Here is a 99,918-nt window from a genome sequence, read left to right on the forward strand (position 1 = left end):
AGCCAGCAGTTCAAGGGCGACAAGGAGCGCATCGAACGCCGTCTGGCCAGGGAGCGTTTCGTCATGCCGGCAGGGTGCACCTTCTATGACCTTTTCGATCAGCGCAACGCCACCAATGTGGGCGAGGTCATCAACACCACCTTTGAGAAGATCGAAGATGCGAACCGTGCCAAGTTGCAGGGCGTCTTCCGCAATATCGACTACAATTCCGAGGCGAATCTCGGCAAGACCAAGGACCGTAACCGCCGTCTGAAAAAGTTCCTGGAGGACCTCAACGATCCTCGCCTGGACCTGCGGCCGTCGCGGGTGGGCAATCTGGATGTCATCGGCAATGCCTATGAATATCTCATCGCCAACTTCGCCGCTGGTGCGGGCAAGAAGGCCGGGGAATTCTACACGCCGCCGGAGGTCTCGGAGCTGATCGCGGAACTGGTCGATCCCCAGCCCGGCGAACGAATCTGCGATCCCGCCTGCGGTTCCGGCTCGTTGCTCATCAAGTGCGGCAACAGGGTCCGCCGGACGTCCGAGGATTTTTCCCTGTACGGGCAGGAGATCAACGGCGAGACCTGGGCGCTCGCCAAGATGAACATGTTTCTGCATGGCATGGACCGGGCCAGGGTGGAATGGGGCGACACCCTGCGTGAACCCAAGCTGATCGAGGACGACACCACCATGAAGTTCGAGGTAGTGGTGGCGAATCCGCCTTTCTCCCTCGACAAGTGGGGCTACAAGACAGCCCAGAGCGACCCCCATAACCGTTTCCACCGCGGCCTGCCGCCGAAGTCCAAGGCGGATTACGCCTTCATCTCACACATGATCGAGACCACCACCCTGGAGTCCGGGCGGGTAGGCGTGGTCGTGCCGCACGGCGTACTTTTCCGGGGCGGCGCGGAAGGCAAGATCCGGCAGCAACTCATCGAGGAAAACCTTCTGGACGCGGTCATCGGCCTGCCCGCGAACCTGTTCTTCGGCACGGGCATCCCGGCGGCCATCCTGGTGTTCAAGCGCAACCGGCCCGACAAGGATGTCCTGTTCATCGACGCAAGCCGGGAATACGCCGACGCCAAGAACCAGAACAAGCTGCGCCCCGAAGATGTCCGAAAGATCGTGGACACGTACAAGGCCCGCGAATTCGTGGACAAGTACGCCTATGCCGCCGGGTTCGATGAACTCAAGGAGAACGATTTCAACTTGAACATCCCCCGCTATGTGGACACCTTCGAGGAAGAGGAAGAAGTGGACATCGCCAAGGTGCAGGGCGAAATCGAGGAACTGGAAAAGGAATTGGCCGAAGTCCGCAAGGAAATGGCCGGATACCTGGAAGAGCTGGGGGTGCTGTAATGACCAGGGAGCGAGGCGTCGAGAAGGCGCACCATCTGACCTTTGAACAATTGAAGCTTCAGGACGAGAACGGCGATGATTTCTGGCTTGCCCGCCAGTTGTCGAAGGTGCTTGGCTACGGGGAATACCGCAACTTTCTTCCCGTCATAGAAAAAGCCAAGACGAGCTGTGAAAGCAGCGGCCAGCGGGTGTCCGATCATTTCGTGGAGGTCCACGAGATGATCACCCTGGGCAAGGGGGGGCAGAGGGCCATGGAGTCGTATGCCCTCAGCCGTTACGCCTGCTACCTGATTGTGCAGAACGCCGATCCTTCGAAGCCGGTCATCGCCAACGGGCAGACCTATTTTGCCATCCAGACCCGTCGGCAGGAACTGGCTGATGACGAGTCGTTCCAGCAGCTCAAGGAAGAAGAGAAGCGGCTGTTTTTGCGTGAGGAGATGAAGGAGCACAACAAGCAGTTGGTGAAAGCCGCTCATCAGGCCGGGGTCGAATCCAATCTTGATTTCGCCATCTTCCAGAACCACGGGTACAAGGGGTTATATGGTGGCCTCGACGCCAAGGGCATCCATCGGCACAAGGGGCTGAAAAAGAGTCAGAACATCCTCGACAACATGGGCAGCACGGAACTCGCCGCCAACCTGTTCCGTGCCACGCAGACCGAGGAGAAGCTACGGCGCGAGAACATCCGGGGCAAACAAGCGGCCAACCAGACCCATTTCGAAGTCGGCAAAAAGGTCCGCCAGACGATCAAGGAATTGGGCGGAACCATGCCCGAGGAACTGCCCGTGCCGGATGAGGATTTGGCAAAGGTCGCCCGACGGGTAAAGGCTGCGGAAAAGAAGGCGCTTGAAACCAAGGGAAAAGAGGAGGAATGACATGCAGCATCACTCGGTGTCTTCAAGAGCGATCAGGTCCATCGGTTATGATGAGGTCTCCATGACAATGGAAGTAGTCTTTCGATCTGGATCAACTCGGTACCGTTTTTGTGGTGTGCCGAAATCCGTTTTTACCGCCTTTTTAAATGCCGGTTCAAAAGGATCATATTTCCATAGGCATATTAAAGATCATTACCACTGTTAGACTGATCGTAGTGAGTAAATGGTAAATATTTCAATATCAGCATGGGTATAGCGATGGTTTTTAAGTCCACCCCTTGGCCATTAAAGATGGTCTCTTCGCAGGGACAAGTGCAAGCAGGTCGTCAACGCTCTCCTCATTTTGTTGAGGGTAAGATGAGGTGTTATCTTAGAGTTGCCAATGTATTCGATGGGTTCATCGACACCTCGGATATAAAACAAATGCCCTTTTCAGATAAAGAATATGAAATCTATAAGTTAGCCCAGGGGGACATACTCCTTAATGAAGGGCAAAGCCTTGAGCTTGTTGGCCGCCCAGCAATATATGCAGGAAAACCTGCAAGCTGCTGTTTTCAAAACACTTTAGTACGTTTTCGACCAGGGCCAGAATGTGATCCTAAATATGCTTTGCAGCTTTTTCAGCTTTGCCTTCAGATTGGTGTTTTTGCATCCATAGCAAGTCAGACGACTTCGATAGCACATCTAGGAGTTAAACGTTTTTCCCGGTTAAAGCTTCCTTTCCCACCGAAAAAAGAGCAACAGGCCATTGCCACAATTTTGTCCACCTGGGACCGTGCCATCGAGAAGGCCGAGGCCATAATCGAGGCCAAGGAGCGGCGGAAAGCGGGACTCATGCAGCGGCTCCTGACGGGCAAGGTGCGGTTCGGGGAATTTGTGAAGTCCCAGGCACGGCAGAAGACTAAGTCTTACGACCTCCCAGAGGACTGGGGGTATCCGACCATCGGGGATATCGCTGTGGCGGTATCGCAGAAGAACGGAACGAAAACCTCGCTCCCGGTGCTTTCCTGCACCAAACATTCTGGCCTCGTCGATTCCCTGGCCTACTTTGGAAAGCAGGTCTTCAGCAAGGACCTGTCCACCTACAAGGTTGTTCCGAGAGGGGCCTTCGCCTACGCGACGAACCATATTGAAGAGGGGTCCATCGGATATCAAGACCTTCATGACAAAGCCCTGATCAGCCCCATGTACACGGTCTTCAAAACATCGGGTGTCGTTCACGACGGTTTTCTTTTCAAGTTGCTGAAGACCGAATGGTACCGCCACATATTCCAGACCCGGACAAGCGCATCGGTGGATAGGCGAGGGAGTCTTCGTTGGAAGGAATTTGCCAAAATCCACATCCCGCTGCCAAGCATGGAAGAACAGGGAAAGATCGCCGAAGTCCTCGACAAAGCCGAACAGGAAATCGAGGAGCACCGCAACCAACTCACCGCCCTCAAGGAACAGAAGAAGGGTCTCATGCAGCAGTTGTTAACCGGGAAAGTGCGGGTGAAGGTGTCATTATTATGATTTCTGACAACAGGAAGGAGGAATAAATGCTTTCGTTCCAAGAAGCACTTCAACGGGCTGAAAACAAAAAACATCTACTGCTTGGCAACGGATTTAGCATCGCGCTCAAGCCGGATATTTTTCGATACGACACGTTGTTTGAACAAGCCGATTTTTCCGGGAACGAACATTTGCGGGGAATCTTTTCAGCGCTCGGCACAACGGATTTTGAAGAGGTGGTGAAAACCTTGGAGTCGGGGGCGAAGGTTTTGCCCCATTATTTGGGACCAACACCTGGCGTCGATGCGCAAATGCAACAGGACGCTCTCCGAATCAAAGAGATTCTGGTCACGACCATCGCCAACAAGCACCCCGAACGCCCTGGGGATATCTCGTTTGCGGAATATGAAGCCTGCAAGCTTTTTCTGGGCAACTTCCTCGGCTCCGGCGGCAAACTCTACTCGTTGAATTATGACATCCTGCTGTATTGGGTTTTGATGAACAGCGACCTGCCAAACAACGACGGGTTCAAAAACGATCCCGATGACCCCGACGCTGTTTACGTGGTCTGGGACAGGGGGGATTCACGGGGTCAAAACGTGTATTTCCTGCACGGCGGTCTTCATCTTTTTGATGCTGGTCACCAAATCCAGAAAAACACCTGGGTCCGTTCAACTGTCCCCCTGATAGACCAGGCCCAAGAGGCGGTCGCTGCAAACAAGTTTCCGCTTTTTGTGGCGGAAGGCACTTCCCAGCAGAAAATGAAGAAAATCCAGCATAGCGCCTATCTTCATAAGGGGTTGCGAAGCCTTGCCGAAATTTCAGGGTCGATCTTCACCTATGGTGTTTCTTTTTCAGAGAATGACGAACACATCCTCCGGACCATTGAGATGGGCAAGGTGAAATCCATATTCGTCGGATTGTATGGGGATGAAAACAGCGAATCCAACCAGCGTATCCGTTCTCGGGTGGACCAGATGGTTTTGCTTCGGAGAGATAGCCCAAGACGAAACGACTTGGCCGTTTTCTACTTCGATTGTGCAAGCGCCGCTGTATGGGGGTAATCCAGAGTGAAAGCGAAAGAGACCGTCGAGTTTTTGAAAAAGAGTTTACCGGCAGTATTCATCATTCATTACTCTTGCCAGAATCTGAATGACGCAAATGAAGGGTACTCGCCGCGGGTGACATCTATCGCTGTGCTGCACATCGATAGCGATACGATGCATAGTTTTTCCATTCACCTCATCGCGGAAATCGAAGGCATTGCGAGAGACAATATCTCTGACCATTACGACGCGCTCGAAGCCAAGATGCTTGGCAAATTTTTTGCCTTTGTTGGTGCTCACCAAGATGCCTACTGGCTTCATTGGAATATGACCAATATCAATTATGGATTTGAAGCAATCGAGCATCGATACCGAGTCCTCACGAAGGAAGAGCCTCCCCATATTGAAGATTCCAGGCGATACAACCTGTCGGCATTGATACAGGCCATCTACGGGAACAAGTGTGTGGATGATCCCAAAATGTTAAAGCTCATGGAACTTAATGGTGGGAAAAAGCGTGATTTCCTTACGGGTCAAGAGGAAGTGCAGGCTTTTGTAAATAAGGAATATGTCAAACTTCATAAGTCTACGATGACGAAGGCATATTGGTTTAAGAGCATGTTCTTTCGATTGGCCAAGGGGAGGGTAAATACCCAGAGATCCAACTGGCGAGTGAAAATCAATCGCGCGACCGAACATTGGTTTGCAAAATTACTTGGATTTGTTGCCGTCATAGTTACGATTGTCCAAATTTTAATCCTCGCATTCCGAGCGGTTGGGACGGGGGGCTAGCAATGTTCGATTTCAAGGAATACGCCGCCTCCCAAGCCCCTGCCCTGATCCTGTTGGAGCAGATCGGCTACGAGTACGTTCCGCCCAACAAGGCCCTGGCCATGCGTGGGGGGCGCAAGTCCATGCCGGTCCTGCTGGACGTGTTGGAGGCCCGGTTGCGGGAGATGAATTCCATCTCCTTCAAGGGGCAGGAGCATGAGTTCTCGGATGCCAATATCGCGCGGGCCGTGCGGGAAATCGCTCAGGTGCCGTTCGACAGCCTGATCGCCACCAGCGAACAGGTCTATGACCTGCTCACCCTCGGCATCAGCCTGGAGCAGACCATCGATGGGTCCGTGAAAAGTCATTCCCTGAAATACATCGATTGGGAACACCCGGAAAACAACGTCTACCACGTTTGCGACGAATTCGAGTTCGAGCGGCGCCACTCCGATGCCGTCCGCCGGCCGGACATCGTGCTTTTCGCCAACGGCATTCCCGTAGCCATCATCGAGTGCAAGCGGCCCGACCAGCGCGGGGCCATCAAGGAAGGCATCAGCCAGCACCTGCGCAACCAGCGGGTCACGGAAATCCCGGAGTTGTACATCTACAGCCAGATATTGCTTTCAATCAGCCAGAATCGGGCCATGTACGCCACCACGGACACGGATGCGAAGTTCTGGTCGATCTGGAAGGAAGAGGACGCTGACGGCCAAAATGAAGCCCTGAGCGCCATCGTCAACACGCCCTTGGTCGAAGCGCAACGGTCCCGGCTCATGGCCGAGGCCACGGACGAACAGCGGGAAGCCCTGACACGTATCCTCACTTCCGGGCATCGCACCCCCACGCCGCAGGACAAGACCCTGCATTCCCTCCTGCGCCCGGAGCGGCTTCTGGAACTCATATACGGTTTCATCATCTACGACAGCCGCATCAAGAAAATCGCCCGCTACCAGCAATATTTCGCGGTCAAGGCCACGGTGGATCGGGTCACCGACGTCAAAGGCGACAGCCGCCGGAGGGGCGGGGTCATCTGGCATACCACGGGATCGGGCAAGTCGCTGACCATGGTCATGCTTGCCAAGGCCCTTGCACTCGATCCCCGCATCAAGAATCCCAAGGTGGTCATCGTCACCGACCGCATCGACCTGGACAACCAGATTTCCAAGACCTTCAAGGCGTGCGGCAAAGACGTGGTCCAGGCCCGGACCGGGGAACACCTGCTCAAGCTCATTGCCGGGGAACGTGCCTCCATCGTTACCACCATCATCGACAAATTCGAGACCGTGGCCAACAAGCGCACCAAGGACGAGGACCGGAACATCTTCGTGCTGGTGGACGAAAGCCATCGCAGCCAATACGGCCAAAGCCATGCCAAGATGCGCGTGGTCTTCCCCAACGCCTGCTATATCGGCTTCACGGGCACGCCGCTCCTGAAGAAGGAGAAGAGCACGGCCGACCAGTTCGGCGGTTTCATCCACAAATACACCATGAACCAGGCTGTCCAGGACCGGGCCGTGGCCCCGCTCAGGTACGAAGGACGCATGAGCGAACTGCACGGGGACGATGCCGAGTTGGACAAGTGGTTCGATCGTATCACCGAGGGGCTGACTCCAGAGCAGAAACGCGACCTTAAAAAGAAGTTCAAGCAGGCCGAGCAGCTCTTTTCCGCCGAGTCGCGTATCGCCGAAGTCGCCTATGACATCGCCCAACATTTCAAGCAGTTTTGCAAGGGGACCGGCAAGAAGGCCCAGTTCGCCGTTGCCAGCCGTTCGGCGGCTTTGGCTTACCTGCGGTGTTTCGAGGAACAGGACGAAGTCTCCGTGGCCGTGGTCATGTCTTCCCCTGACAGCCGAGAGGGGAACACCTCCACCGATGAATCCAAGATGCCCGAGGTGCAGGTGTTCTGGAACGACATGATGCGCCGGTACGGCAACGAGAAGCAGTATCTCGAAAGCATCATCAACGCATTCAACCACAATGACGATCCCGAAATCCTGATCGTCATCGACAAGCTTCTAACCGGGTTCGACGCGCCCCGGAACAGCGTCCTTTACCTGGACAAGAACCTCAAGGAGCACAACATCCTTCAGGCCATCGCCCGGGTGAACCGTTTGTGGGACGGCAAGGATTACGGCCTGGTGGTGGATTACCGGGGCATCTTCGGAGCCTTGAATGAAGCCATCGACACCTATGCCGCCCTGGAAAAGGAAGGGTTCGACCGGGCCGACATCGAGAACACCATTCTCGACGTCAGCGGCGAGATCGAACAGCTCAAGGCCAGGCATGCCAATGTCTGGGAGATTTTCAAGGAAGTCGGGAACAAGGCGGACATCGAGGCCATGCAACTGGCCCTGGAACCGGAAGACATCCGGGAGCGATTTTACGACGCCCTGCGCCTTTTTGCCAACACCCTGCAACTGGCGCTGAGCAGCGCGCGGTTTCTCGACAATACGCCCGAAAAGACGATCCGCCGGTACAAGGCCGATTTGAAGGATTTCCTGAACCTTCGCAACGCCGTCAAGCATCGGTTCGGCGAGGCCGTGGATTACTCGGCCTACGAGCAGCAGCTCAAGAACATGGTCAGCAAACACATCGGAGCGGATGCCGTGCAGGAGGTGGTCGCCCCGGTGGATATCTTTGCCGTGGACGCCTTCGAGCAACAGCTGGAGCTGATCCAGGGGGATGCCGCCAAGGCCGATCACATCGCGGCCAGGGTGAAGAAAACGATCACCGTTCGGATGGACGAGGACCCGGTCCTCTTCAAACGCCTGTCGGAAATCATCAACGAAACCATCAGCAGCCATCGTGCGCACCGGCTTTCCGATGCCGAATATCTCGGCAAGATGCGGGGACTGCTGGATGACTTGCAACAGGGGGAACGTGGCAACCTGCCGCCGTCCCTCAAGGGCAAGGACGAAGCCGCCGTTTACTTCGGAATCCTGGGGGAAATGCTGGAAGGGCAGATCGCTGAAGCTTCCTTGCCCCAGATGGCGATATCCATAGACGACGCCGTAACATCCAGGAAAATCAGGGATTGGAGCGACAATATTGATATTGTCAACGAAATGAAGAACGATATTGAAGACGTTTTGTATGACGCTTCGGAATCATTCGGTGTAACATTCCCCGGCGAAGTGATAGATGCTGTCATCGACAAATTGATTCTTGTTGCCAAGAGACGTGACCTTGCCTGATTTGCCCGCCCGCGGTTCCGTGCATTACGGGACCACCAGAATCGATTACTCCATCCGGCCAGCGACCAGGAAGACCTTGGCCATCCATGTCTTCCCTGATGGTTCCGTCGTCACGGATGCGCCTCGGACGGCGACCGAAGATGAGATAGCGGCCAAGGTGAAAAGCCGGGGAGCATGGGTCCTTAAGCAGCAGAGGATCTTCGCGGCCTATCCCCCGGCCATCCCGGCCAGGCGATATGTCTCCGGCGAGGAAGTCAGGTATCTGGGACGGCAATATCGGTTGAAGCTGCTGGTTGGTCTCGAACGTTCAGCCAAGCTCAAGGGAGCGCATCTGGAAGTGACCCTCCTGGCCCAGGATGGCGCAGATGTGGCCAAGAAACTGGTGGATGCCTGGCTTCGTGATCGGGCGGATGCGATTTTCCATTCCCTGATGGGATCGTGTGTGGAAAGGGCCTCTGGGGTTGGCATGAAAACCGTTCCAGAGTGGCGAATGCTTCGGATGCTGAAGCGTTGGGGAAGCTGTACCAATAGCGGTACGATCATCCTGAACCCCGAGCTCGTCGCAGCGCCGAAGGATTGCATCGAGTACGTGATTTCCCACGAACTTTGCCATTTGCGTGTCAGGAACCACTCGGCAGCGTTTTATAGGCTGTTGTCCCGAGTCGTCCCAAAATGGGAACACCTTAGGATGAAGTTGAATCGGGCAGTTGAGCTTCGTCTCGAATATTGATGCAGAATATTCGGATCGCTATTTAACATATCGAATAGGTGCCCAGTTGTTGTAGAAAAGATCGCACTACCTAATGGTCTAATCCCTAGGAGTTGTCTCCAGGGACGTACATTTTTATTTGATTGTTTTCGAATACAAATTTTCCATCCGGTTCACGAACGCCGGCTGGTAGCTGCGCCACTTCTGATTGCAGTTCTCTCGCAGCTCTGTGAACATCTTTGAATTTGGGTTCCACCATGTTTTCGAGGAATTGAATTGTTTTATGCTTAATTTCCCCCTTGAGGCCGGACACGTCCCGTTTCAATTTTTTGATGTCCTGAAGGTGAGCTTCTGAGAGGTTACAAAGAGAAACAACTTCATCCGTCAGCAACTCTCTTGTCCGGTCGAACGCATCAAAAGCAGCCACTATAGAGACAGCGCCATCCTTTTTATCAATATCAACCCCTTCTATTTTCATGGGATTATTCCCACCATTTGCGATCAAGTTGGCATTGTAGTTCACCACACTCATAAGTTTTTTCAATGCATATCGCATAGCATTCCCATCGTTAACGAGCCCATTAATATTGCGCATATTTTGGTAATGGGTGGAAAGGCTTGAAGCATGAATTTTAACATTACGCATTGACGAATCGATGATTTCAGCAGACAACCTCATCCGGTTTATTTCGCTTTGAACAGCTAACAACTGGTAAGATTCACGAATACTTTTTGCGTTCTTTTCAATTCTTTCGTCATGCTCAGATAGTCTGGATTCCATGTCGACAGAGGGAAGGTTGACAAAATCAGGGGCACACGCATCGCTATTTGGGTCCCCACTGCAGTCGTCCATGACCCTTTTTAATCGGTCGTATACGATTACAGTTCTCTCATCAGAGATTATTTCGTAGACTTTTTTTACGACTTTCTTGACTGCTGATCCGATCGTTTTGATCCCATCCCAGAGATCGGAGAACATTCCCATAGGTCCCTCACAAAAATGCAATAGATTGGCTTTCCGACGATTGGCGATAGCGAGTGTCGCTCAAATCTGAGGCACGTGAAACATAAATTAGTACCAGTTAGTCGTAATAATAGATCCAAGTCAATGGCTGTGCCCGGTCATGAAGAAATGGTCCAAGAATATTTACTTTTCCCCTAGAATCCTGTCCCATGCTGCAATGTGGTTTCGGAATCCGTACTCGACCATCTCGAATTTCCTGCCCATTTTTTTGGCTGCAACCCCAAGCGTTCCGGTGCCAGCGAAGGGATCAAGAATGGTGTCGCCTTCTTTGCTCAATGCGGCAACCAGATCTTCGACCACTTTCAGTGGTTTTTGTGTGGGATGAAGGGCTTTTTCGCCTTTTTTCTCTGACCACTCTTCGTCGGGGTCAGGCATCAGCCGTTCTTTCCCCGATGTTTTCCCAGTGACCATATGATTTTTGTAGTATTTTTGATCATCGAAAAATGAGTCTTCCGAGCACGCATGCAACCCAAGTTCGAAGCTCTCCTGAAACATACCCTTGTTGAACCCGACAGAGTCGGGCTTGCACCAGGCAAACTTGCGCAGTTTAGGGAAGTAGCGCGAAAGCTCCCGATACCAATCGCCGAATTGAAAATCCGAGCAAAATACAAAGACATTGCCGCCAGGTTTCAGAACACGATGGAATTGATAAGCCAGAACGTCGATCCGCAGCTTTTTGCAATCCCAATCCTTGCCGGCAATTCCGATCTCGTAAGGTGGGTCTGTGATTATGGCCTCGTACCTGTGAGCAGGGCAATTCCCCAAAAATAGAAATGCGTCATTGTTGTGAATGTCGCCATCTTTAGACGACGAGGTTGCCCCAAGATGGTCTTGTTTCCGTAAATCAATCACGAGTCACCTGCCACCGGTTCCCCATATGTTGGCTTTTGGTTCTTCAAGATAAATTCCCGCATTCGATCAAGCGATTTTGAGCTCAGTCCCGGATTGAGAATTTTGCGGCGTTTGGCTCGTAGTTTCGCGTCGTTCGTCGAGTGGCACTGATCGGCTGCATGGGCCATTTCCGGGTCATTTTCCAGTATGCTCATGAGCGCCCGATAAGTGTCGTTGTGCATGGCGACGAGAACAATTCGAACGAACTCCGGCACAGGAAGATCATAGGCTAGGGAGAAGTCCAGTACCCGATCCAGCGGAATCGAAGCGTTCCCCTTTTCAATCTGGGATATAAACGAGCTGGTGCACCCCAACTTCTGGGCGACCCATCTGAGGGGCTTGCCCTGAGCCTCCCGCACAATCTTCAGATAAAGCCCGACTTCTTCCTTCAGCAATTGTTCCGGGGTCTTCACAGGGGTGAGGTCAACGACATCATCTTCAGCCATGGTTAATCAACCACCTTGTTAACAGGATTAAGCAACTAGTTACTTAGCAAGGTTAATAAATAAGTTGATAATCAGTAGCAAGGGTTTTGTTACTTCTTGGGGTGGATGCGTGAGCAGGGACATGAGAATATCCCTTGAGCCGGAGTCGAACCCGCCATCCCTCTCACCGTCGCCTGCGGTAATCACGGCGCAAGTAAAGTCGTCGGGGCAAGGCCGGACCGCGAAGCGTCCGCCCGCAGGGCTTGCCTTGCCCCGGCGGCTGCTTGCGTCACGCTCGCGGCAAAATGGGTGGGAGGGGCAGAAACCCTGCCGCCGGAGCTTGCGCGAAGGTTTTGCGGCGTCATAGGGTGGGGTATATCCACCGGATAATTCCGTAACCCAAAGGAGGTGAAACGCACTTACCGCGCGTCATAAGTTCACGACGTTAGTCTGAACTGATGACGCATGAAGAAGCCTTGAGCTTCAACGATCCACGCGCCGTTTTCCAAACAAACGGCCATTTCAGAATCCAAACACGCAGGCTGTAACGCAGCACCCGCCGATGGTGGAATGGCAAGTATCTACGCTTGTCATTGCCGCACTTCCCCTACGGCTGCCATCCAATCCGCAAGACGTACGCGCTTGCGGGGCAGCACCCCTTATTGACTGGGTCTTCCGGAATCTTCTTCCAATGGGAAACGGGCATTCATTCTTCCCTTAGCTGGTGATGCGTGGCGGGTTTACCGCCACAGGCAGGTCTTTCCCGGCTGACGGGAAAAGTCCGATCTGCTTGGTCCCGGGGCACTGCCCCGAACCTTTAACGGAAGGAGAATTCCAATGGGAAAATCCGACAGCCTCAAGTTTGCGGCGAACCGGGCAACTTTGTCCGGGCCAAAATCGAAACAACACCGAATCCGCCAGACGGCCCGCCATTTCGTCGATGTTTTGCGCCAGGCGAACATGGGGGTCGAGAAGTGGACCAAGGTGACAAACAGGCACTTCCAGAGCGTGGCGGACACCATGCGTGCGGACGGCGTGGGCGACGGCAGGATTGCCGAAGTCTTCACCGCTGCCCGCCACGTCTGCCGAGCCTACGAGAACGACAATATCAGCAATAGCAACGCGACCTTCGGGGTGCGGCGCGGCTCCATCGCCAATCAGGCGTCCCGCGCGGTCATCCCGGATATGGTGAAAGAATCCCTGGCCAGCATGCGGAACGACGCGTCGTTCCGGCATGCCGGCCGGGCGGCGGCTCAGATCGAGCTGATGTATGAGCTCGGGCTGCGTCGGGAAGAATCAGCCAAGCTGGACCTGCCCAACGATTGGGACCGGGAAAACCATAGCCTTCTCGTTCAGTACGGGACAAAGGGCGGCAGGCCTCGGACCCTGCATGGTCTGTCCCGGCAACAGGAAGCGGCTCTTGAACGAGCCGAGGAATACGTGTCCCCCTCCAACAGGAAGGGTCTCCACAACCTCATGCCCGAGGGCATGGGCGACAACTGGCTGCACCGGCTGGACTATGCGGCCAGGAAACACGGCCTTGCCGGTAAGAATGCCGGAGGAACCTTGCACGGTCTTCGGCACGAAAGGTTTCATCAAATGTATGTGAATCACGCGGGCTTTGAGCCGCCCAACCAGCACGAGAGCGTGCAGGTGTTCCAGGAGGCAGCCCAGGCAACGGTCGGGGACGAATGGCCCCGGCTTGACAACGAAGCGCGAGACGCCATCGAGGAAGCGGCAGGGCATTCCCCCGGTCGCCGTGACATATCGAACGCCTATCTGGGCAGTTCCTATTAGATGCGGCCCCGCCATTTCTTGGCGGGGTCGTTTTTTTATTCTTTTCCCCCTCCAGCCGTTTGACTTTGCACATGCCGGGAGTGTTGAACTGGTGTGTTGAGCGTCAGGATGTCCGGCTCGACGAAACCGGTTGAAGGTCGTGAACGTGGATAGTGTGTTAACGGTTAAACAAGTTGCCCAGCTTTTGGGAATTTCCGAAAGCCTTGTCAGGCGTCGCGATATGAAGGTTCGTTTGAAGGCCTTCATTGTCGGAACGCGTGGAATCCGCTTCCTTCGGGAAAACGTGGAGGCTTACCGGGCACGGAACACCGTTGGGGAATCGGACCAGCCAGACGATATCCCCATGCCTAAAAAACGGCAGCGGAAGAATTTGACCGACAAACACAAGCTATGGCAGCGTGAATCCCGGTAAGCGGCCTTCCCTATTAAGGAGAAAGGACAATGCCTTACAAGGAAAAAAGACGGTGGCGTGGGTCCGTGCGCTTTACGCCATCCGACGGTTCGCCTCAGATCAGGCGCACCCAGCTCTTTGACAAGATGAAAGACGCGGAAAAATGGGAAAACAAGACCCGAGAAGCCTTGGAGCTCGCGGATGCGGAAAAACGAAAGGACATGCATCGCGTGGGCCTGGAAGTCCTGGTCGGGGATTGGGCGAATGCCTACATGGATTACGCCACGGCCACTTGGTCGAAGGGAAGCTGCTCGGATAAGCGCCTTGCGTTTCGGCGTTTGTTCGAAATGACGGTGCGTCCCAATCAGTTGGTTCATGAGATCACCCCGGTGATGGCCCTGAACCACCTGAGTCGGCTCAAGCAGCAGACCACGGGAAACACGGCCAATCGGGACCGGAAAAACCTTGCCGCCGCCTGGAAGTGGGGTGCGCGGTATTTGGGAATGGACAAGACGAATCCGTTCCGATCCGTGGACAAGTTCCCCGAGCAGCGCCACCCGAGGTGGGTTCCGCCCCTTGAGGACTTCCGCAAGGTCGTGGATGTGGCAACGCCCTTGCAACGGCAACTGCTTCTGCTGGCGTTCCACACGGCTGCCCGCCGGGGCGAATTGTGGAAGCTCAAGTGGTCGGAAGTCAATCTGGCCACGGGCATGATCGGTTTCTGGACCAACAAGCGCAGAAGCGGGAATGCCGAGTTCGATGAGTTGCCCATCTCGGGCATGCTCAGGGCGCACCTTGCCGAATGGAAGTTGATATCCAGGGATGAGGAACTGGTGTTCGGAAGCCGGTTCGAAGGCCTTCTGGACATCAATAACCGCTGGCTGCGGCGGCTGTGCGCCGATGTTGGCGTGAGGAACTTCGGTTATCACGGAATCCGCCACCTGTCCGCCAGCATCGCCATCCATAACGGGGCGACTATCGTGGAAGTGCAGCAGTTGCTGCGTCACAAGTCCATTGCGACGACCCAGCGGTACATCCACAAGGTCAAGAAAAGCACCGGCGCGGTGGATGCCCTGGACGCGGCCTGGCGTGATGACGGGGACAGGGAACCGCCCGCCCTGAAGTTGGTCCGGTGATGCTGACGTGGCACTCGAGCCACGCGGACGAGCCACGCAAACAAGAAACGGGTTACGGCATTCACCGTAACCCGTTGATTTGTCTTGGCGTCCCCAAGGGGGTTTGAACCCCTGTTGCCGGCGTGAGAGGCCGGAGTCCTAGGCCACTAGACGATGGGGACGCATTTTGGTGGGTCGTACTGGGCTCGAACCAGTGACTCTCTGCTTAAAAGGCAGATACTCTACCAACTGAGTTAACGACCCATGACCCTTCAGGGAAGGTATGAGTATCTATTTGGCTTTCTGGTGTCAAGCATATTCTGTAACTTCGGAGGAATATGGATTTCTCTTTGCAACCGCTCGGAATGTCTGTAGATAAAAAGTTTTTCTTGCAAAAATATTCTGTCGTGCTATGATCCCGCTCCCCATTAGAAATGGGAATCAAGCCACCAAGGAGCACACATATGACACGAAAAGACCGTACCGAGGGAATCTATTCCCGCCGCGAGGTGCTCGACGAGTCCGAGCGCAGGCAATACTGCCAGTTGCAGTTGAAGGAGTTGCTCTCCTATGCCTACCGTTACTCCGAGGACGTCAAGAAGCGGTTCGACCGCGCTCAGTTCAACGTGGACAAGTTCCGCACTCTGAACGACCTCAAGCATATCCCCATCATTAAGAAGAAGGAACTCATCTTTCTCCAGTCCATGGGGCCCCGTCTCGGCGGGTTGCTGACCAAGGATCTGGGCGAGCTTCAGCGCGTCTTCCTCTCCCCCGGCCCGATCTTCGATCCCGAGGACCGCTCCGAGGACTATTGGGGGTGGACCGAAGGCTTCTATGCCGCGGGCTTCCGCTCCGGCGACCTGGCCCAGATCACCTTCAACTACCACCTGGCTCCGGCCGGGCTGATGTTTGAAGAGCCCCTGCGCAACCTGTCCTGCGCCGTGGTGCCCGCCGGGCCCGGCAACACCAACTCCCAGATCGAAATCATGCAGAAGCTGCGTGTCACCGGCTACGTGGGCACTCCCAGCTATCTCATGCACCTGGCCCAGAAGGCCGAGGAAGCGGGCCTGTCTCTGCGCAAGGACCTGTTCCTCGAAGTGGCCTTCGTCACCGGCGAAAAGTTCTCCGAGAAGATGCGCTCCACCCTGGAGAAGAAATTCGACTGCATCATGCGCCAGGGCTACGGCACTGCGGACGTGGGCTGCATCGGCTACGAATGTTTCCACAAGTCCGGCCTGCACCTGTCCAACCGCGCCTATGTGGAAATCTGCCATCCCGACACCGGCATCCCGCTCAAGGACGGCGAGGTCGGCGAGATTGTGGTTACCGCCTTCAACCGGACCTATCCGCTCATCCGGCTGGCCACGGGCGATCTCGGCTATCTGGACCGCGCCCCGTGCGCCTGCGGCCGTACTTCCCCGCGCCTGGGCGGCATCGTCGGCCGCGTGGATACCACCGCGCGCATCAAGGGCATGTTCGTCTACCCGCATCAGGTGGAGCAGGTCATGGCCCGGTTCGAAGAGGTCAAGCGCTGGCAGATCGAAGTCACCAACCCCGGCGGCATCGACGAGATGATCCTGTCCATCGAGGCGGGCCAGTTCAACCAGGAGGACGAACTCCTCCACCTCTTCCGCGAGAAGATCAAGCTGCGCCCCATCCTCAAGGTTCTCGCCCCCGGCACCCTGCCCCCGCAGATCCGGCCCATCGAGGACAAGCGCACCTGGGATTAACCATCCATCAAAGCTCATAAAAAAACCGCCCGACGAATCCGTCGGGCGGTTTTTTTGATGCCTCTGCCCCCCCCCCCAGAACGTTTTGTCGCCGCTTTCGCGGGGGCGGAGCACGGTATGTCGTGCCGCTCCGCACACAGGTTTCCCGACCCGTTGATGTGCTTTTGCGGAGAAGCACGCTCTGTCGTGTCCAGCCCCGCGAAGCGGTGCCAAGAAGTTTAGGAAAAGGAGGGGATGGGGGTCCGGGGGAAGGGGAGGAAACAACCCTTTCCAAAGGGTTTTTCCTCCCCTTCCCCCGGCCGCCGGAGGCTGCTCCCCCTACGCGGGTTGGCGGAGCATCTCCTCGGGAAGGCCGAAGACCTTGGGGGTGAAACGGACGTACCATGCGGCGGACTGGACCTGGACGATATAGGCCATGGCGATGACCAGGGCGGCGTCCGAGCCCTGCGTGCCGAAGGCGTTGATGGCGATGGCGAGCGCGATGGACAGATTGCGCATGACCGAGCCGTAGACCAGGGCGATGGCGTCGCCGCGCGGCAACATGGATTTGCCGATGACCGTGGAGAGCAGGAAGTTGAAGCCGTAGAGCAGGATGAGCGGCACGAGGATGTCCAAAAGCACGCCGGGCGCGGCCGCGATGGTTCTGGCCTTGAGGGCCAGGGCCACGAACACGATGCCGAGCACGCCCACGGTGGACAACCCCGGGAATTTCGGGCCGATATCGCGTTGGAACGTCTGTTGGCCGTAGCGTTTCACCAGGAATCTTTGGGTCAGGTAGCCCAGGGCCATGGGCAGGAAGACGATGAACAGGATTTGCCGGAACACGGCGGCCAACTGCATCTGGATGGCCGTGCCCATGAGGAGCTTCACATAGAGCGGGGTGGCCAGGGATCCGACAATGAGCCCGATGACCGTCATCTTGACCGCGGCGGACATGTTTCCCTTGGCGAATCCGGTCCAGGAGATGGTCATGCCGCTGGTCGGCACCAGTCCGGCCAGGAGCAGGCCCAGGGCCATGTACGGATTGTCCCGGAAAAAGAGGAGGCCTACGGCGAAAGTCAGGAAGGGGATCAGCCCGAAGTTGATGAGCTGGGTCAGGATTTGCGCCTTGCCGTCGCCCCCCTCAAAGACCTTGCGGACCTTGAGCGTGACCATCATGGGGTAGACCATGAGGAAGGTGAACGGGATGATCGCGGTCTTGAGCCAGCCGGTATCCGCCCACAGCCCGTAGGCGAAGCCGACGACCATCATGGCGGGGATGGCGTAGATCAGGTTTTTGGTCAGTTTCTGCAATATGCCGAACATGGATACTCCTTGCGCGTTGATTATTCCTGGCCCGACCCGGCCATCTCGGTCTCGCGACATTCGGGGTCGGAACAGCAGGGAGCCTCGCCGTCCCGGTAGACGACCACCCCATTGCGCACGGGTTCGACGATGAACCGTCTGGAACATTCTTCGCAATTGACGTAGAAAGAAGCGTAACCGTCGAATTCACCCGCCTCCCGGCCGGCATTGCAATACGGACAACGGATGGTTGCACTCATGGGGGACCTCCTTGTTTTTGCTTGTTCTTACCCCCAAAATAGGCACCTGTCGGACCCTGCGCATTGATCTCGATCAACCCTCAGCCTTTTTCCCCGGGAATTGTCATGCAGCCCATCGACCTCAGAAACGAAATCAGCGCCTTGCCCATCTTCGCTCGGCTCGAAGACGCCCAGCTCGACCGCCTGGCCTCCCATGCCGAGGTCCTGCGTTTTCCCAAACGCTCCCTTTTCTTCAGCGAGGACAACGCCGCCCGGGGGCTGCACGTGCTCTTGTCCGGGCAGGTAAAACTCTTCCGCCTGGCCGAGGACGGCAAGGAGCAGACCATTTTCGTGTTCGGCCCTGGTGAGCCGTTCTGCCTGTGCTCCACCTTTTCCGACGGCAAACTGCCCGCCAATCTCGGCGCGCTTGAGGACAGCCGCGTCCTGTTCATCCGTCCCGCGGAGTACGAACGCCTCGTGCGCGAAGACCCGTCCATCCTCCTGACCATGATGCGGGTCATGTCGCGGCGGCTCAAGGACGCCATGGACATGATCGACTCCCTGTCCCTCAAACAGGTCCCTTCGCGGCTTATGGCCTACTTCGAAAGTCGCCACCAGGGCGGCCGCGTGACCCTGGACCTCTCCCAGCGCGAACTCGCCAAGATCATCGGCATCACCCCGGAAGCGCTTTCCCGCACCCTGCGCAAAATGACCGACAGCAACGACATCATCATGGACGGCAACGATATCATCCTTCCTCATCTGGAGGCCTAGGACGACCTCCCCGAGGGGGGGGGAGCCGAAGCACAACCCCGATTCCAGCCTGGGAGCCTTTTGCGATTGAAAAAGGTTCCCAGGACTCCCCAAAACGTTTTGGGCGTCTTTGGCAGGGGCGAGCGGAGAGGGTTGCGCGGATTGTCCGGGCGGAGAGCATGGGGGTGACGCGGCAGGGCGACGCCTTGCCCGCGGAGACGCCCGTCCGGCGAAGGCTCTCTTTTGGGAGAGAGCGCCGGAGGCGTCATTCCTTTGGGAGGGGGAACCGGGTTATCCCAATCTTCTGGCGAATTCCGAGACGATGATGGCCCCGGCCTGGGCGACGTTGAGGGAGTCGAATTCCCGCTGGAAGGGGATGTGGAGGCTGTGGTGGGCGAATTTGGCGACGCCGGGCCGGATGCCTTTTTCCTCGTTGCCGAGGATGAGCACGGCGGGTGTGTGAAGGGTGGCGGTATAGACGTTTTCGGAGTCGGAAGTCATGCGGGCGCAATAGAGGGTATAGTCGTAGTTGACGCAGTCCTTCATGGCGTTGGCGAGATTGCCGACCTTGGCCACGGGCAGTTTGTTCAGGGCTCCCGCCGAGGAGCGTACGGCCCCGGCCCCGATGTAGGCGCCATGGTGTTGGCAGACGATGAGGCCCGCGCCGCCCAGGGCGTGGACGGTACGGGCGAGCACGCCGACGTTGCCGGTATCCTGGACCTGGTCCAGGGCGACGATCAGCGGCAGGGGGGCCTGCGGGGCCTGTTCCAGGAGCTGTTCGAGGGGCGTATAGTCGAGGGCGGCGCAGCGGGCGGCCACACCCTGGTGGTTGCCCCGGAACATGTAGTCCAATTCCTTTGCCGAGACCGATTTGTAGGGCACCTGGGCGGTCCGGCAGATTTCGAGGATTTCCTCCATGGCCTGGTCGCGCCGGCCCTTGCGGAAGGCGACGAAATCCACCTTCTGCGGGGAATCCAGCAGCAGCTCTTTGACCGGTTTGTTGCCAACTACGTAGATTTTAGAGTCTTTTTTTGTCCGGTCATGGTCTTGCATTCTCGAATCCTTATGATAAACACGGAAAAATGTTGCACATGGTTGCGTTCGACAAAGGGGTCTAGTAGGCGTTTATCGCTCCTATTGCAATCCATGGCAAGGTGGGCTAGCTGGAAGCCTTGCGCAACCGGCACTCATGATTTTTTCTAGACTTTTCAAAGCCGGGCTTATCTGATAATGGTGTGCCGAAGTCGGAGGATCGCTTGAGAGTTAACAACTATACATATTTACTTGCGGTGAGCCTGCTCATCGCAAGTCTGGCCGCAGGGTGTGCGCCCAAGACGCCCCAGGACGCGGCCCCACCCGTGGCGGAGACCACCGAGAACCTCGTGCCGGATGATGCCGAGGCGCTCGAACCCGAGATCGAAGCCGCGCCCGAGGTGGCTCCCGGTGAGGACCTGACTCAGACCGAGCAGGCCGTGCTTAACCAGCGTTTCGGCCTGTTGTTCGACCTGGAGCCCCACGAGAACGAGGAAGTCGAACTTTTCTTCACCTACTACAACCACAAGGCGCGCAAGACCATGGAACGCTGGTTGCAGCGTTCCCAGCCGTATCTGCCCTACGTGCGCCGGGTCTTCACCCAGTATGGGCTGCCCCAGGACCTGGTCCTGCTCCCGTTCGTGGAATCCGGCTACAACGTCCGGGCCTATTCCTGGGCTGGCGCGGGCGGCATGTGGCAGTTCATGCGCGGCACGGGCAAGCTGTACGGGCTCAAATCCGACTGGTGGATCGACGAGCGTCGCGATCCCTACAAAGCCACGGACGCCGCCGCCCGGCACCTGCGGGACCTGTATGACAAGTTCGGCGACTGGTATCTGGCCCTGGCCGCGTACAACGCGGGCGAGGGCAAGATCTCCCGCGCCCTGAAACAGGCCAACTGCGACGACTTCTTCGAACTGACAGAAAAGAACCGCAAGCTCTCCCGGCGCACCCGGCTGAAACAGGAAACGCGCCACTACGTGCCGAAGTTTATCGCCATTTCCAAGATCTTCCAGAACCTCGATACCCTGGGCTTTGAGCCCGTGTCCTGGGATATGGAATACGACCTCACCAAGGTCGAGGTGCCCGGCGGCACCGATCTGCTCGCCCTGGCCCGGGCGGGCGGCATGACCTGGTCGGAGTTCCACGACCTGAACCCCGCCTTTCGCCGTCAGGTCAGCCCTCCGCACATGGAGGCCGTGGCCTACCTGCCCGTGGACAAGGCCGACAAGATGCTCGCGTACCTGGCCGAGCCCGGTTCCCGGCCGTATGCGGGCTACACCCGCTATCGCGTGCGTTCCGGTGATTCCTGGTGGGTCATCTCCCGGCGCTACGGCGTGCCCATCAACGTGCTCAAGAGCGTGAACAACACCCGTTCCAACGCCTTGCACCCCGGCCAGTACGTCATGGTCCCCGGCCGCGGGTCGAGCAAGACCGCCGTGGCCGCCGCGGCGTCCGATTCGTCCTCGTCCACGGCCCAGACCCGCGCCATCGCCGCCAAACGCGGCAACTACGTGGTCCGTTCCGGCGACACCCTGTGGACCATCGCCCAGACCTTCAACACCACGGTGTCCACCCTCAAGAAGTCCAACGGGCTGCGTTCCAGCCGCCTCAAGGTCGGCCAGAAGCTCTACATCCCCAACAGCACGGACGCGGCCACCAAGCAGGCCGTCAAGGACGCGGGCAAAGTCAAGACCCAGCTCGTTCACTACAAGGTCCGGCGCGGCGACAACCTCTATTCCATCTCCCGCAAGTTCGGCGTCAAGGTTTCCGACCTCTGTCATTGGAACGCCATCAGCACCAAGACCACCATCTACGCGGGCCAGCAGCTCAAGGTCTACGTCCAGTAGCCGCGATATGCGCATTCAAAAAGTCCCGTCCGGCGCAATGTGCCGGACGGGACTTTTTTTGCGCCCTCCATCTCGCTTTTTCGCATATCCCGCGTTGCTTCGCGGAGAAGGGCGAACGGCGTAAAAGCCTCCCGGCCCGGTGACGGGTCGAACGCCTTTTGCTCGATGGGGGGCGGCGCACGGCCGCGCGCGGGTCGCTAGATGATTTCGGCGCCGCTCAAGACCGCGACGAACCGTTTGAAGACGCCCATATCGACGTTTTCGCGCATCTCGTTGCGGATGAGGGAAAGGGCCTCGTAGGGCTCCATGGCCTCGGCGTAGGGGCGGTCGGTGGTCAGGGCGTCGTAGATGTCGGACAGGGAAATGATCCGCACGGGAACGGGCACGTTGTCGCCCATGATGCCCGCCGGGTAACCGGAACCGTCGAGGGTCTCGTGGTGGAACAGGATGCAGTTGATCGTATTCTGGGTCATGGGCAGGTGCGCGCACATGGACACGCCATGCACCGGATGTTCCTTGACGATTTCGCGCTCGGAGGTGGTCAGCGGGCCGCGTTTGTTCAGGATGCGCTTGGGAATCTTGGCCTTGCCCACGTCGTGCAGCAGCGCCCCCAGGCCGTATTCGAAGACCTCGGTCTCGGTCATCTCGTAGGTGTGGAACAGGGCCACGGAATAGACGAACACCTGCATGCAATGGGTGTACGTCTTGTAATCGTGCGAGATGAACGGCGCCACGGCGGACAGGGAATTGTCCTTGGCCAGGAATTTGATCGAGTTGCGCACGATTTCGGTGATGCGGTCGAAATGTCGCGCCCGCAGGGCGCTCGGCAACTTGCGGTCGAACACGTCCTGCATGACCATGGTCGAGGCCTCGAAGAATATCCGCGAACGGGCATCGATGGGCAGCGTCTCGTCCAGCAGGATTCGACCCAGGTTGCACTCGATGTATTTTTCATATTCCGCCCGCTCCGCGCCCTGGACGTATACTTCCTCGATCCCGTTTTGGTGCAGGGCCTGGCGGTGGCGGTTGGTGAATTTCTGGCCGGAAGCGGTGTAAAGGACAAAGTCCCCGCCTTGCCAGAGATAGACGGAAAAATTCCCCAAGGCTTCCGGAAACAGCATCACCGGAGAAACGGGAAAGTAGGATACCGGCCGAGCGGCGCGGGAGTTTGTATCCATTTCCCGGTTTCATATAATATTCACTGGATGATTGCTAGCGAAAATCGGGAAAACGTCTAGAGCATAAAGACTTGTCGATTCCGCGCGCAATGCCCGTGCCGCATCGCTTGCCAGCCGCTATTCCGAAGCCGTACGGTCCAACGGGTTTCTTGTACAAATAAGCGGAACGTGCTACTGTCGGCCATATCTTTATCCAGGAGCCCCCCCCGCATGAAAAGACTCGTGACCCTCTGCCTGCTGCTTCTCTCCGCCTCCGCCGCCTGGGCCGGGACCCCCCTTCGCTTCGCGACGAATGAGGACCTTGCGCCCTACTCCATGGTCATTGACGGGGTGCCCACCGGCATCGACGTGGATGTTTTCACCGAGGCCGCCCGTCGGGCCGGATTGGATATCGAAATCAAGGCCTATCCCTTGAAAACCGTCCTCGCCATGGTCCGGGACGGCCGGTGCAGCGGGGCCATCACCCTGTTCCGCAACGCCGAACGCGACGGCTACGCCTTGTTCCTGGACTCCGCCCCGGTTCATTACAGCGATTACGTGCTCTTCACCAAGGTCGGCGACCGCTTTCCCTTCAATGGATACGACGATCTGAAGGGCAAGGTCATCGGCCTGACCGTCGGCCTGGATCTCGGCCCGGAGTTCGCGGCCGCCCGCGCCAAGGGCGACATGCTCGTCAAGGAGTACCCCGACCAGCGCGCCATCCTCGCCGGGCTGCTCGGCGGTGAAATCGACGCCTTCGCCGGGAACATCGACGTCACCTACTACCGCCTCAAGGACATGGGCCTGACCAGTTCCGTGGTCTACCTCCCCCACAAGCTTTTGACCGACAAGCCTTCCTACGCCGTGCTCTCCCGGGCCGCCAACCTCCCTGACGGGGACGGCATCGCCCAGGCCCTGGAAACGGCCCTCGACCAGATGAATCGGGACGGCACCTACAACACCATCGCCCGCCGCTACCTGCTGCGCTTCTAGCGCCTCAGGCAAGCGAGACGCCGCTTCCGGCCCGGCCACGGGCGAACGCTCCGTCCGTCGAGGGCTCCGGCCCGGCGGCGTTAGCTCTCTTGCGGCACCGGCAGTGAGAAGGTGAAGGTGCTGCCCTGTCCGATTCGGCTTTCGGCCCAGATGCGCCCGCCGTGGTCCTCGACGATGTGCTTGCAGATCGTCAGGCCGAGTCCCGTGCCTGTCGGGCGGTTGGAGAGGTGTTCGCCGACCTGGGTGAATTCTTCGAAGATGGATTCGAGCAGCTCGGGGCGAATGCCCATGCCGGTATCGGTCACGCTGATGCGCACGGCGTCGTTCTCAAGGCGGGCGGCGCAGGTGACGGTCCCCCGGGTGGTGAATTTCACGGCGTTGGAGAAGAGGTTGACCATGACCTGCATGAGCCGGTCGGTGTCGCCGTTGACCTCGGGCAGGTCGGGCTCGATGTCGAGGCGAAGGGAAAGGTCGGTGTCGTCGAACAGGGCGGAGGTGACTTCCACGGTCCGGCGGATGAAGGTTTCTGGCTGGACGGGGGCCATGACGTATTCAACGCGGTTGGCCTCCATCTTGGCCAGGTCGAGGACGTCGTTGATGAGCAGGGTCAGCCGCCGCCCTTCGCCCGCGATGATTTCGAGGTTCTTGCGGACGACCTCCATTTCCTTTTTCACGTGTGGGTCGGCGGTCTGCGCCACGGCCGGGAATATGGTGCTGACGAGCTTTTTGCTGGTGATCTTGGCGAAGCCGAGCACGGCGGTCAGGGGCGTGCGCAGCTCATGGGACACGGTGGACAGGAATTCGGATTTGGCTCGATTGGCGCGGTCGAGTTCGCGGGTCCGCTCGCGGACGCGGAGCTCGAGTTGGTCGTGGCTTCGTTTAAGGGCGCGTTCGGTGCGTTTGCGATCGCTGATGTCGCGGGCCACGATGATGGCCTGGCGACGGTCCTGGAAGGAGACCAGGCTGAGGGTCAGGTCCACGGGGATCGAGGAGTTATCCGGGCAGGTGGGGCGGAAGAATTCCGTTTCCATGCGGACGGTCTTGGTCTCGTTGTGGAAGAGATTGTCCGCATGGCGGCGGATGTGCGGCGGCAGGATGTCCTTGAAGAGCAGGCCCCGAAGGTGGCCCGTATCGCAGCCGAGAAAGGAATCGGCGGCGCCGGAGATGTCCAGGATCAGGCCGGTGTCGGCGTCCACCACGAAGATGGCGTCGTTGACCCGGTCGAGCAGGGCGCGGAAATGTTCGAGCTCGTCGAGACGGCTCTTGAGTTCCGGGTAATAGCTCTTGCTGATGGACCGCTTGCCCAACCCGATGAGCTTTTCGCGCTCGTCCGCCTGTTCCGGGGCGGGGTCAGCAGCTTTGCCTGAATATTTCGATGAGGTCATCGGCTGTGGGGTGTTTGGGGTTGGTCAGCATGCAGGGGTCCGCCAGAGCCTTCCGGGCCAGCAGGGGCATGTCCTCCGGGGTCATGCCCAGTTCGCACAGGGTATGGGTCACGCCCACGTCCCGCTTCAGGTCGCGGATGATGTCCAGGGTGCATTTCCTGGCTTCTTCGTGCGGGGTCCCCGGGGGGATGTCGGCGCCGAGGATTACGCCCATCCGCCGGTATTTTTCAGGCTCCGCGTCGAAATTGTAGTCGATGACGTGGTCCAGGAGGATGGCGTTGCACAGGCCATGGGGCAGGTCCAAAAGGCCGCCCAGGCTGTGGGCCATGGCGTGGACCGCGCCGAGTATGGCGTTGGAGAAGGCCAGTCCCGCGTAGGTGGAGGCGAGCATCATCCCGGTGCGCGCCTCCATGTCGTCGGGACGGCTCACGGCGTGGCGGAGGTGTTTGCGGATGAGCCGCATGGCCTCCAGGGCATTCAGGTCGGTGACGGCCGAGGCGGCGTTGGAGACGAAGGCCTCGGCCGCGTGGGTCAGGGCATCCAGGCCGGTGTGGGCGGTGAGCTCGGCGTCCATGGTCAGGGTCAGGCGGGGGTCGATGAGGGCCACGTCCGGGACCATGGTCTTGGAGACGATGGCTATTTTGACGCTCCGGTTGGTGTCGTTGATGATGCAGAACTGGGAGATGTCCGCGGCGGTCCCCGCAGTGGTGGGGATGCAGATGAGCGGCGGTCCCGGGCGTTCCACGTTATCCACGCCCTCGAATTCAAGCACGTGCCGGTCGTTGGTGCAGACGATGCCGATGGCCTTGGCGCAATCCATGGGCGACCCGCCACCCACGGCCACCAGGGAGTCGCATCCTTCGCGGCGGTAGACCTCGGCCCCGGCCATGACCTCGTCGTGGCGGGGGTTGGGCGTCACGTCCGCGAACACGGCACAGGCCACCCCCTCGCGGGTCAGGGAATCCACGACCGCTCCGGTGCAGCCCATCGATTCGAGGTCCGGCCCGGTGACCACCAAAGCCTTTTTAATGGATAGGTTGGCGGCATACTGCCCGGCCAGCAGAGACGCGCCCGCGCCGAAGACGAATTCCGGGGCCACGAATTTGCGTAATTGTCCATATTCCGTGCCGGACATGGTCTTCCTCCTTTCCGAAAGAGCGGACGTCCGGGCCGCGATGAATGGATCTTCCCATCATCTAGGACAAGGATATGGGGTGGGAATTCATTCGTCCATGATTTTCATGAGATTGCGCACTTCCTCCTGGAAGCGCGCGAAGGCCGTGTCCGCATCGTTCTCCGCCCGGCAGGCCGAGACCAGGGTGGCGGCGGCCAGGGACGCCGCATTGGCGCCGACGGCCGTGCACACGGATTGGGCCGTGGCCGCCAGTTCTCCGGCCTTGCCCGGGTCGCCCGAGCCCAGCGCCTGTTCCAGTTCCTCGCACAGCAGGGCGAGTTCGGATCTGGCGGTGACCAGAAAGTCGGCGAAGATGGCCTCGTCCACGCCGAGGTGCTCCATGGCGGCGTCCGGAGTCCAGGGGGCCAGGGCGTCCAGGGGTTCGGTTTCGGGCCGGGCGGTGGCCGCGTCCGGCGGCGGAGGCGCAGGCAGGGCCCCGATGAGCCGGTTGATGATCACGGCCAACTCGTGGAAGTCCACGGGTTTGGCCACATAGTCGTCCATGCCCGCGTCCAGGCTCTTGTCCCGGAATTCCTTCAGCGCGTGAGCCGTGACCCCGATGATGGGGATGTTTGGGTCCGGGATGGGACCTCCGGGCACGGCCGAGCGGATGGCCTTGGTGGTGGAGATGCCGTCGAGCACCGGCATTTCGATGTCCATGAGGATGAGATCGAAGGGCTCGCGCTTGAGCAGGTCCAGAACTTCGAGGCCGGTCTTGGCCACGGCGTAGGTATAGCCCATGTCTTCGAGCTTGAGGGTGGTGACCATGACGTTGACGTCGTTGTCTTCGGCCACCAGCACGCGCACGGGCCGGACGGGGGCCTCTGGCCGCCGGTTGTCGCTCTCGACGGGCAAGGGGCAGGAGAAGCCGGGTTCGAACCAGACGGTGAAGGAGAAGACGCTGCCCTTGCCCACGGTGGATTCGACTGAAATGGCGCCGCCCATGAGGGATATGAGCTGCCGGCAGATGGCCAGCCCCAGGCCGGTTCCGCCGAAGGCGCGGGTGGTCTGGGAAAAGCTCTGGAAGATAGAGTCCATGAACTCGTGCGGGATGCCGATGCCCGTATCCTCCACGGCAAAGGCCACGCCCAGGGTTCGCACCTCGTCCGGGGCCGGACCTTCGGCGGGCCGGACGCGGATGGCGATGGTCCCCCGGTGGGTGAACTTGATCGCGTTGCCCGCCAGGTTGACGAGCACCTGGCGGAGGGACAGGGGGTCGCCCTTGACGCAATGGGGCACGGTCTCGCCGATTTCGAGGACCATGTCGAGCCCCTTCTGGCGAGCCTGGATCTCCAGCCCTTTGATGGTCGTGCGTATGTGAAACGGCAGATCGAAGTCCACGTTGTCGAGTTCGAGCTTTTGCGCCTCGATTTTGGACAGGTCGAGGATGTCGTTGATGATGGACAGGAGGTGCTGGGCCGAGTCCTTGACGGTCTTGAGGTAGTCGCGCTGGTTGTCGGTCAGGTCGGTTTGCAGGGTGATTTCGGTCATGCCCACGATGGCGTTCATGGGTGTGCGGATCTCATGGCTCATGGCGGCCAGGAATTCGGATTTGGCTCGGTTGGCGGCTTCGGCGTCCTCGCGGGTGCGCAGCAGATCCTCCTGGGCCTTGCGGTTCTCGGTGACGTCGTCCCAAGCCCAGATGACGCCCTTGGACAGGTCCTTGGCGTCCACGGTCTTGGCGTACATGCGGCACCAGATCGTGGAGCCGTTCCTGCTTCGGAAGGCCTGCTCCGTGTTGAATTCGCCGCGTTCGGCCAGGGCGGTCTTGGCCGCCAGGGCGAACTCGTCCTCGGTCTGGTAGTGGCCGAGCAGCAGGTCCAGGGAATTGGCCAGGATTTCCTCCGGGGTATAGCCGAAGATTTCCGCGCCCTGTCGGTTGATGGTCACAATGCGGTGGCCCACGGACATGGCGATGCCCATGAGGGAATTTTCCAGGATGGCCTCGAATTTGACCAGGTTCTGGCGGATGGCGTTTTCCGATTCCTTGCGCGCCGAGATGTCGCGGACGTTGGCCAGGATGACCTCTTCGCCCCGGTAGGTGATCCGGGTCAGGTGGATTTCCACGTCGAACTCCCGGCTCTCCCCGTAGCGGCGTACGCGCCATTCCAGGTTGTAGGGTTTGCCGCGCAGGACCTCGCGCATGATCCCGGCCATGGTGTGCAGGGGGTTGTCCGGGCTGGACAGGTCCCGGGCCAGGGAGACTTCCGAGAGGGGCACATCCTCCAGGCCGAACATCTCGATGGTGCGTTGGTTGATCTCCAGGATGCGGCCGTGCCCGTCGTGGATGAGGATGGCGTCATAGGCGAAGTCGAAGATGGTTCGCAGGATTTCCTCGGACTCGCGCAATTCGCTGGTCCGCTCCTTGACGCGTTCCTCCAGCGTGCGGTGGGCGTTGCGCAGTTCCTTTTCAGCCCGCCGTCTGCGAACGATGTTCAGGATCAGGGCCAGGATGATCAGGAATTGCAGGGCGCCGAGTCCGCCCACGCCCAGGAACATGGCCGAATGCTCGCGGTAGAAGGAGTCGGGCCGGTTGATGACGGTGCTGCCCGCCGGGAGCCGGGCCGGGTCGATGTCGAACCGTTTGATCTGGGCGTAATCGAACTTGGGGGCGTAGACGCTGCCCTGGACGACCGGGATCTCGTGCGGGGCACCTCCAGCCAACACGTGCAGGGCTATTTGCGCCATGGCCCGGCCTTGGTCCTGGCCGTTGGAGAGCATGCCGCCGACGATGCCGTGGCCCAGGTCCGTGTCGAGGATGCCGTAGACGGGCACCGCGGCGCGTGCCGAGACCGCTTTGGCCACCTCGTTCTTGTCGTAGAACCGGCCCGTATTGTCCCGGTTGAAGACGCTGAGCAGGATCACGGCGTCGGGCGGGAGTTTGGCCGCGCGGTCCAGAATGTCGGCCAGCCCGGTGTTCTTGCAGAATTCCACGTTGACGGCCGGAGTCAGGCCGAGGAGCTGCTCGCGGATGGAGGCGCCCACGGCCCGCCCCGTACAGGTGTAGTCGTTGACCACGAATACGGTCCTGGTCCCCGGGTTGAGCCTGAGGGCGCAATCTATGGTTTGCCGGGCGTCCAGGACCTCGGCCACGCCCGTGAACAGGGGAAAATGTTCGAGTTGGCCGGGCCGGAAGAAGTTCACGCCGCCAAAGACTACCGGGACGCCCGGAAAGAGTTCGTCGTGGTGCCGGCGCAGGAATTCGTAGGCGGCGTTGTCCGTGCCCAGGATCAGGTCGAGGTGCACGGTCTTATACTTGTGGGCGTAGATATTCTTGAGCTGCCGCTCGTAGTGTTCGTTGAACTCCACCCGCTTGGTGTCCATGTATTCCACATGCAGGGTCATGTCTGTTTCGCGGGGCCGGAGCACGGCCAGCAGGCCCTGGGAAACCTCGTCGGTCCAGCCGAAGCCCTGATGGTAGGAATTGAGCAGGAGAATCTGTTTTCGTTCCGCGGCCCGGCCCGTGGCGGGCGCAAGCAGGATCGCCAGCGCCAGAAGGGCGAGCAGGAGGGGGCTTGAGCCCCGAAGGGAACGTACCGTTTGTTTCATGACGACCCTTGCGGCAAGAGGAACAGCTCGTTGTGTAGCAGATGCGCGGGGATTAATAAAGACGCCCCGCCCGTTGGTCCCGGCGTGGCGTGCAGCCGCACCGGCCGGGCAGGGTCTCCAGCAGCCGGACTCCTTCCGGGGTGTCGATGCGCGCGGTCATGCGCGGCGGTTCCATGGGCGGCAGGGGGTGCACCTCGACCATGTCCACCGGGCCCACCGCGTCCAGGACGGAGCCGAGCCATTCAGGATACGGGTGGTGGATATCCAGGCCGAGCAGGCGGCACCCGAGGTCGGGCATGGCCAAAGCCGGATGGGGCCCGGCCTGCCATTGGATGGCGTAGGGCAGCATGCCCGAGGCCAACAACCGCCCGTCCGAGGGCAGGGCGAATCGCCAATTGAGCTCTCCTCGACTGATCGGCGTGGCCTGGCCGAAGGACACCGGGGCCGCGCCCAGAAAGGCGTCGAGGTCGTCGGTGTTGACCACCCAGGCCAGGAAGGCGGGCGAACGGTCCAGCCGCTCGCGCACGAAGGGATCGTCCAGGCCGAACCAGCGAGGCTTGGCCGGGATCGGTCCGTCCGGGTTGATGGCGATGACCTCCAGGAACATTTCCTCGCCGATGCGCATGACATGGTTGCGCGTGCCCATGGTCTCATGCACCCCGCCGCGCGGCACGCGCACGCCGAGCGTCTTTTCGGCCCAGGCCACGCCGCGTTCCATGTCCGTGGCCGCGATGACGATGTGATCCAGTCTGGTGTGCATTTCTGTCCCCTCCTTGCGTCCGGGCCGGGCCGCCGATCCGGGCGGCGCAATGGTGATTGTTGTGTAGTGTCGGGAAAATAGCGCTTTCGCGCACGAACCACAACTCGTTGTGCCGGAAGGTGCGCCTTCAACTATTTTCGCTTTCCCTTCCCGTTTTTGACTCAAGTCATACTTTCGCTCCGCGTTTCGGGCTACACCCGTAACCAGTCAAGGCATTTCAACGAAAACCAAGGAGCGACACCATGTTTTGTTATCAATGCGAACAAGCCGCCAAGGGCGGTTGCACCAAGATCGGCGTGTGCGGCAAGACCGATTCCACCGCCACCCTCCAGGACCTTCTCCTTTACCTGGCCAAAGGCCTCGCCCAGGTGGCCTGCGCGGCCCGCGAGCAGGGCATTGAGGATGCGAAGGTCAACCGTTTCACCGTCAAGGCGGTCTTTTCCACCCTGACCAACGTAAATTTCGACGACGCCCGGTTCGTTGCCCTGATCGACGAGTGCGTCTCCCTGCGCGACGGGCTCAAGGCCCGGCTGTCCGGCGTGGCTTTCGATGGTCCGGCCGCGCTGGTCCCCGCCCGGGACACCGCCGGCCTGGTGGCCCAGGGCCGGGAGGTCGGCATCAAGAACGACCCCGAGCCCGATCCGGACATCAAGTCCCTGAAGGACACCCTGACCTACGGCCTCAAAGGCGTGGCCGCCTATGCCGACCACGCGGCCATCCTCGGCCATGAGGATGACGGGCTCTATGCCGGGATTCAGTCCCTGCTGGCCGCCACCCTGGCCACGGGCCTGACCCTGGAGCAGGCCGTGGAGGCCGGGCTCGAATGCGGGCGCATCAATATCCGGGCCATGGAGCTCCTGGACGAGGCCAATACCACCACCTACGGCCATCCCGTGCCCACCGAGGTCAAGCTCGGCCCGAGCGCGGGCAAGGCGATCCTGGTCTCGGGCCACGACCTCAAGGACCTTGAGACCCTGCTCAAGCAGACCGAAGGCAAGGGCATCAACATCTACACCCACGGCGAAATGCTCCCCTGTCACGGCTATCCCGAACTGCACAAGTACCCGCACCTGGCCGGGCACTACGGCACCGCCTGGCAGAACCAGAAGAAGGAGTTCGCCGAGTTCCCGGGGGCCATCCTGATGACCACCAACTGCATCCAGGACCCCAAACACTATATCGGGAACATCTTCACCACCGGCCTTGTGGGCTGGCCCGGCGCGGTCCATGTGGGCAATGACGATTTCACCCCGGTCATCGAGCGGGCGCTTGCCCTGCCTGGATTTACCGAGGATATCGATAAGGGATCGGTCATGACCGGATTCGCTCGCAACGCCGTCCTGTCCGTGGCCGACAAGATCATCGACGCGGTCAAGTCCGGCGACATCCGCCACTTCTTCCTGGTGGGCGGCTGTGACGGCGCCAAGCCCGGCCGCAACTACTACACCGAGTTCGTGGAGCGCGCCCCGGCCGACACGGTCATCCTGACGCTCGCCTGCGGCAAGTTCCGCTTCTTCGACAAGCAGCTCGGCGACATCGGCGGCATTCCGCGCCTGCTCGACGTGGGGCAGTGCAACGACGCCTATTCCGCGGTCCAGATCGCCCTGGCCCTGGCCAAGGCCTTCGACTGCGGGGTCAACGACCTGCCTCTGTCCCTGGTCCTTTCCTGGTACGAGCAGAAGGCCGTGGCCATCCTCCTTTCCCTGCTGGCCCTGGGCATCAAGAACATCAAGCTCGGCCCTTCCCTGCCGTCCTTCATTACCCCCAACGTCCTCAATTACCTGGTGGACAACTACAACATCGCCCCCATCTCCACTCCCGAGGCCGATCTGGCCGAAATCCTGGGCTGATGATCGGGCCCGCCGGCATACGTCGGCGGGCCTTTTTTCACATCCGGCCATCCCATCGTTTCCTGATTACCGGGATTTCGATGGCACTTGCGGCGGGAGCCCTCGCCCCGGCTGGCGTCCGCCCGCCGGGTGTGCTAGCCTGGATCGGCCGCATCCGCTTTCGGGGTGGGGCGCAACGCCAACAAAACAGGAGAGCGCAATGAAGAATATACGCTATACGGATGTGGACCCCGTGGAGATGAAAGTGGCCGGACCGGGTGTGACGGGGCGGGTGGTCATCGGCAAGGCCGACGACGATGTGAATTTCTGCATGCGGGTCATTGAATTGGAGCCCGGCGCGCAGATTCCTCCACACTCCCACCCGTGGGAGCATCAACAGTTTTATCATGCGGGCACCGGCTATGCGGTCGTAAACGGCGAGAAGGCCGACCTCGGCCCCGGCAGCGTCGTCTACGTGGCCCCGGACGAGGAGCATCACGTGGTCAATACCGGCGACATCCCCATGGTCCTCATCTGTCTCATCCCCAAAGGCATCCCCGAGATCTAGGCCGCGCGAGCGGAGGCGGGGAAGGGGACGGCGTCGGCCCGGGCCGAGCCTTCCCGTTCCCGCCCGGATCCCGCCGCTGCCGTGCGATAAGGGATAATAGAACAATTGATTTTTTGAGGGGAATGGGAGATATCTCAAAAAGTATCAACGAAGACGGGGCGACATGAGCATGGATTACCTTGACGGCCGCGACGATGCGGTTCTGACGATTCTCAAGATTACGGACGAGGTCAACCAACTCAAGGACGTGGACACCATCCTTGACAAGATCCTCTATGAGTCCAGGCGGTTTTCCGGCGCGGACGCCGGGTCCATCTTCCTGGTGGAGGACGGGCGGCTGATCTTCGGCTATGTCCAGAACGACACGCTGTTCAAGACCGAGGCCGCCAACTCCGCCCTGTATCAGAATTTCGGCATCCCCATCAGCGAAGAGTCCATCGTCGGCTACGTGGCCAAGACCCGGCAGAATCTGGTCATCGACGACGCCTACGAACTCGACCCGACCCTTCCGTTTTCCTTCAATAAATCCTTTGACGAAAAGTCCGGTTTCCGGACCACCAGCATGCTGACCATTCCGCTCATCGCCCAGGAGAGCCGTCTGGTCGGGGTTCTGCAACTGATCAACGCCAAGAACGAGTCCGGCGCGGTGGTGCCTTTTTCCGACGAGGCCAAAACCTACATTCCGCTTTTCTGCAACAATGCCTCCGTGGCCATCGAGCGCGGCATCATGAACCGTGAACTCATCCTGCGCATGATGCAGATGGCCGAGTTGCGTGACCCCGCGGAAACCGGGGCCCACGTCCAGCGGGTGGGCGCGTACTGCGCCGAAATCTACGGCACCTGGGCCGCCCGCCGGGGCCATTCGGGCAAGGAGATAAAGGGCATCCGGGACAACCTGCGCCTGGCCGCCATGCTCCACGACGTGGGCAAGGTCGGCATCTCGGACGCCATCCTCAAGAAGCCCGCCAAGCTGACCAACGAGGAATACGACATCATGAAATGGCATACGGTCTACGGGGCTCGGCTCTTCAGGAACCAGACCTCGGAGCTGGACCGCATGTCCATGGAGATCGCTCTGTGCCACCATGAGAAGTGGGCGGCGCCGGGCTACCCCTCCATCCCCCTGGACCAGGTCTGGGCCAAGGCCCCGGATCTCGGCGGCGCGCCCTTGAACGGCGAAGCCATCCCCCTGACCGCGCGCATCTGCGCGGTAGCCGACGTGTATGACGCCCTGGCGTCGCCCCGGTCGTACAAGGATCCCTTCCCGGATGAGAAGTGCCTGGGAATCCTGGAAAAGGACGCGGGCACGCATTTCGATCCGGAGATTGTGGAAATCTTTTTCGAGATTTTCGACGTCATCAAGGCAATCCGCGTCAAGTGGGCGGAGACCCCGAGGACATGAGCGCATGGCACCGTCTGAGATGAAGCTGTATGACTATGTGGACCCGGTGGACGCCGAGTGCGTGCGCCGGGAGGTCGAGGACCTCATGCGGGCGTTTTTCCCCGGCTATGACGGCGCGATCTTCCGAAACGCCTTCGCCGATGTGGAGCGTCTTTTCGCGGGTGGGTATCCCGGTTACCGGGCGAGCAACACCAAGTACCACAACTTCGAGCACACCTGTTCCGTGGTCCTGGCCGCCGTCCGGCTGGTTTACGGGGCCATGGTCCGGGGCGAGACCTTTGCCGAAGGCGACTGTCTCAAGGGGTTGCTGGCCGCGCTCTTCCACGATGTGGGCCTGATCCAGGACGAGGACGACGTCCAGGGCACCGGAGCGAAGCATACCGTGGGCCACGAGGAGCGGTCCATCCAGTTCATGCGCTGCTACCTGGCCGACGCCCTGTCCGAGCAGGACGTCGAGGACATCGCCGATTGCATCCGCTGCACCATCCTGGCCATGTCTCCGGGCAAGATAGCCTTCCGCACGGACGCCATGCGCCAGATGGGGTATTTCACGGGCACGGCCGATCTGCTGGCCCAGATCGCGGACCGTTACTACCTGGAAAAGCTCCTCCTGCTCTTCGAGGAATTCAAGGAGGCCAAGCTGCCCGGCTACGGCAACGCCTTTGATCTTGTGCTCAAAACCCGGTCCTTTTACAAGGACGTGGCCCGCAAGCGGCTGGACCGCGAGTTCCAGGGCGCGGACCGTTACATGCTCGCCTATTCGCGATCGTGGCTGAGCGTGGACAAGGATCTCTACCGCGAGGCCATAGAGCGCAATCTTGCCTACTTGGACAAAATACTGGCCGAATGCAACGGCGATCTGGATGAATTCGTTGCCAAACTCCGCCGAAACTACGTCAACGAGCCTCTCTGCTGAACGGTTCACACCCGGCATCCCGCCAGGCCTGAAGGGAGACGACAACGCATGCACGGCAACACAGAAGCCTTCGAATCCATGTTTATCGCGCGCCAACCTGTTTTCGCGCCGGATGAGTCCGTGTGGGGCTACGAGCTGCTTTTTCGTTCCGGTCTCGACAACGTGGCCATCATCGGCGACGAGTCCCAGGCCACGGCTTCGGTCATCGCCGACGGCTTGACCCTGGCCACCGACGGCTTGGATTCCAAGGCCCGGATCCTCATCAATTTTCCGGAAGAATTGCTTGTATCCGACGCGGGTTTCGCCCTGCCCAAGGACCGTTGCGTGATCGAGATCCTGGAAAACGTCCGGCCGGACAAACAGAATCTGGACGCGGTCCGGCGGCTCAAGGGTGCGGGATACGTCCTGGCCGTGGACGATTTCTTCGGCCAGGAGGAACTGCGGCCCTTTGTGGAATTGGCCGACATCATCAAGGTGGACATCCTGGCTTTGGGCACCGACCGGGCGCATATCGAGAGCACCCTTGCCGGACTGCCCCGGGACGTGAGCGTACTGGCCGAGAAGGTTGAGGACAACGAGACCTTCAACACCCTGCGGGACATGGGATTTTCCCTGTTTCAAGGGTTTTTCTTCAGCCGCCCCGAAATCATCCCCGGGCGCAAGCTGACCGCTGCCGAGACCACTCGGCTCCAGGTCCTCGGCGAACTGGCCAAGCCGGATTTCGAGCCCGCCCGACTGGCCGACATCATCCAGTCCGATCCGAGCCTGACCTACCGCCTCTTCCGCTATATCAACTCCGCCGGGTTCGGCCTGACCAAGAAGATCACCTCGGTCAAGCGGGCCATCGATATGCTGGGCATGGTCCGAGTCAAGCAGTGGCTGCGCAGCGTGATCCTCGCCGACCTCAACCCGTCGCCCAAGGCTGGAGAACTGGCCTACCTAGCCGTGCATCGGGCCAAATTCCTGGAATCCGTCTGCTCCTTCTCCAACCGGCAGACCTGCAAGGCCGACAGCCTGTTCATGACCGGCCTTTTCTCCCTGCTGGACGCCATGCTCGGCATGAGCATGAACGACATTCTCAAATCCCTGCCCCTGGAAGAGGATGTGGTCGAGGCCCTCAACGGGTCCGGCGACTTCTACGACCTCCTGCGGCTGGCCGCCACCTACGAGCGCGGCCAATGGGGTGAGACCGCGCAGCGGCTCAAGCGGCTCTCTCTGGATTCCTTTCAGGCCGAACTGCTCTACATCCAGTCCCGAAGCTGGGCCCAGAAAACGCTCGGCTACTCCAAGGCCAAATAATCCGCCGAATCCATCCCGGATCCCTCGTCCGCGATTGATTTAGACATTTTCATGAAAATGTGTAGACTCCGGGGCGCAACGGGGGCGCACCTCCCGGGGAGTGTAAAAAATGAAGAATCAGGCAGAGTTGCCCATAGGCGTGTTCGATTCGGGAGTGGGTGGGCTGACCGTGCTCAAGGCCTTGCGTGAGCGCATGCCGTGCGAGGACATCATCTACCTCGGCGATACCGCCCGGCTGCCCTACGGCACCAAATCGGCCCAGACCATCGTCCGCTACGGCGTGCAGTGCGGCGCGGAATTGATCAAGCGCGGTATCAAGCTGCTCGTGGTGGCCTGCAACACCGCCTCGGCCGTGGCCCTGGACGCCCTGCGCGAGGCCAATCCCGGCGTGCCCGTCATCGGCGTGGTCGAACCCGGCGCGCAGGCCGCCTGCCGGGCCTCCGACAACCAGGCAATAGCCGTCATCGCCACGGAATCCACCATTGCGGGCGGAGCCTACCAGCGGGCCATCCACGCCATCCGGCCCCAGGCGCGCATCCTCGGCCATCCCTGTCCGCTGTTCGTGGCCCTGGCCGAAGAGGGCTGGACGGACGGGCAGATACCCGAAGCCGTGGCCGCCCGCTATCTCGACCCGCTGTTCAGACCCGCGTCCGGCACCGGACATCCGGTTATTCCCGACACCCTCGTCCTCGGCTGCACGCATTTTCCCCTGCTCGCCCCGGCCATCCGCAACGTCGTTCCCTCGCACACCACCATTGTCGATTCCGCCGCCACCACCGCCGAAACCGTGTACCGGGAACTGGACCGGCTCAATCTCGACCGGCCCGGGAGCGATTGCGGTTCCACCGCCTACCTCACCACCGACGACGTTCCCCGCTTTGCCCGCACCGGTTCCCGGTTCCTCGGCACCCCCATTGCCGAAACGGACGTGGAGTTGGTCGATCTGTAGGATTCGGACGCGGAGAAAGGCCTTAAGGGAAAGCGTTCGTCGGGCAGGACGTTGTCTCGCGCCCGCTCAACGCCGAGGGCCTTGAGACGTTCGCGTTCGTTGCGCCCGGATGCATGTCGCGGCGGAAGGTTCGGCCGAAGTGCTCTCCTGCCGTGCCGGTGGGGGATTTCGCTTTTGGAAGGGGGGAAGAATAACAACCGTTTCCGTCTCGAAGCGCCACAAAAACGCTTCGGGGAGGTGCCCACTCTCGTCTGCGGAAGCCGGACCATTGTCTCCCGAAGGGGCGCGTACGCACCGCTTCCCCATGAAATCCACCTGTGCCGGCGCAACGTCATTTGCCCGGTTCCCGCACGTCCCCCCCCCGGCACATCCCGCATGTCCGTGCCGAAAGCGGAGGCGTCTCAATCTTTTTGGAGGGGTCGAGGCGGGACCTCGGTTTCCGGCCTAGAAAAAGGCGCTCATGACGATGTCGATCTGCTCGGCGTATTGGCTGACGGCCTGGTGCAGGGTGGCTTCCGGATCCAGTCCGAGGAGTTCCCAGGCTTGTTCGTCGAGGCCGGGCATGACGTACATGCCGCCCTGGGCGACTTCCACGGCATTGGTCAGGTTGTCGGCCACGTGGATGATCGCCGGTTCGAGAGGGTTGGGGTATTCCATGGGATTGTGGTGGTAGTTGATCATCACGGCCAGACTTTCGGGAAATTTCCAGGCCGCGAGCAGGGGCTCGCTGATGTCCGTGTGGCAAAAGTCCATGATGGTCTGTTCGGCTTCGACCAGGGGCAAGCTGTTCTCGCGAGCGAAGAGCATGGCCTCGGTGGAGGCGTAGGGCAGTTTCTTGAACAGGATGAGTCGTCCCACATCATGCAGCAGGCCGCCGATGAAGAACCGTTCCGGTGACAGGCCGTTTTGGGTTCCGGCGAGCATGCGGGCGAAGATGCCGCAGGTGATGGAGTGCCGCCAGAAGGATTGCATGTCCACGAGTTCGGGCGGGATGTCCTTGAAATAGTTGATGGCCGAGATGCCGAGCGCCAGAGTGGACAGCTCCTTGCCGCCCACCAGGGCCACGGCCCGGGTGATGGAGTCGATGGTCTGGGGAAAACCGTAGAGAGGCGAGTTGACCAGCTTCAGGAGTTTGGCGGACAGGCTGAAATCGGTGCTGACCACCTTGGCGATGCGGTCGGCCGAGGCGGCATCGTCTTCGAGCACTTCCTTGATGCGGAAGAAGATGTCCGGAAAGCTGGCCAGTTCGGTCTCGTGTTCCACGATGGTTTCCGGCGTGCCCATGCCTTTGGTGAAGATGTCGCCCAGGTGTTCGACGTTGGCGGCCCGGCGCGTGTCCCGGTCCGGCAGCCGCCAGCCGCTCGCCACGGCGCGGGCGGTCAGTTCCAGGGCGATGTGGAACATTTCGATGACGGCCGGGTGGTCAGGATTCACGTAGAGGAAGAATTCGCGGACATAGTCCTCGATGGACAACAAATCGTCCTCGGTCAGATCGGACAGGTCCGGGGTCACTTCGGCCTCGGCCACGCCCATGCCGCGGAGCAGTTCGAGCTGCCGGTCGGACAGTTCGGTGCCGCTCTTGAAGAGCAGCCTGCCGTCCCTGGCGACCAGGTCGGAAGCCAGAATCATGCCCGCCTTGAGTTCGTCCATGCGCTTTGTGCCCATAGCCTACTCCTCCTTCTTGTATGCGATGGCGCCCGCGTTGTGGACCGGCCTGAACGACTGGGAAACCTTGTGCAGGGATTCGGAATGTCCCACCAGCAGGTAGCCGCCGGGCAACAGATTGTCGTAGAAGGCCTGCACGACCTTGCGTTTCATGGCGTCGTCGAAATAGATGATCACGTTGCGGCAAAAGATGATGTGGGACCGGGGGACGCGTTTCACGGCCAGGGCGTCGTTCAGGTTCATAGGCAGAAAGTTGACCAGCTTGCGGATGCGCGGGTCGAGTTCCCAGCCGCCTTCCACTTCCTTGAAGTATCGTTTGCGGATCGTGTCCGGCGTGGTTTTGAAGGCGTATTCGGTGTAGATGCCCGTCCTGGCCTTGCTGATCATCTCCTCGGACAGGTCCACGGCGGTGATGGAGATCTTCCAGCGGGCTATTTCCGCCTTGAGGGTTTCCAGCAGCAGGAAGACCAGGGTGTAGGGCTCTTCGCCGGACGAGCACCCGGCGGACCAGATGTTCAGTTCGAGCCTGCCCGTCTTGCGTTGGCGGTCGAGCACCTCTTTGAGCAGGTTGTCGCGGAAGGATTCAAGCTGCTTGGTGTCCCGGCAGAAGCTGGTCTCGTTGGTGGTGACCAACTCGAAAAGTTGTTTGAGCTCCTGGCCCCGGTCCACCCGGAGGAATTTGATGTAGTCGGTAAAGCTGGTCAGGCCGAGTTGGCCGAGCCGTCGGGAAAAGCGGCTTTCAAAGAGATACTTGCGCTTCTCGTCGATATAGATGCCGCTCTTGTCGTAGACGAAGTCGCGCAGTTGGAGAAATTCCTCCTCCGTGATCTTGACGCTCTTCCGCAAGGTGTTGGATTTGCTAAACAACAAGCTCATTCATCGTAGTCCTGTTCGAGAAAATCGGGCGATGCGCCACCATGGCTATTACTGTACATGACTGGGCCAAGACTAGTATTAATTGCCCAAAATAACGGGCTGAGACTATCCGGCGGCGTAGGTCCGGACCGGTTCCCGGCCGCACAGGGCACGCGCCGCGCCTTCGGCCAGGGCGGCCATCTCCACCTCGCCGGGGACCACTTCCACCGGGCCAAGGAATCCCACTTGGCGGGTGATTTCCTCCACCAGGGGCTGGCTCCGGGAAAGCCCGCCGGTCAGGGCCACACCTGCCAAGTCCAGCCGCCCCCTCTCATCGGTCAGGGCCGGGGCCATGGAGACGATGTACCGGGCGATGCCGTAGGCCATGGCCTGGAAGACGAGCTCGGCGTGTTCGTCGCCCTGGGCCATGCGGGCCAGGGCCACGCGCGGGTCGTTGGTGCCCAGATGGGCGACCAAGCCGCCCCGGCTCAGGATGGTCGCGCGCAGCTCGGCGTGGTCGTGCCGCCCGCTGTGGACCATGTCCAGGACCGGCACCAGGGGCAATCCTCCGGTGCGTTCCGGGGTGAACGGCCCTTCGCCGTCCAGGGCGTTGATGACGTCCACCACCTTCCCCCGGCGATGCGCGCCGATGGATACACCGCCGCCCATGTGGCAGACGATGAAATTGGATTGCTCGTACGTCACGCCCAATCGCTCGGCCACGATGCGGGCCACCCCGCGTTGGTTCAGGGCATGGAAGATGGATCGCCGTTCAAGTCCGGGCAGGCCCGTCAGTCGGGCCTTGTCCATCATTTCGTCGGTGACCACCGGGTCCACCACGTAGGCGGGCACGCCCCAATGCCTGGCCAGGGCCAGGGCCAGCATGCCGCCCAGGTTGCAGGCGTGTTCGCCATACCTGGCGCTCCGCAGGTCGTCAACCATTCCATCGGACACTTCGTAAACGCCGCCTTCCAGAGGGCGAAGCAGGCCGCCCCGGGCGACCACCGCCGTGATGCGTTTCGGGTTCGAGCCGGTCTTGCCCAGGAATTCGGCGACCATGCGCATGCGGAATTCGAATTGGTCGGCCACCCGGGCGAATCCGACCATGTCCTCGCGCGGGTGTTGGAGTTCTTCGGCGGCCAGGGTGTCGCCGCCGCGGTACAGGGCTACCTTGGTGGATGTGGAGCCGGGGTTGATGACCAGGATGCTCATGACCGGATCCTCCCGGACAGGACTGAAGCCAGGGCGATGGAGTGGAACTTGGACGCGTCCGAGTCGCCCCGGGACGGGACCACCACCGGGACCCGGCTGCCCACGACCACGGCGGCCATGACGCAGCCGCACAGGGTGGACAGGGACTTGTAGAGCACGTTGCCCGCCTCGATGTTTGGCGTCACCAGGATGTCCGCGTTGCCCGCTACCGGGCTGTCGAATCGTTTGGTGGCGGCCGCTTTGCGGGATACGGCCAGGTCCAGGGAAAGCGGCCCGAGAATCTCGGCGTCCCCGAACTGTCCCTGTCGGGCCATTTTGGTCAGGATGTCGCCGTCCAGGGTGGCGGGCATGGCCGGATAGTTGATCTTTTCCGTGGCCGCAAGAATAGCCGCCTTGGGGACCTTTATGCCGAGCATGCGGGCCACTTCCAGGGCATTCTTGAGAATCTCCACCTTGCGTTGCAGGGACGGCGCGATGTTCACGCCCGGGTCGGTCAGGAGCATCAGCCGTCCATCCACCGGGGACTCGAAGGCGGCCACATGGCTGAGGATGCGTCCGCCGTGGGGCACGCCGGTCTCCTTGTTGAGCACCGCCTTGAGCAGGGTGGCCGTGGGTACCAGCCCCTTCATGATCAGTTGGGCCTCGCCCTCGCGGAAGAGCCGGACCGTCTCGAACACGGCCTCCGCGTCGTCGGCGACATGCACCTGCCGGAAGGGCGAGATGTCCAACCCCCGCTCGTCCGCGATGCGCTGCGTCTCTTCCATGTTGCCGACCAGAATGGGCTCGGCCACGCCGCGCTCATAGGCCTCGATGCCCGCCCGGAGCACGAAGCCCTCGGCGGACCGGGCGATAGCCACCCGGGGCATGGTCCCGGAGCGGCCCAGGTCCAAGGCGGCCCGCACCAACTCGTCCAGGCTGGTAATTGGAGAAAAATCTGACACCTATTCATCCCCGCGCTTGAGCGCGATCATCCCGGAGCGACACATGGACTTGATCCCGTAGGGCACGAGCATCTTGATCAGCCCGTCCACGCGTTCCTGGTCGCCGGAGAGTTCCACTGTGATGGTCTCCCGTCCCATGCCCACCACGTTGGCCCGGAAGACCTCGAAGACCTGCATCAACTGGCCGGTCTGCGCGGGGTCCATGGCCACCTTGATCATGACCAGTTCGCGGTCCACGAAATCCTTGCGCGACAGATCGTCCAACTGGATGACCACGTCCAGGGAGCCCAGGTAGCGGCCCACCTTGTCGATGGCCTCGTCGTCGCCGTCCACGCACAGCACGATGCGGGACACCTGCGGGTTCTCGGTCTCCCCGGCGGCCAGGGAAAGGATGTTGGCGTCATATTTGCCGCACTCCCGGGCCATCATGGCCAGGACGCCGGGTTCGTTGCGGCACAGGGCGGACAATGTGCGTTTCAAGGGAAATCTCCTTGCTGGTTGTCGTGCGTGAATTCCACGCTCGAACACAATACGCGATACTCGGGCCATTGCAACTCGCGGGACGCCGCCTCCGCCTTTCGCCGCTTTCGGCTGGCGACAACCTGCAAGGCCGTGTATAGTGCTCCCATCGTGATCCATTTTATCCGCGAAAAACGTTGGTTTTTCCTCACCTTGGCCATCCAGGCCGCCATGCTGCTCCTGCCTGCCCCCGAGGGTGTCACGCCCGACGGCTGGCGCGTGCTGGTCATGACCGTGGGCGCGACCATCCTGTTCATCACCGAGCCCATCCCCCTGCCCGCCGTGGCCCTGCTCATCGTCCTGGGCCAGGTCTTTCTCCTGGGGTTGGACTCCTCCCTGGTGGCCCGCTCCCTGATGAAGGACTCGGTCCTGTTCATCATGGGTTCGCTCATGCTCGCCGTGGCCCTGGTCAAGCAGAAGCTCGACAAGCGGCTGGCCCTGCTCATCGTCAGGATCACGGGCTCCGGGACCTACGCCATCGCTTTCGGCCTCTCCGTCTTTTCCGGCCTGCTCGCTTCGTTCATCGGCGAACACACCGTGGCCGCCATGATGCTGCCCGTGGCCCTGTCCCTGATCCAACTGGCCACCGACGATCAGAACCAGCAGCGCGCCCTGGGCGTGCTCTTCCTTTTCTCCATTTCCTACGCCTGCGCCATGGCGGGAATCGGCACCCCGTCCGGCGGCGCGCGCAATGCTATTATGATCGATTATTTACGGGATTTCTTCTACGCCGCCGACGATCCGGAAACTTATCGATATTCCGTCTCCTACCTGCACTGGATGATCTACGCCTACCCCATCTTCCTCATCCAGTTGCCGCTGATGCATCTCATTCTGCGCAAGACCTTCAAGACCGATTTGGGCGACCTCGGCCCGGCCGTGGAAAAGCTCAAGGAGCAGGTGGGCACCGAAGGGGCGCTGACCGGCCGCCACTACGTGGCCATCCTGCTCTTCCTCCTGACCCTGGTGGGTTGGGTCGGTTTTTCCTCCCAATACGGCATGGGCACCATCGCCATCCTCGGCGCGGTCCTCTTTCTGGTCACGGGCCTGGTCCGCTGGCAGGACCTCAACTCGGGCGTCAACTGGGGCGTGGTCCTGCTCTATGCCGCCGCCATTTCGCTCGGCGTGCAGATGCGCGATACCGGCGCGGCCGCCTGGGTCGCGTCCATGTTCATGGACGCCCTCGCTCCGGTCGGCCTCAACTCCGGCCTGGGCCTGCTGGCCGCGGTCATGTTCCTGACCACCTTCATCACCAACACCATGTCCAACGGCGCGGCCGTGGCCGTGCTCGGTCCCATCGTCCTGACCATCGCCCTGGCCACCGAGACCAACCCCCTGGCCGTGGGCATGGTCACCGCCGTTTCCAGCGCGTTCGCCTACTTCACCGTCATCGGTACCCCGGCCTCGACCATCGTATATTCCTCGGGCTACCTGCGCTCCTCGGATTTCATGAAAGTGGGCTGGCGTATGGCCCTCATGTCCTTTATCGTGCTCCTCACGGCATCCAAACTGTACTGGCCCCTGATCGGCCTCTAGGAGTTGCCCATGAACAAGGACGACAAGCTGCGAATCCTCATCTGCATCGGCGGCGGCCCCGAAGCTTACGCAGGATTGCGCTACGCCGTCCGGCTATCCAAGACTTCCTGCGCCGACATCGCCCTGCTCTATGTCCGCCCCCTGGACAGCGGGATGAACTCCGGCGGCATGGAGGTGCGCGTGGCCCGCGAGAACGTCCTGGACTGGGGCCTGGAACTGCCCGGGCTGCGCCAGCTCAAGGCCGCCCGCGACATCCTCGTGGAACTGGGCGAAATCGACCCCGGGCATAACCGTGAATGGAAATATCGCGAACTCACGGGCGACCCGGCGGGCGAATACGTCCGCGACTATGAAAACCCCTGCGGCGGCGTCATTTCCCTCCGTTTGCGCACCGCCTCGGACGTAACCTCCGCCGTGTCCGACGAGGCCAAGCGGTTCCACGCCGACGTGGTCATCGTCGGGGCTTCGCCCGAACCCTTGACCGGCCTCAGGAAATTTCTCTCCCGAAAGCCGCTCGCCTTCAAGATCGCCGCCCATGCCCATTGTTCGGTCATCGTCGCCCGGAACCTCGAACCCGGCCGCAACCACTTGGTTTGCGTCCAGGATACCGACCAGTCCCGGGCCATGCTCCCTATAGTCAGCCGCTATTTTCAGTCCTGCCGGTATCCCTTGTCCATTCTGTCCGTGGCCCCCACCAAAGAAGACCTCGCTTCGGCGCAGAAAGCCGCCCAGGAGGCCGCCCATATCCTCACCGAACTCGGCACGGCGCCCGCCGAAATTCTCGTCGAGGTCGGCGATCCCGTGGAAACCATCATCACCATCGGCTACGATTTCTCCCTCATCCTCGCCTCCGAATCGCTCAAGCCTTGGTTCGCCAAAGGATTCAGCGTCTCCCATGAAGTTGTCGAAAAGGCCCGCAATTCGGTCATGATCGTGAAATGAGGGGGGAGCCGCGCACGCCCGGCCGCCGGTCTTGCGCGGTGGGGCGGGGCAAGGTAGTCTGCTCGGCAAACCTGAAGCCAAGGAGTCGAGATGGCCACTTTCCCACCCGTCACCCTGCTGGTTCGCAATATCGGCAAGTCCGCCCAGTTCTACAAGAAGGCTTTGGGGTTCGATCTCGCCTGGAACGGGCTGTTGGTCGGCCCTTACGGGCAGTCCCTGCGCCTGGCGGAGGGACGGGACGCCACGGCCGGGGGATGCGTCATCGTCACCCTGGAGGTGCCGGACGTGGCCCGGGCGGTGGAGGGCATCCTGGACAACGGCGGCGGCCGGGCCGAGAAATTGATGGGCGACGAGCCGTTGTATCTCGGGCCGGACGGGGAAATGCTCGCCCTGGCCGGGCGCGGGCTGCCGGGCGCGGAGCGGATCCGGTTGGTGGTCTATGATTTCGACGGGGTCATGACGGACAACCGGGTATTGACCGATCAGGACGGCCGCGAGGCCGTCAGCGCCAACCGCAGCGACGGCCTGGGGGTGGGGCTGATCCGGCGGCTGGGCATCAAGCAGGTCATTCTGTCCACCGAGGCCAACCCGGTGGTCAAGGCCCGGGCGGACAAGATCGGCCTGGACGCGCTCCACGGCATTCGCGACAAGGGGTCCGCCTTGCTCCATCTGGCCGAAAAACATCAGATTTCCGTGGGCGACATGCTCTATGTGGGCAACGACGTCAACGACGCCGACGCCATGGGGCTGGCCGGGTTCAAGGCCGCGCCCGCCGACGCCCATCCGTCCATCCTGGCCCTGGCCGATTACGTGACCGAGGCCAAGGGCGGCCGGGGCGTGGTCCGCGAACTGGCCGACGTGCTGGCCGCAGCGCGCGCATAACTACTTCCGGGGATGGGTCCTGCGCCACCGGGAGGGCGTCATGTCGAGGCCGCCCTTGCGCCAGAAGCCCCGTTGTTCCCGGCGGGCCTCGTCTTCGGCCTGTCGAAAGCGAGCGAAGTAGCGGGTGTTGGGCCTGACCCGAAAGGGAATGGCCAATCCGGCACGGACGAGTTCTTCGTTGAGCATCAGGCCACCGGCATGGACATAGGCCAGGGTGCGCCCGTAGTGGTCGCGGCGTTCCGTGTCGAACTCCAGCTGCAAAGGCTTGTCCCGGCAGAAATTCCGGGTGAAGTCCCGGGCCTTGCGGCTGTATTCCTGCCTGTATTCCGGAGCGTCCACGCCGATGAGCCGGAGTTCCAGGGTGCGCCCCTGGTACTCCACGCGCAGGGAATCGCCGTCGAGAACCCGGATGAGTCGGGCCGTGCCGTCTCCGGCCGGAGCTGTCCGAAACGCGAGCAGGCAACCGAAAAGGCAAGCGAGGGCGGCGAGATGGACCCAAAGGGGGTTGTGGCGGCGCATGCCTTGAGTATAGACTGTTTCGCCACGTCCTTCCAGTAGACCACAACCCCGGAGGCCCCTTATGGAATTGACTTTTCTCGTGGACAATAATGCGCTGGTGGGCAGCCCCTGTCTGGCCGAGGCCGGGTTGTCCATGTTCATCGAGGCGGACGGGCGACGGGTGTTGTTCGACACCGGCTATTCGGACGCGTTTTTGGTCAATGCCCGGCGTAAGGGCGTGGATCTGCTGCGTCTGGACTGGATCGCCTTGTCCCACGGCCATTTCGACCATACCTGGGGCCTGGGCATGCTCTTGCGGCAGTATTGCGAGTCGGGCGTTCGGGACATTCCCCGGCCGGGCCTGCTGGCCCACCCCAAGGCCTTGGTGACCAAGCGGTACCGGGGCATCCCGGAATTCGGGCCCCTGCTGTCACGGGAGAAGCTGGAGAGTTATTTCGACCTGACGCTTTCGGACCAGCCGGTCCGCCTGTCGGATTCGCTGGTGGGCCTGGGCGAGATTGAACGGGTCATGGACTTCGAGCAATCGGCGACTCTGGGCGAGCGGCTGGAGGACGGCGCATTCGTGCCGGACGATATCCCGGACGACACGGCCCTGGCCTATGTTTCGGACACGGGGCTGGTAGTCATCGCGGGCTGCGCCCATTCAGGCATCTGCAACACCGTGGAGCAGGCCAGGCGGGTGACGGGCGTGGACCGGGTGCGCGCCGTGCTCGGCGGGTTTCACCTGCAAAACGCCGGACCCGAACGGCTCGGCCCCACGGCCGACTATCTGGCGGCCCTGAACCTGGAAGGGCTGTGGTGCTGCCACTGCACGGACCTGGCGGCCAAGATCGCCCTGGCCGCCAAATGCCCGGTCAAGGAAGTGGGCTCGGGCCTGACCCTGGCGTTCTAGCAAGGGAGGGCCGCCCGAAAACGTCTCCCTGCCGCATTAACGCTTGTCCTTCATGTCCTGCTGGTATTCGCGGTTGCGGGCGTGTTCGTCCTTTTGCATCTCCGCCGCGTCCCTGGACGAGGAGGAAGGGCGGTTTTCATGGCCCGCCCCCCGGTTGATGGAGATGCCCTGTCCGCTCGCCCATTTGAAAAGGGCCTCCCGAAGGAGGCCCGTGGGAAGGCGGGGGACAAGCCCCCTACATCCGACTTTGGCGATGTCCGTTAGGCGGTGATCACGGTGACCGTGCCGCCCGTGTCGGCGGCGACCATCAGGTCGATGGCCGCGGCCCGGTTCACGCCGGTGCAGGCGATGACGATGTCTCCGGTCTCGAGATTGTAGTCTTCCGCCGCCTGGTCGAAGTATCCGGCCTCGGCCACGGTGGCCGCGTCGTCCTCGGAGCGGTAGATGAACAGTTGCTGGCCGGGCACTCCGCCCATGAGCCGCATGTCTTCGCTGATGTATGCCATGGTTGGTTTCTCCTTTTGCGGTTGGTTGATGTCCGTTGCGGTCCTAGTCGATGGCCGCGTCGTCGTCGCACTGGATTTCGACCACGCCGTCCGGGTCGATGAGGCAGGCTCCGGCCGAGAGCATGTGGTCCACCAGGTGGGCGGCCTTTTCCGGCACCCAGTCCACGAAGGCCTGGACTTTCTGGCCTTCGGCCAGGCCCGCCGCGTTGCGGTGGTAGACGTAGCACTTGCGCATGCCCGCCTCGTCGAGCGGCAGGCCGGTGTGGAACATCCAGGTGATGCCCAACCAGGTGCGGGACTCGGTGCCCTTGAGCCAGGCATATTGCTCGCCCGCGTAGTCGCTGGACTTGAACTCCTGGATGTTCAGCAGCTCGTTCCACTGGTGCGGACCGACCACGGCGAAGCGGTGGCCGTCGTCGGGCACGTCGTTGGCGTTGAGCGTACCGAAGGCCTGGAGGATCTTGTCCTTGGTCAGGCCGGTGGCGGCTTCGGCGACCACGTTGGCGGCCCCTTCGAGCTTGGTGATGATCAACTCGTCGATCTTGCGGCCCAGCGCCCAGGCGCCCGCGTTGGCGGCCACCTGCTTCTCGTCGCTCTTGTCCTTGAGCTCGTCGAGCTTGTCGATGTACTCGGCGGCGTACCAGTCGGACAGGGTGCAGGACACGTTGGAGTGGTTGAGGTTCATGAGCGGCACATTGCCGTGGCGGGTCTTTTTCCCGGCCGCGCCCTTGCCGACCTTCTGGAAGACGCACTTGGAGCCCTCCACCTCGGTCTGGAGGCGCACGGTCTGGCGCATCTTGGAGCCCTGGGCCTGGTATGCCTGGTGCACCATTTCGACATATTGGGTGACAAAGGCGTTGCTGACAGTCGTGGACATTGATTTCTCCTTGTCCGTTGCGGTTGATACAGGCCGGGTGTCCGGGCTGCGTCCGCCTGTCGGGTGTCCGGGACGGACTCGCGAACCGTTCGCGGGCCGTTCCGGGCCGGGTGAGGGACCTCCGGGCCGGGTGGCAAAGCCTAGCACGGGTTTTTTACAACCCACTGTTTTGTCGAAGAATGTCAGGGAAAAAGAATCGAGAGGTATAAAAAAGCAACTTGACAGGGTGGCCAATCCAGGCAGATTCGGGCGTGATGCAACCGATCGAAGATTCTCAGAAGGCGGCCCTGGCCGGACGGCTGGACCGCCCCTTGTCCGTGGGCGGCAGGACCGTGGCCAACCGATTGTGGCTCGCGCCCCTGGCCGGGCTGGGGCATGTGGCCTATCGCGAGGTGCTCGCCGAATACGGCGGGTGCGGGCTGATGTTTACCGAGATGTGCGGGGCCAAGAGCGTGCCCACCGAGAACCGGTACGTCTCCCCGGTCTTCCGCTGGCGCGACGAGGAGTTGTCCCGCCTGGTCTGCCAGGTGGCGGGGTCCACCCCGGAGCAGATGATCCCGGCCGCCCGGCGCGTGCAGGACTGCGGTTTCTTCGGCTTCGACATCAATATGGGTTGTTCGGTCTCCGGTATCGTCAAGAAGAACGCGGGCGCGGCCCTGCTCAAGGATCCGGACGCCGCCTTGCGCGTGGTCGAGGGGGTGCGCAAAGCCATCTCCATCCCTCTGTTCGTCAAGTTCCGCACCGGTTGGACCCCGGACGTCGAGCCCGCCGCGCGGCTCGCCCGCCGGTTCGAGGACGCGGGCGTGGACTGCCTTGTTTTTCATCCGCGCATGGCCCCGGACAAGCGGACCCGGCCGCCGGTCCGCGAGCACATCAAGGCCATCGTGGACGCCGTGTCCATCCCGGTCCTGGGCAACGGCGACGTGGTTGCACCCGGGGACTGCCTGGACATGCTCGAAACCACGGGCTGCGCCGGGGTTTCAGTCGGCCGCATGGCCATCGCCCGCCCCTGGCTCTTCGCCGAGTGGACTACGGGCCACACCCCGCCCGCCACCTGTTTCCGCGATTACGCCATGCGCCTGGCCGACGCCCTGGACCAACATTTCGACCCGGTGCGGGCGCTGAAACGCTACCGGCTGTTCACCATCTATTTCGCGGCCAACTTTACCTTCGGCCACGCGCTGCAATCCTGGTTCCTCAAGGCGAAGACCATGGATGAAATACGTTCAGTCATACGAGAACACGTTCATCCCGACCTTCAATTGGTAAGGCGCCCCAATTTCAGCCTCTACAACATCTGACGGAGGAAAGCCATGCAGGCCATCGACCTCAGCCATACCATCCGCACCGGGATGCCCGTCTATCCCGGCGACGCATCGCCCAACGTGCGGCGGACGCATTTCATCAAGAAGCACGGGTTCGCCCAGACCTCCCTGGACCTGCCCACCCATGCCGGAACCCACGTGGACGCGGCCGCGCATCTGTTCCTCGAAGCCCCCACCCTGGATTGGCTCGGCCCGGACAACTTCACCGGCTGGGGCGCGGTCCTGGACCTGACCGCCCTGTCCGGTCCGGTCATCGATCAGCCGGTCCTCGCGCCCCTAGGCGATATGGACGGCCTGGATTTCGTCCTGCTGCGCACGGGCTGGGACCGGCACTGGAACACCGACCGCTATTACCGGGATTTCCCCGCCCTGACCGAGACCGGGGCCAGGTTTCTGGCCGGACTCGGCCTCAAGGGCGTCGGCCTCGACACCCCCTCGCCCGACCCCGTGGATTCCCATGAGCTGCCCGCTCACCGCATCCTTTTCGATCACGGCCTGGTCATCGTCGAAAACCTCACTCGCCTGGGAGATCTGCCGTCCGAGAGCTTCCTCTTCTGCTGCCTGCCCTTGAAGATAGCCGACGGCGAAGCGTCACCCTGCCGCGCCGTGGGCATCGCCCTGTAGCGCGAATCCGCCGCGCAGCCGCGAAACCGTTCAGGGCCGAAGCGTAATCTCGATGCGCTTCGGCCCTGAATGGTTTTGGCGTTTCCGCCGGTCTCGCTTCGCAGAGGACGGCTAGGGGCATCCGCTCAGGATGTCGCGCACGATCCGCAACCCTTTCTCCAATTGATCCGGCGACTCCGTGCCGGTCAGCGATACGCGGGCGGCGTTGGGGGCGGGGCTCTGGCCGACGGTGAACTTCTCGGCCCCGAAGACGTTGACTCCGCGTTTGGCGGCGGCCTGTTCCAGGGCTTGGCCGGTCCAGGGGGCGGGCAGTTCGAGCCAGAGGAAGAAGCCGGATCGTTTGCCCCGGAAGCGCAGGCCGTCGAGCGCGTCGCAGGCGAGCATGTAGCGTCGGGCGGCCTCGGCCCGTTTGGCGGCCACCACGCGGTCGGCGGTGCCGTCCTGGATCCACATGGCGCAGAGCTCCACATTGAGGGGCGGGGCCATCCAGATGGTGTTGAGCACGGCCTGGGCCAGGGGCTTGAGCAGGTGCTGGGGAGCGACGACAAAGGCCACCCGCAGACCGGCGGCCAGGGATTTGGACATGCCCGCGATGTAGACGCCGCGATGCGGCACGCGGTTGCCCACCGGGGCGATGCGGCCGGGGTCGGTCAGGTCGTAGGCGTCGTCCTCGACGACGATGAGATCGTGCCGGTCGGCCAGGCGGGCGATCTCGTTGCGCCGCGCGTCGGGCAAGGTGACGGTTGTGGGATTGTGCACGCCGGGCATGAGGTAAAGGGCCCTGATCTCGTCGCGGCGGCAGGCGGCGTCGAGGGCGGCCGGGTCCATGCCGCGCTCGTCCATGGCCACGGGCACCAGCCGCAGGCCGAGCATGGCGGCCAGGGTCTTCAGGCCGGGGTAGGTCAGGGCGTCCACGGCCACCCGGTCGCCGGGGCGCAACAAGCCGCCGAGAACGCAGGTCAGGGCGTGCTGGGACCCGGCGCAGACGATGATGTCCTCGGCCCGAGCCGGGACGTTGAACCGTTCGGCCCAGAGCGCGCCCGCCTTGCGGTGCTCGGCCATGCCGCGCGGGTCGGAGTAGCGCAGCAGGGCGGCCGGGTCCTTGCGCCGGGCGATGCGCCGGAATGCGTCGGTGATTTCCGGGTCCAGGCGGTCGAGAGGGTTGATGAGCCCGAGTTCGAGCATGCCGGGTGCGCACGGCTCGAAGGAGACCATGGAGGAATTGGTCGCCGCGTCCGAGGTGACGAAGGTCCCGCGTCCCACCGTGGCCGAGACCAGGCCGCGCTTTTCCGCCTCGCGGTAGCCGCGCGTGACCGTGGACACGTTCAGGCCCAGCGCGTCGGCCAGGTCGCGGTGGGTGGGCAGCCGCTCGCCGGGAGCGAGCCCCCCGGACGCGATGTCCCGTTCGATGGCGTCCGCCAACGCCGCATACAGGGGGCCTTCGCCTCGAACCAGCGCGGGTGCGTATATTGTCATGCAGACAATATATTCATTGACTACACACAAAGTCAACCGTAGGCCTCTAGGGACGAAAAATCGCAGCAGGATCGCCCGAAAGCGGGACGGTCCGGGGAGTTACCGCCATGAACATGGAAACTTACGCCGCCTTCGTCCTCTTCGTCATTGTCATGACCGGCACGCCCGGCGCGGGCAACCTGACCATGATGGGCATCGGCCAGACCACGGGCTTCAGGTCCGCCATCCCCTTTTTGATCGGGACCACCGTGGGCGCGGTCAGCCTGGACTCCACGGTGGCGCTCGGCCTGGGCAAGCTCATTCAGACGTCGCCCGGCCTTTCGACGATAATGAAGGTTTGCGGAACGTGTTACATTCTGTATCTCGGCTGGAAGCTGTTGAGCATGCGGCTGGGCAATCATGCGGTGGCCCGCCGGTTCTCCTTCTGGGAGGGCGTTGTCCTGCACCCGCTCAATCCCAAGAGCTGGGCCATGGCCCTGGTCGGGTTCGGCATGCTGGCCGATCCGGCCGTGCCGCTTCTCAGGCAGGTGGCCGTTTTTGTCCTGACCTTCATGGTCTTCCAGGTGTCCTTCCACTCGATCTGGGGGCTGGCCGGGGCCGCCATCCTGCGTACCTTCAAGTCCCCGGCCATACTTACCGGGGTCAACTGTGCGCTCGTGGCGGTCATGGTCGGGGCGACCGTGTACGCCCTGTTCGTCTAGCCCTTGGGGCGGATCATCTGTTCCGGCACCACCACGCGGTCGAAATCCTCGGCCGAGACCAGTTTGAGCTCCAGGGCCGCCTCACGCAGGCTTTGCCCGGTCTTGTGGGCGTGCAGGGCGATCTTGGCCGCCTTGTCATAGCCGATGACCGGGGTCAGGGCCGTGACCAGCATGAGCGAATGGGCCACATGCGCCGCGATGCGGTCCCGGTCCGGCTCCAGCCCCTTGAGCAGGTGCTCGGTGAAGCTGCGCATGCCGTCGCCCAGCAGGCGTACCGAGTGGAGCACGTTGCGGACGATCAACGGCTTGTAGGCGTTCATTTCCAGGGCGCCGCCCGTGCCGCCCAGGGTCACGGCCAGATCGTTGGCAATGACCTGGAGGCTGATCATGGTCAGCGCCTCGCACTGAGTCGGGTTGACCTTGCCCGGCATGATCGACGACCCCGGTTCGTTGGCCGGGATGACCAATTCGCCCAACCCGGCGCGTGGCCCGCAGGCCAGCAGCCGGATGTCCGAACCGATCTTGTTCAGGGAGTTGGCCAGGGTCTTGAGGGCCGCCGACAGGTGCACCAGCGCGTCGTGGCTGCCCTGGGCCGCGAACCGGTTGCGCGCCGGGACGAACGGCAATCCGGTCAGTTCCGCGATTCGCTCCACGGCCGCTTCGGCGAATCCGGGCCAACTGTTCACCCCGGTGCCCACCGCCGTGCCGCCCAGAGGCAGTTCGAACACGGATTCCAGGGCCTCCCGGATGCGCCGTCCGTCGTCCTCCACCAGCGCGGCATACCCGGAGAATTCCTGGCCCAGGGTTAGGGGCGTGGCGTCCTGCATGTGCGTGCGCCCGATCTTGACGATCTCCGCCCAGGCCTCGGCCTTGGCCGAAAGCGTTCCGAAAAACTCCGCCAATGCGGGCATAAGGCGTTCAATAACTTCTGTTGCAACAGCCATATACATGACTGACGGAAAGTTATCGTTAGTTGACTGGCTTAAGTTGACGTGGTCGTTGGGGTGAACCGGCGTTTTGGAGCCGAGAGGTTCGCCCGCCAACTGCGAGCAACGGTTGGCGATGACTTCGTTGACATTCATGTTGAACTGTGTGCCGCTGCCCGAGATCCACACCGGCAACGGGAACATGTCCGCGTGCCCGCCCGCCAGAATTTCGTCGCACGCCGTCACGATCAGATTCCGCCGGTCCGCATCCAGCTTCTTGGCCGTACCGTTGGCCAGGGCGCACCCCTTCTTCAGGTAGGCATACGCCCGGATCATCTCCCGGGGCATCAACTCCCCGTCGATGGTGAACAGTTCCAGCGCCCGTTGCGTCTGCGCTCCCCACAACGCCTTTCCCGGCACCTGGACTTCACCCAGGCTGTCCGTCTCGGTTCGAAACATGCGACCTCCACGATCTGGTTTTCACCCACCGTAGCGCATTCGGGACGGCCGCTCAACAGGGAGGATGAGATTTTCCGGGCGGGTGCGTCTTTGACGGCTGGGACGCCGCCCCAGACCCCGCCGGAGGATCTTTTGGAAAAGGTTCTCCGGAGGCCGCCTTCCTGCCCCGCGTTACCCGGACCACGCAAAGACGGCCTGCCCGGCAATCGCCGGGCAGGCCGTCCGTGTTTACAGGCCGGTCGCGTGTCATCGCCGCAAATTGGCGGCGATGGAGACCAGATCCAGGCGGACGGACTCGGGCAGGGCGCGGTAGGGCTGCATGACCGTGCCGGGATAGCCGTCGGTGATGATCTGGAGGGACCGTTCGGGTTCGAGGGAGAACCGTCCCAGGTCCGGGGGCGCGGGCTGGAGGGTCAGGCCGAATTCCGAGGGTCGTCCGGTGAGCCCGTGGCAGGTGGCGCAGGTGTTTTTCCAGATGTCGCGAGCCGGTTCGCCGACTTCGCGCCGGGGCACGGTGGTCGGCCCGAACAGGCTGAAGCTCTTGTCCATCCGGTCGAGCAGCGAGTCGATCTTGTCTTTGTCGAAAACCGTGAAGTAGGGCATGCCCGAGCCGGGCACGCCGGTCAGGATCATGGAGCGGACGTAGTCCCGGTCCGCGCGGACCGCGGCCAGGTCCTCGGGACGGATGAGCAACCGTTTGGCGGCCGGTCCGTCGCCCAGGCCGCCCACGCCGTGGCAGGGCTGGCAGCTTTTTTCATAGATGGTCGTGCCGTTGTCGTAGACCGTGGCGAGCTTGAGGCGGAAGGTCTTCAGCGCGGATTCGCGGAAGCGGTCCAGGTCGGCGGACTCTCGGGTCAGTTCCGCGCGGGCCTCCTTGTGCAGGGTCATGAGGGTGGCGTCTTGGAGGGATTGGCGGGCGGCGAGCATGGACACGAAGACCAGCGGCAGGAGGACGAGCAGGGCGCGTCCGGTCCGGGCGGGGGCCGGGGTTTGGGCCGTGGCGGGGCGCAGGGTCCAGGCCATGGCCATGGCCGCTATGGTGCCGAGGGTCACGGAAGTCAGCACGGGCCAGTTGAATACGTCGGCCACGGTGAAGAGCAGGGGGGCTCCCACCGCCACCTGGAAGAGGATGCCGCCGAACAGCCATGCGTGTAGCCGGGCGCGTTTGTCCGGGGCCTGCCCGGCGGTGAAGAACAGGTGGAAGGCCGCGCCGAAGACCACGGCCGCGCCGAGCACGTGCAGGTAGCGCAGGATCCAGTGCGGCAGGTAGACGGAAGTCGGCGACAGGGCCTTGGCCGCGAAGGCGGTCCACTCGCCGGGGCGCTCCATCAGGGACAGGGCTCCGGTGAAGATGGCCGGGACCGTGAGCAGCGCGCCCAGTCCGATGGCGCCGCTGAGAAACGGCAGCCAGGGGCGGGAAAGCATTTTGTGCTCGAACAGCTCGATGGCCAGGAAGGCGAGGATGAGCAGGGGGATGACCGCGAGCCAGGTGAAGGCGTACAGGCCGGTGGCCGTGAAGAAGCCCAGTGAATAGATCACCTGGATGATCAGCAGGGGGCCCACGCCGAGGACCACGGCCAGGCTCTTGAGGCCCAGGTGGGATTTGACCATCCTCTGGTTCCAGCCCATGTCGGTTCGGTCGGCGGCGCAGCAGTCGCGCAGGAAGAAGACGAAGCCGAGCATGGCCGTGCCGAGCATGAGCAGGACGAAGAGCAGGTGCAGGCCGAAGGTGACGAAGAGCAGGATGCGCAGCCAGATCTCGGGGAGCGGCAGCGCGAGGAACAGGTCTTTCCAGGGTTCCATCACTTGACCTCCCCTTGCAGTTGCGGCCTGGGCAGGGTGTCCTTGTTGGCCATGGAATAGAGGTAGGTGGACATGGTCAGGCGTTCCTCCTCGGACCCGTTGAACGGGGTCATGAACGGCACCATGCTTTCGGTGATGGCGGTCATGGCGTTGACGCTTTCGAGCGTTCGGCCGCGCAGCCGCACGGTGATGTCGTTGATGCCGCCGATGGTGTGGCAGACCCCGCAGTTGGCGTCGAAAAGCGCGCGTCCCGCACGGGCCGCCGGGGCCTTGTCCGTGGTTTCGTTGACCCAGTCCAGGGTGGCCAGCAGCGGGCGGTCTTCGGCCTTGGAAGCCTCGTGGCGGACCATGCGTGATTGGTTGGCGTACATGTAGCCGGGCAGGAGGTAAGGCCCGCGCACGAACTCGCGCACCCGCTCGAACTCGGCCACCAGGCCCACGGACAGGATCAGGGCGGGCAGGAACAGGATCATGGCGGCCCCGCGGCGCTTGAGCAGCCCGGCCACGGCGGCCAGGGCCAGGCAGGCCACGGCCGCTCCGTTGAGCACGGGCAACAGATTCGGCGTCTGGGACCAGACGGAGGTGGCCACCGAGAACTTCCAGTGGGTCAGGTAGGTCCCGGGGATGCGGGAGAAGTAGATCCAGGCGAACAGGGCCGTGCCGGCCATGGCCGCAAGCATGACCAGACCGGTGGCGCGGAAGACCCGTCCGCGTTCATCGGCCGAGCCCCGGAACCGCCAACCGGTCCAGCCGAGGATGAGCAGCGCGCCCAAGGCGATGCCGGCGAAAATGCGCAGCATGAACTGGGGCACGAAGGTCGGGTTGAAGTAGGCCTGGGTAAACGTGCCGCCCTGGGGCCAGCCGTCCGGGGTGAGCATGAAGCCGAGGATGCCGGAGATGAGTACGGCGGAGCTCAGGGCTACGGCCACGTAGCCCCAGCCCACGGCCATGAGCAGACGCGGGCGGCGCTCGGCGAGGCGGTCCCAGAGGAAATAATAGATGAGCAGGAAGACCACCTCGGTGGTGAAGGCCCACCACTCGATGAACCAGGGCCAGAAGAAGAGGTGGATGAGCGAGCCGATGCCCTCGGGCGCGAGAATGCCGGTGATGAACCAGATGCCCACACCGGTCACCGCGCCCACCGAAGTGGTGATGACCACCACGGGCTTGAGCAGGGCGCGCGCGGTCTCTCCCCAGAATCGCCCATGGCCCGTGGCCGCCAGGTTTTGGAAGAGGACAATGAGGATGGTCATGCCGATGGCCACGCCGTGGCTGATGAGCACGTGGAGAACGGCGTTCAGGGCGATGGTCATGCCGTCGCCGAGAACGGGAACGTGAATCAGGGGGAAGGTCATTTCTTGGCCTCCCCGGGCAGCGGGATGACCCGCTCGATCTTGTTCGGATGGGTGGCCTTGAACTTGGGCCGGGGTTGTCCATGCGCGTAGGCGGCCACGTCCAGGGCCTCCTCCTGGGTCAAGCTCGGGCTGGACTTGGGCATGAAGCGCCAGGCGAAGACCGAGAAGGTCCGGATGCGATTCATGCCCGCGCCGTCGTTATAGGCGCCGTCGCCCCACAGGGGCGGGGCGATGGGCGTGCCGTGCCCGTCGTCGCCGTGGCAGCGCGCACAGACGTCCTTGTAGACGGTCGCGCCCGCTTCGGCGTCGGGCTTGTGGTCGTTTTCCAGATGGTGGGCCAGGGCCGCCCACGGCGGGGTTGAGTAGATGGGGATGCCCTTGGATATCCATTGGTAATAGACCAGCAGGGACTGCATGATCTGGCTGTCGGCGGCCGGGGCCTTGCCGTCCATGCTGCGTTCGAAACAGCCTTGGGTGCGCAGGGCCAGGTCGGCGGTGTATTCACGGCGGCCTCGGTAGAGCGGGTATTTGGCCCCCACCCCCACCAGCGAGATGGTGTCCTTGCTCCGTCCGCCGTCAAAATGGCAGTTGGTGCAGGCCATGTCGTTGCCCACGTACCCGGGCGCGTATTTCTTGGTCTCGGTCATGATCTTGTAGCCGAGCATGACCATGGGCCTGATCTGTTCCGGGGCGTCTTCGGGCGCAGGGGGGTTGAAAACCGGCTCAAGGGGCGCGGGGACCGTTCCCGTGGTCGGACCCGTAGCGGTCGGACCGGCTGTCCTGGGCATGGGCGCGGACCATTGGAAGAAAAAGACCAGCCATGCGCCGAAAATCAACAACAAGACAACCAGGGTCAGAGAGAAAAACAGTTTTGCTTGGTTCATGGGATCTCCATTTGAACAGGCTGGATCGACAAAATCGGCGGCGTCCGCCCCGGACCGAGGCCGGGACCGCCGGAGGACAGTCTATGCGATGTTTGGGTAGTTGTTCAACCGTCCGTGGCGAAAGTCACCCAAAAGTGCTCCTTCCCGGGCGCTCCGTCAACGCCCATCCGAATGGATGGGGTATCTCATCCGGAACCATCATTTTCTGGACATTTTCGAGACAGTTGGTCTACGGATTGCCTAGGATCAGGCGCAGCCATTAGTCAATGGGAGCCGGGAGCATGTCGCAAGCATCGTTCGAAAACATTTGCATTTTCCATATCCTGGACGGTCTTCGGGACGGATTGTCTCATTTTTCGCCCCCGAGCCGGGTGGCGGTCATCTACGCCGTGAACCGTGGCGATCCGCTGCGCATCTGCGATCCGCAGGGGCTGCTTGAGGGACATGAGCCGAAGTTGCAGGACTATTTTCTCTACTCCAGCCGTTGGCGGGGCCGTGACGAATTCCTCGAGGGCGTGCGCGTGCTCAGCCAGGAGGAGATCGGCCTGGACCTGGCCGGGCTGATCACCCTGGGGGCGCGCTCCAACGCCGTGAGCTACCAGATGTGGTTCACCGAGGAGCACCCGAACCTGTGCTCGCCGGGCCCCACCAGAAACTGGCTGGAATACGCGGCCGAGCTGCTTTCCCAGCATTTCTCCATCGGCAACGTCATGGGCCTGGATACGGCCGGGTTCATGCTTCAGCATTGCGCCATTCACGCCATCCGCGACTTTATCGTGGATGAACGCTCCCGCCTGGGGTGGCTGGATACCAAGATCCGGGTCTATCCCTTCCTGGACGCCCTGCTCGGTGTGTCGGCCACCAAGGAGGAGGGGGCCGCGCCCCGGGGCCGCATCGTGGTGGTGGAGCCCAACCAGTTGGATCAGGTCCGGTTCATCTGCCGTTTCCCCGAGCACGAGCAGCCCAAGACCGCGAATTTCAAGCACGTGCGCAAGCTGTTGCAGGCGGTGGAGGACTCGGGACGGGTCCTGGTCTCGAACGGCACCTCGGTGCTGGGCATCGCCATCGGGCCCATGCCCGGCGCATATCTTGCGGCCCAGTTCTCCGGCTCCTACGGGTTCCTGTGGATCCGCAACCAACTGGTGTGCAGCTTTTCCGACGGACGGTTCCAGTCCTCCAATCTACGGGCCAACCTGGTCCAATTGGAGGAACAGTTCCTGGAGACGGACATGACCATGGAGAAACAGAACGCCCTGTTCAAGATCGTCACCACCATGGTCAACCGGGTACGCGACCGCAAGCACGGCTGCACCTTGGTGGTGGACATGGGCCGCGAGCCCCTGACCATGTCCGGCCAGCACCTGGAGGAACCCCTGGACCTGACCCGGAGCAGCCACCTCAAACTGGCCTGTTCCCTGTCCAGGCTCGACGGGGCCGTGCACATCGGCCGGGACCTTAGGCTGCACGGCTTCGCTTGCCTCATGGACGGACGCAGCGTGCCGGGCGAGAACCGGGCGCGGGGTGCGCGTTTCAATTCCGCCTTGCGTTTCACCGCCGATCACGAGCAACTGGTGGTCGTGGTCGTGTCCTCGGACCGCCCCGTGTCCATCATCAAGGACGGGGTGGAACTGACCGCGCTGTGCCATTTCCAGAATATCTGCGGCCTACATCGGCCTCCTTTGCTGGCCGAGTGGGTCATGAGCTAAGGGCGGGGCCGGTTTTCGATCATGCGCGCCGACTGGATGTCCGATCCTCTGTTCTGGGTCCTGGCCCTGCCCGCCCTAGCCGCGTCCGGCCTGCTCGTCCAGATGGTCCTGTCCCTGTTTCGCTGCTGCGCCTCTTTCAAGCTCCGGGGCCGGTCCGTGCAGCTCAAGTGGTGGATGATCCCGGCCACTTCGGCTCTGTGCGTCCTGCTTTGGTCTCTGGCCGCCCTGTACGCCGCCTTGGTGGCCTGACTCTCCGCCCGCCGGGAATCATTACGATTGTCGATGTCACAACAACGACATCCGAATTTTACGTTCCCGTTACGTCTCTGTAACAAATCGGGTCGCCAAAATTGTGTTCGAAGGTACGCTCCCCCCTTCCGATAAAGGTATCCGAACGGCCCGGCGGCGCCGTTGCAAGGGGGGACAATGCGACTCAGCGTAAAGATGATTTTGTTTTGCCTGCTGGTGGGGATCGTGCCCCTGGCGGGCATGGCGGGCTACAGCCTGCACAACGCCTCGGTCAGCATGAAGGAGCAGTCCTTCAGCAAGCTGGTCTCCCTTCAGGAGGCCAAATCCCATGAACTGGACGGGCTGACCGAACTGTGGAACCGGGACATCACCATGTATTCCGAGGCCAAGTACGTGTACAGCGCCCTGGTCCGGCTTCGGGACATCATTTTCTATGCGGCCGAACCCGGTCAGCCCATGGACTTGGCCAACGAGGACTACGCGCACGCCCTGAAGCGGGTCGTGCCGGAATTCACCCCGTGGCTCAAGGTCTGCGGCTATGCCGACGCCCTGATCCTGGACGACACCGGGCGCATCGTCTTTGCGGCGGCCGAAGGCAAGGAACTGGGCCGGGACATCGCCAAAGGGGACCTGGCCGACAGCCAGCTTTTGCCTGCCTGGAAGCGGGCCCTCAAGGGCGAAACCGTGTTCGTGGACTTCGCCCCCTACAGGCCGTTGGACGGGCGGCCGTGCGCCTTTATCGCCGCCCCCATCCGGCGTTACGGGCAGGGCATCGAGGGCGTGGCCATGCTGCGCATTCCCATCGAATCCGTGAACAAGGTCATGCGCACCCGGGCAGGCATGGGCGAGACCGGCGAGGCATATCTGGTGGGTACGGACGGGCGCATGCGCTCGGATATGTATTCCGATTCCGCGGGCCACAGCGTGATCGCCTCCTTTGCCGACACGCAGTCGGGCGGCATGCGTTCCGAGCCCGCCCTGCGTGCCCTGGGTGGCGGGATCGGACGTATGGACAGCGTGGATTTCCGGGGCCGCGAGGTCCTGGCGGCTTATTCCCCGGTCAAGGTGGGCGACACCGTCTGGGGCCTGGTGGCCAAGATCGACGCCGCCGAGGCCCTGGATCCGGTGCGCAAGCTGGAGAACGCGGCCCTGGTCGTGACCGGCGGCTCCGTGGCGGGCATTGTCCTGGTCACCCTGTTCTTTTTGCGCCTGGTCCTGCTCAAGCCGCTCAAGGCGCTGCGCGTCTATGCGGGCCGGGTGGCCGAAGGCGACCTGGAGACCCGGCCGCGCGGACGGTTCAAGGGCGAGCTCGGCGAGGTCACCGAGGCCATCGAACGGATGGTCCACAACCTGGGCGAGAAAATGGGCGAAGCCGAAGGGGCCTCGCGCCTGGCCCAGACCCGCGCCGCCGAAGCCGAGGCCGCCGCGGTCCGGGCCGAGAGCGAGCGCCGGGCGCGCACGGACGCGGCCCGCGCCCAGCGCGAGGGCATGCTTCAGGCGGCGGGCATGCTGGAGACCGTGGTCTCGGGCATGCGCGAGGCCTCGGCCACGGTGAACCAGGAGTCCGGCAGGATCATGGAGGGGGCCAACAGCCTGAGCGCCCGGGTGGAGACCACGGCGGCCTCCATGGAGGAGTTGGCCGGGTCCATCCGCGAGGTGGCCGGGAACGCCGAAACCGCGTCCCGGGATGCGGGCAACGCCCGGCAACGGGCCCAGGAAGGGTCCGAAGTGGTCCGGCGCACCGTGGAGTCCATCGGCGACGTCCACGCCATCACCGAAAGGCTCAAGGAACAGGTGGCCAACCTGGGAACCAAGGCGGATTCCATCGGCAAGGTCATGAACGTCATTTCCGACATCGCGGACCAGACCAATCTTCTGGCGTTGAACGCGGCCATCGAGGCGGCCCGCGCGGGCGAGGCCGGGCGCGGGTTCGCGGTGGTGGCCGACGAGGTGCGCAAGCTCGCCGAGAAGACCATGGCCGCCACCCGCGAGGTGGGCGGGTCCATCGCGGCCATCCAGGGGGACGTGCGCGAGAACATCAAGGGCATGGACCTGGCCGCGGACAAGGTGAACGTGGCCAACCGGCTGGCCGGGGAATCGGGCCGGGCCCTGAGTGAAATCATGGGATTTTTCGAGACCGTCACCGGCCAGGTGTCGGCCATTGCCGCAGCGAGCACCCAGCAGTCCAACGCGGGCGAGGAGATCAACCGGGCCGTGAGCGAAGTGGACGCGGTTTCCACCCAAACCGCCGAGGCGGTGGCCCAGACCGGTGGGGCCATCGGCGAGCTGACCGGCCAGATCGAGACCCTGTCAAAGCTCTACGGGCTGTTCATGCTGCTCGGCGAGGGCGTGGTCCAGAAGCAGGTGGAGTCCCTGGCCAAGGCCCCGGACCTGGCCGTGCCCGAAAAGCGGCTCGCCCTTCTCCAGCGGGTGGTCCGGGACAACCCGAGCCTGGAAACGGCTTGGCTCATCGATTCCCGGGGCGTGCTGGTCACGGAATTCGCCACGGCCCACGGTTCCCCGGGCAACGGTTCGGGCGGACCGGGCACCAATTGGGCGGACCGCGACTGGTTCCGCGAGCCCATGCGCACGGGCGAGAGTTTTATCTCGAACATCTATTATTCAAAGACGATAGACGACTATTGCCTGACCGTGGCCACGCCCGTGAAGGACGGCGGGGGCCACATCCTTTCGGTTCTGGCCGTGGACGTCCGCCATGTGGGCTAGCCTGCGGCGTTCGGGGTGTCTTCAGGACTTGGAGCGGCGGCGCAGGAGCACGAGCAGGACGATCAGCCCGGCCAGCCCCACGGCCCAGGCCAGGCCGGTGACCGGCAGGACCGGACGTTCCTGTACCGTGCCCGCGGGCGGATTAACCACCTCGGCCGAGTCCGGGGCATGCAGCCCGAAGCGGGCCAGGGCCGTGCCGTCGAAACGCAGCGCCGGCCGACTGGGCGGGGGCAGCATCTCGCGCACGTTCTCGCCGCCGAGGATCTTGCGGACGACGCGGGCCGCGTCCGCGCCCACGTCCTTGGCCGAAATCATCCATCCGCCCACGGCCCCGGTTCCGAAGACCGCGTCGTCCAGGAGATAGACGGGCGCGTCCGCCCGTTCCCGGATGAGCGCGGCCATCTCCTCGTTAGAGATCGGGGAACCGTCCCGGTCCTCGGCAAAGCCCAGGAACAGGACCGTGCCCGTGGAGGGGACGCTGGCCAGGGTGTCGCCCAGGCCCTTCAGGTCGAGCCCCCGGTCGTCTCCCGGTTCGAAGCCGGGGAATAGGATTTGCGCGCGGTTGAGGTAGGGGCGCATGGCCTCGTTGACCAGCTCCATGCGGCGGGCCGCCTCGGGCGTGCGGTCGGCGACGGCCACGAGCAGGCGGGTGGCGGGACGCATGGCGAAGATGAGGTCCACGCTCCGGCGCACGGCGCAGTCCGTGGCGATGCCCGTATAGTTGCCGCATTCGGACAGCTCTTCGGGATCGGGCCGGGCCATGGCACAATAGATCACCGGGGCTTCGGGAAAAAGCCCCGCATACTTGCGGACGAAGGCGAAGGCCAGGGGCCCTTCGGCCACCACGGCTTTAGGCGCGTCTCCGGCCAGGTCCTCGGACAATCGGTCGTAGACCGCGTCGTAGGCGTCCTCGTCCGTGCCGTCGGCCGTGAGAAACGCCTGGCGCACGGAAGCCGTGCCGCCGAGCCCCTCGATCAGTCCCGAAGCCAGCCGTTGGTTCCAAGGGGTGGGCCCGACCCCGGAATGGAGCAGAAGCACCTCGTCCGCACGGGCCGGCCCGCAGAGGGTCAGCAGCCAGGTCAAGGCCAGAAAGACCATCAACCGATAATGTATAACCATTTTTTAAAATAGGGTATTTTTATATCGTCAGTTACCGAAAGTCGTCGATACGGCGCTTCGATCCCGTCTAGTTTGGTGCGGAACAGACCCGGTTTCGGCCCGAGTTCTTGGCCTGGTACAGGGCGGCATCGGCGGCGCCGATCAGTTCCCCGACGGACCAGCCGACCTTCATGCGGGCGACGCCCACGGATACGGTGAAGTTGATGGGCGTGTCCCCGAGTTTGCCGTTGGTCCGCACGCGGAAGTCGTAGCGCTCCACGTCTGCCCGCAGGGCCTCGGCAGTGGCGGAAGCGCGGCCGAGGTCCATGTCCCGCAGGACCACGACCAGCTCCTCCCCGCCATAGCGGGCCGCGAAGCCGCTGTGCCGGATGGCGTGGGTGTTGACGATGCGGGCCAGGGCGCGGAGCACGTCGTCCCCCGCCTGATGCCCGTAGGTGTCGTTGACCTTCTTGAAGTGGTCCACGTCGATCATCATCAGGGTCAAGGGCGTGCCGGTGCGGGCGAATTCCTCCACCGTTTCTCTGAGATGGGCCTCCAGAGATCGGCGGTTGTGCAGGTCGGTCAGCAGGGGATCGAACTCGGCGGTCACGCGGAAGTGCTCGGCCTTGGCGTTGAGCGCGCGCGTTTCCTCGCGGAATTCCTCGATGATCTCTTTAAACATGCCGCGCACCCTGGACAGAATGTGGGACTTCTGAGCGCCTTCCCGGATGACCTCCACGGTCTCCTCCTGGAAGGTGTTCAACCGAATATCCTGGCGCGTGCTGGCCCCGTGCATGGACGAGATCATCTCGTTCATTTCGTTGATGAGCAGCCCGGCGGTGCGCTTTTCCACGGCCAGGGCTTCCTCCATTTCCAGGGCCCCGATGGTCTGCATCAGGTATCCGTCGAGCAGGGCTATGACCGTTTCCAGCCGCTTTTCGGAGAAATCGTTCTCCATGAGCTGCTCGCAGATCTCGAACTGAATCTCGGATTTTTTGTCGTCGGAATAGATGCTCAACCGGGAGAGCAGGTTGCGCACGAACAGGATGACGGCCATCCAGTCCGCCTCGTGGGGGTTGTCGCTCTGATGAAAATTTTTGAAAAATCGGTCGATTTCGCTCGGGCTTTTGGACATCGTCGGAATTCCCCGGAGTGAAGGACTTGAAAAAAACCGGTCATGCAGCGGGCCGGACAAAAATGTCGCCTTTTCGGCTTGATAGCATCCGTTGTCGTTCCGGTACAAGCGGAAAGGAGGCGAAGGGACATAAAAAAGTGCGCCTTGCCGGGTTACCCGGCGGGCATCAGGGACGGCATTTCAAAATTTTACTGTATGACGTCCTGGTGCGTTTGTGTTTGGCGCACGGTGCTCTTTCTGTGAGCGGGGCGACTCCTTTCGCCATATGTATTGTCGAAGCAATCGGTGTCTATTTCCTCCCATCCTCCGTCTGAGTGTCTCGTTTTCCTCTGTCGAGGACCTCTGCCATTGATTCAAATATACGCTCCCCGGGAAAACGGCGCAAGGGTTCGCGTTGTGCAAACAGCCTTCTTGGCCGCAACCGTTGGTCAGGCCTGGAAATAAAAATGCATTTTTACGAGAAAGCCGGGGGAGTCACCGGACAGGGACAGGCAAAAAAGACAAGATCCAATTATGCCAATATATTGTGCCCGCCGACGAAAGGCAAGCACAAAGGCGAATATCCCCCCGAGAGGGATATTCACATCCCGGCTGTGGTTCGGAAAACGGCGGTTAGCCGTCCGCAAAGGGGTCGCTGATCAGCTCCAGGACCCGGGCGCGGTCCAACTGGTGTACCCCCGCGCCTTCGGCAGCCAGTGCGTGGCCTATCTCGCCCAGGCTCTGATCGGCCTCGGCCGCCTCCCGGCGGCCCAGGTTCCGGGACACGGCGGTTATGGCGTCGTCCAGGCTTTCACCGGCCCGGGCCTTGAGTTGCTCGATGCGTTCGCGGGAGGCCCCGGCAAGGGGGGTCTGGGATGCGATGGATTGGATAGCGGGCATTTTCGTCTCCTTCGTGTTGGCTGCCGGGACGGAAGCAAAACCTGTGCCTGATGAAAATATTCATGTGATGCAGTATGTTGTCGAGAATAGTGTGATTTCGGGGCGGCATGTTTTTCCGCCCGCCGGGGGGGGGCGGGGACGAGAGGGGGGCGGCCGGGCTGCCGTTTACCGGGACCGGTCCGGGAGCCCGCGCAGATACCGGCTCAATCCCTCGGCATAGCCCGAGGAGGCCAGGAAGCCGCAATTGTGATCCCCGGACAAGGCCCAGAAAAGCTTGGGCCCGCCATACCCTTCGAACAGACTCCGGCCCATGGCGTAGGGGACCAGGTCATCCTCCGGGCTGTGCAGGAACAGGGCGGGGATTCGAACCCCGGCCAGGGCGCGCTTATTGTCGTAGTGGTGGCGCACCAGCCAGTGGACCGGCAGCCAGGGATATCGGGCCGCCCCCATGTCCGCCACCGAGGTGAAGGTGGATTCCAGGATCAGCCCGCCGGGCTTTGTGTCCGCATCGGTCAAATCCGCCGCCAGCCGGGCGGCCACGCCCCCGCCCAGACTGCGCCCGAACAGGATTACATCTTCGGGCGCAAAGCCCTTCTCCCGCACCAGCCAGTCCCAGGCGGCCCGGGCGTCGCTGCGCGTGGCCTTTTCCGATGGCCTGCCTTCGCTCGATCCGTAGCCCGAATAGTCGAAGGCCAGCACCGAAAGGCCGAGTTCGTGAAATATTCCATACGTCGCCATCAGATGTGAAACGTTGCCCCCGTTGCCGTGGCACAAGAGCAGGACGCGGTCCGCGCCCGGGCGCGGCAGCCACCACCCGTGGATGCGCGTGCCCAGCCCGTTCGTCAGCCATACATCCTCGTACCGGAGGCCGGCCTGATCCGGCCGCGCGGCCCATTCTTTGCGCGGGCAATAGACCAGCCCGCGCTGATTACAGAACACCCAGGCGGCGAGGCCCGCGTAGACCGCCATCGCGGCCGCGACTATGTCCCAAATTGTCCACATGCCCGGACCATAACATTGAGAAGCACGTTTGTGCACCCTTTCCATTTCCCGCACCTTGTTCTATTTTGCCGCCATGGACATCGCAGGCATCATTTTGGCCGGGGGCCTCGGCACCCGCATGGGCCATGTCAAAAAAGCGTTTTTGACCATCAGCGGCCGGACCATCCTCGATCGGCTGTTGGCGGTGTATCGCCCCTTGTTCTCCGAAATCCTCATCGCCGCGCGCGACAAGGACGACTACGGAGCGTATGACCTGCCCGTGGCCGAAGACCGATTCCCGGCCCGCTCGTCCATGACCGGCATCCATGCGGGATTGACCGCCATGCGGGCTTCCCATGGGTTCATGGCCGCCTGCGACGGCCCGTTCCTCCAGTCCGGCCTGGTCCGGGCGCTCCTTGCCCAGGCCGCGCCTGAAGACGATGTGGTCATTCCCAGCAAGGATGACGGTTACCTCGAACCCCTTTGCGCCATCTATTCCAAGCGCTGCATCCCGCACATCGAAGCCCAGCTCGACCAGGAAAACTACCGCATCGTCTCCTTTTTCGAGCGCGTCCGGGTCAAGCCTGTTCCGGTCTCCCTGCTCCAGGCGGGCGATCCCCACCATATCTCCTTCTTTAACGTCAATTCCCCGGACGATTTGCGCCAGGCCGAGCGCCTGGCCGCCGAACTCGGGGTGTAGGCGTCTCCGCCCGGGGCATCCCGGATTTCCAATCGGACAAGAACGCCCCTGAATAGGGCGCGTCTCGTTTTGCGTGGCGGGGGGTGTCGTCAGGCCGTTTCGGCCCGTCCCGCGTGGACGGGCGGTGTGGCGGAAGGCGCGAAATGGCGGACGGCTGCTGCCGGGTCGCGGTCCAGGGAATCGAGAAGTCCGGCGAGAAACCGGGCGTTGGGCGGGGTGGGCGAGGGCGCGGACAGGCGCAGGACGGTGAGGGCGGCGAAGACGGCGAGCGGCAGGAGCGCGACCGTGATGGCGGCACACATGGCGGACCTCCAGGTTTGCCACAGGAGATCAGACCGCCGTTACGGAAGTATGGTGATAGGATGACCCTTGGGTGACGAAACGGGGCCTAGTTCGAGGACTCGATGATCAGGTTGGGCAATTCATCGGTGTCGTCGGGTTTGATGGGGAACCGCTCGGTGAGCATCTCGCCGCAGCGGCGCACGCCCGCGCACAGGGCTTCGCCGGGCCTGCCCGCGCGGATGCCGTCGGTGACGAGAGTGACGACCTCTTCCCAGGCCAAGGGGTTGACCAGGTCGTTGATGCCCTTGTCGGCCAGAATCTGGACCGAACGCTCATAGACCGAGACGTAGAGGATGATGCCGGTCTTGTCGCGGGTGTTGTGCAGGCCGTGGGCGTGGAAGGCGGTGAAGGCCGCCTCGGCCACCTCCTCGCGCATTTCGCGTTTGGACAGGAAGGGGCGCTTGAGGGCCGGGACCGCATCGAACAGCCTGGAGAACCCGAGGAACAGGGCGAAGAAGAGAAGGAGGAAGACCCACATGTCCTCGCGGCCCAGGGCGAGGGTCAGGGCCACGGCGGTGAGCGAGCCGAGAACGAGGCTGCCGATGAGCCCGGCCCGGGGGTAGTCGTAGCTCATGGGCGCGATGACCGGCACGATCTCGCCGGAGGTGGTGGACTCGGCCTCCTGGACGCACCGGACGAGGGCGTCCTGTTCGGCTTGGGTGAGAAATGTATCCGCTTTGTTGCTCATGGGAAAACCTTGTTGTTACCAGCCGCCGGAAGCGCCGCCGCCGCCGAATCCGCCGCCGCCGAAGCCTCCGAATCCGCCGCCGAATCCTCCACCGCCGAACCCGCCGCCACGGCCGATGCGCGGGCCGGGCAGGAAGACGACGCCGGGACCTCTGCGTCCGGAGCCGGTGGAGCCGGTGGAGCCCGAACCCGGCGGTCTGGTCCGCCCGAATTTTTCGGTCAGCAGGATGATGAAGATCATGGGGCCGAGGAGGATGGCCAGGATGTTCAGCTTGCTCTTGGGCTTTTTGGGCAGGGCCGTGAACTCGCCGCGCACGGCTCCGGATATGGCGGTGACGCCGTCGAGGAAGCCCCGGTCGAATCGCCCGGCCTTGAACTGCGGGGTGATGATGTTGTCGATGATCTGCCCTGCCAGGACATCGGTGAGCCTGCCTTCCAGACCATAGCCCACCTCGATGCGGATCTTTCGGTCCGCCTTGCTGACCAGGAGGATGACCCCGTTGTCGAATCCCTTCTGGCCGACCTTCCAGGCGTCGGCCACACGGATGGAGAAGTCCTCGATGGCCTCGCCCTTGAGCGAGGGCACGGTCAGGACCGTCACTTGGGTGGAGTCCGTCCGCTCCAGGTCGGCCAGCCGGTCCTCAAGGGTCTGCCGCGTGCGCGGGGACATCATCTTGGCCAGGTCGTTGACCCGCGTGGTGTACGGGGGCACGTCCAGGGCAGAGGCCATGGCGGCCGTGCCGAGGATCAGGAACAGGGCCAGGAGGAGACCCGCAAGGGGGCCGGAAGATCGGTTCGGGAGTAAGCGCACCGCCGGTCGCCGCCTAGGACTCGGACCCGAAGTTGACCTTGGGGGCCGTCTTGGCGGCAGGATCGGCCTCGAAGAACTCTTTGCGCTCCAAGTGGAGAAGCAGCGAATTGGTCAACGAGTTCGGGAATTTGCGTATGGAATAATTGAAGGCCTTGACCGCCTCGTTGTAGCGTTGCCGAGCCACGTTGATGCGGTTCTCGGTGCCTTCGAGCTGGTGTTGCAGGGCCAGGAAATTCTGGTTGGCCTTGAGGTCGGGGTAGCGTTCGACCACGACCATGAGCCGGGACAGGGCCGAGGAGAGCGCCCCCTGTGCGGCCTGGAAGTTGGCCAGGGCGTTCTTGTCGGTGAGCATCTCCGGGGTGAGCTTGGTCTGGGTCGCCTTGGCGCGGGCCTCGACCACGGCGGTCAGGGTGGATTTCTCATGGGAGGCCGCGCCCTTGACCGTTTCCACCAGGTTGGGGATCAGGTCGGCGCGCCGTTGCAGGGCGGATTCCATGTTGGCCCAGGCTCCGTAGACCTCTTCCTCCTGCTGCTGCATGGAGTTGTAGCCGCAGCCCGCCAGGGACGTGGCAATGAACAGGGCCGCAAGGGCCGTGGCGATTCGTTTGAACATGGCGTGGTTTCCCCTTGGTTGGGTTGGGGTTGTCGTCGTTTGGATGTACATGTGTCCGGTGGCGAAAAAGTCAAGTCGGGCCGGACGCATTGCCCATGACCGAGGCTATTTTTTCTTTTTGGCGGGCCGTTTGAGGCGTTTGCCTGCGGCCAGGAGTTTGCGCAGTTCGGCGGCGGCCTTGACCATGTCGGACTCGTGGAGCAGGAACCGCTCCTTGGAGGTCTGGAAGTGCCAACCGGCGGGCCTTGTCAGGAGCTTGGCCCCGCGCGAGATCAGGTATTCCTCGGCCTCGGTCTCGGCGGCGACCTCCGTCATTTCGGCCAGGATTTCCTCCCGCTTCCGCATGTCCCGGAGGAATTGGGCAATCTCGTAGACGGACCGCAGGAGATCCTCCGGCTGGATGTCCGTTTCCTTCTTCCGCCCGGAGAGGTGTCGTTGGAGTTCGTTGAGGTCGGTCTTCAGCTCCTTGATTTCGAACAGAGCCTTTTCTTTTGAAATTTCAATTTTGTCGCCAAGTTGCTTATAGATCGCTCGCAATTTCTGTGTGGACATGGAACCTGCTTTTCACCTTGCTGTTACCCCGGATTATCTTAAGCCTGATTTAGGCTAGCCCATTTTCCGGGGGGTCTGCAACCGGTGTCGGCATCATTTTTCGTGTATTTCCGCCCGTCCTCCGGTCAGCTCGGTCACGGCGGCGGCGAAATCGTCCGTCCGCTCCTCGGGCAGCTCCACGGTGAATCCGGCCACATCGCTGAAGGTCTCCTCGGCCACTTCGCCCTCGAAATCGGGCACGAGTCGCTTGAACAGGGTCACGGACGGGTAGGGAATGGACACGGCCAGCCGTCTGGTCACGATCATGTCGCGCAAGGGCAGGCTTTCCAGGCCGAGATTGACCATGCCGCCGTAGGCCCGGACCAGCCCGCCGGTGCCGAGCTTGGTGCCGCCGAACCAGCGGGTGACCACCACCGCGATCTCGCCCACGCCCGAATGGAGCAGCACGTTCAGCATGGGCCTGCCCGCCGTGCCGCCGGGTTCGCCGTCGTCGTTTGCGCCCACCATGGCCGTGTCGCCCGGCGGCCCGGCGTTGAAAGCCCAGCAATTGTGCGTGGCGTCCGGAAACTCGGCTTTCACGGCCGCCACAAAGGCACGGGCGGACTCCTGGTCCGGGGCGTGGCCCAGGGACGTCAGGAAGCGGCTGCGCCGGATGGTTTCCTCCACCCGGTGGAAGGCTGCGGGAATGGGATATCTTTCGGCCATGCGCCGGTGTAGCCCGGCCCCCGAAGAGGGGTCAACCCCGTCCGGCCAGCCGGTGAAGGTCGGCGCGTAGCTGCGCCTTGAGCTCCGGGAACGGGCCTTGATCCGGGAGCATGTCCAGGAGTTGTTCGAAATGGCCGGAATCGATCAGTCGGTTATAGGCGTAGGCGAAATGCAGGTCGTGGACCCAGGCGCACAGGAACAGGACGAAGTCGTTGGACCAGCGCATGGACGTGTACGGGATGAGCCTGCGTTCCCTGGTCCGGCGGACCGCGTCGGGCGAGACCTCGGTGTCGTGCACGGTGATGCCGTATTTGATCGCCCTGCCGGTCAGCTCCTTGTGCAGCAGGCCATTCACGCTGTTGCGTACCGCGTCGAGCTTGTCCGCGTCCCGGACCATCTCGGCCACCAGCCGCGCGTCCGGGTCCATGGCCTCGGGCAGGGCGGCCCGGTTATGCAGCCGCACCGCCTCGATGATCGCCGCGCGCCAATGTCCGTTCAGCCCGTCCAGGATGTCGCCTTCAGCCAGAATGCGCGCGCCTTCCGCTCCGTGGTCGTATGCGGCCGCGTCGTCCACGGTGCGGAGGTCCACCAACTGCGCGAATCGCCCGATGTCGTGAAGAATGGCCGCGATTTCGGCGGCCAGGGCCAACTCCGGGCCGGGCCGCTCCTCCGCGAGAATGCGGCGCACGTGTGCCAGCACGCGCATGGGGTGGACGATCTTGCGCCGGACCCTGGCGCGGATCGCCTCCGGTGCGCGGTCCTCGTACGACCGGCCGAGATCAATGAGTCGGCGAAGGGCGTTTGTGATGCGTATGTCCATGGAGGGTATTGTAACGCAACCGGGCCCGGACCGCCAGGGTCAGGGCCGGATGCCGGGTTCCTCCTCCATCAGGGCCTTGAGGATCAGCCCGAAGAATCCGCCTTCCGCACCCGTGAAATGCCAACCCAATTGGGTCGAGCAGCCGGTGCACAGGACCACCTGCCAGCGGTGACCCGGAAACCATGTGAACTCGCCGGTTTCCGGGCCGGTGGGCGTCAGGTTCCCGGCCGAGGCGAAACAGCCCAGTTCGAAGACCAGCCCGGAGGGATTGAAGAAGACGTGGCGGTGACGGCCGTTGACCGTCATGGCCAGGTCGCGCCGGGTGATCCGGCTGCGGCATGCCCGGCAGACCAGCACCCCGCCGGTCTCCGTCTCCACCGGTTCCGGGCGCGCATTCTGGCCGGGCGCGCTGGGTGTCGGCGGTTCACGATCCGGTTCGCCGCGCAAAGCTCGTTCCGGGGTCCTGCAACGAATGTACATGAAAAGGCCTCCAGCTCACCTGATACGCGACCGGTCCCCTTTGGTCGAGGGGGCCGGCCGGGTTGACCGTGGCGGGCGGGGTTCGTACAGTTCCCGTATGATCGATACCAGCCATTCGCCCCATTTGCGGCTTTGCGACGCCTGTTGCGACAATTCCGGGACCGCCAAGGAGATGATCAAGACCGGCGGATGCACCTGCGATGTCTGCGGCTGGGCATGTAAGTGCTGCGGCGACGACGGCAGGCAGTTCGTCAACAATGTTCTGGTGCGCACCATCCCGGCCGAGGGCTGGGCCTATCTTCAATGGCGCAACGGGCAAAGTCTTGTGCCGTTGGATTGGCAGCGGCTCTTTCTTTTCGGGCGCGCCGAAGAGGGGGCAACGGCTTGATTCCCCTGGTTTATCAGGAACCATGCTCACTAACATAGTCGGCTATATGTTGTTTCCGTCCGGTCCGGGCCCGTCAGGCGAAGAGCACGGGCCGGAGCAGGGTGGCGGCGATGGTCCACATGGTCAGGCAGACCATGCCGTCCAAAATGCGCCAGGTCAGATCGCGGGCGAACAGCGGGGCCAGGACCTGCCCGCCCAGGCTCAGGCACAGGAACCAGGTGAACGAGGCCGCGAAGGCCCCGAGCCCGAAGATATAGCGCGCCCCGCCCGGGAAGCGCCCGCTGACCGAGCCCATGAGCACCACCGTGTCCAGGTACACGTGCGGATTGAGCAGGGTCACCGCCAGGGTCAGCGCCAGGGTGCGCCGGAGGCCCGGGTCCACTTCCCGCCGCGCTTCCATGGAGCCGCCGCGCATTGCCGCGCGGAACGCCCCCAGGCCGTACCAGACCAGGAACGCCGCGCCGCCCCAGGCCGCCGCCAGCCCCAGGGTCGGATTGGCCGCCACCGCCGTGCCCACGCCGGTCACGCCCAGGCCGATGAGCAGCCCGTCGCACAGGATGCATAGGGCCGCCACCGCTAGGTGATGGTTTCGCCGCACTCCCTGAGTCAGCACGAATGCGTTCTGCGCCCCGATGGCCACGATCAGGCCGCCTCCCATGGCATACCCCTGGATAAATGGTGTCATTGTTTTCGCCTCCGGCGCACCCCATCCCTTTTCCCTTCCTAAACTTTTGGGTGCCGCTTCGCGGGCAGAGGGGGACGGGGGGTTGGGTTGTTGTTCCGGGTGGTTGTAGGGGGTGTGGGATAGTTGTGTAAAACTAATTGTTTTCATATTGGATTAGAATTGCTAATAAGCAAACATGCTGGATTACAAACTGGTCGAGGCCTTTGCCGCCGTGGTCGGGGAAGGCGGATTCGAAAAAGGGGCGCGGGTCCTGCATCTGACCCAGGGGGCCGTTTCCCAACGGGTCAAGTTGCTGGAGGAGCAGGCCGGGTGCGTGCTCCTGGTGCGTTCCTCTCCACCCCGGCCCACTGCTGCCGGACAAGCCATGCTCAAGCATTTTCGCCAGGTCAGGCGGCTCGAAGAGGATCTGGACAGCGGTCTCGGCCGGACCGGCGCCGGGTTCGACACCCTGGCTGTGGGCCTTAACGCCGACTCCCTGGCCACCTGGTTTTTCCCGGCCGTCAACGAGTACCTGGACGCCAAATCCGTGCTCCTCGATTTGTCCGTGGACGACCAGGCCGAAACCCTCAAGCTCCTCAAGGCGGGAGAAGTCCTCGGCTGCATTGCGGACCGCGCCGAACCGGTCCAGGGCTGCCGGGTGGAATACCTCGGCGATATGGATTACAGATTGTATGCGGCAAAGTCATACAAAACGAAATGGTACAAGAACGGGGCCGTGTTGGAGAATGTCGAGGCGGCTCCGATCCTCGTTTTCAACCGCAAGGACATCATGCATGAGGTCTTGCTGGCCGAGGCCTTGGGCCAGCCCCCCCTCCTGCGTTCGCCCTTTTACCTGCCGTCGTCCGAGCGCTTCGCTCCGACTATCACCTCAGGCCGGGTGTGCGGTATGCTCCCGGACCAGCAGGCCGCGCCATATCTGGAGCGCGGCGAGCTCGTCGATCTTTTGCCCGGCCACGTCTTCACCGTGCGCCTGCACTGGCAGTGCTGGAATCTCGAATCCGCCCGTCTGGCCGGGTTCACCGAGGCCCTGGTTCGCGGGGCACGCGCCCTGCTCACCGTGCGTCCCTAGGTTTGCCCATCCGGTGCCTTTATTGTATTCAGCGAAAAACCCTCAAGGAGTCTCGCATGAAACGATTCGGCCTGGCCCTGGCCTTCCTCTCCCTTTTTTTCGCCTACGGCTGTTCCAAGGCGTATTATTCCACCATGGAATCCATGGGCTACGACAAGCGTGAGATCCTGTCCGACCGGGTCGAGAACGCCCGCGAATCCCAGAAGGACGCCAAGGAACAGTTCGCTTCGGCCCTGGAGCAATTCAAGTCCGTGGTCAATTTCGACGGCGGCAAGCTCCAGGAAGTCTATGAGGACCTCAACGGCGAATACGAGGACTGCAAGGATCAGGCGGACGACGTCAAATCCCGGATCGACTCCGTGGAAGACGTGGCCGACGCCCTGTTCGAGGAATGGAACGACGAGATCAAGCTCTACACCAACGCCACCTTGCGCCGCTCCAGCCAACAGAAGCTTGCGGCCACCAAGAGGAAATACAACGTCCTGATCAAGGCCATGCGCAACGCGGAAAAGAAGATGTATCCCGTGCTCAACGCTTTCCACGATCAGGTTCTCTATCTCAAGCACAATCTCAACGCCAAGGCCGTCGCCGCTCTCGAAGGCGAGTTGACCTCCATCCGCTCCAATGTGGATACGCTCATCAAGGAAATGGACAAATCCATTGCCGAGGCCGACGCCTTCATCAAGACCCTGGAATAGGACCGGCACAACGAGACGGAAAAGGGCCCGCGGCATATGTCGCGGGCCCTTTTTTTTAGGAATTATCTCCTCAACTCCCGGGGGAAAACCAGGCGTTGAAAGCCGCTTTGCGGCGAAAAGCAAAATGATTTCGCCTCCGGCGGGCAAGGACTCGCGCCCTTGCATTCCGTTTTTGCGCCTTCGGCGCGATCTTTTTTCTCCGAGGACCCTCTGTTTTCCCGAGAAGCCGCCGGAGGGCGCGCGGTCATGGCATCCTACCGCCCGCCCGTCTCCTTTTCGCCATACAGGGCGTAATACCCGCTGGGCACGACGACCAGGGTGAACAGGGTCGAGGCGACCAGGCCGAAGATGAGCGCCCAGGCGAGGCCGGAGAAGATGGGGTCGAGGGTGATGGGCCATGCGCCCAGGGCCGTGGTCAGGGCCGTGAGCACGATGGGCCGCATGCGCACGGCGCCGGACTGGACGATGGCTTCCTTGAGCGGCTTGCCGTCCTCGACCTCGGACTGGATGAATTCGATGAGCACCAGCGAGTTGCGGATGACGATGCCGCCCAGCGCGATCATGCCGATCATGGAGGTGGCGGTGAAGAATACCGGGTCGCCGAACCCGCCGACAGTGGTGCCCGCCACGAGGTTGAGCAGCCAGAATCCGGGGAGGATGCCGAGCAGGGTCAGGGGAATGGCGGACATGATCAGCAGGGGCATGACGAACGAGCCGGTCTGGCCCACGAGCAGGATGAAGATGCCGATGAGCGCGGCGCCGAAGGCCAGGCCGAGGTCGCGGAAGACGTCGAGGGTTATTTTCCATTCGCCTTCGCCCGCCCATTGGGTGGTCAGGCCGGGTTGCAAGGGGTTCCGCTTCAGCATGGACTGGAGGTCGATGACGGCCTCGCCGGGCGGGATGCCCGCTGTTTCGGCGTAGACATAGGCCACGCGCCTGAGGTTTTTGTGATAGATGGGCTGCTCGGTCGGGACTTCGCGGAAGGAGCCGAGTTCGGCCAGGGGGACCATGGCTCCGGAGGCGGTTTTCATGCGCAGTTCGCCCAAGGCGTCGGGCCCGGTGCGCAGGGGCACGGGCAGGACCAGGCGCACGGGCAGGGGCTGGCGTTCGTTGGGCAGATGCACGTTGGCCGGGGTGGAGCCGGACAGGGCCATGCGCAGGGTCTCGACCACATCCGCGGTGGTCACGCCGTGCAAGGCGGCCTTTTCCTTGTCCAAGACGAAATCGTACATGGTCCGGTCGGTTTCCGAGGAATCGTCGAGGTCCACCAGGCCGGGCAGGGTTCCCATGGTCGCTTCCACATGGCGCGCGCCCTGGATCAGGGCGTGGTAGTCCATGCCGGGCGTGCCGTAGATCTCGGCGGTCAGGGTGGCGATGACCGGCGGGCCGGGCGGGGTTTCCACGATCTTCATGCGCACGTGGTTCCGGTCGGCGATGGCCTGAAGGTCGTTGCGCAGCCGCAGGCCGATGGCGTGGGACTGCATGGAACGTTCGGACTTGTCCCGCAGGTTGACGCGGATGTCGGCAAGGTTGGCCTGTTCGCGCCAGTAGTAGTGGCGGACCATGCCGTTGAAGTCCATGGGCGAGGGACGGCCGCTGTAGGTCACGAAATCGGTCACCTCGGGCACGGTGCGCAGATAGGCCTCGAAGTCGCGCACGGCCCGGTCGGTTCGTTCCAGGGTGGTCCCCTCGGGGAGGTCCACGAGGATCTGGAATTCGTTCTTGTTGTCGAAGGGGAGCATCTTGAGCGGCACCATGCGCATGAGCACCAGGGCTCCGCACAGGCCGAGCCCGGCCAGGATGCCCAGCAGGAGCAACCGACGGTTGCGCGCCCGGTTCAAGAACGGGGTGATGGCCGCGCCGTACCAGCGCTGGAGCCGGGAGGGCCGTTTCGCGGCCGTGTCTTCCTCGGGGGCGTTTTTTTTGAATTTGCGGTTGCGCAGGAGCAGATAGGCCATCCATGGAACCACGGTCAGGGCGGCCACGGTGGAGAAGGACACGGTCAGGGGCACGTTGGCGGCCATGGGGGCCATGTACGGGCCCATCATGCCGGTGATGAAGAAGAGCGGCGCGAAGGAGACGATGATGGCCAGGGTGGACAGGATGACCGGGGGCAGGACCTCCTTCACGGCGGCCAGGGTGGCTTCAAGCGGGTCGCGCAGGCCCATGCGGATGTGCCGCTGGATGTTGTCCACGTTGGTGATGGGGTCGTCCACCACCAATCCCAGGGAGAGGATCAGGGCGAAGAGGGTCACCCGGTTGATGGTGTAGCCCAGGAGATAATTGACGAACAGCGCGAGCGAGAAGCTCATGGGCACGGCCAGGGCGACCACCAGAGCCTCGCGCCAGCCCAGGGTGAAGGCGAGCAGGGCGATGACCGTGATGATGGCGAAGAGCAGGGAGGAGAGCAGGTCGTTGACCTTGGCGTGGGCGGTCTGGCCGTAGTCGCGGGTCACGGTCGGGGTCACGCCCTCGGGCAGGACGTCGCGTTCGAGTTCGTGGGCGCGCTTGATGACCGCGTCGGCCACGCCCACGGCGTTGACGCCCTTTTTCTTGGACAGGCCGAGGGTCACGGCGGGCCGGGAGACGTCCTCGGGCTGCTTGCCGAGCCCGGTCATGTACAGGTCGGAAAAGCCGATGCGCGAATAACTGGTCGGTTCGGCCGGGCCGTCGATGATGTCGGCCACGTCGCGCAGGTACACGGGCTTGTGGTCGAACACGCCGACCACCAGGGAGGCGGCGTCGTCGGCGGACAGGAGGAAGGATTCGCTGACCACCGGGGTGTCCTTGTCCCCGGACACAAAGTGCCCGGCGGGCAGGGAACTGTCCGCGCCCCGGAGGGCCTTGGAAATTTCCTGGGGCGAGACGTGGAATCCGGCCATGCGGTCCGGGTGCAGCTCCACGCGCACTTCGCGCGAGCGGCCGGAGTACAGGCGCACGCGGGAGACGTCCTCGACCTCGGCCAGCCGGTGAAAGAGTTCCTCGGCCATGCGCCGCAGGTCGAAATCGGTGTATTGCCCGGCATGGTCGTGGTCCGCATGCAGGGTCAGGGTGACGATGGGCACGTCATCGATCTCCACGGGCTTGACCACCCAGCCCGAGACCACGGACGGCACCATGTCCTGGTTTTTCATGATCGTGTTGTACAGCTTGATGAGCGAGTCCTCGCGGTTCTCGCCCACGTAGAAGCGCACGGTCACGGCGGTTTGGTCCTTGCTCGACGTGGAATAGACGTACTCCACCCCGTCGATCTGCCAGAGCAGGCGTTCCAGGGGCGTGGTCACGAGCTTTTCCACCTCTTCGGCGGACGCGCCGGGCACCTGGACCAGGACGTCGGCCATGGGCACCACGATCTGGGGCTCCTCCTCGCGCGGGGTGACCATGATGGCGGCCGCGCCGACCAAAAGCGAGGCCAGGGCCAGGATGATGGACATCTGCGAGGTCAGGAAATAGCGGACAAAGGACGGCAGGACGCCCCGGACCCGGGATTGATCGGGCTGCATCAGCGGACTCCCTCCGGGGTCAGCCCCACGGTCTCGCCGCCGGACAGGCCGGACAGGATCTCGATCTTGCCGTTCACGGCCGCGCCCGTGCGCACGTAGACGGGATGCCACGCCTCGCCGCTCTGGATCATGACGGTTTCAAGCTGGCCCACGCGGTGGACGGCCGCCTTGGGCACCAGCACGGTCTCCCGTTCGCCCAGCGGCACCAGGAGCCGCCCGAACATGCCGGGATACAGGCCGGGCCGTTCGGGCAGCCGGACCTTGACCAGGAAGGAGCGGGTCATGGGGTCGGCCAGGGGCTCGATCTCCTGGACCACGCCGGTCAGCGGCTCCCTGTCGGCCAGGGCGCTGATGTCCACGGATAGGGAATCGCCGAGCTTGACGCGCCCGATGAGCGCTTCGCGGACCATGGCCTCAAGGTGCAAGGACCCGCCCGTATGCAGGGTCAGCAACTCCTTGTTGGGAAAGGCCAGGTCGCCCGGCTCCACCAGCCGCTTGGCCACCTCGCCCGATTCCTGGGCGGTGATGGTCGTGTAGCCCAGGTCGATGTCGGCTTCCTGAACCACCTTGCCCGCCTCGCGGGCCTGGGCCTCGGCTCCGGCCACGCCCTGCTCGGCCCGGCTCAACGCGGCCTTGGCCTGGAGGTAGGTGGATTCCGCCTTTTCCACTTCCTCGGCCGTGACCACTTTTTGCTCGAAGAGTTGGTTCATGCGCCGATACGTGGATTCGGATTTGGCGTACGCGGCCTTGGCGGCGGCCAGGGCGTCGCGCGCCTGGGCCGTCATGCTCCGGGCCGAGGACCGCGCCTGCTTCAGGCGTTCCAGCCGGGTCTTGGACGCGCGGCTGTCCAGGATCACCAGCTTGTCGCCCTTGGCTACCCGGTCGCCGGGCCGGACCAGAATCTCAAGCACCCGGCCCGTGACCTGGGCTTCCACGCGGATATCGGTCTTGGCCTGGACCGTGCCCACGGCGTCGAACAGGCGCGGCAACACCGTTCGCTCGGCCACGGCCGTGGCCGAGGGTTCGTATCCCGCGCCCCTCTTGGCCGCTACGGGCGCGTCCTGCCCGCAGGCCGCCAATGCCGACACGGCCAGGACGATTGACAATATATTCATGATTATTTTTCGCATGGCCCATTCCATAGCACACAACCCCCCGTCCCCGCCACGATGAAGATGGAGAGGGGGTGCCTCAAGTGCCGGGAGGAGGGAAGGAAAAAGGAGGAAGGGAAAAATCGTTGCGGAAGGCGTTGCGTCCATCGGGGACGCCCGGCGTTTCGGAAATCGGGCATAAAAAAAGTGCGCTTGCCGGTTTACCCGGCGGTCCCTGGCCTGTTGCCTCGGGGGTCCATGCGCACACTATGCTTTGCGGGGGCGCGACTCGTTTCGCTGTTTTATGGTTGTTGAGAGGATCAATTCGCTGCACCCTCCGTTGGTGTTTATCGGGTATATGTCATGGGCCACTCCCTTGCGGGCATATCCCTTATGGCCATCTTTGGCACTATAGAAGTAAGCATCCGGACGAGTTTGTCCAGAGGGGGATCGCGAAAAATGGATGGCGTAGGCATCGGTTCCCGGCAGGTAACCGGGGCACTGCGGCGTGCCTTCTTGTCCCGTCGGCCAGGCGTGCTATACTCGGCCATCCAACCGAAAACCACAGGAGACTTGACGCGATGATCACCATCGATACCCGAAAATGCAATCGTGACGGACTCTGCGCCCGGGCCTGCCCCGTAAACCTGATCAAGGCGGACGGCGGGGAGATTCCCGAGGAGGTCGACGGGGCCGCCGAGCGGTGTATCCGGTGCGGGCACTGCGTGGCCGTGTGTCCGACCAATGCCCTGACCAACGATCTGACGCCCGCCGGGGAGTATCTTCCCGTGCCCGAAGTTCGGCCCGACGCCGAGGCCATGGAGAACCTGCTCATGGCCCGGCGCTCCGTGCGGGACTACCGCAAGGCCCCGGTGCCGCGCGAACAGTTGGAGCGGCTGCTGGAGACCGCCCGGCGCGCGCCCACGGCGTCCAATTCCCAGAAGCTTTCCTGGACCGTGATCCAGTCCCCGGAACAGCTCGACCGCGTGCGGGAGTACGCCTTGAAATGGCTCGCCAACGATCCGATGCGCTCGCGGTATGTGGAGGCGGCCAACCAGGGCAAGGATGTGGTCCTGCGCACCGCTACGACGCTGCTCGTGGCCCACGGTCCGAAAGACTATTTCTGGACTGCGACGGACAGCGCCATCGCCCTGACCTACGTGGAGCTGCTGGCCGCGGCCATGGGACTCGGCACCTGCTGGGGCGGGCTGGTCACTCTGGCCAGCGTGGACATCCCGGACATGCTGCCGATCCTGGGCGTGCCCGAAGGATGCAAGGTGGGCGGCGCGTTGATGCTGGGGCGGCCCCGGCAGAAACACCATCTCGTGCCGCCCCGGAATCCGGCGCGGGTCGCCTGGCTGTAGGAAGAAAACGCATGTGGCCCTCCCTCGGGAGGGCTACTTCACCCGTTTGACCACGGCCCCGGTCTCGCGGTTCGGGTTGAGCTCGTAGATGCGGTCCGCGGACCCGGCAAAGAGGTCCAGCGGGTGATGGCTGATGACCAGGAGTTGCAATTCCAGACGTGCGGCGATTTCCTGGATGAGCTTCATGAGCTTGGGGATCAGGCCGGGCTTGAGCCAGCAGTCCTGCTCGTCGAGGACCAGGAAGGGCCGGTGCGAGGCCTCGGGCAGTTGGGACAAGGCGATGAGCCGCAGCCCCACGGACAGGATGTTGCAGACCGAGCCGCCCTGGCCGCTCATGATATCCTCGATCTCGTCCTCGCGGCCCTGATTGCGGATCAGGAAGTGGATCTGTAGGCGGTTGTTCTTGACCTCGCGTTCGGTGACGACAACCCGGTCCTGGCCCAGTATCTCACGGATGGCGTGGGTCAGATTGGCCTCCACCTCGTCGAGGATGCGTCCGAACAGGGCGGTCGAAAGCTCCTCCAGGGTGTCGCTCGCCCGGGGGGCGAGGTCCAGGAATCCGCGCACCTCGGCGAGCCGGCGGCGCACCCGGCCGTGCTCGGCGTGCCATTGTTCGCCCAGGGCGGACAGGCGGTGCAGACGGCCCTCGGCATGGCGGCGGGTCCGGCGCAGTTCGTCAAGGTCGGCGGGCTGGGTCACCTACTCGCCCTCCACCGCGTTTTCCACCTGGGCAAGGTCTGCTTGCACCTGTTGGATATGTTCGCGGTACTTGGATACAACTTCTTCGTTTTGTTTGCGTTTTTCCTCAAGAAGCTGTTGCAGTTCCTTGAGGTCGCTGGTTCCGTACTCGGCTTCGGCCTGGCTCTTCAGGGTTTCGAGCTGGTGGGTGAGCTGGGCCACGGCCTCCTCGGTGCGCACCTTGCGGTCGCGCAGTTGCTCGTATTGGCGGCGCAGGGCGTTCAGCTCCTGCTCCACCCGGGCGTCCCGGGTTGTCCCGGTCTGGTTGGAGTTGCTATTCACTGTCTATGACCTCCTCGTAGAGTGCCCAGATGAGTTTGCCTTCCGGGGTTTCGCTGCTCAGATTCTCGGTCAGGAACTGCTTCAGGCCCGTGCCCTCGTGGGTGCGCTGCCAGGCCAGCCGTTCCAGGCCCTTGATGAAATTGGATTCGCCTTCGGTCTCCTGCTCCTCGGGGGGCAGTTCCTGGTTTGGGAAGACCTGGCCGAAGGGCAGGTGCGGAACCACCCATGGTTCCAGTTCCGCGCGGCCGGGCGCCCATACGGCGGCGCAGGGCTCGCGGGTCATGGACCGCCGCGTGAAGGTCAGCCGGGTGATGTTGCCGGGGTTGGCCCAGGTGGTCCGCCCTTTGGTCACCGTGGGCTGGGGCCGGTGGATGTGGCCGTTGATCAGCCAGTCAATGCCCGGCAGTTCCCTGATGGAATAGGCCTTGTCGATGAACTCCGGGAACCGGATGTTGTGGTGGGTCAGCCAGACCACGGTTTCCGGGTCGTCCGCCCCGTGCTCGTATCCCTTGGGAAGGGGCGTTCCGTCCGGGCTGGCGCCCACCAGGACCGGGCCTTCCGGGGTGTCCAGAACGAATTGCGGCCCGTCTTCCTTCATGAGCCGGACCGCGCCCGCGCTTTCGAGCACGGCCAGGGACACGTCGTCGGTGAAGCGCGACTGGTACTTGTCGTGGTTGCCCACCAGGGCGAATACGGTTTGGTCGCCGGTGCGGCTGCCGAACAGGCGGATCAACTCCACAAGCATGCGGTTGGAGTTGTCGCGCGGCCAATGGAACAGGTCGCCGAGCAGAACGAAGGCCATGCCGAGTTCGTCGGCGCGGTGGAGGCAGGCGGCCAGTTTGGCCAGAATCTGGTCGAGGTATCCTTCGAGCCGCTGGCCCGGCGGATGGTCGGCCAGGTGCGGATCGGCCACCAGGAACAGGCCGTTGCCCTTGATGTGTTCAAGCGCCATGGCGACACCCGTGGTCCAGGAATGAATCGGCGGTCAGGTCGCCGCCGCAGACCGGGCAGCAGCCGAGGGCGCGGATGCGCTCCTCCAAGGCGACCACAACGGACTGCAAATCCGCTTCCAATCCATCCAGCTCGGCCTGACGGCTGGAGATTTGTGTTGTTAATCCGGCAAACTCAGTGACCATTGCAGTGAGATCCCCCAGGGGGTGCGGCCGGGACGGTTCCGCAATCGACCCCAAGGCCGTTTCCAGACGGGCGAGCCGTCCGGATCGGGCGCGCAGGACCAGCAGTTCGTCCACCATGGCGGTCAGGCGGGCGGTGTCCGCCAATGCAGGGGGATCGGCTAGCCCGGCCAGGACCGTCCGTTGGTCGGCGTCCTTGCGCAGGGCCGTGCGGGTGGCGTCGAGGTCGTGGATGAGGCGGCGCAGCGGGCCGGTGTCCACGGCGGCGGGCGGCACCTGGAGTCCGGCCAGGGGACCGGCGGTGCGTTCGGCCCGGGCGAGGTCGGCGTTCACCGCATCCATGGAGGTAATGTGCCGTTTCAGGCGGTCCACGTCCCGGACCGGCGGCGGGGGCTGGACCCCTTGGAGCGCTTCGCCAACGGCCCGTTCGCGGGCCAGGGCTCCGGCCAGGTTGCCGAACTCGGCCAGGGCCGCTTCCAGGGCCGGGGTTTCGCGTTCCAGGCGGACGGCATGGCGTTCCAGCTCTTCGGCTTCGTCCATGCGCCGGGCGATGTCCGGCAACGGAGCCAGGCGGTCGAGGTCGTCGGCCGTGCGGCCGATCCGGTCGGTCAGGTCGCGCTCTTCGCGCTTTGCGTCGCGTACGCGCATCTTGAGGGCGTTTTGCATGGCCAGCAGATGGGCGGACTCGGTGGAGGCGGCAAAGAACTCGGCCATGACCGAATCGGGCTGGTTGAGGAGAAATACCGGGTCACGCTGGTTGCCGAGATGCACATCCACGGAGTCCTTGCGGGTTTCGAGCTCCACCTGGTCCAGACGCAAGGCTTTGGCCACATCCTCGGGCACGCGCCCCTGGAGTTTGTGGTACTCCTCGGGTTCTTCGGCCCCGGGCGCCCACAGTTCATATTTGGCCCATCGCTTGGTGCGCACCCAGGCCACGCGCGTGCCGTCATCCACCTCCACCTCCACGCGCGCCTCCTTGGCCCCGTGACGGATGTACAAGGCCGGGTTGGGGCTGCGCACCGGGTTGGTGGCCAGGCAGCGCAACGCCTCGACCACGGCGGACTTGCCGGTGTTGTTCGCGCCGGTCAGGATGGTCACGCCGGGCCCGAGCTCAAGCTCGGTATGCTCGTGGGCCATGAAGTTATCGATAACTATTTTAGTAATCATCTATTGTGGATATCTCGGCTTATCCTTGAGTTTCCGATAGTGGTCACCGGGCCGCATTCGCGCCTCTTTCCGTTGTTGGCCCGCCAGACGTCGGCCAGTTTGCCGGGCATGCCGTGGACCTCGCAGGGAAATTCCGCGCATTGGAAACAGTCGTCCGCACCGTGCTCCTTGGCGCAGCCCGCCACCGTGCAGCTCTGGAACAGGCTGCCCCCTCCCGGCATCCGATGCGCGACCCTTCGGCCAGAAAATCGAGCAGTCCGGCAAAGTCCGCATACTTGGCGAAGGCCGGGTTCATGGGCTCGAACCGTTTGGCGTAGGCCGCGAAGTTCGGCCCGAGGCGGTCGCGCAGTTCGCGTCCCGCCCGATGTATGGGGCCGTCCGCAAAGACGGCGCACGAGCCGCAGAGCAGGCCTCATGGGGCAAGCCTGGATTTGACGAATTCGTCCTCGTCCGCAAGGTAGCCGTGTTCCCGGAGAATGGAAAGGGCGGTCTCGGCTGCGAACACGGCCATGCGGTAGCATTCGCGGCGCAGATTCTCCCGCCGGTAGCGCTCCTGGTCCTCCGGGTCGGCGAAGTCGCACTGAATCAACTCATAACAGTTGATGGACCCGAACCGGTCGTCGAACCGGGAGAGAAATTCCTGGATCAGGGCGTAGCATGCCTCGTGGTCCCCGCCCGCCTTTTCGCGCCCGGCGTACAGGCCCATGCCCAGGAGCGCGCCGGATACGGCCCCGCACTGGCCTCGGGTGCGCGACAGGCCGCTGCAAAATCCCGTGGCCGCGCGGACAAGGTCTTGACACTCCCGGCCACCGGCCTCGGCCACCACCTGGACCACGGATTCGGCGCACAGGAGCTTCCCGTCCCCGAAGAGTTCCGGCAGCCGGGTCTTTACGAAATCGCTCGCCATTTATTCCCCCTCCTTGGGGTTGCAGTCCAAAAACGGACAAAATTCCAGGGCCTGTCCGCTGACGCGGGTGTTTGGCCCGTCGCCCTCGTGCAGGATCAGCGGCGGTTCCACGCGGAGCCCCTGCGCGGCCGCCTTGACCGTTTCCACGAGGACCATGCGCGCTTCCTGGTCCGCTTTGCCGTGGACCAGGCGCATGCGTTTGGGGGTCAGGCCGACCCCGGCCAGATCGGCCAGGAGTTCCGGCAGCCGCTCGGGCAGATGCACGAATGCGAATCGTCCGCGCGTCTTCAGGGCCGTGGCCGCGCATCGGGCGAATGCGGCAAAGGTCCCGGCCCCTTCGAAACGGGCGTTTTTGCGCTCCTCGTCCGCGCTCGGCCTGCCCTTGCCGAGCTTGCGATAGGGCGGGTTGGCCACCACGAAATCCACGACCTGTTCCGGCCGCCAGTCCGCCACATCGCCAGGAGTTACCGTAAACTTGTCGGTAAAGTGCAGATTGATCGCGTTTTCCGTGGCAGACGCCACGGCGCGGGGGTTCAGCTCTACCCCGGTGAGGGCCAGCCCAGGCTGACGAAGGAGCAGGGCAAGGCCCACCACGCCGCAGCCGCACCCCAGGTCCAGACCTGTCTGGCCGCGGGCGACGTTGACGAAGGAGGCCAGGAGCAGGGAGTCCAGGGAGAACCGGTACCCCCCTTGGGGCTGGACCAGTCCGCGCGGAAAATAGGCGCGCCGTTCGAGGATCGACCGACTGTCCACGCCGCTCATTTGGCCCCCATGCGTTTGCGCCGCAGCCAAGAGCGGAACATGTCCGCGAACAGGCGGGCTTCCTTCAGGCCGAGGGCCAGGGACAGGAACATGTACACGGCCACCCAGACCGGGATGAGCGCCACCCACCACGGATTCCAGCCCGCAGTCAGGTACGCCCCCGCGCCGATGAGGGCGGAGAGTGGCAGGATGCGCAGGGCGGCCCCCAGGGGCATGGGCGACGAGCCACGTTTGCGGGTCAGGAGCGCAAAGAGCAGCCCGAAATTAAGCAGGGAGGATGCGCTTACGGCCAGGGCCAGTCCCACATGGGCCAGGGATTGCATGAGCAGCACGCCCAATCCGACGTTGACCGCCAGGCAGGCGATCGCGATCTTGACCGGGGTGCGCGTGTCCTCCAGGGCGTAGAACCCCGCCACCAGGGGCCGCGACAGGGCGATGAACGGCAGTCCGGCCGCATAGGCTACCAGGGCGTTGGCCGTGGCCGTCACCGCCGCGGGCGTGAACGCCCCGCGCTCGAAAAGCAGGGCGATGACCGGGGAGCTCAAGCCGATGAGCCCGGCGGCCGCAGGCAGGCTGATGAACAGCGTCAACCCCAGCGAGGCGGACAGCGCTTCGTCGTATTCCTCCATCTCTCCCTTGGCCGCCAGCCTGGACAGGGAGGGCAGGGCCGCCGTGCTGATGGCGATGCCGAACACCCCCAGCGGGAACTGGACCAGCCGGTCCGCGTAGTAGAGGTAGGACACGGACCCCACCGGCAGGAACGAGGCCAGCAGGGTGCCGAGCAGGATGTTCAATTGATACACGGCCGCTCCGAAAACCGTGGGCAGCATGAGCATGCCCATGCGGGCCACGCCCCGGTTGCCCCAGGACCACGGTCCGCGCCAGGAAAATCCGGTGCGCCGAAGAGACGGCTGTTGCAGCAGCCACTGGGCCGCGCCGCCAACGAGCACCCCGTAGGCCATGCAGTAGGCCACGTTGAATCCGGCGAACCAGCCGAACAGGGCCGCCCCGATGAGCGACAGGTTCAGGGCCACTGGGGCCAGGGCCGGAGTCAGGAAATGATTGCGCGAGTTGAGGATGCCCATGCACAGGGCCACGCCGCAGATGAGCACCACATAAGGGAAGCAGATGCGCACCAGATCCACGGTGACCGCGAACTGCGCGTGGTTGTCCAGGAAGCCCGGGGCGATGGCCATGGTCAGCGGCCGGGCCAGCAGCTCCACGACCACGGTGATCCCGACCAGCACCACGGCCAGCCAGATCGCGGCGGACCGCGCCATGGCCTGGGCCGCCTCTTCCCCCTCCTCCTCCATGAGCCGGGAATAGATGGGGATGAAGGCCATGGTCAGGGAACCTTCGCCGAACAGCCGCCGCAGCAGGTTGGGAATGCGGAAGGCCACGAAAAAGGCGTCGGCGAACAACCCCGCGCCCAGGGTGAAGGCCACGATGATGTCCCTGACGAACCCCAAGATGCGCGAGACCAGGGTGGCTCCCGCCACCACCGCCGCGTTCCGGGCTATGCGTCTGCCGTGATCGCCCACTTGATCCACCATCCGCACTCGTTTTGCCGCCATCGGATTTTTTGCACAGGACAACCTTTGGAAATTTTATGGGGAATTGCGCCATTCGCTGAAAAGGCCGCCTCTGTCGACCGCCGCCAGCACGGTTGGTCCGGTGCCGGTGTGCCGGTCCATCCCCCGCCCCCATTGGCCGTCGCTAACTCGGCTCGGGGACCGGTCCCGCCCGTCCGACCGCAACCGCCTTTCGCAGACCGTTGCGGTTGCGGATTCATCGCCTGCGCTGGCACGCGGGGCAGAAGGTGGAGGTCCGGCCCGCCACGGTCACGGCCCTGAGCGTCTCCCCGCACGTTTTGCACGGTTCGCCTTTGCGTCCATACACGTTGAAGCTGTTCTGGAACGCTCCGGCGTCGCCGTGCGCGTTCACATAGTCTGAAATGGAACTGCCGTTTTCGGCAATGGCCTGCCGGAGCACGGCCTGTAACTCGGAGAACAGCCGGACCGCGTTGGCCCGGCCTACCCGGCTGCCTCGGGTCTCGGGGTGAATGCCCGCCCGGAACAGGGATTCGTCCGCATAAATGTTGCCCACACCCGCCACTACCGACTGATTGAGCAGCAACGCCTTGATGGCGCAATTGCGTCCGGTGACCCGTTCCGCCAGCACTTCGGGCGCGGTCTCCAGCGGCTCGGGCCCGGCCTTGCACAGGAAGTCCCAGCAGTCCAGCTCGCCCGCCGCAAAACAGCGCACGTAGCCGAACTTGCGCATGTCCGCAAAGAACAACAACGAACCGTCGTCCAAATGAAACAGGATGCGGTCATGCTTCTCCGCCGCGCGTGCCGGGCAGTGCACCACGCGGCCGGTCATCTTCAGATGAAAGGCCAGGGTGGACCCGTTGTCCAACTCCACGAGCAGGACCTTGGCCCGCCGCCGCACATGGGTGATGGTGCGGCCCAACACCTTGGGCGTCAGGGTTTCCTCGGGTTCGCTCAACCGCGTCAGCCCCGGGACCTCCACCGATACGATGGTCCGGCCCGTCGCCGATGCGGCCAATCCGCGCGCAATCACTTCCACTTCAGGTAGTTCCGGCATGGTTTGGTGAGTACCTGAAATCGGACCGGCTGAAAAGCGTTCCGCCCGGTTCTCGGATAAGAAGAGTCCCCGCCGGGGGGGTGCCCCAGGCCTCCGCGAAATCAACCGTTCCCCGCACGCCCCTGCCGTAGGCACCCGAACAATGCGACTTATATCGTTATCCCCTTCCCGTAGGCGAAAATCCGTGTGGTGAAAAAAGATCGCGCCGGAGGCGCAAAAATGGGATGCAAGGGCGCGTGTCCTTGCCCGCCGGAGGCGAAATCCTTTTGATTTTCGCCGCGAAGCGGCTTTCAATACCTGATTTTCCCCAAGGAGTTAAAGGGAAGGTTCCCCAAAAATGGAGAGGAGGTTCAGGGGGCAACCGCGATCTGCGGGCCGGGTTCCGACCGGCCGGTCTACGCTTCGGCCAAAGTGAACCGCCAGGCGCAGGCCCAGTCCTCCGGGTGGGGATCGGGCGGGCAGCCGATGCATTCGCAGCGCAATCGGGGGTCGATCTCATGGGCGAAGCCGGTGTACTCGGTGGTGCCGCCGGATTTGCAGGGGTAGTCGGGCAGGCCGCGCCGTTTGCGGGCGGTCTGCACGCGGCAGTCGGTCATGCGGAAGACGAGGGAAGTGGCGGTCTCTTCGGAAAATTCCCATTGGTTGAGGCGGCCGTACATGCGTGCGGCCAAAGCGGCCTTGAGCGCGGGGATGCCGCCGCGTTCCGGCAACCCGAGCGCGGCCTTGGCCCGGCGGGCCTCCAGGGGGGCGAACCGGGCCCAGCAGGTGTCGTTGATTCGTTTGGCCGCGTCCATTCCCGCCGATTTTTCCACGGCCTGGAACCAGACGCCGTCGGCGGCCAGCCAGCCCGTGCGCAGGGCCTGGGCGGCATTCGCCAGCACGGCCGGGGGCACCCCCGAGGCCAGCCCGTCGGTTTCCCGGCCCAGCGCTCGTTCGAGCTTGCCCTTCAGGATCGCTTCCAGCTTGTCTCCGGCCTCGCTTTCGGCGTCCAGCGCCGCGTCCAGTCCCAACTGATGCACGCTTTCGGCCAGCCACAGTCCGTAATGCGCCGACAACTGCCGGATGACACCGACCAATTCCTCCAGCCTGTTCGCATTCGTCTCGCTCACGGCAACCTCCCGGTTTTGGTCAGCACTACACGGGAAGCGGGCGTGGAGGCAAGGGACGCCTGCCGGGGAAAGCCCGGCGCGGCGGGTGCGGGCTAGTCGAGTTGGTCCAGATCCCAGGGCTTGCGCAGAAACATGCCGCTCTTCAGTTCGGGGTGGTCGCAGATGAGGATAGCCCGTTGCCCGGGGTGGGAGATTGCCGCTCCCTGGCCTGTTTCGTCTTCGAGGCCGTAATCCTCGGCGGAGATGTGGGGGCGGATCAGGCCGGGAACGAGGGCCTCCACGGGTTCGCCGGTATCCCAGCGCGCCTTGGTCTGGACGAGCCAGCGTCCCGAGGCCAGGGGAGAGAGGATGCGGGCGAGCACTGGGCGTTTTTCGGTCGGGTCGGGCGGCTGGGCGATGGGGCCGCGGCAGGCCGGGTCGAAGAAGCCGGTGGTCAGGGGCCGCGAAGCGGCGTTGACCAGCTCGGACAGGTATATCTCGGGTTGGAAACGGCCCGTGGCGGCGTGGTTGAGGGCGGTCTTGTAAGCGTCCACGACCTGGGCCAGATAGGCGGAACTCTTGGTCCGGCCCTCGATCTTGAGGGAGGCGACCTTCATGCGCCGGAACCATTCGATGTAGTGCAGCAGGCAGAGGTCTTCGGCGGCGAAGAATTTGGTCCAATTGTCGGTGTCGAGCGCGGCGGACAGGGCGCGGTCGGCCGGGGATTGCGAGGTCGAGCCGTCGTGGTCCGGTGTGGAGAAGGCGAATTCCTCGGGCGCGTCGAAGGTAAATTCCTCGGTGAACGGGTGGGAATACTCACGGATTTCCCAGAGCTTTTCACCGGGCCTGGTGCGCTCTTCGAAGGTCATGGACACGGGCCGGTATTCGTAGCGGCAAGGGTGCGAGCACTGGCCGAGATTGCCTGGCCGGTCGTTGAGCAGGGCGGACATGTAGCAGCGGCCGGACACGGCCATGCACATGGCCCCGTGCGTAAAGACCTCAAGCTCCATGGTGGGCATCTGTTTGCGGCAGGCGTCGAGCATTTCGCCCAGTTCGCTGGAGCGCAGTTCGCGGGCCACATTGACGCGCTTGGCCCCGTTTTCGCGCCAGAAGCGCACGGCCTCCACGTTGGAGGTGTTGGCCTGGGTGGAGATGTGCACCGGGATTTCGGGCAGTTCGCGCCGGAGCAGCCGGATGATGCCGGGGTCGGCGGCGATGATCGCGTCGGGCTTGAGTTCGCCCAAGGTCTCGATCTGTTCGCGCACGGCGCGCATGTGCGATTGGCGCGGGTATACGTTGAGGGTGTAGTAGAGCTTGACCCCGGCCTGGTGGGCGCGGGTTACGGCCTGGTCCAGGGCCTGGCGGTCGAACCCACCGGCGCCGGCGCGCAGATTGAGTCCCTCGCCGCCGAGATACACGGCGTCCGCGCCATACAGGATGGCGGTTTCGAGTTTTTCCATGTCCCCCGCGGGGGCGAGCAATTCCGGTATGAACGGGCGGGCATCGGGCATGAGCGCAGCCTATATGAAGGATGTGGGTTTCGCCAAGGGAAAGTGGGGGCGGACGTTAGACCGGCAGACCCTTGGCCCGCCGCGCCGCCTTCATCTTGTCGAGCAGTTCGTTGGGGATGTCCAGGTTGCCCCGGCCTACGCCGAGCTTGATTTCCGGCTTGTTGGTCCCGTGAAAGTCCGAGCCGCCGCTCTTGAGCAGCCCCAGCCGGTCGGCCATTTCGCCGTAGGCCTTGGTGTCGGCCGGGGAGTGTTCGGAGTAGTAGACCTCCATGCCGTCCAAGCCGAGATCCATAAGGCGGCGAACCATCTTTTCTGTCTCGGGATAGCTCAGTTTCAGCGCGAAGGGGTGGGCCAGGATGGACGTGGCTCCGATGTCGTTCAGGAGGGCAAAGGCCCGTTGGGGCGTGAGCTTGCGCTTGGGCACGTAGGCCCGGCCGTTGTCGCCGACCCAGACCTTGAACGCCTCGTCCATGGACGAGGCCACGCCCAGGGCCATGAGCTCCTGGGCAAAATGCGGGCGGCCGACGGTCCCTTTGGCCCGGGCGGCCACGGCTTCGTAAGTGATGTTCACGCCGAGCGAGCGCAGTTTGGCCACGATTTCGTGGTTGCGGTTGGCCCGCCCCTCGATGACCCAGTCAAAGGCCTTCTGCAATTCGTCGGCCCGCTCCGGCAGCCACAGTGCGACCACGTGGATCCAGCCCGTGCCTTCGGGGGATTCCAGGCTCAGCTCCGCGCCCGGGATGACCTCCACCCCGAGCCGTTTCCCGGCCTCCACGGCCTCGGCCACGCCCTGGAAGGTGTCGTGATCGGTGACCGCGATGGCGTCCAGCCCGCTTGCCGCAGCCAGTTCCACCAACGCCGTGGGCGACAGCGTCCCGTCCGAGGCCGTGGTGTGCGTATGCAGATCTATACTCATGGATAGTGCCCTGTCCGGTTGTCGGTTGTTTAAATTTCAAGGATACAGGCTCCGCGCCGGGAGGTAAAGCCCGGAACGGTTGCCAATGCCCGCGTCCAGGGCTATCCTGCCTCCGATCCAAAGGAGAACGCCATGACCCTGAACAAAGATTTGCTCGACATTCTGGCCTGCCCCCGGTGCAAAGGCGGCCTTGAACCCACTCCGGCCGGTGACGGCCTCGTTTGCCCCCAATGCAAGGTCGTCTACCCGGTCAAGGACGACATCCCCATCATGCTCGATGACCAGGCCGTTTCCGAAAAGGACTGGACTGGTTCAAAATAGCCGTCCGATTGCAAAAAGCGCAAACCGCCCTGCCGACATTTCCCGGCAGGGCGGTTTTTTTTGATGCCGCCGGATTCCGGAGGGTTCCACGCTCTCGGGGGAATCCTGTCCGCCGGAGCTGCTCCCGCCTTTTTTCGTTTGCGGAAAACAGGAAGGACGAATTTTTTTCCACAGGGAGTCTTGACGATCGAAAAAGGGTGGCTATTTTTGATTTCGAACGAACGAAAAGGAGGTGCCGTTCATGGTTATCGATTTCAATACGCTTTACAATTTCCCGTCCCGGATGGATCGTGTCTTTGAGGAAATGCTGCGATCGCCCATGGGCGACGACCGTCGTCTGGCCTACCCCCCGCTCAATCTGAGCAGTGACGACGAGAATATTTACGTCCGCGCGGAAGTGCCCGGAGTGACCATCGACGACGTGGAACTGACGTTGACCGACAAGACGCTGGTCATCAAGGGCGAGCGCACCGCCCCGGAAGGAAAATTCTATCGGCAGGAACGCCCGAGTGGTGTTTTCCACAGAGTTATAAACATCGGAGTGCCGGTGGACAGGGACAAAGTGGCCGCGACTATGAAGGACGGGGTCCTGACTGTGACGCTGCCCAAGTCCGAAGAGGTCAAGCCGCGCACCATCAGCATCGACGTTGCCTAAGGAGGGTGTCATGAACGAAGTCGCGAAGAAAGAGGAACGCAAGGAATTGAGCCGGTTCCGTCCGGCGACGGACATCCTGGAGCGCGAGGACGGCTTTCATATCTTCATGGACATGCCCGGCGTGAACAAGAGCGATATGGTCATTGATCTGGAAGAGGATGAATTGACCGTCACGGGCCGTTCGAACCAGTGCTCCGCCCCGGGGGAGAAATTCCTGGAGGCGCAGTTCGGCGAGTGCGAGTTCGTGCGCGCCATCTCCATCTCCGACATCGTGGACCGGGAGCACATCAAGGCCTCCCTGGAAAACGGCGTCCTGGAGCTGTTCCTGCCCAAGGTGGAGAAGGTCCAGCCCAAGCGGATCACCATCGAAGCGCAATAGTTTCGTTAGCCATTCCATTGAAAAGAGCCCCCGCGACTTCGGTCGCCGGGGCTCTTCGCGTTTCGGGGGGCAATGCGGCGCAGGACCGCCGGGAGCCGCTAGATGGCCCAGGTCTCGATATCGATCAAGCCCAGGCGGGCGGCGTAGCGGACAAGCTCCACTGAACTTTTGAGCCCGAGTTTCTTCATCAGGTTGGTGCGGTGGTTCTCCACGGTCTTGGGAGAGATGAACAATTGTTCGGCCACGTCCTTGGCGGTCAGGCCCTCGGCCAGCATGCGCATGACCTCCTGCTCGCGCGGAGTCAGGGTGGCGTAGGGATCGTCCGGGCCCTCGGAGGCGTCGCTCTTGGTCTGGAGCAGCTTGAAAATGACCTCCTGGGACAGGGCGCTGTCCAGGAAGAGGTTGCCGCCGGCCACGGTGTTGAGGCCCTTGATGAGCTGTCCGGCGGCGGATTCCTTGATGATGTAGCCGGTGGCCCCGGCGCGGAAGGCCTCGACGATGTAGTCGGCCTCGGAGTGCATGGAAATGATTACGAACCGGGTTGAGGGCAGTTCGTCCTTGAGTTCGCGGATCATCTGGATGCCGCTCTTGTCCGGCATGGAGATGTCCACCAGGATGATGTCCGGCCTGTGGTCCCGGGCCAGGGCGATGCCTTCCCTGCCCGTGCCGGCTTCGGCGCAGACCGCGAAGTTCTCATCCCGGCTGATGATGGTCTTGAGGCCCTCCCGAAAGAGAGGGTGGTCATCGACGATCATGATGTCCAAGGTATTCGCTTCCATGCTAGCCTTGTCTCCTCGCGCTTTCGATCGGTACTTTGAAGAGGATGCGCGTTCCGGTTCCGGTCAGGGTTTGGATCTCCATGGAGCCGCCGATGAGTCGTGCCCGTTCCTCCATGCTTTGCAGGCCCATGTGTTTTCTCTCGCCGGCCAGGGTCGGGCTCTCCTGCGTCGGGAAGCCCCGGCCGTTGTCCTCGATGCGGATGAGGATGTCCGGATGGCTTTTGACCATGCGGATGACGGCCTTGCTTGCCCCGGCGTGGCGGCAGATGTTCCTTACGGCTTCCTGCACCATGCGGTAGAGGTTGATTTCCACGTCAAACTCCAGGGAAATATTCTCAATTCCTGTGGAAAAAAAGTCAACGTCAAAGCCGTAGCGGTTTCCCGCTTCGTGGCACAGGTTGGTCAGGGCCTGAACCAGACCGAGCTGGTCCAGGGCCGGGGGCCGCAGCCCGTAGGCTATTTCCCGGACCGAGGCGATGGTGTTGCGCAGGACTTCGGCCACGGCCTCGCTCCGCCGGGTCAATTCCGGGTCCGCGCCCGGGTGGCCGTCGAACAGGGTCTCCATCTTGAGCATGATGGAGGACAGGTCCTGGGCCACGTTGTCGTGCAGGTCGCGGGAGATGCGCTGGCGCTCGTCCTCCTGTACGCGGATGAGCTGCTGGGTCAGGGCCTGGATGCGTTCCTGGGCCTTGCCGCGCTCTTCGGCCTCGGCCTTGAGCCGGACGTTGGCCTTGGACAGCTCGGCGGTTCGCTTGTGCACGCGGTTTTCCATTTGGGCGTGGGCGATGAGCAGTTCGGATTCGAGCGCCTTGTAGCGGGAGATGTCGGTCAGGATGAGCATCTGGGCCTCACGGCCGCCCCACATGATCGGCTTGACGCTCATGTTCACCCATTTGGTCCCGCCGCTGCCGGTCAGGATGCGGAAGGAGCCCAGCGACTCTTTCATTTCCCCGGAATCGAGGCGGGCAAACTGCATGGCGTGTTCGTCCCGGTCGTTGGGGTGGACCATGTCCATGAAATCCAGCCTGTCGAGATCCTGGATCGAGTAGCCGGAGATGCGCAGCATGGACTCGTTGACATAGCGGGGCGTGCCGTTCTGCATGACGATGACCCCTTCCTGGGAATTCTCGGCAAGCACGCGGTAGCGTTCCTCGGAATCCATGAGGGCCTCTTCGGCCCGCCGTCTGGGGGTGACGTCCAGCAGGGAGACGATGACCCGGGAGAGGGTGTCCTTGTATTCGTCCGGCACGAAGATGTGGGCCATGACCCAGATGGTGTCGCCGTCCAGGCGACGGTTGGTGATTTCGCCGCAGTATTCGCTGCCGCCCGAGGCTAACAGGACCATTTCCTCGGTGAAGGAGGCCATGGAGGATTCGGTCAGGACCTTGTCCAGATTGCCGAACAGGTCGTTCTTGGAGGCCGCCCCAAGCAGGGACAGGGTGGCCTTGTTGACGTCCACCACGGTGACCAGGGTGGTGCATTTGGCCAGAGCCTCGGGATTGTCGTAGAAAAATTGGCGGAAGTCGGTGACGCCCTGCTCCTTGAGTTCGTCGAAGTAGAATTTGAGCAGGGTCAGGTCCTCTTCCCACAGGGAGATGGGCGAGTCCTCGAACAGGGTGCGGAAACGGGCCTCGCTGGCCAGGATGGCTTCCCCGGCCTCCCGGCGCATGGTCACGTCCCGGGACACGCCCTGGAATCCGCAGGGCTGGCCCTTGTCGTCCAGAAGCCGCTTGATCACGGTCTCGGCCCAGAACGTTTGTCCGTTTTTGTGGACGTGCTCCAACTCCAGGCTGTTGATCAGGGTATAGTCGCCAGCCGCCTCGGCCTCGCGCCGTCGGGTCAGGGCCTCCTCGAACTCGCGCGCCGATAGGTCGGTGATCATCTTGCGGAAGGAACGCCCCTGCAATTCCTCAAGGGTATAGCCGCTGATGTCGCGGATGGACGGGGTGGCGTAGACCAGGCGGTAGTCGTCGTCCATGGTCCAGATGACGTCGGCGGTGTTTTCGGCCAGAAAGCGGTATTTCCCCTCGCTGGCCCGCAACCGCTCCTCGGCCTCCTTGCGCGCGGTGATGTCCGTGGCGATGCCTTCCACGGCCACGGGATTGCCGTTCTTGTCGCAGAGCAGGATCTGGCGCTGGCTGGCCCAGTGGACTTCCCCGGACTTGTGGATGAACTGGAATTCGAGTTCGTCGCGCACCTTGCCCGAGCGCAGCTCCTCCATGACCACATCCAGATAGTCGTGCCAGTCCGGGTGGACGATTTTGCGCACGAGCATGGGGCATTCCTGGTATTCTTGGAGAGTATACCCCGAGAAACGCTCCACGGACGGGCTCAGATAGTCGTAGAGCCCGGTGTACAGATTCAGGCGGAAGAAGATGTCGCTGGTGGATTCGGAGATGAAATTCAGGCTTTTCTCGGCCGCGCCCAAGGCCTCGCGCATGCGGATGATGTCGGACAGGTCCTGCTTGATGGCGATGACGTGGGTGACCTCGCCCGACTCGTCGAGGAGGGGATCGAACCATCCCTTGACCGTATGCAGGCTGCCGTCCCGGGCCCGGAGCACGTATTCCCCTTCCCAGGGGAGCCCCTTGCGGATGAAGGGCAGCACCTTTTTCCAATACAGCTCCCGGGTTTCCCGGGGCATGACCTGATCCGGAGACAGGCGCAGGACCTCCTTGACGCTGTCGTAGCCCCAGAGCTTGGCGTAGGCGTCATTGCCCCAGATGGGGACGAGATTTTTGTCGTGGATGGAGACGGCCATACCCGAGGCTTCGACCAGTCTTCGGAACAGAGAGGGGTCGTTGTCCACCAGCCGGTTGCGGGTCTCGGCGTCGGGAAGGGGTATGGAGTCGCGGTCGATTTTCACAAAACGTCCGGCAATGTGGAAGTGCTGTCCATGGCATTCAACGGTGAACGCACTCTAGCGTATTTATAAAACGAAGGGAAGACGGGTATGCCGGTTGGTCGGGTCGGGACCTATTTGAGGTTTTCGATCCAGGACGCGGCCAGGGAGGCGTGGTCGTCGGCCACCTGTTCCACCCAGGAGGAATGTTCGCCCTCGGCGTCGAGTACCTCCCGGCTGGTCTTGGCCGGGGCCACCACGATGGTGAAGGGACGCTTGTGCTTGTCGCGCAGGGTTTCCAGGAGGGTGATCAGGGGCCGCCATCGGGATGTATTCCGGCCGGTGACCAGCCAGAACACGGGCAGGTCCAGCTCCGCCAGGGTCGCGCGGCCCGGCACGTCGTCGGGAGCGAGGGCGTCGGTCAGCATGCAGACCAGAAAACGGGGCTTGGCCGAGGCGGCGGCCCGGATGGCCGCGGGCACGCCCGGTCCGGCTCCCCAGATGCCCGCCTTGTCCGCGCCTATGGACGGGTGGGCCGCCAGGAAAGCGAAGGCGGCCCCGGCGTCCTCGGCCAGTTCGTCGACGCCCGCCGGGGCGGGGGATTCGAGCCCGCAGCCGCGCGGGGTGAAGGTCAGGGCGGCCAGGCCGTGCATGGACAGGGTCCGGGTGAAGGCCTGGACCATGCCGGGGTCGGCGCAGCCCGGTCCGTGGAGGACCACCACACCCGCGTGATCCCCGTCGTAGGGCGGCCGCGAGAGCCGGGCCTGGATCTGTCCGGCCGGTCCGTCGAAGGCTATTTCCTCTTCGCGCACGTGCACCTTGACCGGATAATGGGCGATGCGGTCGTCGTCCGTCATCAGGATGAACCGCTCGATGCGGTCGTTCTTGGCCAGGAAGGTGACCGAGCCCGTGACCGGCTCGTCGGCGTACACGGACGGGCCGATGGTGTAGACGTACTTGCCGAAGGATTGCTTCAGGCGGCGCAGGGTCTTGTTCTTGGAATCGTAGATCAGGAAGCGTCCGTATTTGGTGTTGCGGGCGTCGATGATGGAGATGACCCGGTCGTCCTTGGCCCGGAACTGGCCGGAGAACTCTTGGGTGGCATAAGAGAAGTAGTCGCCCATCAAGGCCCGGCCGAAGCGCGCCTCGGCCCCCCGGTGCACGGTGCCGTCCTTGCGCACGTAAATTTTTTTGGGCAGTCCGTCCTCCGCCAGCTCCTCCTCGGGCGCGGGCGGCTCTTCGGGCGGCAGGGTCTTGGTCGGGCTGATCTCGATCACGCCGGGTTCGGGGGCCGACGGGGCATCGGGCTCGGCCGGGGGCGGTGGTTCGGGCGGCGCGTCGTCCAGGACCACGGTCTTGTCCATGGGCAGGGGCGCGGGGGCCGGAAGCTCGTCAGGGCCTTCGGGCTTGGCCGTTGCGGGTGCCGGGGCGGGCATGGGCATGGGAATGACCGGCTCGGGTTCCTTGATCTCGGTCAGGTTCACCTCCATGAGTTCCTCGGGAAGCGTCGGGGACAGGCTCGCGGAATGGAGCAGCGCCACCGCCGCCACGGCGTGGAAGAGGATGGAGAATGTCCAGCTCAGTGCCCGTTGCATGTCGCCCCGCTCACGTTCAGCGCTTGTTTCGGTCGCGCGGCTCTTCGGCCACGATGCCGAGCTTGTCGATACCCGCCGCCTTGATCTCGCCCATGACCTGGACCACGGTGCC

General features: G+C 62.8%; 93 protein-coding genes, 2 tRNA genes and 1 pseudogene (1 of these 96 cut by a window edge). 39 read left to right on the forward strand and 57 right to left on the reverse strand.

Features of this window, described 5'->3' with window-relative positions; translation table 11 throughout:
* The 8 genes in view from J0909_RS12350 to J0909_RS12385 are tightly spaced (at most 41 nt apart) and all read left to right on the forward strand, a layout consistent with a single transcriptional unit that may run on beyond the window.
* A protein-coding gene (locus J0909_RS12350) for a type I restriction-modification system subunit M (RefSeq protein WP_207263261.1) crosses the window boundary here: on the forward strand, positions 1-1,341 show its 3' portion. 165 nt of this gene lie to the left of the window's left edge; the window shows 1,341 of its 1,506 coding nt (coding positions 166-1,506); the start codon falls outside the window, past its left edge; it ends in the stop codon at positions 1,339-1,341.
* Positions 1,341-2,216 carry a DNA damage-inducible protein D gene (gene dinD, locus J0909_RS12355; protein WP_207263262.1) on the forward strand — a complete coding sequence of 292 codons (876 nt, stop codon included), beginning with the start codon at positions 1,341-1,343 and terminating at the stop codon, positions 2,214-2,216. The genes J0909_RS12350 and dinD overlap by 1 nt, the downstream gene beginning before the upstream one ends.
* A 1-nt stretch (position 2,217) precedes the next feature.
* Positions 2,218-2,421, forward strand: coding sequence for a KTSC domain-containing protein (locus J0909_RS18560; RefSeq protein WP_071545329.1), 204 nt, complete (start codon positions 2,218-2,220; stop codon positions 2,419-2,421).
* 41 nt (positions 2,422-2,462) lie between these two features.
* Complete coding sequence (locus tag J0909_RS12365; RefSeq protein ID WP_207263263.1) at positions 2,463-3,728, forward strand: restriction endonuclease subunit S; 1,266 nt, start codon at positions 2,463-2,465, stop codon at positions 3,726-3,728.
* Between the two features lie 26 nt (positions 3,729-3,754).
* The gene (locus tag J0909_RS12370) at positions 3,755-4,771 is read left to right on the forward strand and encodes a DUF4917 family protein (protein ID WP_207263264.1); all 1,017 of its coding nucleotides are present in this window, start codon (positions 3,755-3,757) and stop codon (positions 4,769-4,771) included.
* A gap of 6 nt (positions 4,772-4,777) precedes the next feature.
* Entirely contained in the window at positions 4,778-5,545 is a 768-nt protein-coding gene (locus J0909_RS12375; protein ID WP_207263265.1) for a hypothetical protein, read from the forward strand.
* A gap of 2 nt (positions 5,546-5,547) precedes the next feature.
* Positions 5,548-8,721, forward strand: coding sequence for a type I restriction endonuclease subunit R (locus tag J0909_RS12380; RefSeq protein ID WP_207263266.1), 3,174 nt, complete (start codon positions 5,548-5,550; stop codon positions 8,719-8,721).
* Positions 8,714-9,451 carry a M48 family metallopeptidase gene (locus J0909_RS12385; protein WP_207263267.1) on the forward strand — a complete coding sequence of 246 codons (738 nt, stop codon included), beginning with the start codon at positions 8,714-8,716 and terminating at the stop codon, positions 9,449-9,451. Before J0909_RS12380 ends, J0909_RS12385 begins: the two co-directional genes overlap by 8 nt.
* A gap of 85 nt (positions 9,452-9,536) precedes the next feature.
* On the opposite strand, the gene J0909_RS12390 is transcribed toward J0909_RS12385, so the two are convergent.
* From J0909_RS12390 to J0909_RS12400, 3 genes are all read right to left on the reverse strand, one after another.
* A complete protein-coding gene (locus J0909_RS12390) occupies positions 9,537-10,415 on the reverse strand; it encodes a hypothetical protein (protein WP_066800320.1) in 879 nt (292 codons plus the stop codon).
* Between the two features lie 162 nt (positions 10,416-10,577).
* Positions 10,578-11,306, reverse strand: a complete 729-nt coding sequence (locus J0909_RS12395) for a DNA-methyltransferase (protein ID WP_066800325.1) — start codon at positions 11,304-11,306, stop codon at positions 10,578-10,580.
* Positions 11,303-11,791, reverse strand: coding sequence for a helix-turn-helix domain-containing protein (locus tag J0909_RS12400; RefSeq protein ID WP_071545322.1), 489 nt, complete (start codon positions 11,789-11,791; stop codon positions 11,303-11,305). The genes J0909_RS12395 and J0909_RS12400 overlap by 4 nt, the downstream gene beginning before the upstream one ends.
* Before the next feature lie 816 nt (positions 11,792-12,607).
* Here J0909_RS12400 and J0909_RS12405 point away from each other — a divergent pair.
* The 3 genes from J0909_RS12405 to J0909_RS12415 all read left to right on the forward strand — a co-directional run bounded on the left by J0909_RS12405 (position 12,608) and on the right by J0909_RS12415 (position 15,094).
* Positions 12,608-13,567: an integrase domain-containing protein gene (locus J0909_RS12405; protein ID WP_207263269.1), complete on the forward strand. Its 960-nt coding sequence runs from the start codon at positions 12,608-12,610 to the stop codon at positions 13,565-13,567.
* A gap of 154 nt (positions 13,568-13,721) precedes the next feature.
* Positions 13,722-13,979: a helix-turn-helix domain-containing protein gene (locus J0909_RS18565; RefSeq protein ID WP_353616775.1), complete on the forward strand. Its 258-nt coding sequence runs from the start codon at positions 13,722-13,724 to the stop codon at positions 13,977-13,979.
* 29 nt (positions 13,980-14,008) lie between these two features.
* A complete protein-coding gene (locus J0909_RS12415; protein WP_207263271.1) occupies positions 14,009-15,094 on the forward strand; it encodes a site-specific integrase in 1,086 nt (361 codons plus the stop codon).
* 85 nt (positions 15,095-15,179) lie between these two features.
* Here the strand turns inward: J0909_RS12415 and J0909_RS12420 are convergent.
* Both J0909_RS12420 and J0909_RS12425 read right to left on the reverse strand, forming a co-directional pair.
* A tRNA-Glu gene (locus J0909_RS12420) sits at positions 15,180-15,255 on the reverse strand.
* 6 nt (positions 15,256-15,261) lie between these two features.
* Positions 15,262-15,337: transfer RNA gene (locus tag J0909_RS12425), tRNA-Lys, on the reverse strand.
* 200 nt (positions 15,338-15,537) lie between these two features.
* Here J0909_RS12425 and J0909_RS12430 point away from each other — a divergent pair.
* Positions 15,538-16,803, forward strand: coding sequence for a phenylacetate--CoA ligase family protein (locus J0909_RS12430; protein WP_014322828.1), 1,266 nt, complete (start codon positions 15,538-15,540; stop codon positions 16,801-16,803).
* A gap of 318 nt (positions 16,804-17,121) precedes the next feature.
* On the opposite strand, the gene J0909_RS12435 is transcribed toward J0909_RS12430, so the two are convergent.
* Together J0909_RS12435 and J0909_RS12440 are read right to left on the reverse strand one after the other, a co-directional pair.
* Positions 17,122-18,108 carry an arsenic resistance protein gene (locus J0909_RS12435; protein ID WP_207263272.1) on the reverse strand — a complete coding sequence of 329 codons (987 nt, stop codon included), beginning with the start codon at positions 18,106-18,108 and terminating at the stop codon, positions 17,122-17,124.
* Between the two features lie 20 nt (positions 18,109-18,128).
* A complete protein-coding gene (locus J0909_RS12440; protein ID WP_207263273.1) occupies positions 18,129-18,347 on the reverse strand; it encodes a hypothetical protein in 219 nt (72 codons plus the stop codon).
* 105 nt (positions 18,348-18,452) lie between these two features.
* On the opposite strand from J0909_RS12440, the gene J0909_RS12445 reads away from it, so the two are divergent.
* Positions 18,453-19,100: a Crp/Fnr family transcriptional regulator gene (locus tag J0909_RS12445; RefSeq protein WP_207263274.1), complete on the forward strand. Its 648-nt coding sequence runs from the start codon at positions 18,453-18,455 to the stop codon at positions 19,098-19,100.
* Positions 19,101-19,370: 270 nt separating this feature from the next.
* Here the strand turns inward: J0909_RS12445 and J0909_RS12450 are convergent, their stop codons facing one another.
* On the reverse strand, positions 19,371-20,132 hold the full coding sequence (locus tag J0909_RS12450) for a TrmH family RNA methyltransferase (RefSeq protein WP_207263275.1): 762 nt from the start codon (positions 20,130-20,132) through the stop codon (positions 19,371-19,373).
* Between the two features lie 203 nt (positions 20,133-20,335).
* Between J0909_RS12450 and J0909_RS12455 the strand changes: the two genes are divergently transcribed.
* Entirely contained in the window at positions 20,336-21,961 is a 1,626-nt protein-coding gene (locus J0909_RS12455; protein WP_207263276.1) for a lytic transglycosylase domain-containing protein, read from the forward strand.
* Positions 21,962-22,158: 197 nt separating this feature from the next.
* Here the strand turns inward: J0909_RS12455 and J0909_RS12460 are convergent, their stop codons facing one another.
* Positions 22,159-23,064 carry an HD-GYP domain-containing protein gene (locus tag J0909_RS12460; protein WP_286181987.1) on the reverse strand — a complete coding sequence of 302 codons (906 nt, stop codon included), beginning with the start codon at positions 23,062-23,064 and terminating at the stop codon, positions 22,159-22,161.
* Positions 23,065-23,349: 285 nt separating this feature from the next.
* On the opposite strand from J0909_RS12460, the gene J0909_RS12465 reads away from it, so the two are divergent.
* The gene (locus tag J0909_RS12465) at positions 23,350-24,111 is read left to right on the forward strand and encodes a substrate-binding periplasmic protein (RefSeq protein WP_207263279.1); all 762 of its coding nucleotides are present in this window, start codon (positions 23,350-23,352) and stop codon (positions 24,109-24,111) included.
* An 80-nt stretch (positions 24,112-24,191) separates the two neighbouring features.
* On the opposite strand, the gene J0909_RS12470 is transcribed toward J0909_RS12465, so the two are convergent.
* The 4 genes from J0909_RS12470 to J0909_RS12485 all read right to left on the reverse strand — a co-directional run bounded on the left by J0909_RS12470 (position 24,192) and on the right by J0909_RS12485 (position 30,979).
* Positions 24,192-25,496: a PAS domain-containing sensor histidine kinase gene (locus tag J0909_RS12470; protein WP_207263280.1), complete on the reverse strand. Its 1,305-nt coding sequence runs from the start codon at positions 25,494-25,496 to the stop codon at positions 24,192-24,194.
* Complete coding sequence (gene ercA, locus J0909_RS12475) at positions 25,462-26,631, reverse strand: alcohol dehydrogenase-like regulatory protein ErcA (RefSeq protein ID WP_207263281.1); 1,170 nt, start codon at positions 26,629-26,631, stop codon at positions 25,462-25,464. The genes J0909_RS12470 and ercA overlap by 35 nt, the downstream gene beginning before the upstream one ends.
* An 87-nt stretch (positions 26,632-26,718) precedes the next feature.
* Positions 26,719-30,219 (reverse strand): PAS domain S-box protein, encoded by a 3,501-nt coding sequence (locus J0909_RS12480; RefSeq protein ID WP_207263282.1) that lies wholly within the window; start codon positions 30,217-30,219, stop codon positions 26,719-26,721.
* Between the two features lie 52 nt (positions 30,220-30,271).
* Positions 30,272-30,979 (reverse strand): VOC family protein, encoded by a 708-nt coding sequence (locus J0909_RS12485; RefSeq protein ID WP_207263283.1) that lies wholly within the window; start codon positions 30,977-30,979, stop codon positions 30,272-30,274.
* Between the two features lie 242 nt (positions 30,980-31,221).
* Between J0909_RS12485 and hcp the strand changes: the two genes are divergently transcribed.
* The 6 genes from hcp (at position 31,222) to murI (ending at position 37,942) form a co-directional block, all read left to right on the forward strand.
* Positions 31,222-32,829 carry a hydroxylamine reductase gene (gene hcp / locus J0909_RS12490; RefSeq protein ID WP_207263284.1) on the forward strand — a complete coding sequence of 536 codons (1,608 nt, stop codon included), beginning with the start codon at positions 31,222-31,224 and terminating at the stop codon, positions 32,827-32,829.
* Positions 32,830-33,028: 199 nt separating this feature from the next.
* A complete protein-coding gene (locus J0909_RS12495) occupies positions 33,029-33,376 on the forward strand; it encodes a cupin domain-containing protein (protein ID WP_207263285.1) in 348 nt (115 codons plus the stop codon).
* Between the two features lie 163 nt (positions 33,377-33,539).
* The gene (locus J0909_RS12500) at positions 33,540-34,778 is read left to right on the forward strand and encodes an HD domain-containing phosphohydrolase (protein ID WP_353616772.1); all 1,239 of its coding nucleotides are present in this window, start codon (positions 33,540-33,542) and stop codon (positions 34,776-34,778) included.
* Between the two features lie 4 nt (positions 34,779-34,782).
* Entirely contained in the window at positions 34,783-35,694 is a 912-nt protein-coding gene (locus J0909_RS12505; protein ID WP_207263286.1) for an HD domain-containing protein, read from the forward strand.
* A 48-nt stretch (positions 35,695-35,742) separates the two neighbouring features.
* On the forward strand, positions 35,743-36,993 hold the full coding sequence (locus J0909_RS12510) for an EAL and HDOD domain-containing protein (RefSeq protein WP_207263287.1): 1,251 nt from the start codon (positions 35,743-35,745) through the stop codon (positions 36,991-36,993).
* 109 nt (positions 36,994-37,102) lie between these two features.
* Positions 37,103-37,942 (forward strand): glutamate racemase, encoded by an 840-nt coding sequence (gene murI / locus J0909_RS12515; RefSeq protein WP_207263289.1) that lies wholly within the window; start codon positions 37,103-37,105, stop codon positions 37,940-37,942.
* Positions 37,943-38,386: 444 nt separating this feature from the next.
* Here murI and J0909_RS12520 read toward each other — a convergent pair whose 3' ends face one another.
* The 5 genes from J0909_RS12520 to ilvN form a co-directional block, all read right to left on the reverse strand.
* Entirely contained in the window at positions 38,387-39,607 is a 1,221-nt protein-coding gene (locus tag J0909_RS12520; protein WP_207263291.1) for an HDOD domain-containing protein, read from the reverse strand.
* A gap of 3 nt (positions 39,608-39,610) precedes the next feature.
* On the reverse strand, positions 39,611-40,483 hold the full coding sequence (locus tag J0909_RS12525; protein WP_207263293.1) for a CheR family methyltransferase: 873 nt from the start codon (positions 40,481-40,483) through the stop codon (positions 39,611-39,613).
* Between the two features lie 105 nt (positions 40,484-40,588).
* Positions 40,589-41,674 carry a butyrate kinase gene (gene buk / locus J0909_RS12530; RefSeq protein ID WP_207263294.1) on the reverse strand — a complete coding sequence of 362 codons (1,086 nt, stop codon included), beginning with the start codon at positions 41,672-41,674 and terminating at the stop codon, positions 40,589-40,591.
* Entirely contained in the window at positions 41,671-42,615 is a 945-nt protein-coding gene (locus J0909_RS12535) for a phosphate acyltransferase (protein ID WP_207263296.1), read from the reverse strand. Before J0909_RS12535 ends, buk begins: the two co-directional genes overlap by 4 nt.
* Positions 42,616-43,095 (reverse strand): acetolactate synthase small subunit, encoded by a 480-nt coding sequence (gene ilvN / locus J0909_RS12540; RefSeq protein ID WP_207263297.1) that lies wholly within the window; start codon positions 43,093-43,095, stop codon positions 42,616-42,618.
* A gap of 27 nt (positions 43,096-43,122) precedes the next feature.
* Here ilvN and J0909_RS12545 point away from each other — a divergent pair, with 27 nt between their 5' ends.
* The 3 genes from J0909_RS12545 to J0909_RS12555 all read left to right on the forward strand — a co-directional run bounded on the left by J0909_RS12545 (position 43,123) and on the right by J0909_RS12555 (position 46,494).
* A complete protein-coding gene (locus J0909_RS12545) occupies positions 43,123-44,670 on the forward strand; it encodes an SLC13 family permease (RefSeq protein ID WP_353616773.1) in 1,548 nt (515 codons plus the stop codon).
* A gap of 9 nt (positions 44,671-44,679) precedes the next feature.
* Positions 44,680-45,612 carry a universal stress protein gene (locus tag J0909_RS12550; RefSeq protein WP_207263298.1) on the forward strand — a complete coding sequence of 311 codons (933 nt, stop codon included), beginning with the start codon at positions 44,680-44,682 and terminating at the stop codon, positions 45,610-45,612.
* 90 nt (positions 45,613-45,702) lie between these two features.
* Positions 45,703-46,494, forward strand: coding sequence for an HAD hydrolase family protein (locus J0909_RS12555; protein ID WP_207263299.1), 792 nt, complete (start codon positions 45,703-45,705; stop codon positions 46,492-46,494).
* Here the strand turns inward: J0909_RS12555 and J0909_RS12560 are convergent, their stop codons facing one another.
* Entirely contained in the window at positions 46,495-47,013 is a 519-nt protein-coding gene (locus J0909_RS12560) for a thermonuclease family protein (RefSeq protein WP_207263300.1), read from the reverse strand.
* 61 nt (positions 47,014-47,074) lie between these two features.
* On the opposite strand from J0909_RS12560, the gene J0909_RS12565 reads away from it, so the two are divergent.
* Positions 47,075-47,905: an MBL fold metallo-hydrolase gene (locus J0909_RS12565; protein WP_207263301.1), complete on the forward strand. Its 831-nt coding sequence runs from the start codon at positions 47,075-47,077 to the stop codon at positions 47,903-47,905.
* 260 nt (positions 47,906-48,165) lie between these two features.
* Here the strand turns inward: J0909_RS12565 and J0909_RS12570 are convergent, their stop codons facing one another.
* Complete coding sequence (locus J0909_RS12570) at positions 48,166-48,411, reverse strand: hypothetical protein (protein ID WP_207263302.1); 246 nt, start codon at positions 48,409-48,411, stop codon at positions 48,166-48,168.
* A 43-nt stretch (positions 48,412-48,454) separates the two neighbouring features.
* Positions 48,455-49,288, reverse strand: a complete 834-nt coding sequence (locus tag J0909_RS12575) for a phage capsid protein (RefSeq protein WP_207263303.1) — start codon at positions 49,286-49,288, stop codon at positions 48,455-48,457.
* A 254-nt stretch (positions 49,289-49,542) separates the two neighbouring features.
* On the opposite strand from J0909_RS12575, the gene J0909_RS12580 reads away from it, so the two are divergent.
* Together J0909_RS12580 and J0909_RS12585 are read left to right on the forward strand one after the other, a co-directional pair.
* Complete coding sequence (locus tag J0909_RS12580; protein WP_207263304.1) at positions 49,543-50,589, forward strand: tRNA dihydrouridine synthase; 1,047 nt, start codon at positions 49,543-49,545, stop codon at positions 50,587-50,589.
* A gap of 12 nt (positions 50,590-50,601) precedes the next feature.
* On the forward strand, positions 50,602-51,237 hold the full coding sequence (locus tag J0909_RS12585) for a cyclase family protein (RefSeq protein ID WP_207263306.1): 636 nt from the start codon (positions 50,602-50,604) through the stop codon (positions 51,235-51,237).
* Positions 51,238-51,348: 111 nt separating this feature from the next.
* Here J0909_RS12585 and J0909_RS12590 read toward each other — a convergent pair whose 3' ends face one another.
* Positions 51,349-52,713 carry an aminotransferase-like domain-containing protein gene (locus tag J0909_RS12590; protein WP_207263308.1) on the reverse strand — a complete coding sequence of 455 codons (1,365 nt, stop codon included), beginning with the start codon at positions 52,711-52,713 and terminating at the stop codon, positions 51,349-51,351.
* A 107-nt stretch (positions 52,714-52,820) separates the two neighbouring features.
* Between J0909_RS12590 and J0909_RS12595 the strand changes: the two genes are divergently transcribed.
* Positions 52,821-53,414, forward strand: coding sequence for a LysE family translocator (locus J0909_RS12595; protein WP_207263309.1), 594 nt, complete (start codon positions 52,821-52,823; stop codon positions 53,412-53,414).
* On the opposite strand, the gene J0909_RS12600 is transcribed toward J0909_RS12595, so the two are convergent.
* From J0909_RS12600 to J0909_RS12615, 4 genes are all read right to left on the reverse strand, one after another.
* On the reverse strand, positions 53,411-54,799 hold the full coding sequence (locus tag J0909_RS12600) for a class II fumarate hydratase (RefSeq protein ID WP_207263310.1): 1,389 nt from the start codon (positions 54,797-54,799) through the stop codon (positions 53,411-53,413). The genes J0909_RS12595 and J0909_RS12600 overlap by 4 nt on opposite strands.
* Before the next feature lie 246 nt (positions 54,800-55,045).
* A complete protein-coding gene (locus tag J0909_RS12605) occupies positions 55,046-56,602 on the reverse strand; it encodes a c-type cytochrome (protein ID WP_207263311.1) in 1,557 nt (518 codons plus the stop codon).
* Positions 56,602-57,957 carry a cytochrome ubiquinol oxidase subunit I gene (locus J0909_RS12610; protein WP_207263312.1) on the reverse strand — a complete coding sequence of 452 codons (1,356 nt, stop codon included), beginning with the start codon at positions 57,955-57,957 and terminating at the stop codon, positions 56,602-56,604. The genes J0909_RS12605 and J0909_RS12610 overlap by 1 nt, the downstream gene beginning before the upstream one ends.
* Positions 57,954-58,841, reverse strand: coding sequence for a c-type cytochrome (locus J0909_RS12615; protein ID WP_207263313.1), 888 nt, complete (start codon positions 58,839-58,841; stop codon positions 57,954-57,956). The genes J0909_RS12610 and J0909_RS12615 overlap by 4 nt, the downstream gene beginning before the upstream one ends.
* A gap of 281 nt (positions 58,842-59,122) precedes the next feature.
* On the opposite strand from J0909_RS12615, the gene J0909_RS12620 reads away from it, so the two are divergent.
* The 3 genes from J0909_RS12620 (at position 59,123) to J0909_RS12630 (ending at position 63,523) form a co-directional block, all read left to right on the forward strand.
* Positions 59,123-60,547, forward strand: a complete 1,425-nt coding sequence (locus J0909_RS12620; protein WP_207263314.1) for a DNA integrity scanning protein DisA nucleotide-binding domain protein — start codon at positions 59,123-59,125, stop codon at positions 60,545-60,547.
* 21 nt (positions 60,548-60,568) lie between these two features.
* Positions 60,569-60,796, forward strand: coding sequence for a competence protein ComEC (locus tag J0909_RS12625; protein WP_207263315.1), 228 nt, complete (start codon positions 60,569-60,571; stop codon positions 60,794-60,796).
* 177 nt (positions 60,797-60,973) lie between these two features.
* Positions 60,974-63,523: a methyl-accepting chemotaxis protein gene (locus J0909_RS12630; RefSeq protein ID WP_207263317.1), complete on the forward strand. Its 2,550-nt coding sequence runs from the start codon at positions 60,974-60,976 to the stop codon at positions 63,521-63,523.
* Between the two features lie 21 nt (positions 63,524-63,544).
* On the opposite strand, the gene J0909_RS12635 is transcribed toward J0909_RS12630, so the two are convergent.
* From J0909_RS12635 to J0909_RS12650, 4 genes are all read right to left on the reverse strand, one after another.
* Positions 63,545-64,642 carry a hypothetical protein gene (locus J0909_RS12635; RefSeq protein ID WP_207263319.1) on the reverse strand — a complete coding sequence of 366 codons (1,098 nt, stop codon included), beginning with the start codon at positions 64,640-64,642 and terminating at the stop codon, positions 63,545-63,547.
* Positions 64,643-64,709: 67 nt separating this feature from the next.
* Complete coding sequence (locus J0909_RS12640; RefSeq protein ID WP_207263321.1) at positions 64,710-65,756, reverse strand: GGDEF domain-containing protein; 1,047 nt, start codon at positions 65,754-65,756, stop codon at positions 64,710-64,712.
* A gap of 612 nt (positions 65,757-66,368) precedes the next feature.
* Positions 66,369-66,635, reverse strand: a complete 267-nt coding sequence (locus J0909_RS12645) for a hypothetical protein (protein ID WP_207263322.1) — start codon at positions 66,633-66,635, stop codon at positions 66,369-66,371.
* A gap of 165 nt (positions 66,636-66,800) precedes the next feature.
* Entirely contained in the window at positions 66,801-67,637 is an 837-nt protein-coding gene (locus J0909_RS12650; RefSeq protein ID WP_286181988.1) for an alpha/beta hydrolase, read from the reverse strand.
* A 28-nt stretch (positions 67,638-67,665) separates the two neighbouring features.
* Between J0909_RS12650 and mobA the strand changes: the two genes are divergently transcribed.
* Positions 67,666-68,316, forward strand: coding sequence for a molybdenum cofactor guanylyltransferase (mobA, locus tag J0909_RS12655; protein WP_286181990.1), 651 nt, complete (start codon positions 67,666-67,668; stop codon positions 68,314-68,316).
* Positions 68,317-68,405: 89 nt separating this feature from the next.
* Here mobA and J0909_RS12660 read toward each other — a convergent pair whose 3' ends face one another.
* The 8 genes from J0909_RS12660 to J0909_RS12695 form a co-directional block, all read right to left on the reverse strand.
* Complete coding sequence (locus J0909_RS12660) at positions 68,406-68,618, reverse strand: hypothetical protein (protein WP_207263326.1); 213 nt, start codon at positions 68,616-68,618, stop codon at positions 68,406-68,408.
* Between the two features lie 86 nt (positions 68,619-68,704).
* On the reverse strand, positions 68,705-69,346 hold the full coding sequence (locus tag J0909_RS12665; protein ID WP_207263328.1) for a TPM domain-containing protein: 642 nt from the start codon (positions 69,344-69,346) through the stop codon (positions 68,705-68,707).
* A gap of 15 nt (positions 69,347-69,361) precedes the next feature.
* Positions 69,362-70,156: a TPM domain-containing protein gene (locus J0909_RS12670; protein ID WP_207263330.1), complete on the reverse strand. Its 795-nt coding sequence runs from the start codon at positions 70,154-70,156 to the stop codon at positions 69,362-69,364.
* A 13-nt stretch (positions 70,157-70,169) separates the two neighbouring features.
* Entirely contained in the window at positions 70,170-70,769 is a 600-nt protein-coding gene (locus J0909_RS12675; protein ID WP_207263331.1) for a LemA family protein, read from the reverse strand.
* 105 nt (positions 70,770-70,874) lie between these two features.
* A complete protein-coding gene (locus J0909_RS12680) occupies positions 70,875-71,321 on the reverse strand; it encodes a hypothetical protein (protein ID WP_207263332.1) in 447 nt (148 codons plus the stop codon).
* A 93-nt stretch (positions 71,322-71,414) separates the two neighbouring features.
* Positions 71,415-72,026 carry a YigZ family protein gene (locus J0909_RS12685; protein ID WP_207263333.1) on the reverse strand — a complete coding sequence of 204 codons (612 nt, stop codon included), beginning with the start codon at positions 72,024-72,026 and terminating at the stop codon, positions 71,415-71,417.
* A gap of 31 nt (positions 72,027-72,057) precedes the next feature.
* The gene (locus J0909_RS12690) at positions 72,058-72,846 is read right to left on the reverse strand and encodes an HD domain-containing protein (protein ID WP_207263334.1); all 789 of its coding nucleotides are present in this window, start codon (positions 72,844-72,846) and stop codon (positions 72,058-72,060) included.
* 39 nt (positions 72,847-72,885) lie between these two features.
* Positions 72,886-73,326, reverse strand: a complete 441-nt coding sequence (locus J0909_RS12695) for a cereblon family protein (RefSeq protein WP_207263335.1) — start codon at positions 73,324-73,326, stop codon at positions 72,886-72,888.
* Between the two features lie 97 nt (positions 73,327-73,423).
* On the opposite strand from J0909_RS12695, the gene J0909_RS12700 reads away from it, so the two are divergent.
* On the forward strand, positions 73,424-73,714 hold the full coding sequence (locus J0909_RS12700; protein WP_207263336.1) for a hypothetical protein: 291 nt from the start codon (positions 73,424-73,426) through the stop codon (positions 73,712-73,714).
* Positions 73,715-73,787: 73 nt separating this feature from the next.
* Here J0909_RS12700 and J0909_RS12705 read toward each other — a convergent pair whose 3' ends face one another.
* The gene (locus tag J0909_RS12705; RefSeq protein WP_207263337.1) at positions 73,788-74,399 is read right to left on the reverse strand and encodes a LysE/ArgO family amino acid transporter; all 612 of its coding nucleotides are present in this window, start codon (positions 74,397-74,399) and stop codon (positions 73,788-73,790) included.
* A 175-nt stretch (positions 74,400-74,574) separates the two neighbouring features.
* Between J0909_RS12705 and J0909_RS12710 the strand changes: the two genes are divergently transcribed.
* Together J0909_RS12710 and J0909_RS12715 are read left to right on the forward strand one after the other, a co-directional pair.
* Positions 74,575-75,468 carry a LysR family transcriptional regulator ArgP gene (locus J0909_RS12710; protein WP_207263339.1) on the forward strand — a complete coding sequence of 298 codons (894 nt, stop codon included), beginning with the start codon at positions 74,575-74,577 and terminating at the stop codon, positions 75,466-75,468.
* 56 nt (positions 75,469-75,524) lie between these two features.
* Positions 75,525-76,166, forward strand: coding sequence for a DUF2959 domain-containing protein (locus tag J0909_RS12715; RefSeq protein WP_207263341.1), 642 nt, complete (start codon positions 75,525-75,527; stop codon positions 76,164-76,166).
* A gap of 254 nt (positions 76,167-76,420) precedes the next feature.
* Here J0909_RS12715 and J0909_RS12720 read toward each other — a convergent pair whose 3' ends face one another.
* Entirely contained in the window at positions 76,421-79,669 is a 3,249-nt protein-coding gene (locus J0909_RS12720; protein WP_207263343.1) for an efflux RND transporter permease subunit, read from the reverse strand.
* Complete coding sequence (locus tag J0909_RS12725) at positions 79,669-80,784, reverse strand: efflux RND transporter periplasmic adaptor subunit (RefSeq protein ID WP_286181991.1); 1,116 nt, start codon at positions 80,782-80,784, stop codon at positions 79,669-79,671. The genes J0909_RS12720 and J0909_RS12725 overlap by 1 nt, the downstream gene beginning before the upstream one ends.
* A gap of 557 nt (positions 80,785-81,341) precedes the next feature.
* Here J0909_RS12725 and J0909_RS12730 point away from each other — a divergent pair.
* Positions 81,342-82,124 carry a nitroreductase family protein gene (locus tag J0909_RS12730; protein ID WP_207263346.1) on the forward strand — a complete coding sequence of 261 codons (783 nt, stop codon included), beginning with the start codon at positions 81,342-81,344 and terminating at the stop codon, positions 82,122-82,124.
* A 33-nt stretch (positions 82,125-82,157) separates the two neighbouring features.
* On the opposite strand, the gene J0909_RS12735 is transcribed toward J0909_RS12730, so the two are convergent.
* The 12 genes from J0909_RS12735 to J0909_RS12785 all read right to left on the reverse strand — a co-directional run bounded on the left by J0909_RS12735 (position 82,158) and on the right by J0909_RS12785 (position 93,235).
* Positions 82,158-82,823, reverse strand: coding sequence for a hypothetical protein (locus J0909_RS12735; RefSeq protein ID WP_502757442.1), 666 nt, complete (start codon positions 82,821-82,823; stop codon positions 82,158-82,160).
* On the reverse strand, positions 82,824-83,144 hold the full coding sequence (locus J0909_RS12740; protein WP_207263348.1) for a hypothetical protein: 321 nt from the start codon (positions 83,142-83,144) through the stop codon (positions 82,824-82,826). It lies immediately after the preceding gene.
* Positions 83,137-84,096: a metallophosphoesterase family protein gene (locus J0909_RS12745; protein ID WP_207263349.1), complete on the reverse strand. Its 960-nt coding sequence runs from the start codon at positions 84,094-84,096 to the stop codon at positions 83,137-83,139. Before J0909_RS12745 ends, J0909_RS12740 begins: the two co-directional genes overlap by 8 nt.
* Entirely contained in the window at positions 84,086-85,444 is a 1,359-nt protein-coding gene (locus tag J0909_RS12750) for an AAA family ATPase (RefSeq protein WP_207263351.1), read from the reverse strand. Before J0909_RS12750 ends, J0909_RS12745 begins: the two co-directional genes overlap by 11 nt.
* Complete coding sequence (locus J0909_RS18660) at positions 85,441-85,965, reverse strand: DUF3795 domain-containing protein (protein ID WP_502757443.1); 525 nt, start codon at positions 85,963-85,965, stop codon at positions 85,441-85,443. Before J0909_RS18660 ends, J0909_RS12750 begins: the two co-directional genes overlap by 4 nt.
* Positions 85,857-86,351 (reverse strand): C-GCAxxG-C-C family protein, encoded by a 495-nt coding sequence (locus J0909_RS18420; RefSeq protein WP_286181992.1) that lies wholly within the window; start codon positions 86,349-86,351, stop codon positions 85,857-85,859. Before J0909_RS18420 ends, J0909_RS18660 begins: the two co-directional genes overlap by 109 nt.
* Complete coding sequence (locus J0909_RS12760) at positions 86,352-87,113, reverse strand: tRNA1(Val) (adenine(37)-N6)-methyltransferase (RefSeq protein WP_207263353.1); 762 nt, start codon at positions 87,111-87,113, stop codon at positions 86,352-86,354.
* Positions 87,110-88,666, reverse strand: a complete 1,557-nt coding sequence (gene murJ / locus J0909_RS12765) for a murein biosynthesis integral membrane protein MurJ (protein WP_207263355.1) — start codon at positions 88,664-88,666, stop codon at positions 87,110-87,112. Before murJ ends, J0909_RS12760 begins: the two co-directional genes overlap by 4 nt.
* Positions 88,667-88,901: 235 nt before the next feature.
* Positions 88,902-89,720, reverse strand: coding sequence for a bifunctional DNA-formamidopyrimidine glycosylase/DNA-(apurinic or apyrimidinic site) lyase (mutM, locus tag J0909_RS12770; RefSeq protein WP_207263357.1), 819 nt, complete (start codon positions 89,718-89,720; stop codon positions 88,902-88,904).
* A gap of 395 nt (positions 89,721-90,115) precedes the next feature.
* Positions 90,116-90,829 carry a DUF6125 family protein gene (locus J0909_RS12775; RefSeq protein ID WP_207263359.1) on the reverse strand — a complete coding sequence of 238 codons (714 nt, stop codon included), beginning with the start codon at positions 90,827-90,829 and terminating at the stop codon, positions 90,116-90,118.
* Between the two features lie 92 nt (positions 90,830-90,921).
* Positions 90,922-92,319 (reverse strand): peptidase U32 family protein, encoded by a 1,398-nt coding sequence (locus J0909_RS12780; RefSeq protein WP_207263361.1) that lies wholly within the window; start codon positions 92,317-92,319, stop codon positions 90,922-90,924.
* A 55-nt stretch (positions 92,320-92,374) separates the two neighbouring features.
* Entirely contained in the window at positions 92,375-93,235 is an 861-nt protein-coding gene (locus tag J0909_RS12785; protein ID WP_207263363.1) for a PHP domain-containing protein, read from the reverse strand.
* A 132-nt stretch (positions 93,236-93,367) separates the two neighbouring features.
* Between J0909_RS12785 and J0909_RS12790 the strand changes: the two genes are divergently transcribed.
* The 3 genes from J0909_RS12790 to J0909_RS12800 all read left to right on the forward strand — a co-directional run bounded on the left by J0909_RS12790 (position 93,368) and on the right by J0909_RS12800 (position 94,590).
* Entirely contained in the window at positions 93,368-93,556 is a 189-nt protein-coding gene (locus tag J0909_RS12790) for a Trm112 family protein (protein ID WP_207263365.1), read from the forward strand.
* A gap of 241 nt (positions 93,557-93,797) precedes the next feature.
* A complete protein-coding gene (locus J0909_RS12795; protein WP_207263367.1) occupies positions 93,798-94,211 on the forward strand; it encodes an Hsp20/alpha crystallin family protein in 414 nt (137 codons plus the stop codon).
* A 10-nt stretch (positions 94,212-94,221) separates the two neighbouring features.
* Positions 94,222-94,590, forward strand: a complete 369-nt coding sequence (locus J0909_RS12800; RefSeq protein ID WP_207263369.1) for an Hsp20/alpha crystallin family protein — start codon at positions 94,222-94,224, stop codon at positions 94,588-94,590.
* 98 nt (positions 94,591-94,688) lie between these two features.
* Here J0909_RS12800 and J0909_RS12805 read toward each other — a convergent pair whose 3' ends face one another.
* The 4 genes and pseudogenes from J0909_RS12805 to J0909_RS18425 form a co-directional block, all read right to left on the reverse strand.
* On the reverse strand, positions 94,689-95,369 hold the full coding sequence (locus J0909_RS12805; RefSeq protein ID WP_207263371.1) for a response regulator: 681 nt from the start codon (positions 95,367-95,369) through the stop codon (positions 94,689-94,691).
* Between the two features lies 1 nt (position 95,370).
* Positions 95,371-98,235 (reverse strand): PAS domain-containing sensor histidine kinase, encoded by a 2,865-nt coding sequence (locus tag J0909_RS12810; protein WP_207263373.1) that lies wholly within the window; start codon positions 98,233-98,235, stop codon positions 95,371-95,373.
* A 110-nt stretch (positions 98,236-98,345) separates the two neighbouring features.
* Positions 98,346-99,806 carry an alpha/beta hydrolase family protein gene (locus J0909_RS12815; RefSeq protein ID WP_207263375.1) on the reverse strand — a complete coding sequence of 487 codons (1,461 nt, stop codon included), beginning with the start codon at positions 99,804-99,806 and terminating at the stop codon, positions 98,346-98,348.
* Positions 99,807-99,822: 16 nt separating this feature from the next.
* Positions 99,823-99,918: pseudogene (locus J0909_RS18425) on the reverse strand (protein TolR); the annotation flags it as partial.

The sequence above is a fragment of the Desulfovibrio sp. Huiquan2017 genome (assembly GCF_017351175.1).
Taxonomy (GTDB): Bacteria; Desulfobacterota; Desulfovibrionia; order Desulfovibrionales; family Desulfovibrionaceae; genus Pseudodesulfovibrio.

What these genes read in the sequence shown, in the direction of transcription:
- dinD (WP_207263262.1), top strand. Translation starts at nt 1,341, where the DNA reads ATGACCAGGGAGCGAGGCGTCGAGAAGGCGCACCATCTGACCTTTGAA.
- J0909_RS18560 (WP_071545329.1), top strand. Translation starts at nt 2,218, where the DNA reads ATGCAGCATCACTCGGTGTCTTCAAGAGCGATCAGGTCCATCGGTTAT.
- J0909_RS12365 (WP_207263263.1), top strand. Translation starts at nt 2,463, where the DNA reads ATGGGTATAGCGATGGTTTTTAAGTCCACCCCTTGGCCATTAAAGATG.
- J0909_RS12370 (WP_207263264.1), top strand. Translation starts at nt 3,755, where the DNA reads ATGCTTTCGTTCCAAGAAGCACTTCAACGGGCTGAAAACAAAAAACAT.
- J0909_RS12380 (WP_207263266.1), top strand. Translation starts at nt 5,548, where the DNA reads ATGTTCGATTTCAAGGAATACGCCGCCTCCCAAGCCCCTGCCCTGATC.
- J0909_RS12390 (WP_066800320.1), bottom strand. Translation starts at nt 10,415, where the DNA reads ATGGGAATGTTCTCCGATCTCTGGGATGGGATCAAAACGATCGGATCA.
- J0909_RS12400 (WP_071545322.1), bottom strand. Translation starts at nt 11,791, where the DNA reads ATGGCTGAAGATGATGTCGTTGACCTCACCCCTGTGAAGACCCCGGAA.
- J0909_RS12405 (WP_207263269.1), top strand. Translation starts at nt 12,608, where the DNA reads ATGGGAAAATCCGACAGCCTCAAGTTTGCGGCGAACCGGGCAACTTTG.
- J0909_RS12415 (WP_207263271.1), top strand. Translation starts at nt 14,009, where the DNA reads ATGCCTTACAAGGAAAAAAGACGGTGGCGTGGGTCCGTGCGCTTTACG.
- J0909_RS12430 (WP_014322828.1), top strand. Translation starts at nt 15,538, where the DNA reads ATGACACGAAAAGACCGTACCGAGGGAATCTATTCCCGCCGCGAGGTG.
- J0909_RS12435 (WP_207263272.1), bottom strand. Translation starts at nt 18,108, where the DNA reads ATGTTCGGCATATTGCAGAAACTGACCAAAAACCTGATCTACGCCATC.
- J0909_RS12440 (WP_207263273.1), bottom strand. Translation starts at nt 18,347, where the DNA reads ATGAGTGCAACCATCCGTTGTCCGTATTGCAATGCCGGCCGGGAGGCG.
- J0909_RS12445 (WP_207263274.1), top strand. Translation starts at nt 18,453, where the DNA reads ATGCAGCCCATCGACCTCAGAAACGAAATCAGCGCCTTGCCCATCTTC.
- J0909_RS12450 (WP_207263275.1), bottom strand. Translation starts at nt 20,132, where the DNA reads ATGCAAGACCATGACCGGACAAAAAAAGACTCTAAAATCTACGTAGTT.
- J0909_RS12465 (WP_207263279.1), top strand. Translation starts at nt 23,350, where the DNA reads ATGAAAAGACTCGTGACCCTCTGCCTGCTGCTTCTCTCCGCCTCCGCC.
- J0909_RS12470 (WP_207263280.1), bottom strand. Translation starts at nt 25,496, where the DNA reads ATGACCTCATCGAAATATTCAGGCAAAGCTGCTGACCCCGCCCCGGAA.
- ercA (WP_207263281.1), bottom strand. Translation starts at nt 26,631, where the DNA reads ATGTCCGGCACGGAATATGGACAATTACGCAAATTCGTGGCCCCGGAA.
- J0909_RS12480 (WP_207263282.1), bottom strand. Translation starts at nt 30,219, where the DNA reads ATGAAACAAACGGTACGTTCCCTTCGGGGCTCAAGCCCCCTCCTGCTC.
- J0909_RS12485 (WP_207263283.1), bottom strand. Translation starts at nt 30,979, where the DNA reads ATGCACACCAGACTGGATCACATCGTCATCGCGGCCACGGACATGGAA.
- hcp (WP_207263284.1), top strand. Translation starts at nt 31,222, where the DNA reads ATGTTTTGTTATCAATGCGAACAAGCCGCCAAGGGCGGTTGCACCAAG.
- J0909_RS12495 (WP_207263285.1), top strand. Translation starts at nt 33,029, where the DNA reads ATGAAGAATATACGCTATACGGATGTGGACCCCGTGGAGATGAAAGTG.
- J0909_RS12500 (WP_353616772.1), top strand. Translation starts at nt 33,540, where the DNA reads ATGAGCATGGATTACCTTGACGGCCGCGACGATGCGGTTCTGACGATT.
- J0909_RS12505 (WP_207263286.1), top strand. Translation starts at nt 34,783, where the DNA reads ATGGCACCGTCTGAGATGAAGCTGTATGACTATGTGGACCCGGTGGAC.
- J0909_RS12510 (WP_207263287.1), top strand. Translation starts at nt 35,743, where the DNA reads ATGCACGGCAACACAGAAGCCTTCGAATCCATGTTTATCGCGCGCCAA.
- murI (WP_207263289.1), top strand. Translation starts at nt 37,103, where the DNA reads ATGAAGAATCAGGCAGAGTTGCCCATAGGCGTGTTCGATTCGGGAGTG.
- J0909_RS12520 (WP_207263291.1), bottom strand. Translation starts at nt 39,607, where the DNA reads ATGGGCACAAAGCGCATGGACGAACTCAAGGCGGGCATGATTCTGGCT.
- J0909_RS12525 (WP_207263293.1), bottom strand. Translation starts at nt 40,483, where the DNA reads ATGAGCTTGTTGTTTAGCAAATCCAACACCTTGCGGAAGAGCGTCAAG.
- buk (WP_207263294.1), bottom strand. Translation starts at nt 41,674, where the DNA reads ATGAGCATCCTGGTCATCAACCCCGGCTCCACATCCACCAAGGTAGCC.
- J0909_RS12550 (WP_207263298.1), top strand. Translation starts at nt 44,680, where the DNA reads ATGAACAAGGACGACAAGCTGCGAATCCTCATCTGCATCGGCGGCGGC.
- J0909_RS12555 (WP_207263299.1), top strand. Translation starts at nt 45,703, where the DNA reads ATGGCCACTTTCCCACCCGTCACCCTGCTGGTTCGCAATATCGGCAAG.
- J0909_RS12560 (WP_207263300.1), bottom strand. Translation starts at nt 47,013, where the DNA reads ATGCGCCGCCACAACCCCCTTTGGGTCCATCTCGCCGCCCTCGCTTGC.
- J0909_RS12565 (WP_207263301.1), top strand. Translation starts at nt 47,075, where the DNA reads ATGGAATTGACTTTTCTCGTGGACAATAATGCGCTGGTGGGCAGCCCC.
- J0909_RS12570 (WP_207263302.1), bottom strand. Translation starts at nt 48,411, where the DNA reads ATGGCATACATCAGCGAAGACATGCGGCTCATGGGCGGAGTGCCCGGC.
- J0909_RS12575 (WP_207263303.1), bottom strand. Translation starts at nt 49,288, where the DNA reads ATGTCCACGACTGTCAGCAACGCCTTTGTCACCCAATATGTCGAAATG.
- J0909_RS12580 (WP_207263304.1), top strand. Translation starts at nt 49,543, where the DNA reads ATGCAACCGATCGAAGATTCTCAGAAGGCGGCCCTGGCCGGACGGCTG.
- J0909_RS12585 (WP_207263306.1), top strand. Translation starts at nt 50,602, where the DNA reads ATGCAGGCCATCGACCTCAGCCATACCATCCGCACCGGGATGCCCGTC.
- J0909_RS12590 (WP_207263308.1), bottom strand. Translation starts at nt 52,713, where the DNA reads ATGACAATATACGCACCCGCGCTGGTTCGAGGCGAAGGCCCCCTGTAT.
- J0909_RS12595 (WP_207263309.1), top strand. Translation starts at nt 52,821, where the DNA reads ATGAACATGGAAACTTACGCCGCCTTCGTCCTCTTCGTCATTGTCATG.
- J0909_RS12600 (WP_207263310.1), bottom strand. Translation starts at nt 54,799, where the DNA reads ATGTTTCGAACCGAGACGGACAGCCTGGGTGAAGTCCAGGTGCCGGGA.
- J0909_RS12605 (WP_207263311.1), bottom strand. Translation starts at nt 56,602, where the DNA reads ATGGAACCCTGGAAAGACCTGTTCCTCGCGCTGCCGCTCCCCGAGATC.
- J0909_RS12610 (WP_207263312.1), bottom strand. Translation starts at nt 57,957, where the DNA reads ATGACCTTCCCCCTGATTCACGTTCCCGTTCTCGGCGACGGCATGACC.
- J0909_RS12615 (WP_207263313.1), bottom strand. Translation starts at nt 58,841, where the DNA reads ATGAACCAAGCAAAACTGTTTTTCTCTCTGACCCTGGTTGTCTTGTTG.
- J0909_RS12620 (WP_207263314.1), top strand. Translation starts at nt 59,123, where the DNA reads ATGTCGCAAGCATCGTTCGAAAACATTTGCATTTTCCATATCCTGGAC.
- J0909_RS12625 (WP_207263315.1), top strand. Translation starts at nt 60,569, where the DNA reads ATGCGCGCCGACTGGATGTCCGATCCTCTGTTCTGGGTCCTGGCCCTG.
- J0909_RS12630 (WP_207263317.1), top strand. Translation starts at nt 60,974, where the DNA reads ATGCGACTCAGCGTAAAGATGATTTTGTTTTGCCTGCTGGTGGGGATC.
- J0909_RS12635 (WP_207263319.1), bottom strand. Translation starts at nt 64,642, where the DNA reads ATGGTTATACATTATCGGTTGATGGTCTTTCTGGCCTTGACCTGGCTG.
- J0909_RS12640 (WP_207263321.1), bottom strand. Translation starts at nt 65,756, where the DNA reads ATGTCCAAAAGCCCGAGCGAAATCGACCGATTTTTCAAAAATTTTCAT.
- J0909_RS12645 (WP_207263322.1), bottom strand. Translation starts at nt 66,635, where the DNA reads ATGCCCGCTATCCAATCCATCGCATCCCAGACCCCCCTTGCCGGGGCC.
- J0909_RS12650 (WP_286181988.1), bottom strand. Translation starts at nt 67,637, where the DNA reads ATGTGGACAATTTGGGACATAGTCGCGGCCGCGATGGCGGTCTACGCG.
- J0909_RS12660 (WP_207263326.1), bottom strand. Translation starts at nt 68,618, where the DNA reads ATGTGTGCCGCCATCACGGTCGCGCTCCTGCCGCTCGCCGTCTTCGCC.
- J0909_RS12665 (WP_207263328.1), bottom strand. Translation starts at nt 69,346, where the DNA reads ATGAGCAACAAAGCGGATACATTTCTCACCCAAGCCGAACAGGACGCC.
- J0909_RS12675 (WP_207263331.1), bottom strand. Translation starts at nt 70,769, where the DNA reads ATGTTCAAACGAATCGCCACGGCCCTTGCGGCCCTGTTCATTGCCACG.
- J0909_RS12680 (WP_207263332.1), bottom strand. Translation starts at nt 71,321, where the DNA reads ATGTCCACACAGAAATTGCGAGCGATCTATAAGCAACTTGGCGACAAA.
- J0909_RS12685 (WP_207263333.1), bottom strand. Translation starts at nt 72,026, where the DNA reads ATGGCCGAAAGATATCCCATTCCCGCAGCCTTCCACCGGGTGGAGGAA.
- J0909_RS12690 (WP_207263334.1), bottom strand. Translation starts at nt 72,846, where the DNA reads ATGGACATACGCATCACAAACGCCCTTCGCCGACTCATTGATCTCGGC.
- J0909_RS12695 (WP_207263335.1), bottom strand. Translation starts at nt 73,326, where the DNA reads ATGTACATTCGTTGCAGGACCCCGGAACGAGCTTTGCGCGGCGAACCG.
- J0909_RS12700 (WP_207263336.1), top strand. Translation starts at nt 73,424, where the DNA reads ATGATCGATACCAGCCATTCGCCCCATTTGCGGCTTTGCGACGCCTGT.
- J0909_RS12705 (WP_207263337.1), bottom strand. Translation starts at nt 74,399, where the DNA reads ATGACACCATTTATCCAGGGGTATGCCATGGGAGGCGGCCTGATCGTG.
- J0909_RS12710 (WP_207263339.1), top strand. Translation starts at nt 74,575, where the DNA reads ATGCTGGATTACAAACTGGTCGAGGCCTTTGCCGCCGTGGTCGGGGAA.
- J0909_RS12715 (WP_207263341.1), top strand. Translation starts at nt 75,525, where the DNA reads ATGAAACGATTCGGCCTGGCCCTGGCCTTCCTCTCCCTTTTTTTCGCC.
- J0909_RS12720 (WP_207263343.1), bottom strand. Translation starts at nt 79,669, where the DNA reads ATGCAGCCCGATCAATCCCGGGTCCGGGGCGTCCTGCCGTCCTTTGTC.
- J0909_RS12725 (WP_286181991.1), bottom strand. Translation starts at nt 80,784, where the DNA reads ATGAATATATTGTCAATCGTCCTGGCCGTGTCGGCATTGGCGGCCTGC.
- J0909_RS12730 (WP_207263346.1), top strand. Translation starts at nt 81,342, where the DNA reads ATGATCACCATCGATACCCGAAAATGCAATCGTGACGGACTCTGCGCC.
- J0909_RS12745 (WP_207263349.1), bottom strand. Translation starts at nt 84,096, where the DNA reads ATGGCGCTTGAACACATCAAGGGCAACGGCCTGTTCCTGGTGGCCGAT.
- J0909_RS12750 (WP_207263351.1), bottom strand. Translation starts at nt 85,444, where the DNA reads ATGATTACTAAAATAGTTATCGATAACTTCATGGCCCACGAGCATACC.
- J0909_RS18660 (WP_502757443.1), bottom strand. Translation starts at nt 85,965, where the DNA reads ATGCTACCGCATGGCCGTGTTCGCAGCCGAGACCGCCCTTTCCATTCT.
- J0909_RS18420 (WP_286181992.1), bottom strand. Translation starts at nt 86,351, where the DNA reads ATGGCGAGCGATTTCGTAAAGACCCGGCTGCCGGAACTCTTCGGGGAC.
- J0909_RS12760 (WP_207263353.1), bottom strand. Translation starts at nt 87,113, where the DNA reads ATGAGCGGCGTGGACAGTCGGTCGATCCTCGAACGGCGCGCCTATTTT.
- murJ (WP_207263355.1), bottom strand. Translation starts at nt 88,666, where the DNA reads ATGGTGGATCAAGTGGGCGATCACGGCAGACGCATAGCCCGGAACGCG.
- mutM (WP_207263357.1), bottom strand. Translation starts at nt 89,720, where the DNA reads ATGCCGGAACTACCTGAAGTGGAAGTGATTGCGCGCGGATTGGCCGCA.
- J0909_RS12780 (WP_207263361.1), bottom strand. Translation starts at nt 92,319, where the DNA reads ATGCCCGATGCCCGCCCGTTCATACCGGAATTGCTCGCCCCCGCGGGG.
- J0909_RS12785 (WP_207263363.1), bottom strand. Translation starts at nt 93,235, where the DNA reads ATGAGTATAGATCTGCATACGCACACCACGGCCTCGGACGGGACGCTG.
- J0909_RS12790 (WP_207263365.1), top strand. Translation starts at nt 93,368, where the DNA reads ATGACCCTGAACAAAGATTTGCTCGACATTCTGGCCTGCCCCCGGTGC.
- J0909_RS12795 (WP_207263367.1), top strand. Translation starts at nt 93,798, where the DNA reads ATGGTTATCGATTTCAATACGCTTTACAATTTCCCGTCCCGGATGGAT.
- J0909_RS12800 (WP_207263369.1), top strand. Translation starts at nt 94,222, where the DNA reads ATGAACGAAGTCGCGAAGAAAGAGGAACGCAAGGAATTGAGCCGGTTC.
- J0909_RS12805 (WP_207263371.1), bottom strand. Translation starts at nt 95,369, where the DNA reads ATGGAAGCGAATACCTTGGACATCATGATCGTCGATGACCACCCTCTC.
- J0909_RS12815 (WP_207263375.1), bottom strand. Translation starts at nt 99,806, where the DNA reads ATGCAACGGGCACTGAGCTGGACATTCTCCATCCTCTTCCACGCCGTG.